The organism is Streptomyces sp. CC0208, assembly GCF_003443735.1.
Classification (GTDB): Bacteria; Actinomycetota; Actinomycetes; order Streptomycetales; family Streptomycetaceae; genus Streptomyces; species Streptomyces sviceus.
Window position 1 is genome coordinate 2,401,496 of record NZ_CP031969.1, and the last position, 115,343, is coordinate 2,516,838.

General features: G+C 69.4%; 83 protein-coding genes, 1 tRNA gene, 3 rRNA genes and 3 pseudogenes (2 of these 90 running past the window's edge). 21 read left to right on the forward strand and 69 right to left on the reverse strand.

The genetic code is table 11. From position 1 onward, the window contains the following. The 4 genes from D1369_RS10785 to D1369_RS10800 all read left to right on the forward strand — a co-directional run. A protein-coding gene (locus D1369_RS10785) for a hypothetical protein (RefSeq protein WP_007385120.1) crosses the window boundary here: on the forward strand, positions 1 to 860 show its 3' portion. It extends 85 nt beyond the left edge of the window; the window shows 860 of its 945 coding nt (coding positions 86-945); the start codon falls outside the window, past its left edge; the stop codon is at positions 858 to 860. Between the two features lie 376 nt (positions 861 to 1,236). Further along, entirely contained in the window at positions 1,237 to 6,237 is a 5,001-nt protein-coding gene (locus D1369_RS10790) for an ATP-dependent helicase (RefSeq protein WP_118082429.1), read from the forward strand. 152 nt (positions 6,238 to 6,389) lie between these two features. Further along, positions 6,390 to 7,244: a DNA-formamidopyrimidine glycosylase family protein gene (locus tag D1369_RS10795; protein ID WP_007385117.1), complete on the forward strand. Its 855-nt coding sequence runs from the start codon at positions 6,390 to 6,392 to the stop codon at positions 7,242 to 7,244. A gap of 32 nt (positions 7,245 to 7,276) precedes the next feature. Then, complete coding sequence (locus tag D1369_RS10800) at positions 7,277 to 8,041, forward strand: SDR family NAD(P)-dependent oxidoreductase (protein ID WP_037901601.1); 765 nt, start codon at positions 7,277 to 7,279, stop codon at positions 8,039 to 8,041. On the opposite strand, the gene D1369_RS43785 is transcribed toward D1369_RS10800, so the two are convergent. From D1369_RS43785 to D1369_RS10845, 9 genes are all read right to left on the reverse strand, one after another. Further along, complete coding sequence (locus D1369_RS43785) at positions 7,989 to 8,321, reverse strand: hypothetical protein (RefSeq protein WP_082319467.1); 333 nt, start codon at positions 8,319 to 8,321, stop codon at positions 7,989 to 7,991. The two genes, D1369_RS10800 and D1369_RS43785, sit on opposite strands and share 53 nt — an antisense overlap. A gap of 207 nt (positions 8,322 to 8,528) precedes the next feature. Continuing rightward, on the reverse strand, positions 8,529 to 8,909 hold the full coding sequence (locus D1369_RS10810) for a helix-turn-helix transcriptional regulator (protein ID WP_007385114.1): 381 nt from the start codon (positions 8,907 to 8,909) through the stop codon (positions 8,529 to 8,531). Between the two features lie 109 nt (positions 8,910 to 9,018). Next, positions 9,019 to 9,564 (reverse strand): CinA family protein, encoded by a 546-nt coding sequence (locus D1369_RS10815; RefSeq protein ID WP_007385113.1) that lies wholly within the window; start codon positions 9,562 to 9,564, stop codon positions 9,019 to 9,021. Continuing rightward, the gene (pgsA, locus tag D1369_RS10820; protein WP_007385112.1) at positions 9,561 to 10,379 is read right to left on the reverse strand and encodes a CDP-diacylglycerol--glycerol-3-phosphate 3-phosphatidyltransferase; all 819 of its coding nucleotides are present in this window, start codon (positions 10,377 to 10,379) and stop codon (positions 9,561 to 9,563) included. The genes D1369_RS10815 and pgsA overlap by 4 nt, the downstream gene beginning before the upstream one ends. Continuing rightward, complete coding sequence (gene rimO, locus D1369_RS10825; protein WP_007385111.1) at positions 10,376 to 11,872, reverse strand: 30S ribosomal protein S12 methylthiotransferase RimO; 1,497 nt, start codon at positions 11,870 to 11,872, stop codon at positions 10,376 to 10,378. Before rimO ends, pgsA begins: the two co-directional genes overlap by 4 nt. Positions 11,873 to 11,965: 93 nt before the next feature. Beyond that, on the reverse strand, positions 11,966 to 12,802 hold the full coding sequence (locus tag D1369_RS10830) for a helix-turn-helix domain-containing protein (protein ID WP_037901599.1): 837 nt from the start codon (positions 12,800 to 12,802) through the stop codon (positions 11,966 to 11,968). A 244-nt stretch (positions 12,803 to 13,046) separates the two neighbouring features. Next, positions 13,047 to 15,773, reverse strand: coding sequence for a DNA translocase FtsK (locus D1369_RS10835; protein WP_050789917.1), 2,727 nt, complete (start codon positions 15,771 to 15,773; stop codon positions 13,047 to 13,049). A 118-nt stretch (positions 15,774 to 15,891) separates the two neighbouring features. Further along, positions 15,892 to 16,578: a response regulator gene (locus tag D1369_RS10840; RefSeq protein ID WP_007385108.1), complete on the reverse strand. Its 687-nt coding sequence runs from the start codon at positions 16,576 to 16,578 to the stop codon at positions 15,892 to 15,894. Between the two features lie 244 nt (positions 16,579 to 16,822). After that, a complete protein-coding gene (locus tag D1369_RS10845) occupies positions 16,823 to 22,294 on the reverse strand; it encodes a HAMP domain-containing protein (protein ID WP_007385107.1) in 5,472 nt (1,823 codons plus the stop codon). Positions 22,295 to 22,690: 396 nt separating this feature from the next. Between D1369_RS10845 and D1369_RS10855 the strand changes: the two genes are divergently transcribed. Continuing rightward, on the forward strand, positions 22,691 to 25,444 hold the full coding sequence (locus D1369_RS10855; protein WP_007385106.1) for a SpoIIE family protein phosphatase: 2,754 nt from the start codon (positions 22,691 to 22,693) through the stop codon (positions 25,442 to 25,444). Positions 25,445 to 25,491: 47 nt separating this feature from the next. On the opposite strand, the gene D1369_RS10860 is transcribed toward D1369_RS10855, so the two are convergent. The 10 genes and pseudogenes from D1369_RS10860 to D1369_RS43790 all read right to left on the reverse strand — a co-directional run. Then, positions 25,492 to 25,567, reverse strand: a tRNA-Thr gene (locus D1369_RS10860). 74 nt (positions 25,568 to 25,641) lie between these two features. After that, positions 25,642 to 26,304, reverse strand: coding sequence for a DegT/DnrJ/EryC1/StrS family aminotransferase (locus D1369_RS10865; RefSeq protein ID WP_037901596.1), 663 nt, complete (start codon positions 26,302 to 26,304; stop codon positions 25,642 to 25,644). A gap of 114 nt (positions 26,305 to 26,418) precedes the next feature. Next, positions 26,419 to 26,535, reverse strand: a 5S ribosomal RNA gene (gene rrf, locus D1369_RS10870). Between the two features lie 70 nt (positions 26,536 to 26,605). Then, positions 26,606 to 29,725 (reverse strand): 23S ribosomal RNA (locus tag D1369_RS10875). Positions 29,726 to 30,032: 307 nt separating this feature from the next. Beyond that, a 16S ribosomal RNA gene (locus tag D1369_RS10880) occupies positions 30,033 to 31,560 on the reverse strand. The 16S, 23S and 5S rRNA genes sit together here, the layout of an rRNA operon. A gap of 499 nt (positions 31,561 to 32,059) precedes the next feature. Then, a complete protein-coding gene (locus D1369_RS10890; RefSeq protein WP_007385103.1) occupies positions 32,060 to 33,745 on the reverse strand; it encodes a ribonuclease J in 1,686 nt (561 codons plus the stop codon). 153 nt (positions 33,746 to 33,898) lie between these two features. After that, the gene (gene dapA, locus D1369_RS10895; protein ID WP_007385102.1) at positions 33,899 to 34,798 is read right to left on the reverse strand and encodes a 4-hydroxy-tetrahydrodipicolinate synthase; all 900 of its coding nucleotides are present in this window, start codon (positions 34,796 to 34,798) and stop codon (positions 33,899 to 33,901) included. Positions 34,799 to 35,009: 211 nt separating this feature from the next. Beyond that, positions 35,010 to 35,471: pseudogene (gene thyX / locus D1369_RS44740) on the reverse strand (FAD-dependent thymidylate synthase); the annotation flags it as partial. Then, positions 35,472 to 36,389 (reverse strand): annotated as a pseudogene (locus D1369_RS44745) (HNH endonuclease); the annotation flags it as partial. Continuing rightward, a pseudogene (locus D1369_RS43790) lies at positions 36,369 to 36,659 on the reverse strand (FAD-dependent thymidylate synthase); the annotation flags it as partial. The pseudogenes D1369_RS43790 and D1369_RS44745, both read right to left, overlap by 21 nt. 201 nt (positions 36,660 to 36,860) lie before the next feature. Here D1369_RS43790 and D1369_RS43795 point away from each other — a divergent pair. Both D1369_RS43795 and D1369_RS10910 read left to right on the forward strand, forming a co-directional pair. Then, on the forward strand, positions 36,861 to 37,103 hold the full coding sequence (locus tag D1369_RS43795; RefSeq protein ID WP_082319466.1) for a hypothetical protein: 243 nt from the start codon (positions 36,861 to 36,863) through the stop codon (positions 37,101 to 37,103). Between the two features lie 89 nt (positions 37,104 to 37,192). Beyond that, positions 37,193 to 37,747: a hypothetical protein gene (locus D1369_RS10910; protein WP_007385099.1), complete on the forward strand. Its 555-nt coding sequence runs from the start codon at positions 37,193 to 37,195 to the stop codon at positions 37,745 to 37,747. A 69-nt stretch (positions 37,748 to 37,816) separates the two neighbouring features. On the opposite strand, the gene D1369_RS10915 is transcribed toward D1369_RS10910, so the two are convergent. The 6 genes from D1369_RS10915 to eccD form a co-directional block, all read right to left on the reverse strand. After that, the gene (locus tag D1369_RS10915; protein ID WP_118082430.1) at positions 37,817 to 38,272 is read right to left on the reverse strand and encodes a hypothetical protein; all 456 of its coding nucleotides are present in this window, start codon (positions 38,270 to 38,272) and stop codon (positions 37,817 to 37,819) included. A 7-nt stretch (positions 38,273 to 38,279) separates the two neighbouring features. After that, positions 38,280 to 39,032, reverse strand: coding sequence for a 4-hydroxy-tetrahydrodipicolinate reductase (dapB, locus tag D1369_RS10920; protein ID WP_007385098.1), 753 nt, complete (start codon positions 39,030 to 39,032; stop codon positions 38,280 to 38,282). A 25-nt stretch (positions 39,033 to 39,057) separates the two neighbouring features. Next, positions 39,058 to 40,437, reverse strand: a complete 1,380-nt coding sequence (locus D1369_RS10925; protein ID WP_007385097.1) for a pitrilysin family protein — start codon at positions 40,435 to 40,437, stop codon at positions 39,058 to 39,060. Further along, positions 40,434 to 42,656: a polyribonucleotide nucleotidyltransferase gene (locus D1369_RS10930; RefSeq protein WP_007385096.1), complete on the reverse strand. Its 2,223-nt coding sequence runs from the start codon at positions 42,654 to 42,656 to the stop codon at positions 40,434 to 40,436. The genes D1369_RS10925 and D1369_RS10930 overlap by 4 nt, the downstream gene beginning before the upstream one ends. 325 nt (positions 42,657 to 42,981) lie before the next feature. Beyond that, the gene (gene rpsO / locus D1369_RS10935) at positions 42,982 to 43,269 is read right to left on the reverse strand and encodes a 30S ribosomal protein S15 (protein WP_007385095.1); all 288 of its coding nucleotides are present in this window, start codon (positions 43,267 to 43,269) and stop codon (positions 42,982 to 42,984) included. Between the two features lie 250 nt (positions 43,270 to 43,519). Continuing rightward, positions 43,520 to 44,983 (reverse strand): type VII secretion integral membrane protein EccD, encoded by a 1,464-nt coding sequence (gene eccD, locus D1369_RS10940; protein WP_007385094.1) that lies wholly within the window; start codon positions 44,981 to 44,983, stop codon positions 43,520 to 43,522. A gap of 260 nt (positions 44,984 to 45,243) precedes the next feature. Here eccD and D1369_RS10945 point away from each other — a divergent pair, with 260 nt between their 5' ends. Next, positions 45,244 to 49,182, forward strand: a complete 3,939-nt coding sequence (locus tag D1369_RS10945) for a type VII secretion protein EccC (RefSeq protein ID WP_007385093.1) — start codon at positions 45,244 to 45,246, stop codon at positions 49,180 to 49,182. 131 nt (positions 49,183 to 49,313) lie between these two features. Here the strand turns inward: D1369_RS10945 and D1369_RS10950 are convergent, their stop codons facing one another. The 7 genes from D1369_RS10950 to D1369_RS10980 all read right to left on the reverse strand — a co-directional run bounded on the left by D1369_RS10950 (position 49,314) and on the right by D1369_RS10980 (position 54,495). Then, complete coding sequence (locus tag D1369_RS10950) at positions 49,314 to 49,904, reverse strand: hypothetical protein (protein ID WP_202477101.1); 591 nt, start codon at positions 49,902 to 49,904, stop codon at positions 49,314 to 49,316. Then, positions 49,901 to 50,401: a hypothetical protein gene (locus D1369_RS10955; protein WP_007385091.1), complete on the reverse strand. Its 501-nt coding sequence runs from the start codon at positions 50,399 to 50,401 to the stop codon at positions 49,901 to 49,903. The genes D1369_RS10950 and D1369_RS10955 overlap by 4 nt, the downstream gene beginning before the upstream one ends. Then, entirely contained in the window at positions 50,398 to 51,165 is a 768-nt protein-coding gene (locus D1369_RS10960) for a hypothetical protein (protein WP_007385090.1), read from the reverse strand. The genes D1369_RS10955 and D1369_RS10960 overlap by 4 nt, the downstream gene beginning before the upstream one ends. A gap of 3 nt (positions 51,166 to 51,168) precedes the next feature. Next, a complete protein-coding gene (locus D1369_RS10965; RefSeq protein WP_237557676.1) occupies positions 51,169 to 52,386 on the reverse strand; it encodes a putative T7SS-secreted protein in 1,218 nt (405 codons plus the stop codon). 92 nt (positions 52,387 to 52,478) lie between these two features. Then, positions 52,479 to 52,766, reverse strand: a complete 288-nt coding sequence (locus D1369_RS10970; protein ID WP_007385088.1) for a type VII secretion target — start codon at positions 52,764 to 52,766, stop codon at positions 52,479 to 52,481. A gap of 111 nt (positions 52,767 to 52,877) precedes the next feature. Next, entirely contained in the window at positions 52,878 to 53,645 is a 768-nt protein-coding gene (locus tag D1369_RS10975) for a hypothetical protein (RefSeq protein WP_106433635.1), read from the reverse strand. A gap of 142 nt (positions 53,646 to 53,787) precedes the next feature. Beyond that, complete coding sequence (locus tag D1369_RS10980) at positions 53,788 to 54,495, reverse strand: DinB family protein (RefSeq protein ID WP_007385086.1); 708 nt, start codon at positions 54,493 to 54,495, stop codon at positions 53,788 to 53,790. A gap of 217 nt (positions 54,496 to 54,712) precedes the next feature. Here D1369_RS10980 and D1369_RS10985 point away from each other — a divergent pair, with 217 nt between their 5' ends. The 4 genes from D1369_RS10985 to D1369_RS11000 are packed head-to-tail and all read left to right on the forward strand — an operon-like array spanning position 54,713 to position 59,752. Further along, positions 54,713 to 56,461, forward strand: coding sequence for a nucleic acid/nucleotide deaminase domain-containing protein (locus tag D1369_RS10985; protein ID WP_007385085.1), 1,749 nt, complete (start codon positions 54,713 to 54,715; stop codon positions 56,459 to 56,461). A 53-nt stretch (positions 56,462 to 56,514) separates the two neighbouring features. Beyond that, positions 56,515 to 57,087 (forward strand): SUKH-4 family immunity protein, encoded by a 573-nt coding sequence (locus tag D1369_RS10990; protein WP_007385084.1) that lies wholly within the window; start codon positions 56,515 to 56,517, stop codon positions 57,085 to 57,087. 20 nt (positions 57,088 to 57,107) lie between these two features. Continuing rightward, complete coding sequence (locus D1369_RS10995) at positions 57,108 to 57,884, forward strand: nucleic acid/nucleotide deaminase domain-containing protein (RefSeq protein WP_037901593.1); 777 nt, start codon at positions 57,108 to 57,110, stop codon at positions 57,882 to 57,884. A gap of 17 nt (positions 57,885 to 57,901) precedes the next feature. Beyond that, positions 57,902 to 59,752: a hypothetical protein gene (locus D1369_RS11000; RefSeq protein ID WP_240436067.1), complete on the forward strand. Its 1,851-nt coding sequence runs from the start codon at positions 57,902 to 57,904 to the stop codon at positions 59,750 to 59,752. A 99-nt stretch (positions 59,753 to 59,851) separates the two neighbouring features. Here D1369_RS11000 and D1369_RS11005 read toward each other — a convergent pair whose 3' ends face one another. The 18 genes from D1369_RS11005 to eccB all read right to left on the reverse strand — a co-directional run bounded on the left by D1369_RS11005 (position 59,852) and on the right by eccB (position 79,168). Beyond that, positions 59,852 to 61,312 carry a hypothetical protein gene (locus D1369_RS11005; protein ID WP_007385081.1) on the reverse strand — a complete coding sequence of 487 codons (1,461 nt, stop codon included), beginning with the start codon at positions 61,310 to 61,312 and terminating at the stop codon, positions 59,852 to 59,854. Next, a complete protein-coding gene (locus D1369_RS11010; protein WP_007385080.1) occupies positions 61,309 to 62,439 on the reverse strand; it encodes a WXG100 family type VII secretion target in 1,131 nt (376 codons plus the stop codon). The genes D1369_RS11005 and D1369_RS11010 overlap by 4 nt, the downstream gene beginning before the upstream one ends. Further along, positions 62,436 to 62,759 carry a hypothetical protein gene (locus D1369_RS11015; RefSeq protein WP_007385079.1) on the reverse strand — a complete coding sequence of 108 codons (324 nt, stop codon included), beginning with the start codon at positions 62,757 to 62,759 and terminating at the stop codon, positions 62,436 to 62,438. Before D1369_RS11015 ends, D1369_RS11010 begins: the two co-directional genes overlap by 4 nt. Positions 62,760 to 63,191: 432 nt before the next feature. Further along, positions 63,192 to 63,875: a hypothetical protein gene (locus tag D1369_RS11020; RefSeq protein ID WP_237557675.1), complete on the reverse strand. Its 684-nt coding sequence runs from the start codon at positions 63,873 to 63,875 to the stop codon at positions 63,192 to 63,194. Then, entirely contained in the window at positions 63,872 to 66,067 is a 2,196-nt protein-coding gene (locus tag D1369_RS11025) for a DUF6571 family protein (RefSeq protein ID WP_007385077.1), read from the reverse strand. The genes D1369_RS11020 and D1369_RS11025 overlap by 4 nt, the downstream gene beginning before the upstream one ends. Before the next feature lie 99 nt (positions 66,068 to 66,166). Continuing rightward, positions 66,167 to 66,610 (reverse strand): hypothetical protein, encoded by a 444-nt coding sequence (locus tag D1369_RS11030; protein ID WP_202477100.1) that lies wholly within the window; start codon positions 66,608 to 66,610, stop codon positions 66,167 to 66,169. A 281-nt stretch (positions 66,611 to 66,891) separates the two neighbouring features. Then, positions 66,892 to 67,593: a hypothetical protein gene (locus D1369_RS11035; RefSeq protein WP_037901588.1), complete on the reverse strand. Its 702-nt coding sequence runs from the start codon at positions 67,591 to 67,593 to the stop codon at positions 66,892 to 66,894. Between the two features lie 819 nt (positions 67,594 to 68,412). Beyond that, positions 68,413 to 68,922: a hypothetical protein gene (locus tag D1369_RS11045; RefSeq protein WP_007385073.1), complete on the reverse strand. Its 510-nt coding sequence runs from the start codon at positions 68,920 to 68,922 to the stop codon at positions 68,413 to 68,415. Then, positions 68,919 to 70,358, reverse strand: a complete 1,440-nt coding sequence (locus D1369_RS11050) for a putative T7SS-secreted protein (RefSeq protein ID WP_007385072.1) — start codon at positions 70,356 to 70,358, stop codon at positions 68,919 to 68,921. The genes D1369_RS11045 and D1369_RS11050 overlap by 4 nt, the downstream gene beginning before the upstream one ends. 24 nt (positions 70,359 to 70,382) lie before the next feature. Next, positions 70,383 to 71,129 carry a hypothetical protein gene (locus tag D1369_RS11055; RefSeq protein WP_007385071.1) on the reverse strand — a complete coding sequence of 249 codons (747 nt, stop codon included), beginning with the start codon at positions 71,127 to 71,129 and terminating at the stop codon, positions 70,383 to 70,385. Next, positions 71,126 to 71,347 carry a hypothetical protein gene (locus D1369_RS11060; RefSeq protein WP_050789758.1) on the reverse strand — a complete coding sequence of 74 codons (222 nt, stop codon included), beginning with the start codon at positions 71,345 to 71,347 and terminating at the stop codon, positions 71,126 to 71,128. Before D1369_RS11060 ends, D1369_RS11055 begins: the two co-directional genes overlap by 4 nt. Positions 71,348 to 71,946: 599 nt before the next feature. Then, positions 71,947 to 73,278 carry a S8 family serine peptidase gene (locus tag D1369_RS11065; protein ID WP_237557674.1) on the reverse strand — a complete coding sequence of 444 codons (1,332 nt, stop codon included), beginning with the start codon at positions 73,276 to 73,278 and terminating at the stop codon, positions 71,947 to 71,949. A gap of 86 nt (positions 73,279 to 73,364) precedes the next feature. Continuing rightward, positions 73,365 to 74,819 (reverse strand): hypothetical protein, encoded by a 1,455-nt coding sequence (locus D1369_RS11070; RefSeq protein WP_007385068.1) that lies wholly within the window; start codon positions 74,817 to 74,819, stop codon positions 73,365 to 73,367. A gap of 39 nt (positions 74,820 to 74,858) precedes the next feature. Further along, positions 74,859 to 75,173 (reverse strand): hypothetical protein, encoded by a 315-nt coding sequence (locus D1369_RS11075; RefSeq protein WP_007385067.1) that lies wholly within the window; start codon positions 75,171 to 75,173, stop codon positions 74,859 to 74,861. A 5-nt stretch (positions 75,174 to 75,178) separates the two neighbouring features. Continuing rightward, positions 75,179 to 76,345: a type VII secretion-associated serine protease mycosin gene (gene mycP / locus D1369_RS11080; RefSeq protein ID WP_237557673.1), complete on the reverse strand. Its 1,167-nt coding sequence runs from the start codon at positions 76,343 to 76,345 to the stop codon at positions 75,179 to 75,181. 262 nt (positions 76,346 to 76,607) lie between these two features. Beyond that, positions 76,608 to 76,901, reverse strand: a complete 294-nt coding sequence (locus tag D1369_RS11085; protein ID WP_007385065.1) for a WXG100 family type VII secretion target — start codon at positions 76,899 to 76,901, stop codon at positions 76,608 to 76,610. Positions 76,902 to 76,968: 67 nt separating this feature from the next. Further along, positions 76,969 to 77,289, reverse strand: a complete 321-nt coding sequence (locus tag D1369_RS11090; RefSeq protein ID WP_007385064.1) for a WXG100 family type VII secretion target — start codon at positions 77,287 to 77,289, stop codon at positions 76,969 to 76,971. 313 nt (positions 77,290 to 77,602) lie between these two features. Further along, entirely contained in the window at positions 77,603 to 79,168 is a 1,566-nt protein-coding gene (eccB, locus tag D1369_RS11095) for a type VII secretion protein EccB (RefSeq protein WP_007385063.1), read from the reverse strand. A 267-nt stretch (positions 79,169 to 79,435) separates the two neighbouring features. Here eccB and eccE point away from each other — a divergent pair, with 267 nt between their 5' ends. The 4 genes from eccE (at position 79,436) to D1369_RS11115 (ending at position 85,268) form a co-directional block, all read left to right on the forward strand. After that, on the forward strand, positions 79,436 to 80,695 hold the full coding sequence (gene eccE, locus D1369_RS11100) for a type VII secretion protein EccE (RefSeq protein WP_007385062.1): 1,260 nt from the start codon (positions 79,436 to 79,438) through the stop codon (positions 80,693 to 80,695). After that, the gene (locus D1369_RS11105) at positions 80,695 to 81,525 is read left to right on the forward strand and encodes a hypothetical protein (protein WP_037901583.1); all 831 of its coding nucleotides are present in this window, start codon (positions 80,695 to 80,697) and stop codon (positions 81,523 to 81,525) included. The genes eccE and D1369_RS11105 overlap by 1 nt, the downstream gene beginning before the upstream one ends. A gap of 137 nt (positions 81,526 to 81,662) precedes the next feature. Then, positions 81,663 to 81,956, forward strand: coding sequence for a DUF397 domain-containing protein (locus D1369_RS11110; protein WP_007385060.1), 294 nt, complete (start codon positions 81,663 to 81,665; stop codon positions 81,954 to 81,956). 303 nt (positions 81,957 to 82,259) lie between these two features. Next, a complete protein-coding gene (locus D1369_RS11115; protein WP_118082432.1) occupies positions 82,260 to 85,268 on the forward strand; it encodes an SCO5717 family growth-regulating ATPase in 3,009 nt (1,002 codons plus the stop codon). A gap of 62 nt (positions 85,269 to 85,330) precedes the next feature. On the opposite strand, the gene D1369_RS11120 is transcribed toward D1369_RS11115, so the two are convergent. From D1369_RS11120 to rimP, 9 genes are all read right to left on the reverse strand, one after another. Further along, positions 85,331 to 86,281: a bifunctional riboflavin kinase/FAD synthetase gene (locus tag D1369_RS11120; protein WP_118082433.1), complete on the reverse strand. Its 951-nt coding sequence runs from the start codon at positions 86,279 to 86,281 to the stop codon at positions 85,331 to 85,333. Between the two features lie 159 nt (positions 86,282 to 86,440). Further along, complete coding sequence (locus tag D1369_RS11125) at positions 86,441 to 90,055, reverse strand: trypsin-like peptidase domain-containing protein (RefSeq protein ID WP_240436068.1); 3,615 nt, start codon at positions 90,053 to 90,055, stop codon at positions 86,441 to 86,443. 257 nt (positions 90,056 to 90,312) lie between these two features. After that, a complete protein-coding gene (truB, locus tag D1369_RS11130; RefSeq protein WP_118082434.1) occupies positions 90,313 to 91,218 on the reverse strand; it encodes a tRNA pseudouridine(55) synthase TruB in 906 nt (301 codons plus the stop codon). Then, positions 91,215 to 91,667: a 30S ribosome-binding factor RbfA gene (gene rbfA / locus D1369_RS11135; RefSeq protein ID WP_007385054.1), complete on the reverse strand. Its 453-nt coding sequence runs from the start codon at positions 91,665 to 91,667 to the stop codon at positions 91,215 to 91,217. Before rbfA ends, truB begins: the two co-directional genes overlap by 4 nt. A gap of 32 nt (positions 91,668 to 91,699) precedes the next feature. After that, positions 91,700 to 91,993, reverse strand: coding sequence for a DUF503 domain-containing protein (locus D1369_RS11140; protein WP_007385053.1), 294 nt, complete (start codon positions 91,991 to 91,993; stop codon positions 91,700 to 91,702). Positions 91,994 to 92,129: 136 nt separating this feature from the next. Next, a complete protein-coding gene (infB, locus tag D1369_RS11145) occupies positions 92,130 to 95,279 on the reverse strand; it encodes a translation initiation factor IF-2 (protein WP_118082435.1) in 3,150 nt (1,049 codons plus the stop codon). A gap of 163 nt (positions 95,280 to 95,442) precedes the next feature. Next, positions 95,443 to 95,724 carry a YlxR family protein gene (locus tag D1369_RS11150; RefSeq protein WP_007385050.1) on the reverse strand — a complete coding sequence of 94 codons (282 nt, stop codon included), beginning with the start codon at positions 95,722 to 95,724 and terminating at the stop codon, positions 95,443 to 95,445. 129 nt (positions 95,725 to 95,853) lie between these two features. Beyond that, the gene (gene nusA / locus D1369_RS11155) at positions 95,854 to 96,840 is read right to left on the reverse strand and encodes a transcription termination factor NusA (RefSeq protein WP_007385049.1); all 987 of its coding nucleotides are present in this window, start codon (positions 96,838 to 96,840) and stop codon (positions 95,854 to 95,856) included. A 2-nt stretch (positions 96,841 to 96,842) separates the two neighbouring features. Further along, positions 96,843 to 97,340, reverse strand: a complete 498-nt coding sequence (gene rimP / locus D1369_RS11160) for a ribosome maturation factor RimP (RefSeq protein WP_007385048.1) — start codon at positions 97,338 to 97,340, stop codon at positions 96,843 to 96,845. A 176-nt stretch (positions 97,341 to 97,516) separates the two neighbouring features. Here rimP and D1369_RS11170 point away from each other — a divergent pair, with 176 nt between their 5' ends. The 3 genes from D1369_RS11170 to D1369_RS11180 are packed head-to-tail and all read left to right on the forward strand — an operon-like array spanning position 97,517 to position 99,436. Next, positions 97,517 to 98,041 (forward strand): hypothetical protein, encoded by a 525-nt coding sequence (locus D1369_RS11170; RefSeq protein WP_007385047.1) that lies wholly within the window; start codon positions 97,517 to 97,519, stop codon positions 98,039 to 98,041. Next, positions 98,038 to 98,517 carry a ferritin-like domain-containing protein gene (locus D1369_RS11175; protein WP_007385046.1) on the forward strand — a complete coding sequence of 160 codons (480 nt, stop codon included), beginning with the start codon at positions 98,038 to 98,040 and terminating at the stop codon, positions 98,515 to 98,517. The genes D1369_RS11170 and D1369_RS11175 overlap by 4 nt, the downstream gene beginning before the upstream one ends. A 28-nt stretch (positions 98,518 to 98,545) precedes the next feature. Next, positions 98,546 to 99,436 carry an aminoglycoside phosphotransferase family protein gene (locus tag D1369_RS11180; protein WP_007385045.1) on the forward strand — a complete coding sequence of 297 codons (891 nt, stop codon included), beginning with the start codon at positions 98,546 to 98,548 and terminating at the stop codon, positions 99,434 to 99,436. A 42-nt stretch (positions 99,437 to 99,478) separates the two neighbouring features. Here D1369_RS11180 and D1369_RS11185 read toward each other — a convergent pair whose 3' ends face one another. The 7 genes from D1369_RS11185 to D1369_RS11215 form a co-directional block, all read right to left on the reverse strand. Next, positions 99,479 to 101,182, reverse strand: coding sequence for a proline--tRNA ligase (locus D1369_RS11185; RefSeq protein WP_007385044.1), 1,704 nt, complete (start codon positions 101,180 to 101,182; stop codon positions 99,479 to 99,481). Between the two features lie 74 nt (positions 101,183 to 101,256). Beyond that, positions 101,257 to 101,787, reverse strand: coding sequence for a GNAT family N-acetyltransferase (locus tag D1369_RS11190; protein WP_007385043.1), 531 nt, complete (start codon positions 101,785 to 101,787; stop codon positions 101,257 to 101,259). A gap of 25 nt (positions 101,788 to 101,812) precedes the next feature. Continuing rightward, entirely contained in the window at positions 101,813 to 102,661 is an 849-nt protein-coding gene (locus tag D1369_RS11195; RefSeq protein WP_007385042.1) for a GNAT family N-acetyltransferase, read from the reverse strand. A 163-nt stretch (positions 102,662 to 102,824) separates the two neighbouring features. Next, a complete protein-coding gene (gene ispG, locus D1369_RS11200) occupies positions 102,825 to 103,982 on the reverse strand; it encodes a flavodoxin-dependent (E)-4-hydroxy-3-methylbut-2-enyl-diphosphate synthase (RefSeq protein WP_007385041.1) in 1,158 nt (385 codons plus the stop codon). A 170-nt stretch (positions 103,983 to 104,152) separates the two neighbouring features. Beyond that, positions 104,153 to 105,445 carry a site-2 protease family protein gene (locus D1369_RS11205; RefSeq protein WP_007385040.1) on the reverse strand — a complete coding sequence of 431 codons (1,293 nt, stop codon included), beginning with the start codon at positions 105,443 to 105,445 and terminating at the stop codon, positions 104,153 to 104,155. An 8-nt stretch (positions 105,446 to 105,453) separates the two neighbouring features. Continuing rightward, on the reverse strand, positions 105,454 to 106,710 hold the full coding sequence (gene dxr / locus D1369_RS11210; protein WP_007385039.1) for a 1-deoxy-D-xylulose-5-phosphate reductoisomerase: 1,257 nt from the start codon (positions 106,708 to 106,710) through the stop codon (positions 105,454 to 105,456). 74 nt (positions 106,711 to 106,784) lie between these two features. After that, complete coding sequence (locus tag D1369_RS11215; protein ID WP_037901573.1) at positions 106,785 to 108,716, reverse strand: acyl-CoA dehydrogenase family protein; 1,932 nt, start codon at positions 108,714 to 108,716, stop codon at positions 106,785 to 106,787. Between the two features lie 655 nt (positions 108,717 to 109,371). On the opposite strand from D1369_RS11215, the gene D1369_RS11220 reads away from it, so the two are divergent. Both D1369_RS11220 and D1369_RS11225 read left to right on the forward strand, forming a co-directional pair. Further along, entirely contained in the window at positions 109,372 to 110,385 is a 1,014-nt protein-coding gene (locus D1369_RS11220; protein WP_007385037.1) for a LacI family DNA-binding transcriptional regulator, read from the forward strand. A 91-nt stretch (positions 110,386 to 110,476) separates the two neighbouring features. After that, the gene (locus tag D1369_RS11225) at positions 110,477 to 112,516 is read left to right on the forward strand and encodes a TIM-barrel domain-containing protein (RefSeq protein WP_007385036.1); all 2,040 of its coding nucleotides are present in this window, start codon (positions 110,477 to 110,479) and stop codon (positions 112,514 to 112,516) included. A gap of 57 nt (positions 112,517 to 112,573) precedes the next feature. Here D1369_RS11225 and D1369_RS11230 read toward each other — a convergent pair whose 3' ends face one another. The 3 genes in view from D1369_RS11230 to D1369_RS11240 are tightly spaced (at most 38 nt apart) and all read right to left on the reverse strand, a layout consistent with a single transcriptional unit that may run on beyond the window. After that, positions 112,574 to 113,194 carry a chorismate mutase gene (locus D1369_RS11230; RefSeq protein ID WP_118082436.1) on the reverse strand — a complete coding sequence of 207 codons (621 nt, stop codon included), beginning with the start codon at positions 113,192 to 113,194 and terminating at the stop codon, positions 112,574 to 112,576. A gap of 35 nt (positions 113,195 to 113,229) precedes the next feature. Beyond that, a complete protein-coding gene (locus D1369_RS11235; RefSeq protein WP_007385034.1) occupies positions 113,230 to 113,940 on the reverse strand; it encodes a hypothetical protein in 711 nt (236 codons plus the stop codon). A 38-nt stretch (positions 113,941 to 113,978) separates the two neighbouring features. Continuing rightward, on the reverse strand, positions 113,979 to 115,343 hold the 3' portion of the coding sequence (locus D1369_RS11240) for a glycoside hydrolase N-terminal domain-containing protein (protein ID WP_007385033.1). It continues 843 nt past the right edge of the window; only the last 1,365 of its 2,208 coding nucleotides appear in the window; its start codon lies off the right edge, out of view; it ends in the stop codon at positions 113,979 to 113,981.

Below are 115,343 nucleotides of genomic sequence, written 5' to 3' on the forward strand. Positions count from 1 at the left end.
CCGCGCGTGTGCTGGAACAGCGTCTGTTCGCGTACCACTTCCTGAACGGCGGCCCCGACCCGGTGGAGACGGCCCTGGACGCCTACCGCAACGCGGACGGCGGCTACGGCCACGCCCTGGAGCCCGATCTGCGCGGCCCGGTCAGCCAGCCCCTGCACACCGCTCACGCCCTGCGCGTGCTGGACGCCGTCGGACGCTGCGGCGGACAGCGCGTGGAGCGGGTGTGCCGCTATCTCACCTCGGTGTCCACCCTGGACGGCGCCCTCCCCGCGGTGACTCCCGCCCAGCGCGGCTATCCGACGGCCCCCTTCCTGCCGGTCGTGGACGCCCCGCCGAGCGAACTGCTGAGCACCGGTCCCGTGGTCGGTCTGCTGCACCGCAACGAGGTGTGGCACGCCTGGCTGTTCCGGGCCACGGACTTCTGCTGGCAGGTGGTGGAGTCCCTCCAGGTGTCCCACCCGGGCGAGATCCAGGCCGCCCTGACCTTCCTGGACTCCGCCCCCGACCGCTCACGCGCGCAGGCGACCGCCGACCGCCTCGGCCGCCTGGTGCGCGACCGACGACTGGTCACGCTGGACCCCGCGGACCTCGACACGTCCCCCGTCTCCCCCGGCTACGCCCCGGACGAGCACCACTTCCCGCACGACTACGCGAGGACGCCCGGCTCCCTGGCGCGCGCGTGGTTCACGGACGACGAGATGTCCCGCTCACTGGACTTCCTCGCGACCGGACAACAGGAGGACGGCGGCTGGCCGACCCGCCGACGCCGGTGGGCCCCCACCACCGCCCTCGAGGCACGCCCCATGGCAACCATCGAGGCCCTGCAGACCCTGCGCGCATACGGCCGCGAAGTGGGCTGATCGACTCGCAAACCGCGTACGGCGGGAAGGGGGCGGGGTGGGGGGTGTCCGCCCGCAGCGGCCGGCGTCCGTCACAGAGCCCTGCTCAAAGGGACCGAGCCGCCGGACCGAGGACGGACACCCCCCACCCCGGCCCCGACCCACAACACACCGCACGCGCTACACCCGCCCCCACCGGGGCCGCACAGGCCGCCGCAGGCACCCAGGGGCGCGGGGAACTGCGCAAAACGCCCGCCCCCACCGAACCCGCAGCTGCGCCGCAGGCATTTGCGGCTCCGCCGCGTGGGCGCAAAACACCCGCCCCCACCAACCGCACCCGAACCCGCCCAACCGCCGGAGGCAACCCGTTGTCAGTGCCGGGGTGCAGGATGGACGCATGGTCAGCCCAGCACACCGAGCCCTGAACGGCTTCTCCCCCGCCACCCGCGGCTGGTTCACGGGGGCGTTCGACGCGCCCACCACCGCCCAGGCCGGCGCGTGGCAGGCCATCGCAGAGGGCTCGGACGTACTCGTCGTCGCCCCCACCGGCTCCGGCAAGACCCTGGCCGCCTTCCTCGCCGCTCTGGACCAGCTGGCCTCCACACCGCCGCCCGCGGACCCCAAGAAGCGCTGCCGAGTCCTGTACGTCTCCCCCCTCAAGGCCCTCGCCGTCGACGTGGAGCGCAACCTCCGCAGCCCCCTCACCGGCATCCGCCAGGAATCCGTCCGCCTGGGCCTCCCCGAGCCCGAGGTCAAGGTGGGCATCCGCTCCGGCGACACCCCTCCGGCCGAGCGGCGGGCCCTGTCCACCCGCCCCCCGGACATCCTGATCACCACCCCGGAATCCCTGTTCCTGATGCTGACGTCGGCGACCCGGGACGCGCTCACCGGCATCGAGACAGTGATCCTCGACGAGGTCCATGCCGTGGCCGGCACCAAGCGCGGCGCCCACCTGGCCCTCTCCCTGGAGCGTCTGGACGAACTCCTCCCGAAGCCGGCCCGCCGCATCGGCCTGTCCGCCACGGTCCGCCCGGTCGACGAGATCGCCCGCTACCTCTCCCCCCAGCGCAAGGTGGAGATCGTTCAGCCGAAGTCCGGCAAGGAGTTCGACCTCTCGGTCGTGGTCCCGGTGGAAGACCTCGGTGAGCTCGGCGGCTCCCCGGTCGCCGAGGGCAACGAAGGCGCCGAGCGCCCCTCCATCTGGCCGCACGTGGAAGAGCGCATCGCCGACCTCGTCCAGTCCCACCGCTCCACGATCGTCTTCGCGAACTCCCGCCGCCTCGCGGAACGCCTCTGCAACCGTCTCAACGAGATCGCCTACGAGCGGGCGACCGGCGAGCCCCTGGACGAACACCACGCCCCGGCCGAACTCATGGGCGGTTCAGGCGCGGCCCAGGGTGCGCCCCCGGTCATCGCCAGGGCCCACCACGGCTCGGTCTCCAAGGAACAGCGCGCCCTGGTCGAAGAGGACCTGAAGGCAGGCCGTCTCCCCGCTGTCGTAGCGACATCCAGCCTCGAACTCGGCATCGACATGGGCGCGGTGGACCTGGTGATCCAGGTCGAGTCGCCCCCCTCCGTGGCCTCCGGTCTGCAGCGCGTCGGCCGCGCGGGCCACCAGGTCGGCGCGGTCTCCACCGGTGTGGTCTTCCCGAAGTACCGAGGCGACCTGGTCCAGGCAGCGGTCGTCACGGAACGCATGCGGACCGGTTCCATCGAGTCCCTCAAGGTCCCCGCGAACCCCTTGGACGTCCTCGCCCAGCAGGTCGTCGCGATGACCTCGATGGACACCTGGCAGCTCGACGACCTCCTGGCCACGGTCCGTAGGGCGGCCCCCTTCGCCTCCCTTCCCGAGTCCGCCTTCACCGCGGTCCTCGACATGCTCGCGGGCCGCTATCCCTCCGACGCCTTCGCCGAGCTGCGCCCGCGCGTGGTCTGGGACCGCATCGCCGGCACGATCACCGGCCGCCCCGGCGCCCAGCGTCTCGCCGTCACCTCCGGCGGTACCATCCCCGACCGCGGCCTCTTCGGTGTCTTCCTCGCCGGCTCCGACCCCAAGAAGGGCGGCGGACGGGTCGGCGAGCTCGACGAGGAGATGGTCTACGAGTCGCGCGTCGGGGACGTCTTCACGCTCGGCACCAGTTCCTGGCGCATCGAGGACATCACTCGCGACCGTGTCCTGGTCTCCCCCGCCCCCGGCGTCCCCGGCAGGCTCCCTTTCTGGAAGGGCGACCAACTGGGCCGCCCCCTCGAACTGGGCCGCGCGGTGGGCGCGTTCCTCCGCGAGGTCGGCTCCCTGTCCAAGGAGGACGCCCGCCTGCGCCTGCTCACCGCGGGCCTGGACGCGTGGGCGGCGGACAATGTCCTGTCGTACCTGGACGAACAGCGCGAGGCCTGCGGCCATGTCCCGGACGACCGGACGATCGTCGTGGAGCGCTTCAGGGACGAGCTCGGCGACTGGCGGGTCGTCGTCCACTCCCCCTTCGGCGCCCAGGTCCACGCCCCCTGGGCGCTGGCCCTCGGCGCCAAGCTCTCCGAGCGCTACGGCATGGACGCCCAGGTCATGCACGCCGACGACGGAATCGTCCTGCGACTGCCCGACGCCGACATGATGAGCCTGGACCTCCTCGACCGGGAACCCACCAGGACCGGCACGGAGTACGACGCCGAACAGGCTCCGGTGGGCGCCGCGGACGTCGTCTTCGACAAGGGCGAGGTCGACCAGATCGTCACCGACCAGGTCGGCGGCTCGGCCCTGTTCGCCTCTCGCTTCCGCGAATGCGCGGCCCGGGCGCTCCTGCTGCCGCGCCGCAACCCCGGCAAGCGCACCCCCTTGTGGCAGCAGCGCCAGCGTGCGTCCCAACTGCTCCAGGTGGCGAGCGAGTTCGGGTCGTTCCCAATCGTCCTGGAAGCCGTCCGCGAGTGCCTCCAGGACGTCTTCGACGTGCCCGGCCTCGTCGAGCTGATGGGCGACCTGGAGTCCCGCCGGGTCCGCCTGGTCGAGGTCACCACCCCCGAGCCCTCCCCCTTCGCCCGGTCCCTCCTCTTCGGCTACGTCGCCCAGTTCCTGTACGAGGGCGACTCGCCCCTCGCCGAGCGCCGGGCGGCGGCCCTCTCGCTGGACTCGCGTCTGCTGGCCGAGCTGCTGGGCCAGGCGGAGCTGCGCGAGCTGCTCGACGCCGAGGTGCTGACCGAGCTGGAGCGAGAGCTCCAGTGGCTCACCGAGGACCGCCGGGTCAAGGACGCCGAGGGAGTCGCGGACATCCTCCGCGTCCTCGGCCCGCTCACGGACACCGAGCTGGCCGAGCGCGGCGCCGAGCCGCAGTGGGCGCAGGACCTCGCCGGCGCCCGCCGCACGATCAAGGTCCGGGTCGGCGGCGCCGACCACTGGGCGGCGATCGAGGACGCGGGCCGCCTGCGCGACGCCCTCGGCACAGCGCTGCCGGTCGGCGTCCCGGAGGCCTTCACGGAGCCGGTCAAGGACCCTCTCGGCGACCTCCTCGCGCGCTACGCCCGCACCCACGGCCCCTTCACTTCAGCGACGGCCGCGGCCCGCTTCGGCCTGGGCACGGCGGTCACCGAGGGCGCGTTGCAGCGCCTGGCCGCGAGCGGACGTGTCGTACAGGGAGAGTTCCACCCGGCGGGCATCGGCCAGGAGTGGTGTGACGCGGCCGTGCTCCGCCGCCTGCGCCGCCGTTCCCTGGCAGCCCTGCGCCACGAACTGGAACCGGTGCCGCCACCGGCCCTCGCCCAGTTCCTGCCGCAGTGGCAGCACATCGGCAAGGGACACTCCCTGCGCGGCATCGACGGACTGGTGCGCGCCGTGGAGCAGTTGCAGGGCGCCTCCGTGCCCGCCTCCGCCCTGGAGAAGCTCGTCCTGCCGTCACGCGTCACGAACTACACCCCGGCCCTGCTCGACGAGCTCACGGCCGCCGGGGAGATCGTGTGGGCCGGAGCGGGCGCCCTCCCGGGCAAGGACGGCTGGGTCTCCCTGTACCTGGCCGACGCGGCTCCCCTCCTCCTGCCCCCGCCGCACCCCCTGGAGCTGACAGCCCTCCACCAGTCCGTCCTGGACGCCCTCACCGGCGGCTACGGCCTGTTCTTCCGCCAGATCGCCGACCAGGTCCGCGCCACCACCCACCCCGACGCCACCGACCCCCAACTGGCCGACGCCGTTTGGGACCTGGCCTGGTCCGGACGGCTCACCAACGACACCCTCACCCCGATGCGCTCCCTGCTGGGCTCCGGCCGCACCGCAGGCGCCACCGCCCACCGCGCCAAACGTACGATCCCCCGCGGCCGCTACGGCTCCCTCACCGCGGCCGCCCGCACCGCCTCCCGCACCGGTCCGCCGACCGTTGCCGGCCGCTGGTCCCTGCTCCCGCCGCGCGAGGCCGACCCCACCGTGCGTGCCCACGCCCTGGCCCGCACCCTCCTCGACCGGCACGGAGTGGTCACCCGGGGAGCCGTGTCGGCCGAGGGCGTGGAGGGCGGCTTCTCGGCGACGTACCGCATCCTCTCCGCCTTCGAGGACAGCGGCCAGGCCCGCCGCGGCTATGTCGTGGAGGGTCTCGGCGCCGCCCAGTTCGCCATGGACGGCGCGGTCGACCGCCTCCGTGCGGTGTCCAACGCCCGCGACCGCGGTGAGCCACTGCCGGAGAGCGGCGCTCCCGACCTCTGGGTTTCCGACTCGGTACCCGAAGTACCCGAAGTACCCGGAGCACCTGCGGCGCCCCACAGCCCCGCACACTCCGGCCCCGCACACTCCGGCCCCGCGACCGAGGACTGGGACTGGACCCGCGCCTTCGACGCCCCGAACGGCCCCGGCCCCGAATCCGGCCCGGACTTCCCTGCCGGCACTCCGTACCCCGGATCCCCCGTCTCCCCCGCTTCCCGCGACGAGTACATCTCACCGCGCGACTACCCGCCCCAGCCCACGCCCCAGCACTGGCAAGGCACCCCCGCGTACGGTCCCGGCTTCGGCAACCGCAGGCAGAACGCCTCGGACGCCTCCCGAGCCGTGGTCCTGGCCGCCGCCGACCCCGCCAACGCCTACGGCGCCGCCCTCTCCTGGCCCGACCCGCCGACCGAGGCAGGCCACAAGCCCGGTCGCAAGGCGGGCTCCCTGGTGGTCCTCGTGGACGGCGAGCTCACGCTCTACATGGAGCGGGGCGGCAAGACCCTCCTGGCCTGGCCCTCCACTCCCGACGCCACTCCCACCGACGACCCCCGCCTCCGCATGGCCTCCGAAGCCCTCGCGGCAGCAGCCAAGGCCGGCTCCCTGGGCACGGTCACGGTGGAACGCATCAACGGCACGTCAGCCCTGACCTCCCCCCTGGGCTCCCTCCTGGAAACGGCGGGCTTCATCGCCACCCCCCGGGGCCTACGCCTACGCGCCTGACGCCACCCCGGCCCCTCGGACCGCCACCCACGCACCGAGCCGCCCCACGAGCGCACCCGTCCCCCGCAACCGCCGGCGGCGAGCCCGCCCCACAGGGGCCACCCGCTCCCTCCCCGACCCCCTCCGCCCTCCCCCCGTGCCACCCTTGACCCATGCCCGAAGGAGACACCGTCTGGCAAGCCGCGAAACGCCTGCACACCGCCCTCGCGGACAAGGTGCTGACCCGCAGCGACCTGAGGGTGCCCAAATACGCCACAGCCGACCTCACGGGCCGCAGAGTCCTGGACGTCACCCCCCGCGGCAAACACCTCCTCACCCGCATCGAGGGCGGCCTGACCCTGCACTCCCACCTGCGGATGGACGGCTCCTGGAAGGTGTACGCGGAAAACCAGCGCTGGACCGGCGGCCCCACCCACCAGATCCGCGCGATCCTGGCCAACACCGACCGCACAGCCGTCGGCTACCGCCTCCCCGTCCTCGAACTGCTCCGCACCACCGACGAGCACAAGGCCGTCGGCCACCTCGGCCCCGACCTCCTCGGCCCGGACTGGGACCCCGAGCGCGCCCTCGCCAACCTCCTCCGGGACCCGGCGCGCCCCCTCGGCGAGGCCCTCCTGGACCAGCGCAATCTCGCCGGCATCGGCAACGTCTACAAGAGCGAGCTCTGCTTCCTGCTCGGCGCCACCCCCTGGCTCCCCGTCGGCGCCCTCCCCGCGGACCGCGCCGCACAGCTCCCCGCGCTCGCCAAGAAGCTCCTGGAGGCCAACCGCGACCGCCCGGTCCGCAGCACGACCGGCCGCCGCGGTCAGGACCTCTTCGTGTACGGCCGCGCACCCCGCCCCTGCCTCCGCTGCCGCACCTCTCTCCGCGTCGCCGACCAGGGCGACGGCTCCCGCGAACGCCCCACGTACTGGTGCCCGACCTGCCAGATCGGCCCGACCCCGAGCCCACACCACAGAGCACCGGGTGGAACACACTCCAGAACCTCACGCCCTACGCCTAATTGACGACCCGTCAGAAACGCTCGTACCGTCGCTCCATGGCCGTCAGCGCGTACGACCTCACCGGACGCACCGCGTTCGTCACCGGCGCCGCGAGCGGCATCGGCCGCGCGACCGCCGTCCTGCTCGCCGAGGCGGGTGCCACCGTCCACTGCGCCGACCTCGACGCGGCCGGGCTGCACGAGACCGCGACGCTGATCAAGGACGCCGGCGGCACCGCCCACACCCACCCCCTCGACGTCACCGACCGGGGACAGCTCCACCAGGCCGTCACCTCGTGCGAGCGCCTGGACGTGCTGGCCGCGGTCGCCGGCATCATGCACAGCAGCCCGGTCCTGGAGACGCGGGACGAGGACCTCGACCGCGTCCTGGACGTCAACTTCAAGGGCGTGCTCCACGCCTGCCAGGAGGCGGCCCGTCTGATGCTCGATCGCGGGACGAGGGGCAGCATCGTCACGATGGCCTCCGGCGCCGTGGACACGGGCGGCGCGGGCCTGCTCTGCTACGGCGCCTCCAAGGCAGCCGTCGTCCAGCTCACGAAGACCCTGGCCACCGAGGTCGGCCGGTACGGCATCCGGGTCAACGCCGTCGCGCCCGGCTGGATCCGCACCCCGATGACCGACCGGCACGACGAGGACGCCCAGGCCCACACCGAGGCGCTCATGTCCCGCATGTCACCGCTCAAGCGCGTGGGCGAGCCGCAGGACATCGCCCACGCCGTGCTCTACCTGGCCTCCGACGCCTCGTCCTTCACGACAGGCCAGATCCTCCGTCCGAACGGCGGGGTGGCGATGCCGTGGTAGCCGCTCCCGCCTCCCCCGGCCGACCCGGCTGCCCGGTCGGCTCGGCACCGGCAGGCTTCCCCGCCCGCCATGCCTGACCCCACCGCCCTGCGGCTACGGCCCCCGCGGCCCGCGCCTTCGGCACACAGTGCACCGGCAACAGGCTCAGCCCCCACCCACCCGCCGCGACCGCCCCTTCGAGCACCCCGGCGTCCGGCGCCAGCACCAGCCGCGCCACGGCACACCACCACAGTGCCCCGAGCCCGAGCGCCATCCCCCGGCGTACTGTCGGCCCCGCCATGCAGCCACCTCCAGCCCGGACGCTAGACGGCCGCCCGATCCGCGGGGAGGGCGCATCAAGGGCACACGGACGCACCGACGCGGCCGTCGCTCCAAGATGCACGAAAACCCCGACCGGCGCCTCTCCAGACCAGCTGGAGAAACCCGTCCGGGGCTTCGCAGACTTCCTCGCGGTGAGCCATCGATCACGGCACACCGAGCGCGAGCGTCACGCCGCTACGACGTCCACCGCTTCGCTCGGCGCCTTGATGGTCACCCGTTCCGGTGGCACACCCTTTACGGACACGGAACCCAGCATCGGGCGCACGGGCGCCGGTACGGGCTCGCTGGGGGTGGCCGCAGCAGACTGGGCCAGCTCGGCGAGGGCAAGCTCGTCGCTCACTTCCCGCATGAGCTCGGACATCCGTACGTCCAACGCGTCGCAGATCGCGGAGAGCAGTTCGGAGGAAGCCTCCTTCTGCCCCCGCTCCACCTCGGAGAGATAGCCGAGTGAGACTCGGGCGGAGGAGGAGACCTCGCGCAGAGTACGGCCCTGGCGCTGGCGCTGCCGACGCAGCACGTCACCCAGCAGGCGACGGAGCAGAATCATCGGTGGCTCCCTCCTCGGACCGCGTAGCCGCATCCTTCACGCCCCACCGTACCGCCTTGCGCCGCGGCCGTGCGGGGAGCGATGTCGTGTTCACTCAGGGCTGCAAACATCAAAACCCCCCGTTCCGTTCCGTATCCTGTGCCCGCTCATTCCCGGTCTGTTCGCTCGCCAGCTCCTCCAGGAGGAGTGCGAGCACGCTCCGTACACTCTCCATACGAATTTCCGCGCGGTCGCCGTTCAACCGCAGCGCGGTCACTTTCCCGCCACTGACTGCTTCGGAAGCGCCCGCGAAGGGTCCGTCGACGGCCACGAAAACCGTTCCGACGGGCTTGCCGTCCTGCGGTTCCGGGCCCGCGACTCCGGTGGTCGCGATGCCCCAGTCGGCACCGAGCGCCTTGCGCACTCCGGCCGCCATCTGGGCCGCGACCTGCGGATCCACCGCACCTCGCTGGTCCAGCAGGGTGGCGTCGACACCCAGCAGCTCATGCTTCAGCTCCGTGGCGTAGGCGGTCACCGAACCCCGGAACGCCTGGGACGCGCCGGGGACGGCTGTGATTTCCGCCGCAACCAGTCCGCCGGTGAGCGACTCGGCGACCGCGAGCGTCCAACCCTTCACGGTGAGTAGTCGCACCACTTGGGCGGCTGGGGAATTCACGCTTCCGTCTCCTCCAACGCCGCCCGGCGCTCGGCGATTCCCTGCCTGCGCAGCACAATGGCCTGTCTCACATAGTCGAGTCCGGTCACGACGGTCAGCACGACCGCCACAGCCATCACCCAGAACCTCGCGGTGGCCAGCCACCCCGTCAGTGCCAGGATGTACATCCCTACGGCGATGCCCTGGCTGAGGGTCTTGAGCTTGCCACCCCGGCTCGCCGGGATCACGCCGTACCGGATGACGAGGAAACGCAGGAGGGTGATCCCGAGTTCCCTGCCGAGGATGACGATCGTCACCCACCAGGGCAGGTCGCCGAGCCCGGACAGACAGATCAGCGCCGCCCCCATGATCGCCTTGTCGGCGATGGGGTCGGCGATCTTCCCGAAGTCCGTGACGAGGTTGTAGGTGCGCGCCAGGTGTCCGTCGAACAGGTCGGTGATCATGGCGACGGCGAAGGCCGCCCAGGCGAACGAGCGCCACGCGGGGTCGTACCCGCCGTCGGCCAGCATCAGGGCGACGAGGCCGGGCACGAGGAGCAGCCGGAGCATGGTCAGCAGATTGGCGATGTTCCAGACGCTGGCCTGGTTGACGGCCGCGGCGGCGATCTTCCCCCCGCGCGCGGGCTTGGCACCGGAGTCGACGTCGGCCTCCGCAGCCGCGGGGACCGCACTGGCGTGCAGTGCGGCGGCCGTAGCGGAGACCGCGTCCGAGGGAACGCTCGGTGCCGCGCCGGACGCGGCGCCCGAGACCGCGCCCGCCGGTCCGCCCTTCGCGGCGGAGGGGCCACCCGCGGCGGACGCCGGAACCCCGGTCATCTGCCCGCCTCCTCACTACACGCGAGCGAGCCGTCGAGCGGCTCGGCCACCAGGTCGACACCTTCCGTACCGACCACCTTCGCCTCGACCATACGACCGACACTGAGACCTTCGCCGCTCGTGAGCAGCACCTGGCCGTCGGTCTCGGGCGCCTGGTGCGCGCCGCGGCCGTACACGCCCTCCTCGTCGACGGACTCGACCAGCACCTGCACGGTCTCGCCGACGCGCTCCTCGGCGCGCTGCGAGACGAGTTCCTCGGCGAGCCGGGAGACATGGGCCAGCCGCTCCGCGACCACGTCCTCGTCCAGCTTGTTCTCGTACGTCGCCGCTTCGGTGCCCTCCTCGTCGGAGTACCCGAAGACACCGATGGCGTCCAGTCGCGCGCCGTTCAGGAACCGCTCCAGCTCGGCGAGGTCGGCCTCGGTCTCGCCGGGGAAGCCCACGATGAAGTTGGAGCGCACGCCGGCCTCGGGGGCCTTGCCGCGGATGGTGTCGAGGAGCTCCAGGAAGCGGTCGGTGTCACCAAAGCGGCGCATCGCGCGCAGCACGCCGGGGGCGGAGTGCTGGAAGGACAGGTCGAAGTAGGGCACGACCTTGGGCGTGGAGGTGAGCACGTCGATCAGGCCGGGCCGCATCTCGGCCGGCTGGAGGTAGCTGACACGCACGCGTTCCAGTCCGTCGACCTCGGCGAGCTCGGGCAGCAGGGACTCCAGCAGGCGGATGTCGCCGAGGTCCTTGCCGTACGACGTGTTGTTCTCGGAGACCAGCATGATCTCCTTGACGCCCTGCTCGGCCAGCCAGCGCGTCTCGTTGAGGACGTCCGAGGGGCGGCGGGAGATGAAGGAGCCGCGGAAGGACGGGATGGCGCAGAAGGAGCAGCGCCGGTCGCAGCCGGAGGCGAGCTTGACCGAGGCGACCGGGGAGCCGTCCAGACGGCGGCGCAGGGGCGCACGGGGACCGGAGGCCGGAGCGAGCCCCTCCGGAAGGTCGGCGGGAGCAGCCTCGGGGGTCTCGGCGGCCGGACCGTGTCCGGGCAGCGCGACGGACGCTGCCGACTCCTGCCGCTGGGCCGGGCTGATCGGCAGCAGCTTGCGCCGGTCGCGCGGGGTGTGGGCGGCGTGGATGCCACCGCTGAGGATGGTCTGGAGCCGGTCGGAGATGTCGGCGTAGTCGTCGAAGCCGAGCACCCCGTCCGCTTCCGGCAGCGCCTCGGCGAGGTCCTTGCCGTACCGCTCGGCCATGCAGCCCACCGCCACGACGGCCTGGGTTCTGCCGTGCCCCTTGAGGTCGTTCGCCTCCAGGAGGGCGTCGACGGAGTCCTTCTTGGCGGCCTCGACGAAGCCACAGGTGTTGACGACGGCGACATCCGCCTCTGCGGCGTCCTCCACGAGATCCCAGCCGTCCGCCTCCAAACGGCCTGCGAGCTCCTCCGAGTCCACCTCGTTGCGGGCGCAGCCAAGAGTGACGAGTGCGACGGTACGGCGTTCAGGCATGGGCTCAAGACTACTTCGTCCCACTGACACCCCACGTCGAAGGGGTTGGCCGATCGCGGCCAACCCCTTCACAGCGAGAACACGAACAGCGAGCTATCCGACCTGAGGGTCGCCCTTGGTGTACGTCAGGCGCTCCACGGCTCCGGGCTGCCAGTCGTCGTCGATCTTCTTGCCGTTCACGTACAGCTGGATGGCTCCGGCGTCACCGAGGACGAGGTTGATCTTGTCGCTGTCCTGGAAGGTCTTGGAGTCGCCCTTGGTGAGCAGTCCGTCGAAGAGGGTCCGGCCGTTGTGGTCCTTGGCGAGGATCCAGCTCTTGCCGTCGGCGGCGCTGACCTGCACGGTCACCTTGTCCTGGGGCGCCGCCGCGATGGCGCTGTCCGACGGCGTGGGCTTCGGGCTCTCGGGGGTCTTGTCGGACTTGGGCGTCGGGGACTTGCTGGTGGCGGGTGTGGTGCCGTCGGCCACCTGTGTCGTCCCGCCGTCGTCGCCGCCCTTGAAGGCGGTGAACCCGACGAAGCCCACCACGGCGACGATCGCGGCGACCATGGCCGCGGTCCAGTTCGGTCCGCGCCGCTCAGGACGGATGCGTTCCGCCTCGAACAGCGGGGCGGCCGGGGTCGGGGCCGGGCGCCCGCCGCCGTGATCGGCGGCGTACTGGTCCAGAAGGGGGGCCGGGTCCAGATGGACGGCCTTGGCCAGGGTCCGGATGTGGCCCCGGGCGTACACATCGCCACCGCAGGGGGCGAAGTCGTCCGCCTCGATGGCGTGCACGATGGCGATGCGGACCCTGGTGGCACTGCTGACGTCGTCGACGGTCAGCCCGGCCGCGATCCGCGCCTGTTTCAGGGCGTGGCCGACGGAGAGGCGGGCTTCCTGCGGGTCGTCTTCGAACGGACGCTCGTCTTCAGGGGAGTTGCCGATGGACACGGGGGCGCCTTTCGAGCGTTTAGCCACCTGTGCTGGAGGTTCAGTCTAGGGGGGGTGCGAAAGGGTGGGGCAACCGGGCGGTGGGACTTTGTACGCCATCGGAATGGCCGAACACACCGACGGTGGGGCAGCAGCTTTTTGCTTCCCTCAACTTGACGTACGCCGAAGGGAAACGGTTGCTCAATGATCCCTTACGGGTGAGTCACGATCGAACATCGGTGGCCGCACCCGTGTCGGGCTCTCTCTAAGCCTCCCCGCGGATCACCGCGAGCACGCCGTCCAGTTCGTCAGCCTTCACAAGAACGTCACGAGCCTTGGACCCCTCGCTGGGTCCGACGATGCCCCGGGACTCCATCAAGTCCATCAGCCGGCCCGCCTTCGCGAACCCGACCCGCAGCTTGCGCTGGAGCATGGAGGTCGACCCGAACTGCGTGGAGACGACCAGCTCGGCCGCCTGGCACAGCAGGTCGAGGTCGTCGCCGATCTCCTCGTCGATCTCCTTCTTCTGCTTGGTGCCCACGACGACGTCGTCCCGGAAGACAGGTGCCATCTGGTCCTTGCAGTGCTGGACGATCGCCGCGACCTCTTCCTCGGTCACGAAGGCGCCCTGCATACGGGTGGGCTTGTTGGCGCCCATCGGCAGGAACAGCCCGTCGCCCTTGCCGATCAGCTTCTCGGCACCCGGCTGGTCGAGGATGACCCGGGAATCGGCGAGCGAGGACGTGGCGAAGGCGAGCCGCGAGGGCACGTTCGCCTTGATCAGGCCGGTGACGACGTCCACCGACGGCCGCTGGGTGGCGAGCACCAGGTGGATGCCGGCCGCGCGCGCGAGCTGCGTGATCCGCACGATGGCGTCCTCGACGTCCCGCGGGGCGACCATCATCAGGTCGGCGAGCTCGTCGACGATCACCAGCAGATACGGGTACGGCTGGAGCTCACGCTCGCTGCCCTCGGGCAGTTTGACCTTGCCGTTCCTGATGGCCTCGTTGAAGTCGTCGATGTGCCGGAAGCCGTACGCCGCCAGGTCGTCGTAGCGGAGGTCCATCTCCCGTACGACCCACTGGAGGGCCTCGGCGGCCCGCTTCGGGTTGGTGATGATCGGCGTGATCAGGTGCGGGATGCCCTCATAGGCCGTCAGCTCCACCCGCTTGGGGTCGACGAGGACCATGCGCACGTCCTCGGGGGTCGCGCGGACCATGATGGAAGTGATCAAGCAGTTAATGCACGACGACTTACCGGAACCGGTGGCTCCGGCGACGAGGACGTGCGGCATCTTCGCCAGGTTGGCCATCACATAGCCGCCCTCGACGTCCTTGCCGAGCGCGACCAGCATGGGGTGATCGTCCTCGGCGGCCGCCGCGAGCCGCAGCACGTCGCCGAGGTTGACCATCTCCCGGTCGGTGTTGGGGATCTCGATGCCGACCGCGGACTTGCCGGGGATCGGGCTGATGATCCGTACGTCCGGGCTGGCGACGGCGTACGCGATGTTCTTGGCCAGCGCGGTGATCCGCTCGACCTTCACGGCGGGCCCGAGCTCGACCTCGTAGCGCGTGACCGTCGGCCCGCGCGTGAAGCCGGTGACGGCGGCGTCGACCTTGAACTCCGTGAAGACGGTCGTCAGCGAGGCGACTATGGCGTCGTTGGCCGCGCTGCGCGCCTTGCCCGGGCCACCGCGCTCCAGGAGGTCGAGGGAGGGCAGCGCGTAGGTGACGTCGCCGGACAGCTGGAGCTGCTCCGCGCGCGGCGGCAGCTCGCTCGGCGCCTCGGGGGCGGGCTTGGTGAGGTCCGCCACCTCGACCTTGAGCTTCTCCTGCTTCGGACGCGCCTCCTGCTTGGGCCGCGCGGCCGGGACCGGAGTGGGTACCGGGGTCGTCTCCACCCGGTCGCCCACGCTGACGCCCTGGGTGAGGTCGGCGACCAGCGGCGAGGGCGGCAGGCCGTGCATGACGACGCCGTCCAGATCGGCGGCGGCCGCCGCGGCGATGTCCACGGCGTCCATCCGCCGGTCCATCGCGGGCTGCGGCACCGCGGACCGCCGGGGGCGCCCACGACGCTGCGAGAGGGCCTCCTGCTCCGCTCCGTCGGGGTCGTACGACTCGGGGGCGGGACCTCGCCTACGTCCGCCCCGCGCGGGCAGCGCCTCGCGCCACTGCTCGTCGTAGCGCTCGTCGTCCTCGCCGAACTCGTCCTCCGCCGGGTCGGGGAGGATCCCGAGCCGCACACCGAGCTCCCGCAGCCGTCGCGGGATGGCGTTCACCGGGGTGGCCGTGACGACGAGCAGCCCGAAGACCGTCAGCAGCACGAGCAGCGGTACGGCGAGGACGTCGCCCATGGTGTACGTCAGCGGGGTCGCCGCTCCCCAGCCGATCAGGCCGCCGGCATCCCTTATCGCCTGCATGCCGGCGCTGCGGGCGGGCGAGCCGCAGGCGATGTGGACCTGGCCGAGCACGCCGATGACGAGCGCCGACAGGCCGATCACGATCCGGCCGTTGGCCTCGGGCTGCTCGGGGTGCCGGATGAACCGTACGGCGATGACCGCGAGCAGTATCGGCACGAGCAGGTCGAGCCGGCCGAAGGCGCCGGTCACGATGATCTCGACGAGGTCGCCGACCGGCCCGCGCAGGTTCGACCAGGTGCCGGCGGCCACGATCAGGCCGAGGCCGAGCAGCAGGAGTGCCACGCCGTCCTTCCGGTGCGCGGGGTCGAGGTTCTTCGCACCCTGCCCTATTCCGCGGAACACCGCGCCCACGGCATGGGCGACGCCGAGCCAGACGGCGCGGATGAGCCGGAGGACGCCTCCGGTCGGGCTGGGCGCCGGCCTCGGCGGCACGGCCTTCTTCGCCGCGGCCTTTCTGGCGGGCGCCTTCTTCGCCGGGGCTTTCTTCGCAGGCGCCTTCCTCGCCGGCCCCTTCGCGGGAGCGGCAGCCTTCTTGGCGGGCTGCTTCTTGGCTGCGGAGGGACGTGAGGCCATGAGTGTGAGGTTACCGGTGGAGACGACTGCGGACACGTGTGCCCGCTGCTTCACCCGTTCGTGTCGCTTCTGGGGAGGTGTCGAACTGACGCCGGCTCAAGGGGTCCGGCGGCGAGCGTCAGTTCGGCGAAGGCACCGACGGGGAACTCCCTGTGCCCGGCTCCAGCGCGTCCAGGGCTCGCCGCAACCCCGTGAGTTTGCGTTCGAGATGGGCCGCGGTGGCCACCGCGGCCGCGTCCGCGGACTCGTCGTCCAGCTGCTTGGAGAGCGCCTCGGCCTGCTCCTCGACCGCGGCGAGCCGCGCGGACAGCTCGGCGAGCAGTCCCGCCGGCTCCTTCGCGTCCCCGACCGCCGCCTTGCCCGCGCCGCCACCCTCCAACTGGAGCCGCAGCAACGCCGCCTGTTCCCGCAGCTGGCAGTTCTTCATGTAGAGCTCGACGAACACCGAGACCTTCGCGCGCAGCACCCACGGGTCGAACGGCTTGGAGATGTAGTCCACCGCACCCGCCGCGTACCCCCGGAAGGTGTGATGCGGCCCGTGGTTGATGGCGGTGAGGAAGATGATCGGGATGTCCCGGGTCCGCTCCCGCCGTTTGATGTGCGCCGCGGTCTCGAAACCGTCCATGCCAGGCATCTGGACGTCCAGCAGAATCACCGCGAAGTCGTCCGTGAGCAGCGCCTTGAGCGCTTCCTCCCCGGACGATGCCCGCACCAGTGTCTGATCGAGCGCGGAGAGGATGGCCTCCAGCGCCAGCAGATTCTCCGGCCGGTCATCGACCAGGAGGATCTTGGCCTTCTGCACCATGGCCCGCCCTCCTCGCCCCGGATGTGCACCGGGTGCCGCCCCTGGGGACGACTCCCTTTCGCCGCCCGTCCTTGTGCCGGTCATCGTAGCCGCACCCTGTCTGTCGCCACACCCTGTCACCGTGATGTCACTGTGCACGTAGCAGAAACGTAGCGGGAGACCAGAAGGTTCCCCGAATCCCGTACTTCTACACGGCGTCGGGCACACTGAGTCAGCAACTCCGCGTGAACTTCGCGGAATCCCATCACTCCCCCCGCATCCACTGTTGCATCACCGACAGCAGATGATCGGGATCGACCGGCTTGGTCACGTAGTCGGAGGCGCCCGACTCGATCGCCTTCTCCCGGTCGCCCTTCATCGCCTTGGCGGTCAGCGCGATGATCGGGAGCCCGGCGAACTGCGGCATCCTGCGGATCGCGCTGGTCGTCGCGTATCCGTCCATCTCGGGCATCATGATGTCCATCAGGACGACCGCCACATCTTCGTGCTGTTCCAGCACCTCGATGCCCTCACGGCCGTTCTCCGCGTAGAGGACCGACAGTCCGTGCTGTTCGAGGACGCTGGTGAGCGCGAAGACGTTGCGGATGTCGTCGTCGACGATCAGCACCTTCTCCCCGCCGAACCGGATGCCCCGGCGCGGCTGCGGCGCGGACTGGTGCTCCACCGCCGACCACTGGTCCGGCTGCCCGATCCGCTGATCAAGGGACGGCGCGGTCCTGCGACGGCGCCGGAACAGCGCCGCGGCCCCGTTCTGCGTCTCCTGGTACGACCGCACCTCGGCCGGCGTCTCGACCTCGACGCCGCCCATCCCGTTCTCCGACGTGGACGCCACCAGGTCGCCGGCCTCCAGGGCGGGCATGGACTGCTGGTAACCCTGCGGTGGCAGTTCGCTCGGGTGCAGCGGCAAATACAGTGTGAACGTCGATCCGCGTCCCGGCTCGCTCTGCGCGTGGATCTCGCCGCCGAGCAGTTGCGCGATCTCCCGCGAGATCGACAGCCCGAGGCCCGTGCCGCCGTACTTGCGGCTCGTCGTGCCGTCGGCCTGCTTGAACGCCTCGAAGATCACCCGCATCTTGCTGGCCGCGATACCGATGCCGGTGTCGGTCACCGAGAACGCGATCAGGTCGGCGTCCGGGTCGCGCAGCGAACCGGCCTCCAGCAACTGTTCCCGGATCGCCACCGGCACATCCCGCCCGGCGGGCCGGATGACCAGCTCGACGGCCCCGGAGTCGGTGAACTTCACCGCGTTGGACAGCAGGTTCCGCAGCACCTGGAGCAGGCGCTGTTCGTCGGTGTGCAGGGTGGCGGGCAGCTCGGGCGAGACCCGTACGGACAGGTCCAGGCCCTTCTCCGCGGTCAGCGGCCGGAAGGTGGCCTCCACGTAGTCGACCAGCTGCACGAGCGCGATACGCGTCGGTGAGACGTCCATCTTGCCCGCCTCGACCTTCGACAGGTCGAGGATGTCGTTGATCAGCTGGAGCAGGTCGGAGCCCGCGCCATGGATGGTCTCGGCGAACTCGACCTGCTTGGGGGTGAGGTTGGAGTCCGCGTTGTCGGCGAGCAGCTTGGCGAGGATCAGCAGCGAGTTCAGCGGAGTCCGCAGCTCGTGCGACATGTTGGCCAGGAACTCGCTCTTGTACCGCATCGACACGGCCAGCTGCTCGGCGCGTTCCTCCAGGACCTGCCGCGCCTCCTCGATCTCGGTGTTCTTGACCTCGATGTCGCGGTTCTGCTGGGCCAGCAGCTCGGCCTTCTCCTCCAGCTCGGCGTTGGACGCCTGGAGGGCCTTCTGCCGGTTCTCCAACTCGGCCGACCGCTCCCGCAGTTGCTCGGTCAGCTCCTGCGACTGCTTCAGCAGTACCTCCGTCTTGGTGTTGACGGAGATGGTGTTGACGCTGGTCGCGATCATCTCGGCGATCTGGTTGAGGAAATCCTTCTGGATCTGCGTGAAGGGTGTGAAGGACGCGAGCTCGATGACACCGAGCACCTTGCCCTCGAACAGCACCGGGAGGACGATCACTTGCGCGGGCGGCGCCTCCCCGAGACCGGAGGAGATCTTCAGATAGCCGCTGGGCGCGTTCTCCACCAGGATCGTGCGCTTCTCCTCGGCCGCCGTCCCGATGAGCGCCTCCCCCGGCCGGAACGACGTCGGCATGGAGCCCATCGAGTAGCCGTACGACCCGAGCATCCGCAGCTCGTACTGCTCCTCCGCCTCGGCGCTCACGTCCTTGCCGTCCAGGAGCGGCATCGCCACGAAGAACGCGCCGTGCTGCGCGGTCACCACCGGCGTCAGCTCGCTCATGATCAGCGAGGCCACGTCCTCCAGGTCCCGGCGGCCCTGCATGAGCGCCGAGATACGGGCCAGGTTGCCCTTGAGCCAGTCCTGCTCCTTGTTGGCGATCGTGGTGTCGCGCAGGTTGGCGATCATCTTGTTGATGTAGTCCTGGAGCTCCTGGATCTCCCCGGACGCGTCCACATCGATCTTCAGGTTCAGGTCGCCCCGGGTCACCGCGGTCGCCACGCGCGCGATGGCGCGGACCTGCCGAGTAAGGTTTCCTGCCATTTCGTTCACGGACTCGGTCAGGTCGCGCCAGGTGCCGTCGACGTCACGCACACGTGCCTGGCCGCCGAGCTGTCCTTCGGTGCCCACCTCGCGGGCCACCCGGGTGACCTCCTCGGCGAAGGACGACAGCTGGTCGACCATCGTGTTGATGGTCGTCTTCAGCTCCAGGATCTCGCCGCGGGCGTCGATGTCGATCTTCTTGGTCAGGTCGCCCTTGGCGATGGCCGTGGTCACCATGGCGATGTTCCGCACCTGACCGGTCAGGTTGGACGCCATCTGGTTCACGGACTCGGTGAGGTCCTTCCAAGTGCCGGCCACACCGGGCACCCGCGCCTGACCGCCCAGGATGCCGTCCGTGCCCACCTCGCGGGCCACCTTGGTGACCTGGTCGGCGAACGAGCTCAGCGTCTTCACCATGGTGTTGAAGGTGTCTGCGAGCTGCGCGACCTCACCGCGCGCCTCGATCGTCACCGTCCGCGTGAGGTCCCCGTTGGCGACCGCGTTCGCGACCTGGGAGATGTTGCGCACCTGCATGGTCAGGTTGTTGGCCATCAGGTTCACGTTGTCGCTGAGGTCCTTCCAGATGCCCGTGACACCCGGAACCCGCGCCTGACCGCCCAGCTGCCCCTCGGTGCCCACCTCGCGGGCCACCCGGGTCACCTGCTCGGCGAAGGACGACAGCTGGTCGACCATCGTGTTGACGGTGGTGACGAGCTCGAGGATCTCGCCCTTCGCGTCGACGGTGATCTTCTTCGAGAGATCGCCCTTGGCGACCGCCGTGGTGACCTCGGCGATGTTGCGCACCTGAATGGTCAGGTTGTTCGCCATGAAGTTCACGGACTGCGTGAGGTCCTTCCAGGTGCCGGAGACACCCTGCACCTCGGCCTGGCCGCCCAGGATGCCCTCGGTGCCCACCTCGCGGGCCACCCGCGTCACCTGGTCGGCGAAGCTGGACAGCTGGTCGACCATCGTGTTGAGGGTGTTCTTCAGCTCCAGGATCTCGCCGCGCGCGTCCACGTCGATCTTCTGCGACAGGTCACCCCGGGCCACCGCGGTGGCCACCTGGGCGATGTTGCGCACCTGGGCCGTAAGGTTTCCTGCCATTCCGTTCACGGAGTCGGTCAGGTCACGCCACACCCCGGCGACGCCGGGCACCTGAGCCTGGCCGCCGAGGCGCCCCTCGGTGCCCACCTCGCGGGCCACGCGGGTCACCTGGTCCGCGAAGGCGGAGAGCTGGTCGACCATCGTGTTGATGGTGTTCTTCAGCTCCAGGATCTCGCCGCGCGCGTCCACGTCGATCTTCTGCGACAGGTCACCCCGGGCCACCGCCGTCGTCACCTGGGCGATCTGCCGTACCTGCGAGGTGAGGTTGCCACCCATGAAGTTGACGGAGTCGGTGAGCTCCTTCCAGGTCCCGGAGACACCGGGCACGACGGCCTGACCGCCGAGGCGGCCCTCGGTGCCCACGTCCCGGGCCATCCGCGTCACCTGGTCGGCGAAGGCGGAGAGCTGGTCCACCATCGTGTTCACGGTGTTCTTCAGCTGGAGCATCTCGCCGGAGACGTCCACGGTGACCTTCTGCGACAGGTCACCGTTGGCCACCGCCGTCGTCACCTGGGCGATGTTCCTCACCTGTCCGGTGAGGTTCCTGAACGCGGTGTTGACGGAGTCGGTGAGGTCCTTCCAGGTACCGGCGGCGCCTGGCACCTGCGCCTGTCCGCCCAGCTCACCCTCGACACCGATCTCGCGCGCGACCCGCGTGACCTCGGCACCGAACGCCGACAGCTGGTCCACCATGCCGTTGACGGTGTTCTTCAGCTCCAGCATCTCGCCGGCCACGTCGACGGTGACCTTCTGCGACAGATCACCGTTGGCCACCGCCGTCGTCACGGCGGCGATGTCGCGCACCTGGGTGGTGAGGTTCCGGAAGACCGTGTTCACCGAGTCGGTGAGGTCCTTCCACGTCCCCGCCGCACCCGGCACGTTCGCCTGCCCGCCGAGCTGCCCCTCGGCACCGACCTCGTTGGCCACACGCGTGACCTCGTCCGCGAAGATCCGCAGCGTCTCGGTCATCTGGTTGATCGTGTCGGCGAGCTGCGCGACCTCGCCGCGTGCGGAGACCGTCACCTTCTGCGACAGGTCACCGCTGGCGACCGCAGTCGTCACCTGGGCGATCCCGCGCACCTGGGCCGTCAGGTTGCCGGCCATGAGGTTCACCGAATCGGTGAGGTCCTTCCACACCCCGGCCACACCCGGCACCTGCGCCTGACCGCCGAGCTCGCCCTCGACACCCACCTCGCGCGCGACGCGGGTCACCTCGGAGGAGAACGAGGAGAGCTGGTCCACCATCGTGTTGACGGTGTTCTTCAGCTCCAGCATCTCGCCGGCCACGTGAACCGTGACCTTCCTGGACAGATCTCCCTTGGCGACGGCCGTGGTCACCAGCGCGATGTCCCGCACCTGGGCCGTCAGCCGGTACGCCATCGTGTTGACGGACTCCGTCAGGTCCTTCCAGGAGCCCGACATGCCACGCACGCGTGCCTGGCCGCCGAGCTTGCCCTCGGTGCCGACCTCGCTGGCCACCCGGGTGACCTCGTCGGTGAACGTCGAGAGCTGATCGACAAGGTTGTTCACCGTCCGCCCGACCTTCAGGAACTCCCCGCGCAAGGGATGCCCCGACCCGTCCGGCGCCTGCGTCCTGAGCTCCATCCGGGGCGACAGATCGCCCTCCGCCACCGCGGACAGCACCCGGCCGACCTCGGAGACGGGCCGTACGAGATCGTCCACGAGCGCGTTGGAGGCATCGATGGCGGACGCCCAGGAGCCCTCACAGGCGCCTGTTTCCAGCCGTTCTGTGAGCTTGCCCTCGCGGCCCACCATGCGCCGCACCCGTGACAGCTCGCCCGTCAGATGCAGATTGCGGTCGGCCACCTCGTTGAAGACGGCCGCGATCTCCGACATCACGCCGTCGCCGGACACCGTGAGCCGCTTGCGGAAGTTCCCGTCACGCATCGAGACCAGCGCCGCCATCAGCCGGTCCAGGGCGGCCGTGTCCACCGCGGTGGTCCCGCTGCGCGGTTTGCGCTGGCCGCTCGGGGACTGTCCGCCCTTCGCGCGCGTCCTAGTGCCCCGCGTCGCTGCGCCAGACTCCACTGTGTCCCTCCCGCAGGGGTCGACCGTTACTGCTGTGCTCGGGTGGTACCGCGCGGCACACCGGTTGCTGCCGCGCGCTTCTGCTTACTACAGCGATATTTCAACCAGGCGTGCGAACCCGCACCACGGGCTGCTGCCCGCCGTACGAGCAAGCCACTCGGCCTGCCCGAACCTTCTTCAGGAGCCTGCCCAGTGTTTCACCCCGGTTGAACCCGGCCATAACAGTTCGGCAGCTTCGCACATCGTCCGCACACCCTCCGGACGGAAACACTGCAGACCGGCATCCGCATGGCCGTCGAAGGTAAGTAACCTTGCATGCGGCTGTCCAGCCGAGCCGGTCCGTCCGGCCTGGGCGGTGGCACGAGCACGAGCGGGCATCGGAGGGCGGCCGCACACATGACCACCGGACTGATCCCCGGGGGACAGAACCCGGATCCCCGGCCGACGGGCGGTCTGCCGCATCAGCGGCACGAGCCGGTCGGCCAGGCAGCCCTGCACGTCGACAACCGGTCGAGGAGTTCCGTGATCACCGCGCGCGCGGCAGCCAGCTTCGAGCCCGTCGGACGATCGGTGGCGACCGCCCGGTCCTTCGTCCGCGACACCCTCCAGGGCTGGGGCTTCGCCGACATCGTCGACGACGCGGTGGTCCTCACCAGCGAACTCGTCACCAATGCCGTGGTCCACGCGGGCACGTCCGCCGACGTTCTGTGCCTGCGCAGTGACGACGGTGTACGGATCGAGGTGGCCGACCACTACCCCGAACGTGAGATCCCCCTCCAGGGCCAGGCCGTCAACATGGGCAACCTCGACCGCGAGGGCGGCCGCGGCCTCCAGCTCTGCGCCGCACTCGCCGGCCGGTGGGGCGTCGAGTACACCCCCACCCACAAGCAGGTCTGGTTCCAGCTCCACCTGCCCGAGCGCCCGGTGGGCACCCGCACCGCGGGCCCGTCGCTGCCCGCGGACCTCCTCCCGCTGGCCGACGGCCGCGTCCGCGTCGCCGTCGTCCAGATCGACCGCACGGGCGCCATCACCTCGTGGAACGAGGACGCCGAGGAACTCTTCGGCTACGGCGCCGATCAGGTCCTCGGCAAGCCCCTGACCGACCTCGCGGCCTGGCCGCACACCCCGGGCACCGGCACCGGCATCGCCGAGGCACTCCAGCTCTCACGCTGGGAGGGCAGCTACGGCATAAGGGCCGCCAACGGCCGCGTCACCTCGGTCTACGCCTCCCACCTGCGCGTCCGCGACACCGGCGGCGAGCCCTCCACCGTCTGCCTCCTGGTCCGCGACCACGAACGGGCTGTACTCCAGACGCCGTTGCGCGTCCCCTCCTCCGACACGACCACCTCCGCCGACGGCCAGAGCACCGACCCCTTCGAGGTGTTCATCGGCTCCCCCGCCCCGGACGACCTCGACGGCCTGCTCCAGCGCACGGTCGAACGCGCCCGCGACATGCTCGACGGCGACTCCGCCTTCCTGCTCCTCGCGACCGACGACGAGACGGAGCTGGAGGTCCGCGCCTCCACCGGCCTGCCCTCCGCCCGTCAGCGCTTCGCGCGCGTGCCCGTCGAGGCGGGCCCTGGCCGCTACGGCTCCGCCCGCATGCCGGCCGTCCACGACGACCTGTCGGCCGTACCGGGCGCCGTACCGCTCCTGAGCGGCACCGGCATGCGCTCGGTCGTCACGGTCCCGTTGAAGGTCGAGGGACGCCTCACCGGCTCCCTGGGCGTGGCCGCGGAGGGCCCCGGCAGATACTCGAACGAAGAGGCCCTGCGCCTCCAGTTCGCCGCCGACCGCATCGCGTTGGCCGTCGAGTCGGCCCGCCTCGGCGAACTCGAACGCCTGCGCCGCGGCTCCCTGAGCTTCCTCGTCGAGGCCTCGGACCTCCTCGCCGGCACCCTGGACCGCGACCAGACACTGGCCCTCATGGCCCAGATGACCGTCCCCACCCTGGCCACCTGGTGTGCCGTCTACACGATCGCCGACCAGGCCTCGGATCCCTATCTGTCGTACGTCTTGCACGAGGACGAGGAACTCATCGACGGCATCAAGTCGTTGCTGTCGAAGATCCAGCCTCCGGACCCGGTCCCCACCCCCGGCGCGCGCGTCTGGTCGGCCCCCGGCGAGGCGGCCCACCAGGCGGCCCTGCGCAGCTCCATGCGCAGCCTCGGCCTCACCGGCGGCCAGACCCACCAGCTCGCCTCCGGAATCGGCCCCACGCTCGCCACGGCCTCCGCGGTGGGCGGCGAGACAGTCGTCCTGCCCCTGGTCGCCCGCAACCGTGTCATCGGCATGCTGACCCTCGGCAAGCCGGCCGACGAACACTTCCGCCAGGAAATCCTGGAACTGGCCGAGGACCTGTCCCGCCGGGCCGCCCTCGCCCTCGACAACGCCCGCCTCTACTCCGAGCGCACGGCCATCAGCCAGTCCCTCCAGCGCAGCCTCCTGCCGCCCGAGCTGCCCCAGATCGACGGCGTCGAGGTCGAGGTCATCTACCGCGCGGCCGGCGAGGGCAACGAGGTCGGCGGCGACTTCTACGATCTCTTCCCCATCAGCGACGGCGCGTACGGCTTCGCCATCGGTGACGTCTGCGGCACGGGCCCGAACGCGGCGGCGGTGACGGGCCTGGCGCGGCACGCCCTGCGCCTCCTGGCCAGGGAGGGCCTGAGCGGCCCGGCGGTCCTTGAGCGCCTGAACTCCGCGATCCTCGACGAGGGCGCCCGCAGCCGCTTCCTGACCCTGCTCTACGGCGAGCTGTGGCCGCAGGAGGACGGCAGCGCCCGCCTGAAGGTCGTCTGCGCCGGCCACCCGCTCCCCCTCCGCCTGCGCCAGGACGGCACCGTGGAACCGGCCGCCGAACCACAGCCGCTCCTCGGCGTGATGGAGGACCTGGAGCTCTACGAGGAGACGGTCACCCTCGACCCGGGCGACGTCCTCCTCTGCGTCACGGACGGCGTCACAGAACGCCGGGAAGGCACCCGCATGCTGGGCGACGACGGTCTCGCCGACGTCCTCACCACCTGTACGGGCCTGACGGCCGGCGCGGTCGCGGCCCGCATCATGCGCGCGGTCGAACGCTTCGCCTCCGACGCCCCGTCCGACGACATGGCGATCCTGGCCATGCGCGTCCCGGGTCTGCACACGGACTGAGAGAGAACACGAAAAAGGCCCCGCCCGAATGGGCGGGGCCTTTTGGCTGGAGCCCCCTAACGGAATCGAACCGTTGACCTTCTCCTTACCATGGAGACGCTCTGCCGACTGAGCTAAGGGGGCCTGTCGCTTTCCGAGGTTTCCCTCGCGGCAACGGAATAGATCATACCCCGAGCAGACCCGTGCTCCCAACTCGCTCAGAAAGCAGGCTGAAGCAGTCCCCCGAGGGCATTGCACGCGGCCACCACCCGCTGCATGTCCCGCTTGGTCAGCGAGGCATCGACCGGCAACGCAAGCGTCTCGTCGGCGGCCAGTTCGGTCTCCGGCAGCGACACACAACGCCGGAACTCGGGAAGCCGGTGCACAGGCGTCTTCACCGGCACCCGGCACTCAACTCCCTTGCTCCGCAGGGCCCGGGCGAACGCGTCCCGGTCCGGCCGCCCGTTTCCGGGAACCCGCACGACGTACTGCTGGTAGGTGTGCCCGTCCCCGCCGTCGGGCGTGCGCACCCCGCGCAGCCTCCCATCGAGATAGCAGGCCCGCTCCCGCCGCTGAGCGGTCTCGTCGTACGGCGCCTCGGACTCGCCTTCCTGCAGCACCAGCAGCCCGTGCCGCCGCCCGACCTCGAGCAGCCGCGCCATGTCGGCCGGCCGCCCGAATCGGTGGACGACAACGACGGCCGCCGTCCGCGGAGTTACGGCCGCTTCGACAGCGGACGCGTCCAGGCAGTAGCTGACCGGATGTATGTCCGCGAACACCGGGAGCGCACCCGCGAGTGTCACCGCTTCCGCGACTTCGACGTTCCCGAAGGCCGGTACGACGACCTCGTCACCGACTCCGACGCCGGCGGCCCTGAGCATTGCAGCAGTACCCATGCTGGGGATGGTGGTTGCGCAACGTGAACTTCAAGTGACGCCCAACAAAAAAGGGTTGGACCCCGAACCGAAGTTCAGGATCCAACCCTTTGAAGAATTGTTCGGCGGTGTCCTACTCTCCCACAGGGTCCCCCCTGCAGTACCATCGGCGCTGTAAGGCTTAGCTTCCGGGTTCGGAATGTAACCGGGCGTTTCCCTCACGCTATGACCACCGAAACACTATGAAGTTCGACCGGAAAAAGACACAGTCGTTGCCTCAGAACTAACACAGTGGACGCGAGCAACTGAGGACAAGCCCTCGGCCTATTAGTACCGGTCACCTCCACCCATTACTGGGCTTCCAGATCCGGCCTATCAACCCAGTCGTCTACTGGGAGCCTTAACCCCTCAAGGGGGTGGGAGTCCTCATCTCGAAGCAGGCTTCCCGCTTAGATGCTTTCAGCGGTTATCCCTCCCGAACGTAGCCAACCAGCCATGCCCTTGGCAGGACAACTGGCACACCAGAGGTTCGTCCGTCCCGGTCCTCTCGTACTAGGGACAGCCCTTCTCAAGACTCCTACGCGCACAGCGGATAGGGACCGAACTGTCTCACGACGTTCTAAACCCAGCTCGCGTACCGCTTTAATGGGCGAACAGCCCAACCCTTGGGACCGACTCCAGCCCCAGGATGCGACGAGCCGACATCGAGGTGCCAAACCATCCCGTCGATATGGACTCTTGGGGAAGATCAGCCTGTTATCCCCGGGGTACCTTTTATCCGTTGAGCGACGGCGCTTCCACAAGCCACCGCCGGATCACTAGTCCCGACTTTCGTCCCTGCTCGACCCGTCGGTCTCACAGTCAAGCTCCCTTGTGCACTTACACTCAACACCTGATTACCAACCAGGCTGAGGGAACCTTTGGGCGCCTCCGTTACTCTTTAGGAGGCAACCGCCCCAGTTAAACTACCCATCAGACACTGTCCCTGATCCGGATCACGGACCCAGGTTAGACATCCAGCACGACCAGACTGGTATTTCAACGACGACTCCACCTGAACTGGCGTCCAAGCTTCACAGTCTCCCAGCTATCCTACACAAGCCGAACCGAACACCAATATCAAACTGTAGTAAAGGTCCCGGGGTCTTTCCGTCCTGCTGCGCGAAACGAGCATCTTTACTCGTAGTGCAATTTCACCGGGCCTATGGTTGAGACAGTCGAGAAGTCGTTACGCCATTCGTGCAGGTCGGAACTTACCCGACAAGGAATTTCGCTACCTTAGGATGGTTATAGTTACCACCGCCGTTTACTGGCGCTTAAGTTCTCAGCTTCGCCACACCGAAATGTGACTAACCGGTCCCCTTAACGTTCCAGCACCGGGCAGGCGTCAGTCCGTATACATCGCCTTACGGCTTCGCACGGACCTGTGTTTTTAGTAAACAGTCGCTTCTCGCTGGTCTCTGCGGCCACCCCCAGCTCGAGGAGCAAGTCCTCTCACCAGTGATGGCCCCCCTTCTCCCGAAGTTACGGGGGCATTTTGCCGAGTTCCTTAACCATAGTTCACCCGAACGCCTCGGTATTCTCTACCTGACCACCTGAGTCGGTTTAGGGTACGGGCCGCCATGAAACTCGCTAGAGGCTTTTCTCGACAGCATAGGATCATCCACTTCACCACAATCGGCTCGGCATCAGGTCTCAGCCTTATGTGCGACGGATTTACCTATCACACGGCCTACACCCTTACCCCGGGACAACCACCGCCCGGGCTGGACTACCTTCCTGCGTCACCCCATCACTCACCTACTACAAGTCTGGTTCGCCGGCTCCACCACTTTCCTTTCCCCGAAGGGTCCGGAACGGCTTCACGGACTTAGCATCGCCTGGTTCGATGTTTGACGCTTCACAGCGGGTACCGGAATATCAACCGGTTATCCATCGACTACGCCTGTCGGCCTCGCCTTAGGTCCCGACTTACCCTGGGCAGATCAGCTTGACCCAGGAACCCTTAGTCAATCGGCGCACACGTTTCCCACGTGTGTATCGCTACTCATGCCTGCATTCTCACTCGTGAACCGTCCACCACTAGCTTCCGCTGCAGCTTCACCCGGCACACGACGCTCCCCTACCCATCACAGCGGGCGTTGGCCCTCATGCTGCAATGACACGACTTCGGCGGTACGCTTGAGCCCCGCTACATTGTCGGCGCGGAATCACTAGACCAGTGAGCTATTACGCACTCTTTCAAGGGTGGCTGCTTCTAAGCCAACCTCCTGGTTGTCTCTGCGACTCCACATCCTTTCCCACTTAGCGTACGCTTAGGGGCCTTAGTCGATGCTCTGGGCTGTTTCCCTCTCGACCATGGAGCTTATCCCCCACAGTCTCACTGCCGCGCTCTCACTTACCGGCATTCGGAGTTTGGCTAAGGTCAGTAACCCGGTAGGGCCCATCGCCTATCCAGTGCTCTACCTCCGGCAAGAAACACACGACGCTGCACCTAAATGCATTTCGGGGAGAACCAGCTATCACGGAGTTTGATTGGCCTTTCACCCCTAACCACAGGTCATCCCCCAGGTTTTCAACCCTGGTGGGTTCGGTCCTCCACGAAGTCTTACCTCCGCTTCAACCTGCCCATGGCTAGATCACTCCGCTTCGGGTCTTGAGCGTGCTACTCAAACGCCCTATTAGGACTCGCTTTCGCTACGGCTACCCCACCCGGGTTAACCTCGCAACACACCGCAAACTCGCAGGCTCATTCTTCAAAAGGCACGCAGTCACGAGGCAAGCACAAGTGCTTGCCCGACGCTCCCACGGCTTGTAGGCACACGGTTTCAGGTACTATTTCACTCCGCTCCCGCGGTACTTTTCACCATTCCCTCACGGTACTATCCGCTATCGGTCACCAGGGAATATTTAGGCTTAGCGGGTGGTCCCGCCAGATTCACACGGGATTTCTCGGGCCCCGTGCTACTTGGGTGTCTCTCAAACGAGCCGCTGATGTTTCGACTACGGGGGTCTTACCCTCTACGCCGGACCTTTCGCATGTCCTTCGCCTACATCAACGGTTTCTGACTCGTCTCACAGCCGGCAGACTGTGAAAGAGAGATCCCACAACCCCGCATGCGCAACCCCTGCCGGGTCTCACACGCATACGGTTTGGCCTCATCCGGTTTCGCTCGCCACTACTCCCGGAATCACGGTTGTTTTCTCTTCCTGCGGGTACTGAGATGTTTCACTTCCCCGCGTTCCCTCCACATACCCTATGTGTTCAGGTATGGGTGACAGCCCATGACGACTGCCGGGTTTCCCCATTCGGAAACCCCCGGATCAAAGCCTGGTTGACGACTCCCCGGGGACTATCGTGGCCTCCCACGTCCTTCATCGGTTCCTGGTGCCAAGGCATCCACCGTGCGCCCTTAAAAACTTGGCCACAGATGCTCGCGTCCACTGTGCAGTTCTCAAACAACGACCAGCCACCCATCACCCCGGAGCTTCACTCCGAGTTCACTGGGGCCGGTATCAGAGGGGGTTCATTCCCTCAGACACCCAACAGCGTGCCCGACACCCTCGCCACTCGTGATCAGCTTTCCACGCTCCGAAGAGCAGTACTGGCAGCCCGAGATGACTGAAAGTGCCGAATAATCAACGTTCCACCCATGAGCAACCACCGCAGAACGTTTGCCTGCGTAGTGGCCTCTGACCTCACCCCGAAGGGATCGGTAAGAAGTGCTCCTTAGAAAGGAGGTGATCCAGCCGCACCTTCCGGTACGGCTACCTTGTTACGACTTCGTCCCAATCGCCAGTCCCACCTTCGACAGCTCCCTCCCCACAAGGGGGTTGGGCCACCGGCTTCGGGTGTTACCGACTTTCGTGACGTGACGGGCGGTGTGTACAAGGCCCGGGAACGTATTCACCGCAGCAATGCTGATCTGCGATTACTAGCAACTCCGACTTCATGGGGTCGAGTTGCAGACCCCAATCCGAACTGAGACAGGCTTTTTGAGATTCGCTCCACCTCACGGTATCGCAGCTCATTGTACCTGCCATTGTAGCACGTGTGCAGCCCAAGACATAAGGGGCATGATGACTTGACGTCGTCCCCACCTTCCTCCGAGTTGACCCCGGCGGTCTCCTGTGAGTCCCCATCACCCCGAAGGGCATGCTGGCAACACAGGACAAGGGTTGCGCTCGTTGCGGGACTTAACCCAACATCTCACGACACGAGCTGACGACAGCCATGCACCACCTGTACACCGACCACAAGGGGGGCACCATCTCTGATGCTTTCCGGTGTATGTCAAGCCTTGGTAAGGTTCTTCGCGTTGCGTCGAATTAAGCCACATGCTCCGCTGCTTGTGCGGGCCCCCGTCAATTCCTTTGAGTTTTAGCCTTGCGGCCGTACTCCCCAGGCGGGGAACTTAATGCGTTAGCTGCGGCACCGACGACGTGGAATGTCGCCAACACCTAGTTCCCACCGTTTACGGCGTGGACTACCAGGGTATCTAATCCTGTTCGCTCCCCACGCTTTCGCTCCTCAGCGTCAGTAATGGCCCAGAGATCCGCCTTCGCCACCGGTGTTCCTCCTGATATCTGCGCATTTCACCGCTACACCAGGAATTCCGATCTCCCCTACCACACTCTAGCTAGCCCGTATCGAATGCAGACCCGGGGTTAAGCCCCGGGCTTTCACACCCGACGTGACAAGCCGCCTACGAGCTCTTTACGCCCAATAATTCCGGACAACGCTTGCGCCCTACGTATTACCGCGGCTGCTGGCACGTAGTTAGCCGGCGCTTCTTCTGCAGGTACCGTCACTTTCGCTTCTTCCCTGCTGAAAGAGGTTTACAACCCGAAGGCCGTCATCCCTCACGCGGCGTCGCTGCATCAGGCTTTCGCCCATTGTGCAATATTCCCCACTGCTGCCTCCCGTAGGAGTCTGGGCCGTGTCTCAGTCCCAGTGTGGCCGGTCGCCCTCTCAGGCCGGCTACCCGTCGTCGCCTTGGTGAGCCATTACCTCACCAACAAGCTGATAGGCCGCGGGCTCATCCTTCACCGCCGGAGCTTTCAACCCGCACAGATGCCCGTGCGAGTGGTATCCGGTATTAGACCCCGTTTCCAGGGCTTGTCCCAGAGTGAAGGGCAGATTGCCCACGTGTTACTCACCCGTTCGCCACTAATCCCCACCGAAGTGGTTCATCGTTCGACTTGCATGTGTTAAGCACGCCGCCAGCGTTCGTCCTGAGCCAGGATCAAACTCTCCGTGAATGTTTACCCGTAATCGGGTGCACACACACGAGAGCGGAACAACCACCGGAATAAGGCGGTCGTTCACAGCGTCCTCGCTGTGTTTATTTCAAAGGAACCTCGTCCCAGCAGATGCTGGAGACGGGGTATCAACATATCTGGCGTTGATTTTTGGCACGCTGTTGAGTTCTCAAGGAACGGACGCTTCCTTTGTACTCACCCTCTCGGGCTTTCCTCCGGGCTTTTCCCTTCGATCTTGCGTTTCCGACTCTATCAGACCGTTTCCGGTTCCGATTTCCTCGGTGCTTTCCAGGTTCCCGCTCTCGCGTTTCCCTTTCCGGCGGTTCCGACTTTATCAGAAGTTCTGAGTCGGAATTCCCGCCGCCTGGAGGCTGGCCCCGGAGCACGAAGCTGCCGGGTTCCCCCTCGGGCGGAGCCGTAAACGTACTGGAGCGGGGTGCCTCGATGCAAATCGAGGCACCCCGCTCCAGGTTCACTCGGACGGATGTCCGACGGTCCGTCAGACCTCCACCACCACAGGCAGGATCATCGGCCTGCGGCGATACGTGTCGGAGACCCACTTGCCCAGGGTCCGCCGCACCAGCTGTTGCAGCTGGTGGGGTTCGACCACGCCGTCCTGCGCCGAGCGCTCGAGTACCTCGGTGACCCTCGGGATCACGTCGGCGAAGGCCGAGTCCTCGATGCCGGAACCGCGCGCCTGGATGTGCGGGCCGCCCGTGATCTTGCCGGTGGACGAGTCGACGACCAGGAAGACCGAGATGATGCCCTCGTCGCCGAGGATCTTGCGGTCCTTGAGGGCCGGCTCGCCGACATCGCCGACCGAGAGGCCGTCGACGTAGACATAACCCGCCTGGACCTTGCCCACGATCTTCGCCTTGCCCTCGACGAGGTCGACGACCACGCCGTCCTCGGCGATGACGATGCGGTCGTGCGGGACGCCGGTCAGGGCGCCGAGCTCGGCGTTGGCGCGCAGGTGGCGCCATTCGCCATGGACCGGCATCAGGTTCTTCGGCCGGCAGATGTTGTAGAAGTACAGGAGCTCGCCCGCGGACGCGTGGCCCGAGACGTGCACCTTGGCGTTGCCCTTGTGGACGACGTTGGCGCCCCAGCGGGTCAGTCCGTTGATGACGCGGTAGACCGCGTTCTCGTTCCCGGGGATCAGCGAGGACGCGAGGATGACGGTGTCGCCCTGGACGATCCGGATCTGATGGTCGCGGTTGGCCATGCGGGACAGGGCGGCCATCGGTTCGCCCTGCGAGCCCGTGCAGACCAGGACCACCTCGTGGTCCGGGAGGTCGTCGAGCGTCTTGACGTCGACCACCAGGCCCGGGGGGACCTTCAGGTAGCCGAGGTCTCTCGCGATGCCCATGTTGCGGACCATCGAGCGGCCGACGAAGGCGACCCGGCGGCCGTACTCGTGGGCCGCGTCCAGGATCTGCTGGATGCGGTGGATGTGGCTGGCGAAGCTCGCCACGATGATCCGCTTGCGGGCGTTGCCGAAGACCTGCCGCAGGACGTTCGAGATGTCCTTCTCGGGCGGGACGAAGCCCGGGACCTCGGCGTTCGTCGAGTCGGAGAGGAGAAGGTCGATGCCCTCCTCGCTCAGCCGCGCGAACGCGTGCAGGTCGGTGAGCCGGCCGTCGAGCGGGAGCTGGTCCATCTTGAAGTCGCCCGTGTGCACCACCATGCCGGCGGGCGTGCGGATGGCGACCGCGAGGGCGTCGGGGATGGAGTGGTTGACCGCGACGAACTCGCAGTCGAAGGGGCCGATGCGCTCGCGGTGTCCCTCCGCCACCTCGAGGGTGTACGGACGGATGCGGTGCTCCTGGAGCTTGGCCTCGATGAGCGCGAGGGTCAGCTTGGAGCCGATCAGCGGAATGTCCGGCTTCTCGCGGAGGAGATAGGGGACACCACCGATGTGGTCCTCGTGGCCATGGGTGAGGACGATGCCCTCGATGTCGTCGAGGCGGTCCCTGACGGACGAGAAGTCCGGCAGGATCAGGTCGATTCCGGGCTGTTCCTCCTCGGGGAACAGCACTCCGCAGTCGACGATCAGCAGGCGGCCGCCGTATTCGAAGACCGTCATGTTTCGGCCGATCTCGCCGAGACCGCCGAGTGGGGTGACCCGCAGGGCGCCCTCGGCAAGCGGCGGGGGCGGGGCCAGTTCGGGATGCGGATGACTCAAAAGACTCTCCTCACCACACACGCCACGTACCGGTGGGGCACATGGCGTGCGTGACGTTCGTGCGTGTAGCAGTTGTCGTTGTGGTGCGGGCACCGGTGGCCCGCCTATTCAGTTGTTGAGTCCGGTTGCGCGCCGGGCGCGCGAAGTCTGGTGCTAGAGCTGTACCCCGCCGGCGGCAAGATCGATCTTGAGCTGCCGGATCTCCTCGGGCGAGAGCTCGACCATGGGGGCGCGCAGGGGCCCCGCGGGGAGGCCCTGGAGGGTGAGCGCCGCCTTGGTGGTCATCACGCCCTGGGTGCGGAACATGCCCGTGTAGACGGGAAGCAGCTTCTGGTGGATCTCGGTGGCCTTCTGTACGTCACCCGAGATGAACGCCTCGACCAGGGCGCGCAGGTCCGGGGTGACGACGTGGCCGACGACCGACACGAAGCCGACCGCGCCCACGGAGAGCAGCGGGAGGTTCAGCATGTCGTCGCCGGAGTACCAGGCGAGGCCGGAGCGGGCGATGGCCCAGCTGGCGCGGCCGAGGTCACCCTTGGCGTCCTTGTTGGCGACGATCCGCGGGTGCTCGGCGAGCCGGACCAGGGTCTCGGTGCTGATCGGGACGCCGCTGCGGCCCGGGATGTCGTAGAGCATGACGGGCAGCTCGGCGGCGTCGGCGACGGCCTTGAAGTGCCGGTACAGGCCCTCCTGCGGGGGCTTGTTGTAGTACGGCGTCACGATCAGGAGGCCGTGTGCGCCGACCTGCTCGGCGGCCTGGGCCAGCTCGATGCTGTGGCGGGTGTCGTTGGTGCCGACGCCGGCGATGACGTGTGCGCGGTCGCCGACCGCCTCCAGTACGGCTCGTACCAGGTCCGATTTCTCCGCGTCACCGGTGGTGGGCGACTCGCCGGTGGTGCCGTTGATGATCAGGCCGTCGTTGCCTGCGTCCACCAGGTGGGTGGCGAGCCGCTGTGCGCCGTCGAGGTCGAGTGCGCCGTCCGCCGTGAAGGGCGTGACCATGGCGGTGAGGACCCGCCCGAAGGGGGTCTGCGGAGTGGAGGTCGGAGCCATGGGGAACACGCTACTCGTTGCGCAGGGCGGGGTCTGCCCTAGGGGGCCGGGAAAAGTCAGGACAAATGCGGAGCCCGGCACTGCCTGCTCGGGGGTTCAAGCAGTGCCGGGTCCGTTTGATCAGGCTAGATGAACTTCTCTAAATGCCGCAATACGGACACTTCGCGAGGTGGACCCGCACATCTGTGCCCTGCGGGGAAACAGGCGTCCGTTACGGGGCCACACGGCCGTTCGCGTTGAAGGCCGCGTAGGTGAGCGGCATGAGCTTGGCCCACTCCGCCTCCATCTTCTCGCCGACCATCTCGATCTCCCGCTGCGGGAAGGACGGCACCTTCGCCTGTTCGTGCTGGGTGCGCAGACCGAGGAAGTGCATGAGCGAGCGGGCGTTGCAGGTGGCGTACATCGAGGAGAACAGTCCGACGGGCAGGACCGAACGGGCGATCTCGCGGGCGACGCCGGCGGCGAGCATCTCCTGGTAGCGCTCGTACGCCTGGATGTACGACTCCTGCATCGAGCGCTCCATGATCTCCTGCTGGGCCTCGGTGCCCGGCACGAACTCATACTTGCCCGGGCGTCCCTGCTGCACCAGCTTGCGGTCCTCGCCGGGGACGTAGAAGACCGGCTGAAGCTCCCTGTAGCGGCCCGACTCCTCGTTGTAGGAGTTGTGCACGACGAAGTCGTCTGCGAGGAAGTTGTGCCAGGGGCCCTCGACAGAGAGGTCGTACGTCATTTCCTCACCCGCCGTCTCGATGGCGACGATCCGATCCGGCACCGCCTTGGCGATCTCGCCGCCGCGCGGGGCCAGCGCCTGCTCACCGGCGCTCTTGACGGCATGGCACGGCTCGCAGGCAGGGGCGAGGTTCTTCTCGTCGAGGGCTTGGAGCAGGTCGCTCGCCACCGGCACGACGTGGTCGAGGGCGAGTTGCTCCCGTGGGAAGTCCTGACCGCACAGGTGGCAGGTGTCGATCTCCTTGATCAAGGTCTCGCGCCGCATCGAGGTCCACACGCCGATACCACGGCGCAGGCTCGGCGGGACCAGCGCCTGGGACGGGCGCGGAGCAGCGCCGGCGACCAGCACGGAGTCCCCGACCACCAGTTCGCCCGCCTTGCACCAGCCCTCGGGGGTGAACAGGGCATGGTCGATCGTGCAGCGGAGGGTCTTGCCCGTAGCCGTGGTGATCTTGATCAGTGGTTTCACCCCTGACTCGATCACGTCGACGATCTTCGCCCGCTGAGCGAGCAAGGTCTCCTCGTCGTAGCACCGCACGTGATTGCGGCGCACCGATTCGAGCTTGCGGATGCGTGTGCTGGGGTGCTGTTCACGGAACTCGGCGACGGCCGACTCGGCCGCCTCGCGGTTCTCGTACAGGCCGAGGTAGTGGTTGGTCTCCCCGCGCCGCACCTGTGCCATCCACTTGCCCGCCCGAGCATGCCAGGTCACACCGCCGGCCGAGTGCGGCAGGCGGTCCTCGACGCCCGAGCGCCACAGCTTGTACAGCTCGGCGATGCTGCGTCGACGGAGGTTGCCCGCCTCGCTCTCCAGGGTGATCTCCGTGTCTCCCGCGATGCACCAGCCCACGCGGTGGCGCATGAACTCGCGGAAGACGAAGATCGGGGCGCTGATGAAGAACGTCATGGAGTTGTGCTCGAAAGGGCTGCCGTGACGATCGCGCATCAGATAGTTGATGAGGCCCTTGGAGCGCTCCGGGTCCTTCGTGAGCTCCTCCAGGGACTGCTCGCCGGCGGTCGAGACACGTGCGGCCCACAGCACGTCGGAGTCGGCTGCGCTGTGCTTGACCAGTTCGACGGTGACATCGCTGCGGAAACTGGGCTTCACGTCGTCGGTGGGGGTGTCGGTCACGGCTCGGAGGGTCCTTCCATCACTTCGCTCGGGCGGCGCCCACTCTACGGCCCGGCACTGACAACGGGGCGTTCGGTGCCGGGTCGCGACATACGGCGTTGAAATTCTGTGAATTCGGCGAAAGCGGGCACCTTTTGGGGCACCCGAGCGTCTGTCCAAGTGACCTTCACTCGTTCGATCCCCGAAGGGAGAAGCACCCTCATGCTGTTGCGTCGGCGCGAACCCGTCCCGTTCGCCTTTGTCGCCGAAGCCGACAGGTTCCGCAGCAATGTCACTCCCCCGCCCCGTCAGCGGGCGTCCGCCCGTGAGATAGCCGGACGTTGGCTCCTTGGACTCACCATCGTCGCCGGGTTCGCGGGGTCACTGGCTCTCGGGATGCCCGCCCTGTCACAGGATCAGGCTCCCTCGCAGACACAGCAGTCCCAGGCATCCCAGGGACACTGACTCAGACGGGCCCCCTGTGGTGGCTCGCGGGGACAGCGGCGGATAACCTCACCGGCACAGCCCACGCATGGATCGAGTGAGGACCCGCCGTGCCCCTGCCCTTCCTGACGGCCGACCGCGCATTCGAGACGACGGACGACGTCGCGCTGCCGTTCGACAACCGTGACCACTGGCGGCGCCCCTACCGGCCCGGCCCGTGGCGGGTGGGCGTAGCGGCGATCCTTCTTCTGCTCGCCTCCTACGTGCTGTTCGCCGCGGTGATCATCGCGCTGACCGACTCGCCGTCCGAGGCCACGGTGGTGTTCGGCATCGCGGTGCTCGTCATCGCCGGCGCGCTGCGGCTGCTGCGCATGGGCGTGTGGGTGTGCGGCCGCGGGGTGCGACGGGTGGGCTTCCTGTTCACTCGTACGGTGTCCTGGGAGCAGGTCGTCGCCGTGCGGACGGCTCAGCAGCCGGTGCGCTGGCTCGGACTGCCGCGCACGGTCCAGGGCCAGGCCCTGACCCTCGTACGGCAGGGTCGGGGGCCGGAGGACGCACAGCCGCTGCTGACCACGCACAACGCGGACTTCCTCGCGCGCGGCCAGGCGTTCGACCGGGCCGCGGACGCGGTGGAGGCCTGGGCCGCGGAGTACGCGCGGGGCTGACCCGACAGGGACACACGTCGAAGGGGGCCGGTCCGCACCAGGACCGGCCCCCTTCGACGTGCCGGGATCTCAGAGCTGCTGCACGGGCCTGCCGTCGTGCAGCGCTATCGCGCGCTGCATGGCCTTGCGGGCACGCGGGGTGTCGCGGGCGTCGTGGTAGGCCACGGCGAGCCGGAACCAGCTGCGCCAGTCCTCGGGGGCCGTCTCCGTCTCGGCCTTGCGCTTGGCGAAGACCTCGTCGGCGGAGTCGCGGTCGATCCGGCCGGCGGGCGTGCGCTTGAGCTCGTCGACGGGCAGGCCGCCCTCGGCGTCCAGTTCGGCGGCCAGCGCGTTGGCTCGGCGGACGAACTGGGTGTTCTTCCACAGGAACCACAGGCCGATCACCGGCAGGATCAGCACCGCGACACCGAAGGTAACGGTGACGAGGGTGCCGGAGTCGATCAGCATGACGCCGCGGCTGCCGACCAGGACGAAGTAGAAGACCAGGACGGCGGCCGTGACGGCGTAGGACAGCTTGGCGCGCATGACGGTGTCAGCCCAGGTCCAGGAAGTGTTCCAGGCCGAAGGTCAGGCCCGGGGTCGTGACCACGCGGCGGGCGCCGAGCAGGATGCCCGGCATGAAGCTGCTGTGGGCGAGGGAGTCGTGGCGGATGGTCAGCGTCTCGCCCTCGCCGCCGAGGAGGACCTCCTGGTGGGCCAGCAGACCGCGCAGGCGCACGGAGTGGACGGGGACGCCGTCGACGTCCGCGCCGCGCGCGCCGTCCAGAGCCGTCTCCGTGGCGTCCGGCGCGGGGGCCGTGGCCGCCTCGGCGCGGGCCGCGGCGATGAGCTGGGCCGTGCGGGTGGCGGTGCCGGAAGGGGCGTCGACCTTCTTGGGGTGATGCAGCTCGATGACCTCGACCGACTCGAAGTAGGGCGCGGCGATCTGCGCGAACTTCATGTTCAGTACGGCGCCGATGGAGAAGTTGGGCGCGATGAGCACGCCGGTCTCCGGGGAGGCGGCGAGCCAGCCGTCGAGCCGCGCGAGGCGCTCGTCGGTCCAGCCGGTGGTGCCGACGACCGCGTGGATGCCATGGCTGAGGCAGTACTCCAGGTTCTCCATGACCGAGGCAGGCGTGGTCAGTTCGACGGCGACCTGGGCGCCCGTCTCGGCGAGAGTCTCCAACTTGTCGCCCCTGCCGAGGGCAGCGACCAGTTCCATGTCCTCGGCGGCCTCGACGGCCTTGACCGCCTCGGCGCCGATACGGCCCTTGGCACCGAGGACCGCCACGCGCAGCTTGCTCATCTTCGTGCTTCCTTAAGGGGAGTGCTTACGCGACCGCTTCGTGCAGTCGGGCCGCCTGCTTGTCCTTCAACGGGCCGATGACCGACAGCGACGGGCGCCGTCCCAGGATCTCGCGGGCGACCGCGCGGACGTCGTCCGGGGTGACCGATGCGATGCGGGTCAGCATGTCGTCGACGGACATCTGCTCGCCCCAGCACAGCTCGCTCTTGCCGATGCGGTTCATCAGCGCGCCGGTGTCCTCCAGGCCCAGGACCGTGGAGCCCCTCAGCTGGCCGATGGCACGGCCGATCTCGTCGTCCGTCAGACCGTGTTCGGCGACCTGGTCGAGTTCGTCGCGGCAGATCTTCAGTACGTCGTGGACCTGCGAGGGCCGGCAGCCGGCGTACACCCCGAACAGGCCGCAGTCGGCGAAGCCGGAGGTGTACGAGTAGACGCTGTACGCCAGTCCGCGCTTCTCCCTGACCTCCTGGAAGAGGCGGGACGACATACCGCCGCCGAGCGCGGTGTTCAGCACGCCGAGGGCCCAGCGGCGGTCGTCCGTGCGGGCGAGGCCGGGCATGCCGAGGACGACGTGGGCCTGTTCGGTCTTGCGGCCGATCAGCTCGACGCGGCCCGCGGTGCGCAGGGCGCGCCTGCCGTCGCGCGGGGCGATGGGCGTGGCGTCGGGGCTCTTGAGGGCGCCGGCCTTCTCGAACGCGGCGCGGACCTGTCGTACGACCTTGTCGTGGTCGACGTTGCCCGCGGCCGCGACGACGAGATGCGTCGGGTCGTAGTGCTTCTTGTAGAAGCGGCGGATGCGGTCGGCGGTGAGGGCGTTGACGGTGTCGACGGTGCCGAGGACCGGGCGGCCGAGGGGGTTGTCGCCGAACATGGTGTGCGCGAACAGGTCGTGCACGCAGTCGCCCGGGTCGTCCTCGGTCATCGCGATCTCTTCAAGGATCGCGCCGCGCTCGACGTTGACGTCCTCTTCGAGGATGAGGGAGCCGGTGAGCATGTCGCAGACCACGTCGATGGCGAGCGGCAGGTCGGCGTCGAGCACGCGCGCGTAGTAGCACGTGTACTCCTTCGCGGTGAACGCGTTCATCTCGCCGCCGACCGCGTCGATGGCGGAGGAGATGTCCAGCGCGCTGCGCTTGGAGGTGCCCTTGAAGAGGAGGTGCTCCAGGTAGTGCGTGGCGCCGTTCAGTGACGGCGTCTCGTCGCGGGAGCCGACGTGCGCCCAGATGCCGAAGGTCGCGGAGCGGACCGAGGGAAGGGTCTCGGTGACGATGCGCAGGCCGCCCGGGAGGGTGGTCTTGCGGACCGTGCCGATGCCGTTCTCGCCCTTGATGAGGGTTTGGGTACGGGCGACGGCCCGCGCCTCCGAAGAGGTGCGGGCCGTCGCCTTGGAGCTACGGGACGTCACTGGTCGGCGTCGTCCTTCTTCTCGTCGGAGGAGCCTTCCTCGCCCTCGATCACGGGGATCAGGGAGAGCTTGCCGCGGGAGTCGATCTCGGCGATCTCGACCTGGACCTTGGCGCCCACGCCGAGCACGTCCTCGACGTTCTCGACGCGCTTGCCGCCGGCCAGCTTGCGGATCTGCGAGATGTGCAGCAGACCGTCCTTGCCCGGGAGCAGCGACACGAACGCACCGAAGGTGGTGGTCTTGACGACCGTACCCAGGTAGCGCTCGCCGACCTCCGGCATGGTCGGGTTGGCGATCGAGTTGATCGTGGTGCGGGCCGCCTCGGCGGAGGGACCGTCGACCGCACCGATGTAGATGGTGCCGTCGTCCTCGATCGTGATGTCGGCGCCGGTGTCCTCCTGGATCTGGTTGATCATCTTGCCCTTGGGGCCGATGACCTCACCGATCTTGTCCACGGGGATCTTCACGGTGATGATCCGCGGGGCGTTCGGGGACATCTCGTCCGGCGTGTCGATCGCTTCCATCATCACGTCGAGGATGTGGAGGCGGGCGTCACGGGCCTGCTTGAGAGCGGCGGCCAGGACGGAGGCGGGGATGCCGTCCAGCTTGGTGTCGAGCTGGAGGGCGGTGACGAACTCCTTGGTGCCGGCGACCTTGAAGTCCATGTCGCCGAACGCGTCCTCCGCACCGAGGATGTCGGTGAGGGTGACGTAGTGCGTCTCGCCGTCGATCTCCTGGGAGATCAGGCCCATGGCGATACCGGCGACGGGGGCCTTCAGCGGCACACCGGCGTTCAGCAGCGACATGGTGGAGGCGCAGACCGAGCCCATGGACGTCGAGCCGTTGGAGCTCAGCGCCTCGGAGACCTGGCGGATCGCGTAGGGGAACTCCTCGCGGGTCGGCAGGACCGGGACGAGGGCGCGCTCGGCGAGGGCGCCGTGGCCGATCTCGCGGCGCTTCGGGGAGCCGACGCGGCCGGTCTCGCCGGTGGAGTACGGCGGGAAGTTGTAGTTGTGCATGTAGCGCTTGCGGGTCACCGGGGAGAGGGTGTCCAGCTGCTGCTCCATGCGGAGCATGTTGAGGGTGGTGACGCCCAGGATCTGGGTCTCGCCACGCTCGAACACCGCGGAGCCGTGCACGCGCGGGATGGCCTCGACCTCGGCGGCGAGCGTACGGATGTCCGTGACGCCACGGCCGTCGATGCGCTTCTTCTCCTTGATCACGCGCTCGCGGACCAGCTGCTTGGTGAGCGAGCGGTACGCGGCGGAGATCTCCTTCTCGCGGCCCTCGAACTCCGGGAGCAGCTTCTCGGCGGCCAGACCCTTGACACGGTCCAGCTCGGCCTCGCGCTCCTGCTTGCCCGCGATGGTCAGCGCGGAGGCGAGCTCCGGCTTGACGGCGGCGGTCAGCGCCTCCAGGACGTCGTCCTGGTAGTCGAGGAAGATCGGGAACTCGCCGGTGGGCTTGGCGGCCTTCGAGGCGAGGTCGGCCTGGGCCCGGCAGAGCACCTTGATGAAGGGCTTCGCGGCTTCCAGACCGGCGGCGACGACCTCTTCGGTCGGGGCCTCGGCGCCGCCCTTGACCAGCTGGATGGTCTTCTCGGTGGCCTCGGCCTCGACCATCATGATCGCGACGTCGCCGTCCTCCAGGGCGCGGCCCGCGACGACCATGTCGAAGACGGCGTCCTCGAGCTCGGAGTGCGTCGGGAAGGCCACCCACTGGCCGTTGATCAGCGCGACGCGGACGCCGCCGATCGGGCCGGAGAAGGGCAGGCCGGCCAGCTGCGTGGACGCCGAGGCCGCGTTGATCGCGACGACGTCGTACAGGTGGTCGGGGTTGAGGGCCATGATCGTGGCGACGACCTGGATCTCGTTGCGCAGGCCCTTCTTGAAGGAGGGGCGCAGCGGGCGGTCGATCAGGCGGCAGGTGAGGATCGCGTCCTCGGAGGGGCGGCCCTCACGGCGGAAGAAGCTGCCGGGGATCTTGCCGGCGGCGTACATCCGCTCCTCGACGTCCACCGTCAGGGGGAAGAAGTCGAGCTGGTCCTTGGGGTTCTTGGAGGCGGTGGTGGCCGACAGCACCATGGTGTCGTCGTCCAGGTACGCCACGGCGGAGCCGGCGGCCTGCTTGGCGAGGCGGCCCGTCTCGAAGCGGATGGTGCGGGTGCCGAAGGAGCCGTTGTCGATGACGGCCTCGGCGTAGTGGGTCTCGTTCTCCACTAGCGTGTTCTCCGTTACTTTCGTCTGCGATTCGTCTTTTGTCCCTGGCCGCCCGTGTGGCGGGGGGACGTGCGCGGAGAAGCGCTCCGTCTGGTGCGGGCCGGTCTTCGATCGAAGCACCCGGGTTCGCAAGGCCCGGGGGCCACTACCGAGGACCGGCGGCGGCGAGGTGCACTTCTCCTCGTGGTACTGCGTTGTGCTACCACACTACAAAGCGGGTGTGACACCGCGCACGTTTCCGCACGCGCGGTGAGCACGTTGATGAGCACGTACGGCAAAGGGAGCGGCCCCCGATCGTTTCGGGAACCGCTCCCCTCACGGCGTCCTACTTGGCGCCCGCCGCACCGCGGCGGATGCCGAGGCGGTCGACCAGCGCACGGAAGCGCTGGATGTCCTTCTTCGCCAGGTACTGGAGAAGGCGACGGCGCTGACCGACCAGGATCAGCAGACCACGACGGGAGTGGTGGTCGTGCTTGTGGGTCTTGAGGTGCTCGGTCAGGTCCGAGATACGGCGCGAGAGCATCGCGACCTGGACCTCGGGGGAGCCGGTGTCGCCCTCCTTCTGGCCGAACTCGGTCATGATCTGCTTCTTCGTAGCGGCGTCGAGCGACACGCGTACTCCTCGTAGTCTCTTGGGTAGCCACCGAGTGCCCCTGGTCCACTTCTCAGGGGAGCTTCCGTAACTCGGGAGGCGGGGATCCGCTGGGCGCGGCCTCCAGGGCGATCAGCTCCGGGGGTGCGTACACAAACGGCCGTCAGCCAGGGTATCAGCCCGGCGGCAGTGCCCCGACCCGGGTCGGCGTCGTGCACATGCCGCGGCTGCCACCCGTGTGGGTGACAGCCGCCGCGAGGTGTGAGGCCGGTCAGCTGGTCATGCCGCGCGCCGCCGCGTACAGGTCGAGGACCGCGAGGCACAGCGGGACGAGGGAGAGGAGCACCGCGCCCTCGCTCAGGTCGAGCATCCGGCCCCAGAACGGGGTGACGCCCTTGCGCGGCACGATCAGGGCGATGGCCACGAGGAGGGTGGCGCCCAGGGCGACCGCGGCGGAGAGCCAGACGGTGCGGATGTCGAGCGGGGCGCTGTTGTGGTCGTAGACGAGCTCCTTGATGATGTCGGCCGGCGGGTTCAGGGCGAGGCCGAGGACCAGCAGGCTGACGGTGATGATGCCCGAGATCATCAGGGTCACGACCTGGGACGTGTACAGGAAGAGCCGGGCGCGCATCAGCATGGACAGGCCGGCCGCCAGCGACAGCAGCTGGGCCCAGCCGCTGCTGGAGAAGCCGAGCACCACACCGGCCGAGGCGACGCCGGTGACGGCGCAGCCGCCGACGAGACCGAGCAGCAGTTCGTGGCCGCGGCGGGCCTGGTCGGTGATGAGCCGGTAGTCGACCGGCTCCTGCTCCTGCTGGTCCTCGGCGCGGCCGCGCTTGGCGATCTGGTCGGGCGAGCGGAAGCCGATGGGCAGCCGGGAGAAACGGGCGGACCAGCCGGGCAGGAAGCCGATGACGGCGATCATGACGACGGCGGTGACGGCGGCCGTCTCGCGCGGCTCGGCCTCGGAGACGATCGCGGCGAAGGTGGCGAGGACGCCGATGCCGGCGCCGAACGCGGCGGCGATGAAGGGCGCGTCCTTCTGCGGGAGCATCAGCACGAGCAGCACCGCGGCGACGAGGACGACGGCGAAGCCGACGAGGAGGTTCAGCCGGCCGGGGCCCTCGCCCGCGTCGAGGCCCATGACACCCGAGCCGCCCACCATCAGGTGCGGCAGCGAGGCGAGGCCGAGGGCGACGGCCGCGTGGTGGTCGTCGTAGACCCGCGCGCGCACGGAGGCGAGCGCGACGAGGACGACGCCGGTGACGCCGGCGATGACGCCGGGCAGGCCGTGCATGTCGTGGCGCAGCGGCTCGGAGAACCACAACGCCAGCGCCATCATGGTCAGCAGCAGCGCGCCGGCGGTGAGGCCGACGACCCGCATCATGCCGTCGTTCCAGCTGCGCCGGTCGGCCTCGACGGCGGCGGCCACGGCGTCGACGACGTCGTCGAAGACGGCGGGCGGCAGCGAGTCCGCGAACGGCCGCAGGAGCAGCAATTCGCCATCGCGTATCTGCTGTTCGGAGAGCGAGCGGCCGTCGTCGAGGACGGAGCCGTCCCTGCGCACGAGGTTGTACCCGGTGGGCGCGGCCTCTTCGGGTGTCTGGCCCGACAGCCGCAGGATCTCCGGGTAGACGTCAGAGAGCGGCACGTCCTCGGGAAGTGCCACATCGATCCGGCTGTTCGGTGCCGCCACCGTGACCCGGCAGAATCCGGTTGCTGAAACCGTACTCACCTGACGGTTCCCCCTAGTCCAGTACTCGGTGATTCGTCGCGGTTTGCCAGGGCGATTCCCGCTCCGCGCTTCGTTTGGAGCGTCACCCTACCGTCCCCTTGCGGCTTCTCCTCATCCCCTCCCGGCTCAACAGGCCCGCAGAACAGTAGGATCAACGCCCGACTCATGAGTGGGCTGAGCCCCATGGGTCGAGAGACGTACGGGGGCCGTCACGACGGGGGCGGTTCGACATTGCGATTGCGTGAAGGACTGGTGGATCGGTGAGCGTTGTCATCGTCAAGCGCCCGCCGCGGGTTTACCCGCCGGAGGTGCCGAGTGAGGAGGTCAAGCTCGAGTCCCCGCCCGAACTTCCTCGCACCGAGGACGACAGCCTGATGATGAACCTGCTGCCCATGCTGGGCATGGGTTCGTCGGCGGCGTTCTTCTTCATGCCCGGCGCCCAGGGCTTCATGAAGATCATGGGCGGCATGATGATGGTCTCCACGGTCGCGATGCTCGTCGCCCAGATCGTGCGGGCCAGGAAGGGCCCTTCGGGCCAGATGGCCGAGGCCCGGCGCGACTACCTCAAGTACCTGGCGCAGAAGCGGCGCGAGGTGCGGCGCACGGTGCACAAGCAGCGCGACGCGCAGTACTACCTGCACCCGGCGCCGGAGCAGCTGTGGGCGCTGATCGCCGAGGGTTCCCGGCTGTGGGAGCGGCGTTCGACCGACCAGGACTTCGTCCAGGTGCGGATCGGCCTGGGCCCGCAGCAGTTGGCGACGCCGCTGGTGGCGCCCGACACCGCGCCGGTGGACGAGCTGGAGCCGCTGACGGCCCACTCGATGCAGCAGTTCATCGCGAGCTACGGCACCCTCGGTGACCTCCCGCTGGCCATCGGGCTGCGCTCCTTCTACCACGTGACGATCTCCGGTGACCCGGAGACGGTCTACGGCCAGACCCGCGCCGTGATCGGACAGTTGGCCTCGCTGCACTCCCCCGAGGACGTGGTGATCGCGGTCGTGGCCGCGCCCGGTGCCGCGGTGGACTGGGAGTGGACCAAGTGGCTGCCGCACATGCAGCACAAGGAGTCCGACGGCGCCGGCTCGCGCCGGCTGCTCTGCTACGACCTCGGCGAGCTGGAGGAGATGATCGCCCACCAGCTGGAGGGGCGCCCCCGCTGGAGCCGGGACGGTTCGCCGGTGCTCGACCAGCCGCACGTGGTCGTCGTACTCGACGGCGGCGGTGTCCCCGCGGACTCGGTTCTCGCCTCGGCGGAGGGCCTGCAGGGCGTGACCATCGTCGAGGTGGTGCCCGGTGAACTCGACGAGGCGCGTGGCTCGTTGTCGGTGCGGGTGTGGCCCGACGCCATGGAGCTGGAGGCGGGCACGGGTGTCTTCACCGGTGTCCCCGACGTGCTGTCGCAGGCGCAGGCAGAGTCGCTCAGCCGGCAGCTCGCGCCGCTGCGTCTCGGTGCCGCCGACGCGGACGAACCGCTGCTGGCGAACCTGGACTTCACGGATCTCATGCAGATCGGTGACGCGGCGAGCGTGGACGTCTCGCGCACCTGGCGGCCGCGCTCGCTGCACGAGCGGCTGCGGGTGCCGATCGGTCTCGGCGAGAGCGGCGAACCGGTCATGCTGGACCTCAAGGAGGCCTCGCAGGAGGGCATGGGCCCGCACGGACTGTGCGTCGGCGCCACCGGTTCCGGTAAGTCGGAGCTGCTGCGCACCCTGGTCCTCGGCCTCGCGGTCACGCACTCCTCCGAGACGCTCAACTTCGTCCTCGCGGACTTCAAGGGTGGTGCCACCTTCACCGGCATGGGTTCCATGCCGCACGTCTCCGCGGTCATCACCAACCTGGCCGACGAGCTCACCCTCGTCGACCGCATGCGCGACTCCATCACCGGTGAGCTGAACCGCCGTCAGGAACTACTGCGGCAGGCGGGCAACTACCAGAACATCACCGACTACGAGAAGGCCCGTGCCGCCGGTGCCGCGCTCGAACCGCTGCCCTCACTCGTCCTGATCATCGACGAGTTCAGCGAACTCCTCGCCGCCAAGCCGGACTTCATCGAAATGTTCATCCAGATCGGCCGGATCGGCCGTTCGCTGGGTGTGCACATGCTGCTCGCCTCGCAGCGCCTGGAGGAGGGCAAGCTGCGCGGCCTGGACACCTTCCTGTCGTACCGCATCGGTCTGCGCACCTTCTCGGCCGCCGAGTCCCGTACGGCGATCGGTGTGCCCGACGCCTACCACCTGCCGAACGTCCCCGGCGCGGGCATCCTCAAGTACGACACCGAGACGATGGTGCAGTTCAAGGCCGCGTACGTGTCGGGCACCTACCGGCCGAACGGGCCGATGGCGCAGGGCGGCGGCCGGATAGACCGCTCCCCCGTGCTGTTCACCGCGGCGCCGGTGCCGGTGCGCATCCTCGCCGAGCCGGAGCCTGAGACCCGGACCCACCAGGTCGACGACGCGCTCGCCGACACCGTCCTCGACGTCATCGTCAGCCGCCTGGACGGTCAGGGTCCGCCCGCCCACCAGGTGTGGCTGCCGCCGCTGGACGAGCCGTTCAGCCTCGACCAGGTGCTGCCGGCGCTGGGCATCAGTCCGGAGCGCGGTCTGCACGCCGAGGGCTACCACCTGCAGAGCAAGCTGACCGTGCCGGTCGGCCTGGTCGACAAGCCGTTCGAGCAGCGTCGTGACGTGATGTACGCGGACCTGTCGGGTTCGGCCGGTCACGCGCTGATCGTGGGCGGTCCGCAGTCCGGCAAGTCGACGCTCGTGCGCACGATGATCACGTCGTTCGCGCTCACGCACACCCCTGCCGAAGTGCAGTTCTATGCCCTCGACTTCGGCGGCGGCGGCATGCTCGCGCTGGAGAACCTGGCCCATGTGGGCGGCGCGGCCTCCCGTCTGGACCAGGAGAAGGTGCGCCGTACGGTCGCCGAGGTGCACGGCATCCTCAATGCCCGTGAGGAGTTCTTCCGCTCCAAGAGCATCGACTCCATGGGCACCTTCCGCAACCGCCGGGCGCAGGGGCACTACCCCGACCAGCAGTGGGGCGACGTCTTCCTCATCATCGACGGCTGGGCGACGTTCAAGAACGACTACGAGATGCTCGACCCGGTCATCGCGGACATCGCGACCCGTGGCCTCGGTTTCGGTGTCCACCTGATCATCACCGCGACCCGGTACACCGAGATGCGTCCCGCGCTGCGCGACCAGATCCTCAGCCGGCTCGAACTGCGGCTCGGTGACGCGATGGAGTCGGAGTTCGACCGCAAGCGGGCCGAGAACGTGCCGATGGGCAAGCCCGGCCGCGGTCTGTCCCCGGACAAGCTGGACTACCTCGCCGCCACGCCCCGGATCGACGGGTCGACGCAGGTGGAGGACCTCGCCGACGGCATGGCGCACCTCGTGCAGAGCGTCAACAGCGCCTGGCAGGGCCCGACGGCGCCCAAGGTGCGGATGCTGCCGACGATGCTGCCCGCGTCCGAGCTGCCCGGCGGCGGGGACTTCGGCAGCCGCGGTATCGCGGTCGGCGTCGACGAGCTCACCCTCTCGCCGGTCTTCGTGGACTTCGAGACGGACCCGCTGTTCGTCATCTACGGCGAGAGCGAGTCCGGCAAGTCCTCGCTGCTGCGGTTCATGGCCAAGCAGATCTCCGAGCGGTACGCCCCCAACAAGGCGCTGTTCGTGGTCTCGGACTTCCGGCGCGCGCTGCTCGGCCAGGTGCCGGAGAGCCACATGTACAAGTACTGCGCCTCCGGTCCGCAGCTCCAGGAGGTCATGGAGTCGCTGGCCGGCTCGATGAGCCGCCGTATGCCCGGCCCGGACGTGACGCCGGACCAGCTGCGCAACCGCTCCTGGTACAACGAGCCCGACGCGTTCATCTTCATCGACGACTACGACCTCGTCGCCACGTCGATGGGCAACCCCATGTCGGTGCTCCTGGAGTACCTGCCGTTCGCGCGTGACCTGGGTCTGCGCATCATCCTGGCCCGCAGCACCTCCGGTGCCTCGCGCTCCTCCTTCGAGCCGGTCCTCACCCGGATCAAGGAGCTCGGCGCCCAGGGCATCGTGCTGTCCGGCGACCCGTCGGAGGGCCCGGTGTTCAACAACATCAAGGCCACTCCGCAGCCGCAGGGCCGTGGCCAGTTCATCTCGCGCCGCTCCAGCGGGCAGCTCGTCCAGACGGGATACCTGCCGGAGAGCTGAGTCTGTCCGCGTGGGTGGAGGGGCGGGCCGCGTCTGCGGTCCGCCCCTCCTGCTTTTGCCGGGGATACGGCGATGGCGGCACCCGGAGAGAGTGCCGCCATCGCCGTACGGGTACCGCGTGGTGCGTCCCGTCAGGTGGACCAGAAGTGCAGGACCGCCTGGGCGTAGGCCACGCGCGGGTCCAGCTGGGCGGCGCGGACCTTGTACTTGTCGGTGATGCCGTAGAACTTCAGGGGCGCGGGACCCAGGCCGCCGCCCGCTCGCCAGACCGTGCGCGACGGCAGGTGCCAGTCGACGCCGTACCCGCCGATGAGGCTCGCCGCGTTGTAGAGCAGCGTCAGGGGCGAGAGAACGACGTACACGGCCCACGCGGCCGCGGTGCCGGGACGGCCGACCAGCCGGGTGCCGTCCGGAAGTTCCAGCTCGTACCGAGGGCGGCCGCCGCCGGTCGGCGGGTGGAGCACGGCGAGTACGGAGCCGTCGGGGGCCGTCACGGTCAGCGCGCCGGCCGGGCCCCGGGGGGCCACGACGCAGAGCGGCTTCTGGCCCGCCGGGTCCTCGTAGAGGGTGAAGTCGGTGGCGAGGCCGTCCGGCGCGCCGCCGCTCGACACCCCTCGTGCGACGTAGACGGGGTTTTGGCCCCGCACCTTGATGACACTCTGGAGGTTGAGGGCCGTGGTGCCCTGAGGGGCCTGCGCGTGCACGCCAAATACAGTCGTCATCGCCATCTCTTTCCGGTGACCGGCTTCAGCCAGGCAGGCAGTCCGTGATGCGGCAGCCCCGCCGCCGACAAGATCTGAAGGTACCCGTTGACCTGGTCGCGGGTTCCGCCGCGCACCCAGACGTGGCGGTACCAGAACGCCCGGGCCAGCAGGTACACGCTGAGCGCGAGCAGCAGCGCCACGGGGGTGCACAGGACCACGTCGGCCGCCGTGCCGGAGGCCGACCAGTCGGTGCTGCCGAGCAGGAACCAGGTCCCGACCCCCCCGGGCGCGAACAGCAGACCGCCCCACAGCCCGCGGGAGTTCATCCCGCCCAGCAGCCGGCGGTGGCGCTGGAGCATCGCCGCGACCTGCGGATCGGCCAGGTAGTCGATGCCCCGTTCGGCACCGATCGTGCGCGCCGCCTCGGGCAGGCCCGGCACCGCCGCCAGCTGCGCGGCCCTGACCTGCAACAGGTCCAGGGCCGCCGCCGGGACGGTGCCGTCGGCCGCGCTCATCCGAACACGTCTCGCACGGACTGCGCCTGCAGGGGCACGTGGACGCCGTTCGTCGCGTCTTGCGGACCGCTGGGAGGAACGTCTGCCGGCTGCTCGGGTACCGGCGCCTCGACCGGGCTCTCGCCGTGCACCTCAATGGTGTTCACGATGTTGAAGAACAGGTCGGAGTACAGGTCCCAGTCCTGCATGCACGGAGTGCTGAGTTCGAACAGAACCATCTCCGCCTCCCGGCGCAGCGGCAGGAAGACGGCGATCTTCCCGACCTCCACGTCCTCGGGACGACCGGAGTCGGTGACCTCGGCCGGGAGGGTCGTGACGTCCGCGGTGAACCGGACCACCGCCTCGCCCGCCGTGAGCCATACCGTCTCGACCTGAGCCTCTTCACCACTGAGGCCCGCGAGTTCCGCGGCGACGCTCGCGGCCGTCATCTTCCGGCCGTCGGGCACGGACTCCAGCAGAGCGCCCGTCACCGTCGCCGTGCTGCGCCGCCCGTCGAGGTCGAGGAGACAGAAGCCGGCGTAATCGACTCCGGCCTCCATCATCTCGGCGACCACCGGCAGCTGGGTCGCCGCGTACTGGAACCAGAGCTCGGGGGTGCCCTGCGGGTAGATGTCCTGGGCCAGCTCGATCAGCGCCTGACCGACCTGCTCCTCGGTCTCGTGGACGGGGAGTTCGAAGAAGGCGGGCGGCACCCGGAACGTCAGGCGCGGGGTGGCGACGACCGTGGAGTCGGCCGGGCCGCCGCCCGGAATCATGGTGCTCATCGGTTACGCCGCTCCCGCCGCAGACATGAACGCGTTGCTGGGCGGTGCGGCGGCCGCCTTGGTGTCGGCGCCGCCGCCCGAGATGAGGCCGAAGGCCAGGCCCACACCCTTGATGCCGCCCATGGTGCCGCGCATCAGCCCGCTGCCGACGTCCACCGCTTCGTCGCCGAGCCCCATCGCCTTCCCGGCCCGCGCCAGGCCCTTGTACATGAGACCGTCGGCCATGCCTCGGGCCATGTTGACCGAGGTCGCCATCTCGTCGGCGTGGGAGAAGACACCGGCGAGCCGTTCACCCGTCGCCGCGGCCCTGGCCGCCTTCGCTCCCGCGGTGATGCCCTTGACCGCTCCGATACCCGGCAGCACACCGAGCCCGGCGCCGACCCAGTCCATCACCCCGACCTTCTCGCCACGGGCCGTCTTGACGCCGTAGCCGGCGAGCGCGAGGGCGCTGGCGCCGATGGCGAGGCCGCCGAGGATCGCGCCCACGGGCGGGATCGCCATGGTCGCCAGGGAGAGGATGGACAGAACGGATCCGATCTTGGAGAACAGGTCGGCGTTGTCGGCGAGGAAGTCCGTGAAACCGTCCCAGGCGGCCTTCAGGCCGTCGCCGATCGACTCCCAGATGCTGATGTCCGGCGGCCGGTTGTTCGCGGCCTCGCGAATGGCGTTCTCGGCCTTCGCGGACTGCTCCTCCCAGTACCTGCGCAGCGCTTCGGCGTCCTGGATGAGGAGCTTGAGGTCGGTCGCCGCGTCCTGGGCCGCCTTCGAGGCGGAGTCAGCCTCCTCCGAGAGGGCCTTGGCCTGTTGCTCGGTGAGCTGCTGGAACTGGGCGCCCTCGATCTTGACGTTGACCCGGTCGACGTCGGCGTTCTTCTGGTCGAGCCGCTTGCGGGCCTCGACCGCGCGCTCCTCCAGGTTCTTGGCCTGGCGCTGCAGGGTCTCCAGTTCGTCGTGCCAGCCGCGCAGCGCCCTGGAGCAGGCCGTCATCGACTCGTGCCCCTGCTGGAGGTACTTGGGCAGCTCGCCGACCTTCTCCTGGAACTTCTTGGCGGCCTCGCCGTCCCACACACCGTCGGTCTTGCCGATGCTCACGAGCATCTCGCGCATCTCGTCGAGCTCGTCGCCGACCGTCTTGACGTCGTACGCCAGCGACTCGATCGTGTGCAGGTCGCCCTTGGCCGGGTTGAACGTCAGTCCTGGCCAGCTGGGATCGTCGAACATCCCCATCTTCTTCTCCCCGTTGTGTGCGTGTGCGAGGTGTCGTGCGTGTGCGAGGGTCTCGCGTGTGCGAGGTGTCTCAGCGGTGGTGCGGGCTACTTCTGGCTGAAGCCCTTCTGCAATTCCTGGTCGGTCGTCTGATACATCTCGACCGTCTTCTGCAGACCCTCGTGCAGGGTCTTGGAGGCGTCGGCGATCCGCTTGATGCCGTCGCCCCAGGCGTCCTGGAAGTCGTCGCAGGCGTTGTCGAGACCGTCGGTGCCAAGGCCCTTCGGGCCCACCTTGTTCAGCCGCTGCTGAGCGCCCCGCATGCGGTCGTCCACCTGGTCCAGCCTGTTGATCAGAGTCTTCATCCGATCGACATCGATCTGGAAGTCCGCCATCGCCGTGTGCCTCCCCGTAGCGTGGTCAGTGATCGCCGGTCAGACTATCGGAGCAGCAACTTCCGGCCTACCTGCCGGTGTTCGCTGTCGCCAATTTGTGGCATGCACATGCTATGCACGGTCCCACACGTGCAGGACGGCCTGCGCGTATGCCAGTCGGCGGTCCAGCCCGGGTGAGGCGAGACGGTACTTACGGCCCGTCTGGTACTCGATGGCGGTTTCCGGCCCACCCGCCTGACGCCACCGCGTCCACGTCGGGGGCTCCATCTCCCAGGCGGCTTCCTTCCTCGCCTCGCCCTTCTCCCCGAGGAGCAGCCAGATCGCTCCTTGCGCGGCCATGACCGCCCAGCACACGAAGTACAGCGGAGAGATCAGCACGAACACCGTCCACGCCTTACGGGTCCCGACCTCGGCGGCCAGTGGTTCGCCGCCCTGAGCGGGCCGCACGCTCCAGTGCACGCGGCGCGGCCAGGGCAGGGTCCGTCCGCCGCGCCGGGTGATCCGGCCGATCGGGGCGCCGTCACCGCCGTAGACCTCATAGACGCCGTCGCCGACGGACCGCACCGAGCTGAGCGGTTCACCGTTCGGGCCGCTCACGGTGAACGGCGGCCGGGCCTTGCGGCCGCCCTTGGGGGCCTCCTGGGGAACGTGCACGTACGCGAGCGGTTCGCTGTTCGTGCCGGGGCCGGCCTGCCGGATGGTGACGGTCTGCTCCCCCGGCTTGACCTTGTCGTACGTGTGCAGCCTCTTGTTGGGGACCTCGATGACGGTCTCCACCGGGACGTGGGCCTGGCCATACGGGTTCGGGGTCTGCGGTAGGTGCTGCGGCTGCCCCGGCTGCTGGGCCCGCACGGCCCATTCCTGACTGCTGTGGTTCATGGCCGCCGAACTGTCGATGCGGTGGACGATGACGATCGACAGACTCTCAAAAGCAGGTCGGTGATGTCGCGCGGCGGTCGGCGTGAACCGGTCCCTGGACCACTCGTCCACAGGACGTCCACGAGCTGTCTACACAGGACCGTCAGAAGCGGGCCTGCCACAAGTCCCGCAGCAGCGCGATCTCCGCCATGTGATGGATGAGCTCCAGGTTGGACCCCCACAACACGGAGATGTACGGCTCGTCGGGCGCGGAGCCGTACGGGTACCGGGAGAAGCCGATCGTGTCGAGTTGGTCCTCGGTGACCCGGCCCACGGCGTCGCGCCAGCGGTCGAGCAGGGACCAGAACCGCTCCTGGGCCAGGGCCGCGGAGGGGGTGAAGTCGACCAACTGGTGGGGATCGGTACGGCGTTCGCCGAAGGTCCACTCCCACTCGCCCGCGAAGCAGGAGTGGAGGTGTCCGAGTCGCCAGGCGATGGTCGTGACCGGGGAGATGTCGGGCTCCACCGGGCCGCTGTGGGCGAGGACCTCCTCGACCCGTTCGACGCTCACGCTCCAGTCCTCGGCGATCTTGGCGACGCTCATGCCGTCGGCGGCCTGCCGGGCGACCTCGGCGTACTCGCCCGCGGGGATGTCCGGGGCACCCTTGTCGATCACCCACTCGCCGGGACCGTACGCCCTGGGCGTCACCGCCTCGCTCCGGCGCCGGATCGACCAGCAGTCGGGCACCGGCTCCCAGAGGTACTCCTCGTCGCCGAGCCCTTCGAGCCGTATCTGCGCCCGCTCCCTGACGCAGTCGAACTGGTCCAGCAGGACACCTAGTCGATCGGTCCGTACGCGTCCGGTCTCCATGGCCCCGCTCCCCTCCCGCAGACGTGTCTCGCCGCGCTGACGCGGAGGGTAGCGACCGACCCGCACAGGGTGCGACGGATTTCCGAGCCCACAGGTTCCGTTCGGAAAGGTCTGCGCCAACTGAGCCTCAGATCAAGTCATGTGACACCCGCTCAACTTGTCTCCCAGATTCGATCAAAGTTACGTTGCTCCAAGAAACTTTCGAACGGGGGCCCTTGTGGGTGTAGTCCTGCCGAGCGAGCTGGATGCGGCCCTGGACCTGATAGGCATCAGCTGGCCCAACGTCGACGAGGACGACTACCGCGACATGGCCCAGGCCATGCGGGAGTTCGCCGACGACATCGAGGACGGCGCCGCGGACGCGCACCGGGCGATCACCGATCTGATCGGGACGAACGAGGGTCTGGCGATCCAGGCGCTGGAGAAGCACTGGGACCTCGTCAAGGGCAAGCATCTGACCAACCTCTCCGAAGCGGGCCGAGTGGCGGCGACCGCGCTGGACGCGGTCGCCGTGCTGATCGAGGGTGCGAAGATCGCCGCGATCGCCCAACTCGGCATCCTCGCGGCGGAGATCGCGGCCGCCATCGCCGCCGCCCCACTCACCTTCGGCCTGTCCACCCTGGGCGGTATCGCGGGTACGCAGGTCACCCGGATCGCGGTGAAGCGCATCTTCGAGGAGGTGTGCGAGGAGATCGCCGGGCGGATCATGGAGGTCGCCATGGGCCCGGTCTTCCAGGCTCTCGGCGCGATGGCGGGTGACCTGGTCCTGCAGCTGGGCGGCAACGCACTGGGGACGCAGCACGGCGTCGACCTCGGTCAGACCGCGAAGGCGGGCCGGGAAGGCCTGGACGAGGGCGTCGACAGCCTCAAGTCGGGTGGGGGCATGCAGCTGGCCAGCGCGGGCGGGGGCGCGGGCGGTTCGATGCAGCTGGCCGGTGCGGGCGGGGACGGCGGGTCGAGCAGCGGTGGCGGTGGTGGCGGCGGCGGTGGCGGTGGCGGCCAGTTCAGCATGGACCTGGAGTCCTACGACCGCGCGGGCAACGGCCTCAAGAGCGCGGGCGGCAAGATCCGCGACGGGGCCGGCAGCAAGCTGACCCGCGCGAAGTCCTCGCACGGCCGCGCCCGGGGCAAGGATCCGCTCACCAATCTCCTCGACCCCATGGTCGACGAGGTCATGGAGGGGATCGAAAAGAGCGTCAAGCGCTCCGCTTCCCACCTCGACGAGAGCATGACCAGCGGCCTGAGCCAGATGGCGAAGCGCCACAAGGGCAACGACGACGAGACCGCCCTGTCCCTGAAGCAGCTCCAGAAGGGCAACGACGGCAAGACGCCCATGTACCTCATGGGCGACGACGGCACGCTCAAGAGGCTGCGGGCGGACGGCGGGACCCACAAGCTGACCCAGGAGGACCGGGACCGCATCGGCCTCACGCTGGACGGCGACAACGCCGGCCGGCCGCTGCCGGGTGAGCCGAACCTCAAGCTCCACGGCAAGCAGCGTCCGCGTCCCCTCAGCAACTCGGAACAGGTGGAGCTCGGCAGCACACCGCTGTCCCAGGCCGTCCAGCTGGCCCGGCACTCGGACAAGAGCTACGGCAACCACAAACAGGTCAACGGACAGGACAAGTTCGAGAGCAACAACTACGCCGCCGCCCGGTTCAACAGCGCCAAGCAGGACGACGGCAACTTCGTCATGGTCGCGCGCAGTTCTGGATTCCGTCACTCCGAGCGCATGATCGGGTTCCCGGTCCTCAGGGACGGCGCCGGTGGCCGTATGACCGAGCTGTACACGGAAAGAGCTCCCTGTTCGTCCGCGCCGAACTGCAGCGCGTGGATGAAGGAGAGACTCTCGCACGTCGATGTCACCCACAGCATCGATTACGGAAACACCAAGGAATCCAGAGCCCAGGGCAACGCGGAAATGATGGATTATCTGGACCGCCTCAAGGCGAACCGGCATAAATAGGCACATGCTAGCATCGGGCACTCCGATCATTCGCAAGGCAGGCAGGTCACGAGATGACGTCCCCCATCGACCGGGAGACCCTGGAATCCGAGTTCGATCCGGAGGAGCTCACCACCTTTTCCGCGGCGGCGGTGGCGACCATCCGGCACGAGCCCAGTGCGGACTTTCTTCGCAATGTCGGCATTCCCGCCCGGCCGAATCCCTGGTTCGACCTCGTGGACGGCTCCCCGGAGCAGGCCAGGACGCTCGGCGACGCCTACGACGACCTCCGCGAGCGGTGGACGGATCTGCCCGAAGGCGCCGAGGGCTGGCTCCTGCTGGGCATGGTGCCCTATGACGACATCGCCCTGGACGGTGTCTCAGGGGTCGTGTACTGCCTTCCGGGCGACGAATCAGAGATCTATCCACTGAACAAGGACCTCCCCTCCTTCGCTAACTTTCTCTATCTGCTGGAGAAGGAACGCCCGAACTACGACTTCGATTCGGAACTCGACAATATCGACCCGGAGAGCGCGGCGGCCCGTCTCGCCGAGCAAATGCGGGAAATCGACCCGGCCGCTCTTGCGGTGACCAATTCCCGCTGGCACGACATCCTTGAATATGTCGCCGAACCCGAGGCGAGGTAATGGCGATGAATGGCCGCGATATGAATGACAGCGACATCCGGCGCATCGGAGACCTCACCCTCCCCCTGAGCGTCGGCCCGTACTTCGTGACGGCCGGGTCCGACCCCGTACCGCTGCAGGAGTTCGCCGAGTCCGTCGGCCGTACGGTAGTGCTGGAGGAGTGCCGGGAGTGGGCACGGTTCGGGTCGGACCGCGGGTTCGAGATCTGTGCCGACCAGAAGGGCGTCGTACGCGCCGTACTCCTCGACTGGACCGAGGAGTCGCGGTTCGTGAACGCGACGGCGGAAGCCTTCGCCGAGTCGCTCACCGCGCTCGACCAGGCCCTCGCCGTGATCCTCGGCACCGAGGTGCCGCAGGTGGCCGCCGCCGCGTACGCGGAGTTGGAGCAGCGGCTGCGGACCCTCGACCCGGGGGCGTTCGAGGGGCGGGAGCACTGGTGGCCCCTCGTCCTCGACGACATCCGGGACACCGCGAGCGCGGAGTGGTTCACCGCCTTCGAGATCCTCAACGACCAGGGCGAGAAGCAGATCGTCACGCAGGCCGGTGACATCGGCGTCCACCCGGAGGAGCGGCTGTGGGCCCGGCTGCGGGCCGCGGGCGTGCAGCCGGAGCAAGTGCTGCGTGTCCACACCGAGTTGGAGGCCTGCTTCCTGCCGGGGCACTACTGCTCCCTGTGGCTCGGGCAGGTCTTCCCCGAGGCGCAACTGACACACAACTTCCCCTACGGGGAGACCGCCGAGTCCCGCGCCGAGGGCATCCGGCAACTGCGTGAGGCAGCGGCCCAGCAGCCGCAGTAGAGGGGATGCAGCACATCATGACCGTCGGTACCGTCACGCCGGACCTCGCCTCCTGGCCGCCATTGGACGACGACAAGCGGGCTCCGGGGCAGCAGTTGCTTCACTGGGCTGCCGACGGTGACGGGCCGCGGCTGTGTCTGGTGCGGGGCGCGGAGGGCAGCGGCAAGAGCGCACTGCTGGCGTGGCTCCTGGCCGGGACCGTCGGCCGGCCGGGGCTCACCGTCCATGCCACCGTGCCGTCCGAGGGGCTGACGACCGAGAGCTTCGCCTGGGAACTGGGGCGCCAGCTCGGCTACGGCCTCCTCTCCCCCGACCGTCTGCTCGACCAAGTCGGCGCGGACGAGCGGCCGTTGCTGCTACTCGTACCCGATCTGCACCGGGCCGGGGCGGGCCCCGCCGATCTGCCGTCGGCGGCACCGGAGACGCTGGTCGCCGAGCTGCTGGAGCCCCTGCTGGCGATTCCCCATCTGCGCGCGGCCGTTGAGGTCGGGACGTCGGGGCTGCTGGCGGCACACGGTGGCGTCGAGGTCGTGGACCTGGGGGAAGGCGGCAGCCACGGCACCGGACAGGACTCGTACGCCGAGCTCGTCGCCGCCGTCCCGCGCACGGCCGACGCTCGTCCCGACTGGTCCCGGGCGCCTGACGCGGTGCGCCGCCGCATCCTCGACGCGGCGCTGCGCACCGATGACCAAGGAGCCGCCGTGCGCGGCCTGTTGGCGGACCCCGGGTTCCTGGTGCACGGCTCGGCCACCGCGCTCACGGCCGCCCTCGCCGACGAGCGCATCCCGGTGCCCGGACGGCTGCGCGAGGTGTGGAGGCGTGCCGCACCGGAGTTGACGGCTTATCACACCGACAGCGCCGAACGTGCCGCTCTGCTGCATGCCGCGGCGGTCGGCACGGACCCGGACCTCACGGAGTACCTGCGGCCGCTCGCCGGGCAGCACTGGTGGTCGACGGTGTGGGCCCGGCGGGACGTCCCCGTGAGCGCGCCGGCCCTGGTACCGGGCGGCGAGGAGCGAAAGCTGCTGGCCTCGGATCCGGCGGGGCGGCTGCGGACGTACGACGTGGGGAGCGGCGCGTCACTCGGAACGTCCGGAGGGGGCGCGGCCGGGCTCGGCGCGTCCATCGGGACCGTGTCCGAGGGTACCGTGTCCGACGGCACCGTGTCCGACGGCACCGTGCCGACGATCGTCCACCCGGCCTCCGTACGGCCGCGGTCCATAGCCCCTCGTGACGCCCGGTCGGCGCTGCTGCTCGACCGGTCCGACGCGCTGCTGCCGCTCGTGACCGAGGACGACCCGACCGCCGCGTTCGCGCTCGAGCGCATCGCCGAGCACCACGGTTCGGCCGCGCTCGCCGAGGAGGACTCGCTGGTCACCGCGCTCGGCAGCGGCGGCACCCGGAGGCCGTACGCCGTCGTCGGAGACCGGGGTGGCACGGTCCACGTGTGGTCCTTGGGCGAGTACCAGGACGTCCCGCGCTCCTGCCGTGTGCACGAGCAGCCGGTCACCGCCGTCACCTGCGTCGACACCGCCGACGGGCTGACCCTCACCTTCAGTGCCGGGGCGGACGGCTCGGTGCGGCTGTGGGAGACCTCGGCCGAGCCGATGCCGGTGCCGGTGCAGCAGCGCCGGTACCGGGCCACCGCGCTCAGCGCGGCGGACACTCCCGCCGGTCCGGTGCTCGCCGTGGCCTGGAGCGACGGCGAGCTGCATCTGTGGCACGTCTTCTCCGGCAGGGTGCGGGTGCTGCCCTGGCTGCGGGGCTGCGACGCCCTCGCCCTCACCCCCGAGGGTCTGCTGGTCCTCGCCGACTCCGAGGGACTGTCCGCCGTACGGCTGCGGTTGGATGTGCTCTGGGAGCAGTGATCGAGGCCGCCCAGCCGCGGTCGTAGTTATGGGTGGCCCTGGCCACCCCCGGCTGAGGCGCGCGAGTCGGTGCTCAGCCGACCACGGGCGGAAAGCTGGTCACCCCCTGTCTGACCCTGCTGCGTCGCCGCCGTCATCCAGCCTCGAGAACCCATACACGGTGAAAGTGACGAGGAGCACCAGTACGCCCCCCACGGCGGTCCACACCCGCCAGGCGCCGCTGTCCGGCACGAGCAGCAGCACGGTCAGACACCCGAGCGCCACCGTGATGCCTTCGAGGAGGAGTACGGACGCGGTCGCGAGCCAGCCGGTGCCGAGGTCGAGGAGCTGGACGCGGCGCTCGGGGTCGGGATGCGGGGTGTCCATCACGTCCGCCTCCGTCACCTGCTCCGCCACCTGCATGGGGACCGCGCCCGGCAGCTGCCAGCCGTCGTCGCCGACGAGTTCGGCGAGTACGTCCCGGCCTCGGCGCCGGCGCGGATGCCAGAGCAACCAGCCCTGCGCGCCGGTCAGGACCGCACCTGCCGAGTCACCGGCCATCTGGGAGTGGAAGGGCACCTGCTGATCGCGGCCCTCCAGGACGAGGCAGCGCAGGGTGCGGGTGTTGTCCCGGCGCTTCTTCTCGTCGGCCGCCTCCGGACTGCCGGCCGGGGGCGCGTCGGTGTGCTGGACGGTTCCGGTGACGGAGACACGCAGCGCTTTCCAGTCGGAGCCGACGGTGCTCGGGGGACGACGCACGCTTTCCTTCCGCCACCAGTAGATGAGCGGACCGAGCGTCGCCAGGGCCCAGAATCCCGCGATCGTCCACGCATCACCGAACTGGACGGCCCGCCCGTCGAGTTGTCGCTCCACGTCCTCACGTTGATCGTCGCCGATGGCGCCGAGTTCGGGGTGGGTGGGGGCGTAGGCGACGTAGAGTTCGCTGCCGACGCTCAGTCGCCGTTTGGTGGCCGCCTGGAACGTGGCGGGCACGTCACGTCCCCCGGTCGGTGACGGGAGCAGGACGGTGAGGTCGGACGTGGCGGCGGCGAAACGGCTGCTCCCCTCCGCGGCCTCGTTGTCGACCTTCACGACGCGACGCTGCTCGATCACCACGTCCGCCTCGGCAAGCAAGGAGCTCGTGCCCGTCCCCCGCGCGTCAGCTGCCGCCAGCGTCACCCACAGGGCCAGCAGCGTGGGAACGGCGACCATCGCACCTGCGCGTCGAGCCGACAACCAGCGCGTGCCGTTCAACTGCGACGGCACCGTCCCCTCGTCCCGGCCAGGCGTCACCGAAGCTGCCTGTACGGCCCACCGGTAGGTCTCGCGGCGAGACCTACCGCCACCACGCACGGCGCTCGCGCCCAGGATGACCAGACAGGAGACCAGCAAGGCGAGCGAGCACCACAGGACAGCCGACCGAACCAGCGAGGCTCCCAGGAAGAGCCACGTGGCGGTCAGCGCCACGAGGGCGAGCGGAACTGCTGCGGCGACGAACCTTCCACATCGCGGGAAGAGCTGGAAGTCGACGACGTCGACTGCTCCGTGCGCGCTCTTGTCCATGGTCCACTCACGGTTCACCCGAACGCTCCGTAGCGCCGTGTGTCAGGCCGCTCCCGCAGCTCCCTACCATCGTCCTTCGCGTCCTTCCGGGCGTCAGTGGCCGCACCGGGTCTGTCCCTTGCGGCTTCCGCGTTGGGGTCGCCGTTGACCGCCCCGTCGAGTTGCTTTGAGACGTTGCCTCCGATGCCGAGGCCCAAGCTGATGGGGGCGTTCGTGGCCACATCGCCGACCAGACCATGCGTCGCCGAGAGGGTCCGGCCGTCCGTGGCCCGGTGGACGGCCGCGGCGCCCGCTCCTCCGGTCAGACCTCCGGCCAGTGCTCCGAGTGCCAGCTGAGATCCGTCGAATTGTTGCTTGCCCAGAGAATTGTTGACCGCGTCCCCGGTGACCGAGGAAAGAATTCCCACCGTCGCGCCGTCCACAGCGTTCGCCATCACACCTCCGCCCAGTGCCGACGCCAGATGGCCCGCCAGGTACTTGCCGCCCAGGGCGCCCACAACACCGTTGACGGCATTGCTCTGATACTCGGGGCCGCTGCCGGTGGCCAGGCTCGTGAGGATGCCCGTACCGGTCCCAGCACCCCACTGCACCCCCAGCTCCACAACCAGCCGCCACCCCGCATTCCCCCTTGCCAGCCCGCGCACGAACCGGAATACACGAGCGGCAGCGTTCAGCAGTCGGCCCAACTTCGACGCGGCTTCGGCGGCCTGGGCCGCAAGGCGGAGGGCGTTGGCTGCTCCGGCGGGGGCAGAGAAGCCCAGTGTGACGAAGGAGAGCGCGGCGGACGCGGCGATGGACACACCGATCTCGAGGTAGATCTGGTGGATCTCGCTGTTGATCTCCTCGATGTTGTCGGCCGCCTCTTCGAGCCCCTTCGCCGCCTGTCCGAACAGCGGCACGGTCTCGTGGACGGTGTCACCGATCTTCTTCCAGTACGCCCCGAAGGCATCCGCGGACTCCCCGCGCCAGTGCTCGCAGAGGGCACGCTGAACCTGCCGGTCGAGCCCGCCGAACGCCTCCGCGAGCTCCTCCCCCATCGTCCGCCACCCCTTGGCCGCCGCCCGCAGCACATCAGGACGGCCTCCTGGGTTCACGAGCTCGATCCCGGCTTCGTACACCTTCTCGGCGAGGCTTTCCCCGCTCACGTCCGGCCGCCCTTGAACAACCCGGCGAGGGCGTCATCCGTGGCCGCGGAGTTCTCCGCGTTGCCCTTGAGAGCCTGGCTCACCTCATCGAAGTGCCGAGCCAGATGCCCCAGCGACTCGGCCATCTCCGAGGCGAGTTCGATGTATGTCGACGTCACCTCCTCGGATTCCGTGAGAAACCCGAAGCCGTCGTGGATCTGCTCAGTCCCTGCCGCCCCCTCAAACCCTCTGACGGCACAGGCCAAGTCATACGCCCGCGTCCCGAACGCCTTGGCCAGTTTGGCCATTTCCTGCGGGTCAACAAAGAAGTCACCGGACATGCGCCGCTCCGCACCCCTCACCCTCCGAGATCTTGACGTGCACTTCCGCAACCTCGTACGGACCGAAGAGTCACGGAGCTGCACACGATGGAGGGACGGCGTCAACTACCCACCAGGAAGCGTTCCTTCTCCTGCATCCCCGGCCGGGCACACCTAAAGCGGCCTCAACAGCAGGCCTGCCGCAGCCCACCCCCTAGATGACGGAAACGTGGTCCCGTCGTACGACGTCGCTGGAGGTTTTCGTCGACACCACCAGCGTGCCGGAGAACATCCCTCAGCAGACGCGTCCGGTCCCGGCACTCGGGTACAGAAGCTGAAATCCGCAGTACCCAGAACCCGCACGGCAAGCGCCACCACGGAACCGATCAGTCAGCGACCGCCATTCTTGGACCGGAGTCGCCGAAAACTCCGGCCGCCAAGCCCACATCGCTCTCAGCCACCCGAAGCGTTCGGTGAGGCCGATCCTGATGCCGCTGGCGCAGGGGACTCCGAGCACTTGAAGACATCGTCACCGAGGTAGCTGGTGGCAACGGTCAGGGCGGAGACAAAGGCCTTGGTCAGCGAGTCGTCGAGGGGCCGCGCCGGGGGCGGCTCCTTCACCTCGATCTCCAGCATGGCGTGATCCCTCGTCTCCTCTCCCGGAATGGCGCAGGGAAGAGCCAGCCATGCCCGGTTCTGGTGCACGTCTCCCTTGGCGACCCGCACCTTGGTCGTCTCCAGGTAACCGGTGACCGCCCCGATCTTGAAGGTCTTGACGGTGGAGGGGCCCGGGGACCTGTATTTGTCGAGGTTGTCCAAGCGCCAGAGGTAATCGATCTGCACGGAGTGCTTCTCGCCGTAGACGTAGCATCTGCCGCCCGCGGTCCACTCCTTGGGATGGAAGTCGTGGGTCTCTTCGGACGTCACGCCACCGTCACCCGTGAGCGTGCCGAAGGCTTCGCTGCGGAGCTTGCCGTCGCACACGGATGTACTGCGGTCCTCCGTCTTGTCGTCACTTCCGCTGCTGCAGCCGGACATGACCAGCGTGGCCGTGACGACTGCGGCGAGCGGCCAGAGCTTTCGCCGTACACCGGAGAAGGCACGTGATTCAGGAAGGCCGTGCACTGTCTTAATCACCGTCCGCTCGTCGAAGAGTTCCACGTGGTTCCAGCGGCGTATCCGTCCTCCGAGGCCCGCGCCGCGGATTCGGCATAGACATTGATGTCCTTCTCGGACACCTGCAGGCCGGAGTGTGCGATGGCCTGGCGCAGCGACTCCGCGCTCGAGGACCGCACCCCTGCCCTGCCTTCGGCATACCGTTCGCGCGCCTCGTGCTGGGCCTCGTCGACCGTGTCCTGCTGAACCTGCTCCACCACGAGCGCCTGGATGTCCTCGACGGCCCAGCCCGCGATCGTTCCCACGATGGGGACGGCGGTGCTGGTCGCCGCTCCGACAGCCATGCCCAGACCACGGCCCGCCCACTTGTCGCCCACCGCGACAGCGTCGTTGAAATCCTTGTCGGAGGCCGAGTGTTCATCGAAGATGGCCTGGTCACGAGCGTCACTGAGGATGCCGGCCACCACACCGCCGGGGTGAGCGACGTTCTCCATCGCGGTGGCGATGTCCGACGGGTTGCTCTCGGCCACCCGCTGCATCCAAATGGCCGTGTTGGCCTGCGAAGCCTCAGTGATCGCGACATAGGCATCCGGATCTCGGCCTACCGTCCCGAGGAACGGCTGGAGGGTGGCCGTGTCCAGGTTGGCCTCCGCGCCGAAGGACTTGATCGTGCCCTGCTCGTTGCCCATGGCGGCCTGCACGTCCGCCATGTACTCGGCCGTCATGTTCCCCAGGCTGTCGCGCAGCGCGTCCCGGGGCGAGTCGCTGGCCAGGCCGGGATCGCCGCCGATGGTGTCGACGACCTCCTTCATCAGGGCCGCGCGCTCGGGCGTGTGCTTCACGGGAGCACCGTCGTCATCGAAGGCACGGCCCGAGGTGGCGGATTCCATGGCGTGGCCGAGGTTGTTGTAACCGCTGGGGTTCCCGGGGTCGCCCGTGTAGCCGGGGCCTTCGGGCCAGTGCCGGTCCTTCAGCAGGTAGTCCAGGTGATCGACCTTCTCGCCGTCGATGGTGGCGTCGGAGGTGAGGAACTCGGTGGAGGCGTCCGGGTTGTGCCCCAGCGCGTCCATGAACCCCGCCATCGGATCGAGCGCCCCGATGTTCGTCGTGCCCAGCGTCCGCGGGTAGCCCCAGTAGGCGTCCGGGTTCTGCCCGGCGTTGGCGCCGTTCTTCTCCGCGGTGATCAGGGCGTCGCCGTAGTCCTGGAGGAAGTCCTTGTCCCACTTGCCCTCGCTCATCAGGCTGCTGGTGAGCTGGTAGCCGCTGAGCCCGTACGGGGACTCGGTGGGGTTGGCGTTGAAGTCGCGCTGGCCGGCCTTGAGGAGGTCGTTCTGGAACTTGGTGATCTCGGGGTCGGGGCCGCCCTTGCGGTGGTCGTCCGAGGTGGTCGCCGTGCCGATGGTGGTGCCCAAGTTCGCCTTGAGCTGCTTGAGTTGGGCCAGTTGCTCCTTGGAGAGCGTGGTGCCGGCCGGAGGGCTCACGAGCTCGTTGTACTTGCTCAGCATGTTCTCGCCGCCGGTCTTGATCGCGAAGTCCCTCGAGAACTCGGGGTCGTTCTTGTTGGCGGAGAGCAGCAGGTTGAGCTTGGTGATCTCGGCGTCGGAGAGCCGGCCCTTCTTGTTCATCAGGGCGGACGCCTGGTCGGCCTCGACGGAGTCGAGCGTGGTGTAGACGCTGGTGTTGAAGGACTGGCTGTCGCCGTTGGCGTCGCGTTCCAGAGCCGAACTGGCAGCCTCGTCGGCGGCGGTGGCCACCTCCAGGACCCGCGTCAGCCGGGAGACGAGCGAGTCCAGCTTCTTCTTGCGTTCCTCGGCGAGACCCGGCGAGGCGGAGGCGGTCGGGCTGTCCTGGCGCGGGTCGACGTCCTCGACGCGGCCGTCGTCGTAGACCTTGTAGTGGTCGTTGCGTGCTTCGTCCAGCAGAGCGTGCAACTGCTTCTGGGAGGCGTCGAATTCGCCGTGCGCGTCCAGCAGCAGCTTGGCTATGCGCTCCGCCTCGGTGGCGGCGTTCTCGTACTCCGTGCGCGCCTTGCCCATGGTGACGAAGGCGGCATCGGCCGCGTCCCCGTCCCAGTGGCCCTTGAGGTGGTTGACGACCCGCTGCTCGAACTCCTGCTGCAACGCCTCGTACTTGGCCGGCAAGGCCTTCCAGGAGGCGGCGGCATCGGCCAGCGGGCCGAGGTCGGCCTTGTCGAGGTAGGGGATGGAGACCATGTGCGACTGCTCCTTGTGAGGGGGTTCAGGTCCGGCTCGATGGGCTCACCCGGGCCACGGCGGCGCTACGGCGACGGCCACGGCCCCGGTGGGCCCGACTCACCCGAAGGGGGTGCTGATCGAGTGCTGCCGGGCCTGTTCCTCCTGCTCGGTGCGGGTGTAGTGACCGGAGGTGGTGTGGAGCTTGTCGCTGATCTCCTGGAGCAGGTTCTTGAGGTTGAGGACCTGCGACCCCCAGCGGACGTCCATCGTCACGAGGGAACCGGCGGTGGCCCAGGAACCCGCCTCGGCCATACCTCCGGCGCTGTGCTTGTTCAGCCCCCGGGAAGCGCTCAGGCAGTCGTCGTCGGCCCTGTTGTCGGCGTTCTCGGTGTCACCGCGCAGCTCGACGAGCGCGTTGGCGGCCTCGTCGAGGCGCTGGGTGTCGACGTTGGTACCGCCGCCGCCTCCGCCGCCTCCTCCTCCGCCGCCGTCCGCGGGCACGGAGTTCAGCCGCGTCCGAGTGGATCCGCTGTGCTGCGGCGCATCGAAGGGAGTACTCATCCCTTGTCCCATCCCCGTGGTGAAATCGGTGGACATGCCCGGTTCGCTCACTCGATCACGGGTTGCGTTGCATCCGTACGACGTGAGGTGCCCAGTACGGCCGGGCCGTGCGCCCGGCACCATAGGCAAGGACATGCCAATCAAGCAGGCCGAACATACCGGATCTCCCTTTGCGTGGACCACTGTTCACCGCACCGTGAGACGCCAGGAGAAGGTGACGGACGCGAACGCGAACGGCTCGACGGGCAGTTGCCCGTCGAGCCGTCACTCCCTCACGCGGATCAGGCCTCCGGTGCCGCCACGACCGTGCCGGAGGGCGCCTTCGCACCCACCGCCGTGCCGAAGTCGGAGTCCGCGAGGTCCTGCATGTCCTCGCGGGTGCTGTCCTGCTTGATGAAGTACGGCTTGCCGGTGGTCGCGACGAACCAGGTGACGGACTCGCCCTTGCCCGCCAGGACGACCGGCACCGCCGGCTGACCGTCCACCGTGGTGACCTTGCCCTTCGTCACCTTGCTGGCGGCGTCGAGGGTGTCGGGGGCGGTGAACTGCTCCTGGTGACACCAGCTGGCGAGCTTCGCCATGAGCGCGTTGCTCGGTGTCCCGTGGGTCCACTTGTCGGTGGAGAAAGCGGTCTTGCCGAGGGCGGAGTTCATCCCTTCGGCGAACGTCGCATCGGGCTTGGCCCAGATGTCGTTGCCCTTGCGGATGATCTCGAAGGAACCCTTCTCCGAGATTTCGACGGTGCCGACACATTCTGTGGCGGAGAGCCGCAGATCGCTCTTGGTACCCTCGCGCTCCATCTTCTCGCGGAAGGAGCCCGACTGGGCATTGGTCTTCATGCCCGTGTCGTAGATCTCCTTCGCGGAGAGCTTCTCGACGCCGTTCGACTCGGCGGCGGGACTGGCTTTTGCGGCCTTGGACGGCGTGGAACCGGCTGCGGACGCGGCCGCACCGCTGTCGTCGTTGCAGGCCGTGAGTGACACGAGTGCGACGGCGCAAGTGAGCGCGACGGCTGCATGCCGGACAGACGGAATGTGCGTCTTCATAAAGGCCCCCGTGGGAATTCGATTGCGGGTGAACTTGCGTGATCATTTAAACAATGATCGCCCGGTACTCCAACTCGGGTCCTGCGGTTCGATTTTCTGCTCGGAATCCTCAGGGGTACCGCACTCCGAGCCCATCGACCGCCTAGGTCGGCACATTCAGCGGCAGCCGGGAAGTCTAGTCGTCGGAGTCACCCGGTCTGACACCGGGGAAAGCGAAACGGAGTCGGAGGCTCGAACGAGCGGCGGAATCACAGCTCCATTCCACGTACCGAACACCAATGTTTCACGCAACCCGCCGAGAATCTCCGCTCCGCGTGGGCCCGTTCTGAACGGATATGCGACCAGTGAACGCAGAGCCGCCGACTGCCCTCGCAGAGCTCTTCGGGAGGTTGACCGGTACTCCGCGCTCCGCCGACGGGGTGACATGAGCCTCCGCCAGGGACGTACGCGCTGCCCTACTCGGCTCGCCCGGCCCGAACTCCCGTACGTCACCCTCGACGGCGCCCCTGAACACGCCGATCTCATCGCTGAGTGGCGACTGACGCGTCCGGTCCGTCAGACCTTCTTCGTCCAGTCCCCGCGCCCCGAGGCTGAAGACCTCGTCGCAGTACACACGCGGACCGGGCAGGATCGTCTCCGCCCGCTGGGACATCCACGGGGAGACGGCGGCGGCCTCGAGGCGACGCAGACTCGCGCTTCTACAGCCCGTGCCTGGTCACCCCTCTGCGGAACACCGTCTCCAAACCGGGACGGATCTCACGGGCACCGCAACTGCAGCCACCCCGGCAGGTTCTTCTCGAACCCCTCGGTCGGCACCCAACCGAACTCGTTGTGGGCGATGTCCAGAGCGCGCCTCGCACCCAGGAGACGGTAGTAGCAGCCATCGATACCCAGCCAATGCTTGCCCCCCGGGCACGGCAGCGGCACCGGCGCCCCAGGTCGCGGCGGGACACAGTTCAGCCGGTGATCCGCGAGGAACTGCCGCAGTTCGCGCTCCTGTTCCTGTGGGTCACGGATCCGGTCGAGACGCAGACGCTCCCGGTCCACCCAGATGCGGCGCCGCCAACGCGGTTTCCTGGCCCGTCCGGTTCCCGAGCTCTGCACGTCGATCTCGAGAACAGCCAGGAGAAGTAGCGGAATTCGCGCCAGCACCCAGATCGGGGGACCCCAGAGCCATTGCGCGAAATAGCGCGTCCAGATACGCAGCGCCGATTTCGGCGGTCTTGGGCCCCACTCCGTGCTGGGACCACCGGTCAGAGTGCTCATCCGAATGCTCCAAGACCTCGGTCGACCATGTCCTTGTACTTCTCGTACTTCCCCTGCACCTCGTCGGACAAGGCCGTTTCGGCCGACCCTACGAACTTGTACCCACGGTAGGCAGCCTCGGCACCGCGCGAGACCCACGAGGTGGGGTCGATGAACGTCTTGCCGTTCTCACCCAGCTTCACGACGTCCGCCAGACCCGGGATCTTACCCAGCGGAGTGTGGTCGATTATCTTTGGAAAAAGGTGTTCGTCCGCCCATTTGACAGGACTCGTCAGCGGCCTCTCGTACCGCGTGGCATCGTTGAAAACGCGCTCAGTCGCGATCGCGAGCCGATCCTTGATCGTATCGGCGGTGACCCGGTACACCGCATTGCCTTCACCGAACAAGCCGAGGAACTTCTTGGACTCCAGAAAGACTTCAGCATTCTTGGCCTTACCTGCGATCTCGGCTACGCGCTCGGTTGCCTTGAACGAGTCCGCCGCGATTTCCACACCCTTCCAGGCACCCATGGCGACCTTGCCGCCCCTGAGGAGATCACCGAACGGCACGAAACCCGCAATGTCGAGGCCGATGTCCGCCCAGGAGCCCTTCTTGGCACCCGCGGCCCATCCGGCCGCGTGGAATCCGAGCGCCCCGGCGTTGAGAATCCTGCCCGCGATCTCGAAGACCGCGGCTCCGATGACCGTCTCCGAGAAGACGATGGCCAGCACGTCACATGCAGCGGCGGCCATGCCCAGCCAGTCGCCGATCTTGTAGATCGTGTCGGCGTGCTCCTGTATCCACTTCCAGATGTCCCCCGCCAGCTCCGTGATCTTGTCACCGAGGCCTTTGAGCGTATCCATGAAACGGTCGAACAGGCCTGGCTTGTCCGGGGCACACGCGGCAGCCCTGCGCACGGCCTCCGCGGCAGCTCGTGCGGCCTCCTCGTGATCACCGAGTAGGTCCTGAGCCTTCTTGATGACGACATTCAGATCGCCGGTGGCGTCGTTGACCCGTCCGACGGCGTAGTCCAGACGCTTCTGGGCATTGTCCAGTGCCGCTTCGGTGTCGAAGGTCTTCCCCGCGAGCTGCAGGTCGGGATTGGCCTGCGCGTCCTTGAGTACGCGGCGCGCCTCCTCCGCCTCCCGTTCGTAGCGGGCGGCCAGCGCCTGGAAGTCGGACAGCTGGGAATGCCATTGATTGAGGGCCTGCGCGGCATCGATAAGGGAGTTGTGGCCGTCGGCAAGGTACTTCGGCAGCTCACCGACCTTCTTGGCGAAACCGGAAGCGGCGTCGCCCTCCCACGCACCGTCGGCCTTCCCGATGTTGGCCAGCGTGCCGTGGGCGGCGTTGAGCTGGTTGCCCACCTTGCTCAGCGTGGTGACGAGTCGCTGTACCGACGCCGGTACACCAGGTGCCGGGTCGAAGCCGAGCGCGTCGTAGGCCTGCGTGCTCATACGTCTACGTCCTCCTCGACGCGGTCATCCGAATGGGTTGGGCGTAGGCACGGCGGCCGTAGCAGGAGCGACGGACGGGTCTCCCGGGCGATCCGCACCGCTGTCGTCAAAGGTGATGGTGTCGGCGATATCGGCCAGGACTGCCTGGTACATGTACAGGTCGTGGACGTCGGCGGTACTGAGCGACATGACGAGAACACGGTCCTCGCCAGGGAAGGGCAACCAGATCTCGATACGGACGGAGAACCGTTCCTGCTCCCCGTCCGCAAGCTCCCAGACCATGCGCGTACCTGCGACATGCACCACAGCGGGGCCGGCCGGGAGACGGACCGGCAGCACGTCCCCGCCGTGCTTGCTTCGGGCAAGCGTCTCGGCGATGCCGGCAGCGGCAAGCACTGGGTCCGGGTTGTCGAGATCCTGGACACTGACCAACAGGGTGCAGCGGCTGACTCGTTCCGCCGACTTCGATCCGTCTTCGCCGCCTCCGACGGGGAAGACACCCATCGCGTTGAAGACGGCCCCTTCGGAAACCAAGTGGCGTGAGTTCACGCCGTACAGGGCTGCGGTGAGCGCGCGAAGCGGCTCTCGCTCTTCCTGGCCGCCCCAGTAATCACGCGCGAACGCGACCATCTGCTCGTCGAGGGCGGTCTCGTCGGCCCCTACGCCAAGAGGGATCTCATGGAACTCGGGTTGAACCTGGAAGCGGAACGCGGACGAAGCAGGCTGCGAGTCGGTCTGTCTCTCGACTCCGTTGTCCGGCGCCGGCCTCACTTGCCGTCCGCCGTCCCGGACACCGTGAACGCCTCGGCGATCTGCTCCTCCAGGGTCTCGTAGACCTTCCGAGTCTCCGAGAGTCCCTCCGTGACGCCGCTGGTGGCGTCAGCGATCAAACCGATGCCGTAGCCCCATTTGTTCTGGAACGCGTCACAGGCCTCTTCCAACTCGGCGTACCCCGAGCCCTCTGGGCCGATGTCCTTGAGCTGCTTCATCGCCGAACGCATGGTGTCCCCGCATTCGCCGAGTTGTGCGCTCAGCCGAGCAAGCGCCTCAAGTTCAACCTTGTAATAGCCAGCCACCGTCGTCGAACTCCCCCGATGATGTTGCAGGTCGGCCCACGGGCCCAAAGAATCGGATGGTTATGGTACTGCCGCGGATAGCCGAGGTCACACCCACCCCCTGGCCCCTCAAGAACCCGTCCCCTTGGTGTAGTTGCTAATCAGAGGAGACCACCAGGAAGTCGCGTGAAGGGTGACGATCCGATAGCGCATTGCCCGGAGGGCAGGGCGATGGTGGTGTGACCGTGTCTGCGGAGCAACCGATCGCGAAGCGCACAGGCCGGCGAAGTTCCGCGGGGCGTGCCTGGGTTGGGGCTACCACGCGTTGCGGCTTGAAAGGCCCGTACGGCTGGGCGCCCCACGCAAAACCCCTGAGCCGAAGGGCTCCGCCGCGGTGACGGGCCGGACGGGCCGAGGCTCTGAGGTCTTTCAGCGTTGCCGCTCCAGGGTTAGGACGGCTGCATCGGGATCTGCGGAAGATGCGCCAGGACTTCAGCCGTGCCACGCCGATCTACGGAGATCGATCCCCACAGCTACTGCTGCGGCGGCCACTGTCCGTGAGGCGGGGTGGGCTGTTGCTGGTAAGGGTTCTGCTGCTGCGGCGAGACGGGCTGCTGGTACGGATTCTGCTGCGGCGGCGCCACCTGCTGACCGTACTGCGGGTAGCCAGCCGGACCGCCGCCACCACCGTTGTGGTCCTTGTTCCGCCGGGACAGCTTCACGATCAGGAGAACGATGAGGCCGATCACCACCAGGGAGACAACGCCGAGGACGACGAAGAAGACCATTTGCTTCTGGTCTGCCTTTTCTTTTTCTGTGGCGGAGTCCGTGTCAGACGTGCCAGCACTTGCGGCAGCAGACGGGCTACCAGACCCCGGAGCCACAAGCGGCCCGTACTTCGAGCCTGCGGGAATGTCCTGCGTCAGCGCGGCAAAGGGGCTGATGGTTCCGTAGCCGTACTTCTCGTCAGGAAGCGAGAGTCCCTTGGCAGAGGCGGGGAGGACGGCGGTCTTGACCAGGCGGTTGGCAATCTGGCCGGGAGTCAAGTCGGGGAACTTAGACTTGATCAAGGCGGCAGCTGCAGAAGTAAATGCTGCAGAGTCGGACGTTCCAGTGCCGATGCGGAGTTTGTTCCCAGGCCATCCCGCACTCACAATGTCCGTGGCAGGAGCAGTGAGTAGGACTTGGGGCCCATAGTTCGAGCCCTCCCAGATGGTCCCGTTTCTGCCTACACCGCCGACCGTCAGTACGCCTGGAAACTCTCCCGGGAAGTCAATCTGACCGGACTCACCTTCATTTCCTGAGGCCGCCACGATGAGAACATTATGCGCAATCGCATACGCCACCGCCGCTCGATCCTCGGGAAATTCGTGGCTAGTGCTCACAGACATACTGATAACGGAGGCGCCATGATCTACTGCGTAGCGAATCTCCTCCGCAAAGCTGCCGCCACCCCATCGAATCGGAAGAATCTTGGCTTCCGGAGCCAGCCCCATTACGCCATCGGCCGCGCCCGCGCCATGTCCGTGTCCCGCAATGAGCGACGCCATTTCAGTACCGTGATTGGTGGACAGATCAGAATCGGATTCTTCCGGAGAAGCGTCATCATCACCATCCACAAAGTCCTTACCTTTGAGCACGTTGCCTTTAAGATCTAGGTGCTCGGCGTTGACCCCGGTGTCGATGACAGCGACCGTGACGCCCTTGCCCGTTGACACCTTCCAAGCGGACTCGGCGTGCAGCACACCGAGTGCCCACTGGTCACGTCTGGTCTGGTCGGCAGAAGCAATAGGTGCCGCCGCCAGGATGAGCGCGCCTGTCAGTGCCGTGGTGCCTACAGCACGCACCATTCGCGTGAAGGCCATTCCCTCTTCCTCTCCCATACCCAACGTGGGCGTGACCCGAAGGCCACGCCCACGCATCCTGTCACGTGCCAGTGAGAACCAAGCGACTACTCGATGACACGAGGCGCCGCATTGGTCTGCGGCGTCCACGTCTCTTCGTCCTCGACCAAGTAGTCGGGACGCTCGCCCTCGCGTTGCTCATCTTCCTTGCGACGACCAGTGCGCGAACCGGGGGCGCCTGCGATGCCGCCCTTGCGGACAGCGCTGGCTCCCTTCCCTGCTGCTCCGCGGCTGCTGTGCAAACCCGAGCCGCCGGCTGTGCCCCTGCCCGCGCCCGCACCGGCTTTGGGCGTGCCACCCACTACGCCGCCACGAGCCGTGCCTCCGACCCGACCAGCTGCGCCCTTGGCAGCGCCTGCGCCGCCCACGCCGCCAGCACCAGCACGACCTGCCATACCCCCAGCAGCGCCAGCAGTGCCAGCACGGCCGACCATGCCACCACGAGCGGCGCCGACGCCTCCAGCCGCACCGCCTACCGCACCGCCTACCGCACCGCCGACGAAGCCTGAACCACCACCGACGCCACCACCGCCAGCGGTTCCACCGCCGACCGTACCGATGCCGCCAGTCGTGGGCCCACCCGTGTGACCGCCGGCAACGCCGTCAATCGCAGTACCGATCTGAGGCTGTGCCACCGAGGGGTGGTGGGCACCGCCCGTGATTTCCGATGGCTTGTGGGCACCGCCCGTAATGCCCGACGGCGGGGACACAGGCTTTGACGAGCCGATCGTGCTGACCTGACCGCCGCGGGCAGTACCTGTCGTCGCGGCGTTGGGGCTTCGGGGGGCGCTCTCCGTCGGCACCGGTACAGGAGCCGGAGCAACGCCACCCGGATCGCCGGGATAATCTTCGCTGTCGTCTCTGGTCTTGTTCCGGGTCCACGACCCCATCTCCGCAGCCCGACTGTTATAAGCCGCCCCCAACGCCTCCATCTTCACAGCCATCCGCAGCTGCGCCTCGCGCCCCTCCGACAAGCTGCCCGCGTTGCCGTCGAGGGCCTCCTGGGAGCCGGCGCCGCTCTTGAGGGCGTTGTTTGCGCCCGAGTCGTCGCGGTCGCCCATGTTGCCGATGTAGTCGAGCGCACGGGAGACCTTGCCCGGCTTCTCCATGGCGAGGACCTCTGGCTTGATCTTCTCAAGCTCTACGGCGGCGCCCTTCAGGGACGTCGACGTGTGGGTGGCGTACTTCGAGCTGTCGGTGATCTTCTTGCTGATCACCTGGGCCCGCTCCCTGAACAGGTCCGCGCTCTGCCCTTCCCAGTGGGCCAGAACGTGCTCGACCGCGGCTTCAAGGCTTTCCTTGATGCCGCCGGGCCCGACCAGATCCTTGCTGAGCGCGTCCCAGGCCGTTGCGACCCTGTGCACGGTCGCCGGGTCGGCGTCACGGACCATGTCCTTCATCTGGTCCATGTCGTAGTTGAGCCCGAACGGCGTGGTGTGCTTCGCCGCGACACACTGGTTCGTCTCGACGTAATCGAAGTTGTCGATGTCCTTGTCGCCCATGTCTACAGCCCCCTCATTTCCCCGTAGCAGGACATCCCGTTACTTCCTGTTGAACGCCGCATAGTTCTCCGCCTCAGCGTCGCTGAACGCGTCATGCGTCCTCTTCGTCTTCTTCCCGAAGTCGTCCAGCACGTCTTCCAGGTGCGCGACGATCTCGTAGAGACGCTCCTTCATCGCTTCGTGGGCGTCGTACAGCGCCTTCGCCTCACCGAAGCCCGTCCCGAGCGCGCCCTGCGGCAGGTATGTGTTGCCCATGCAGCTCGACTTGGACGTCGACATGTCTCTGATGACGCCGTTGAGCTTGGTGATCGTCCCCTCGATCTCACTCAGATCGACCTTGTACTGCTCAGCCATGATGCTCAGCTCCCCGTTGACTCCACGTTGTTACCCACACCCTGCTTGCGCCGCCAGTCGCTCAGGACCCGCCCGCCCCCGAACAGAAGCAACACCAACGCGAACCCGGTCGCCAGGACGTACAGCGCATACCGTTCCGTCCGTTGCTGCTCAGACTCGCCGAGGACCAGTGTCGCGGCCTGGACGTTGGCGGAGTCGCCCGCGGGACCCGCCGTGTCCGGCTTCGGACCGTCGGCCGAGGGCGTCGTCGTGTCGTCGTTGACCGCGGCGGCCGGGTCGATGACGCCCCAGCCCACGAAGTCGTCGCGGCCCGCCTTGGTCCGGTCCGCCGTCTGCTCGATCTGGGTGATGACCTGCTTGTAGTTCCAGTCCGGGTGCTTGGCGCGGATCAGGGCCGCGACACCCGAGACGTACGGCGCCGCGAAACTCGTGCCCTGGTCGACGCAGTTGCCGCCCACCGGAACGGTCGAGACCATGTCGATGCCCGGTGCCGCGACGCCCACGAAGGGGCCGGACTGGGAGAAGGGGGCGCGGGCGTTGTTGCGGTCGGAAGCGGCGACCGCCAGCACTCCCGGATACGCCGCCGGGAACGTCTCCTTGACCTTGCCGTCCGCGCCGTCGTTGCCGGCCGCCGCGACGATCAGGGCGTCCCGGCCCTGTGCGTACTTGACGGCCTGCCGGAAGGCGGCGTCGACATCCGGGGCCATCTTCGAGGCGGTGTCCTGCGAGATGTTGATGACCTTGGCGCCGGCGTTGGCCGCGTACTTGATCGCCTTGATCATAGTGTCGACGTTGCCGCTGCCCTTGTCGTCGTTCTGCCGGATCGGGATGATCGTCGCTTCCGGGGCGAGGCCGACGAAACCGGTGCCGTCGAGCTTCCTGGCCGCGATGATCCCCGCGACCTTGGTGCCGTGGCCCACCGTGGGGTCGGTCTTGCCGGTGCCGCCCTTGTGCAGGTAGTCCGTGCCGTTGGCGACCGCGCCCTTGAGCTGGGCGTTGACGGTGTCGACGCCGGTGTCGATGACAGCGACCTTGACGTCCTTGCCCTTGGTGTCCTGCCACAGCTGGTCAAGGACCACGCGCTGAAGCGACCAGGGCGTTCCCTTGATGATGTCGGACGGGAACGAGCAGCTGGTGTCGTCGACCTGGAAGCGCACGTCGTCGTCGGTCAAGGCGGTCCGCACGCGCTCGGCGGCGGCGCTCGGTGTGGCCCCCGCCAAGGGCAGCCCACAGGCCAGAACCGCCACGGCGGCGGTGCCTGCGGCGCTCCGACGCGCGACGCGCGATGCCCCGGATCCCACTGTCTTACGTCCTCCCGTTTTGTTTCTGTACGGGACGCATGAACCCGCTAAGAGCGGAAAAGTCCGTACGCCCCGTGAACCGCCGATGGGGGCGGATGCGCGACAGCACATCCGCCCCCATCAAGCGATCACGTCAGCCGCCCCAGATCTGGGCGTTCTTCGACTCGGTCGCCTGGTAGTTCTGGGCGGCGCTGTCGAGCGCCTTGGCGATGGCCTCCAGCGTCTGCTGCATGGAAGCGGCGCGCTGGTCCCACTCGGCCTGCTTGGCGCGGTAGGACTCCTGCGCCGAGCCTTCCCAGCTGGCGGAGATGCGCTTGACGCCGCTCTCCAGCTCGTCAAGCTGCGTACGGATCTTGCCCGCAGTGCTGCGGACATCCTGCGCGGCCTGGGAGATCGTGGCGAAATTTACAAGAATCTGCCCGGACATCTCTTCTATGTCTCCTCAGATGTGTGGATGGTCGGTCACGGACGTGCACCGTGGCGCACGGGTCCGATCATCCGAAGGGGGACGAGGCCGCGATGTTCTGGATGGACGCGCGCTGCTCCTCTTCCGAAGCCGCGTAGGCCTTGGTGCTCTGGTCGATCGCTTCCTTGATGTCGTTCAAGATCTGGTTGATCTTGTTCGCATCCTGGTTCACCTGCGACTGCAGGTTGTTGTACGCGGTGGCCGCCGAGCCCTTCCACCCGCCCGTGATCGTGTCGATCACGGTCTGCAGGCGGGAGATTTCGCCCTGGATCGAGGAGTTGACCGAGGAGATCTTGCCGCTGAACGCGACCATCTCCTCCTCGGTCATGGTGAACTGCTGTCCAGCCATGTTGTGTCCCCCATGAGACGTAGGAGTTCTAGGTAGACCCGCACATGCCCCACCGCCGCCACAGGGCGGCAGGCGTAGCCAGTCTGGTCTGCCACCACTCTAGACGCATCCGCCGACAGAACGAACATCCGAAGGGTTCTGTAGCAAGATCGCGATGTACTCAACTCACCTTTTTCACAAGTTGTTTGCTATACGCGCGCGGCGCGCGCGCCCAAACAAGGAGCGGGCGTGGGCAGGCGCCGCGAAGGCTCTCCCCCGGCTCCAACAGCCTTGAGGAGAGCCCTCGTTCCGATGCGGAAGCCCGGCGCCTGGTCTACGACCCCTGCGCCTGCTCCGCGTTGCCGCTGCTGAGTTCCGGCCCCGCCGCCAGCAGGTCCGCCCACGCCGCCGGGACCGGGACCGGCTTGATCTTGCCGTAACCGAGCCTGACCTGGGCGGCGTTGGTCTGCTGGGTGTCGGCCTTCTCGCCGCCGGTGACCGCGCTGTCGTTGCGTGCGGGGACCGAGTAGCGCAGACCGGTGTCGGTGACGAGGAAGGTGCTGCCGCCGCCGGCGTCGGTGCCCGTGATCCTCTTGAACAGCAGGCCGCTGCCGGGCGAGACATAGGTGCGGGAACCGCTCTGGGAGAGGTCCTTCGGATAGTCCCGGCCGCTCCAGACCGTCATCAGCTGCCGGTTGTTGTTCTCGTTGATCGCCCCGCCGTGCCAGACACTGCACGAGACCTTGTCGCCGCCCGGCTTCCAGAACGTGTTGGCCTGCACCACCGGCTCTTCGGGCCACGTCTTCTCCGCCATCCACTCACCGTTCTCCGGGTGGATGTCGTTGAACCCGACCTGTGCCGGCGCCGGGGTCGTGCCCGCGTACACGGCGTTGATGAACGGGCTGCTGAGCCACATCTCCGCCGTGAAGTCGGAGATGGGCCGTACCTCGTCCTTCAGCACGATGTACTTCTGCTGCCTGGCCCCGGTACCGGTCATGAGGACCATGCCCACCTTGGCGACGCGGGTGGGAAGCCCCTCGACATTCGCCGGCGCCCCGGCGTCCGAACCCAGCGAGGGGAACTGCAGGTCGCCGACGACGTTCAGCGTCTTGAGGAAGTCCGCGCTGACGCGCTGCGGCTGCACCCCCTCACCGAACACGGCACGCTGGATGTCCTGCAGCGTGTTCTCGGTCGCGAGCCGCCACCCCTTGCCGCCCACCAGATAGGCGCTCCCGTCCGGGGTGACCATGTACCGCACACCGTTGCCGCTGAGCGAGCTGGGATCCTTCGGTCCCTCGACGTACAGGACCTTGTTCCGGTTCAGCTCCCCCTGGTTCTGCAGGAGCTTCTGGTAGTCGTTCTTGTTCAGCACGTACGTCGCGCTGACGGGCTGCCCGTCCTGCCCCGGTGACTGGCACAGCGCCCAGGTCTTGACCGTCTCGGCGTCCTTCGAGGACGGCAACCGGTCCGGAGCGAAGGGAATGCCGACGGTGGCGCCCATCGGGTACTTGCTGTTGTCGAGCACCGACTCCTTGATCTTCATGACCTGGGGGTTCTCGCCGTTCAGCAGGAGCCTGGCGGAGGCAAGGTTGAGGACCGGGTGCAGGCTGAGCTTGTCCTCGCCCTTGGTCTTCACCAGCACATAGCGCGTCGTCGACTCGCTGCCGACGAGGATGTTCTTGCCCTGGCTGTCCCAGCCCTTCGGCGCGGTCGGGCTGAGCATGCCCCAGGCCCCGAATCCGATCAGCACCAGCGCCGCCACACCGAGACTGGGCAGGACCGTCTTGAGGGGGCGCGGCGCGGCCTCTTCCGAACCGTGCGGAGACGGCTGAAGAAACGCCGCCACCGTGCGCCTGCGCGCGAAGGAGTAAGCGTTCAGCTCATCCCGACGTGTCGCCATCGATGGGTCAACTCCCCGTTATTTCGCTTTGTTGCCGAATGCGGAACTCCCCAGGGCCGCCCGGTAGTCCGTGGCGTTTGCTCCTGCAGGGGCCTCTACTATGCCGTGTGACGATCGCACCGTACGGTACGGGGTACGGTGATCCGCCGCCAGCTCGAGTCGCGGCCAGACAATGCAAAGGGGTTGTACCGGGGGATGAGCACTGCGACCAGGTCCCGGCGCCGTAACGGCAGCCGTCGCACCCAGGAGAACCAGGGGCCGGGGCAGGTGCCGGAACGGGCACAGCCGTCCACGCCCCCGAGTCCGGCCTCGCCGTCGCTCGCCCGGCGCCCCGGCAGCATCGGCCCCATCCGCGTCCAGCAGCTGATCGGCTTCGAGCTGGCCGCCGCGGTCCTGCTGATCGGCTGGCTGCTGCGCCCCATCGGTCTCACCGTCGGCATCGTGCTGGCCGTACCGCTGGTCCTCGCCGGACTGCTGCGCCGGCGTGGCCGCCCGCTGCCCGAGTGGTTCAGCACCGCCCGCGCGCTCCGGGACCGCCGCAAGCGCAACGCCGAGCCCGTTCCGCCCGGCACCGACCCCGGTTTCGCCCCGGCCGTCGAGTGCGACCCGGCGCTGCGCACCTACAGCTTCCAGGACCGCGAGCAGCGCGAGATCGGCATGCTCGGCGACGGCACCTTCCTCACCGCGCTGGTCCAGGTGCAGGCCGCGGACACCCCGCTGCGTCCTTCCTACGGCACCGGCGACATCCCCCTCGATCTGCTGCAGGGCCTGCTGGAGGTGGACGACATCCGGCTCGCCTCGGTCCAGATCGTCCAGCACACCCAGCCCGCGCCCGCCCCGCACCTGCCCCCGCAGGCCATGGCGGTCCGCTCCTACGGGCCGTTGCAGGCCCAGAGCATGACGCCGGGGCTGCGCATCACCTGGGTCGCGCTCAAGCTCGACCCGGAGCTGTGCCCGGAGGCCGTGGAGGCCCGCGGCGGCGGTATGCAGGGCGCCCGGCGTGCGCTGCTGCGGGTCGCCGACCAGCTGGCCAGCCGGCTCATGGGGGCCGGCATGCAGGCCAAGGTGCTCAGCGAGTCGGACATCTGCGGGGCCATCGCCACCTCCAGCTGTGTCAACCCGATGGCCACCACCGGCGGTGCCGCGATGGACGGCAGCCGCTCGGGCCGCCGTACGGCCGAGACCACCCGTACCTGGCGGTGCGACGACCGGCTGCACACCACGTACTGGGTCTCCAAGTGGCCGCAGTTCGGTGGCGGCGGACCGGCGTTCCCCCGGCTGGTCGGTGCGCTGACCTCCGCGCCCACCCTCGCGAGCACGTTCTCGCTCACCATCAGCAGGCAGCGCGGCAAGGTCCTGGCCCTGTCCGGACATGTCCGCCTCACCGGCCGCGGTGAGAACGAACTGGGCGAGGCCGCCGAGCACTTGGAGCGGGCGGCGTCCGCGTTCAAGGTCGGTCTCGTACGGCTCGACCGTGAGCAGCTGCCCGGAGTTCTGGCCACCCTGCCGCTGGGAGGTACCCGCTGATGTCCACTCCCACCATGCGTCCCTCCGGCCGCTCCGGCTTCGGATCGTCGTCCACGCCGGGCTTCCCCGGGCAGCGTCCCGGGCATCTGCCGCGCTCCCCCGAGCCGGCCCGGCTCGGCCCCGAGCGGCGTCTGCGGGCGGCCTTCGGTCTGCTCGGCCCCCGGCGTGAGCGTCACCTCGTCGACGCCGACGTACTGTCGCAGCTGACCCTTCCGGCCGGCGACGACGGTCTGATCCTCGGCATCGACCCCGACAACCAGCCCGCCGTACTGGGTCTGTGCCGCCCCACCCGCCTGGACATGGTGCTGGTCGGCGGCACCTGGCTGGCCCAGGTCATCGCCCTGCGGGCGGCGGCGATCGGCGCCCGGGTGGCCGTCGAGACGGCTCGTCCGCAGCTGTGGGCGCCGATGGCGCAGGCGGCAGGCGGCGGCCAGCAGTGCGTGACGGTGCACCAGGTGGGGCGGATCGCCCCGCAGGGACCGTCCCCGGCCAGCCCGGTGCTCATCATCCGCGACCTCGGCATCCGTCCGCCGCGCAGCCGTCTCACCACGGCGCCCTGGCAGTCGGTGCTGACCCTGCTCCCCTATCTCGGTCCCACCGCGCCGCGGCTGCTGGCCAACGCGGACGTCGTCGGGGTCCAGCGGATCTCCCCGCAGGAGTCCGAAGTCGTGGGCAGGTCGATGCGGTTGCCCCAGGGCGACGCGGCCTCCCTGCCGTCCCTGTCCGACAACGTCGCCCTGTGGTGCACGCAGAAGCACCGGCAGTACGTGATGACCCAGCCCACCGACGCGGAGACCGGTCTCCTGGGGGCGCCCCGCCGCATGGACTGACGGGCGGGCCCGTGGCGCGGCCAAGGCCCCGGCCCCTCACGCGAGTTCGTGACCGAACCGTTGCGCCGTGTGAGGGGGCCCAGGCCAAGTAGGGTGCTCCTGCACGAGGTTCGCTCATGAGAAAGGGCCCGCCGACCATGACTGACGCGGACGACATCGCCGCAAAGACGCCGGACGAGGACGTCAGGGCGCGAAAGGCGAGGGAACGGGACGAGCTGTACAGCCTGGACATCTCCGGCGTCGAGTGGCACAGCGCTCCCGGCACCGAGGAGCACGAGGAGCGCGTCGAGATCGCCTACCTCCCCGAGGGCGCGGTGGCCATGCGGTCCTCCCTGGACCCGGACACCGTGCTGCGCTACACGGAGGCGGAGTGGCGGGCCTTCGTCCTGGGCGCGCGCGACGGCGAGTTCGACCTGGAGCAGGCCGAGTAACGCGGCGGTCGAGTAACGCGGTGGCCGAGCAGGCACGGTGGCCGGGGCTCAGGAGACAGACAACCGTCACAAGCGCGACATCACGGCAGGCATCGCTCCGTTGCGCGCGAGCGCACAGCGGACGGGCCTGCCCCGCCGACGCCGGTGGCGTTTACGCTTGATGCGAGTGCGACGCAGGAACCCACGGGTGGGATGTTCGCGTCCAGGGGACTTCAGTCGGATCGGACCACAGGAACGGTCGCCCCCAGCCCGGCACATGAGTGCCCACACGGCACGAGGGTGCTCGACCAACCAGGAGGAATTGTGCAGAGCGATCGGGACGGGCTGCGCGCGGGCTGGACCACGCCCAGCGACGACCAGTCCGACGCGGAGTCCGCCACCGAGATGACGGGCGAGTTCACCATCGACTACGCCGCTCCTGCCTGGTACACGCAGAGCGCGGCGCCCGAGGCCGAGCCGGTGCCTCCCGCGCCTGCCCCTGCCCCCGCCGCGCCCGCACCGCACCCCGGTTACCCCGATATGCCCGGTTCCGCACCGTCGGCTCCCGTTCCCGGCCCGCGGTTCGACCCGTCCGCGGGTACGGCCGGTACGACTCCGCCGCCTCCGCCGCCATGGGCGGGAAACCCCGCGGCACCCCAGCCGCCGGTCCCCCCGAACCCGCAGAGCGGCTACGGCTACCCGCAGCCGCCGGCTCCTCCGCACCCCCAGAGCGGCTACGGCTACCCCCAGCCGCCCGCACCCCCGAACCCGCAGGGGGCCTACGGCTACCCGCAGCCCCCCGCTCCCCCGGTGGCTCCCGCGCCTCCCACGGCGTCGACGGCACCCGCTCCCCCGCACCCCCAGGGCGGCTACGACCAGCCCCAGCCGCCCGCTCCTCCGGCGTCCGCGCCGCCCGCCGCCCCCGTGGCCCCCGCGCCCCCGGGCCCGCCCGGCGCCCAGAACGGCACCGACGCCGCCGCGCCTTCGACCGGCGCCGACGCGGAAGGCCGTAGCGACACCCCGGCCGCCGCCGCTGCCACGCCGAGCGCCCCGCAGCCCCCCGCCGCCCCGCCGGCGGACGCGCCCACCGCACCCGAGCCGCCGACCTCCGGCGAGGCTCCGCAGGCGTCCGCGGACGCGGATGACACCGCACCGGCTGCCCCTGCCCCTGCCCCGAGCGAGGCGGCATCGGCATCCGGTTCCAGCGACGAGGGCGTCGACGCCCCGCAGACCCCGCCCGGAGCCGAGGCCACGCCCGCGGCACCAGAATCCCCTGCCACCCCCTCCAGCGACGACGCCGAGACCGGCACGGAGCCGCAGGCCGCCGCGCCGGACGCCCCGGTGGCACAGCCGACCGCCCCGGAGCAGCCCCCGGCCGCCCCGAGCGCCGCCCCGGAGCAGCCCGAGGCGGCACAGTCGCCCGTACCCGAGCAGCCCGAAGCCCAGCAGGAGGGCTGGCGGCCTCCGCCCGCGCCGCAGGGTGCCGTCCCGCCGCTCCCGCCGCAGTTCGCTTCGGCGGACTCGGGCACGGCCCCGCCGTCAGCCCCGGAGTGGACGACGGGCGGACAGCCGCAGCCGCCCGCCGCGCAGCCCGGCACCCCGCCTCCGCCCGCCCAGCCGGCGGCCGCCGCTGCCCAGCCCCAGGCACCGCAGCCCGCGCCCTCCGGCTGGCCGGCCACCCCGCCGCAGCCCGACGGACCGGCGGGTCAGGGCGGTTACGGTTACCCGCAGCCGCCCGCGCCGCAGAACCCGCAGAGCGGCTACGGCTTCCCGCAGGCACCCCAGCCCCCGGCCCCGCAGCCCCACCAGCCCCCGCAGAGCGGTTACGGCTATCCGCAGCCGCCCGCTCCCCCCAACCCGCAGGCCGGTTACGGGTTCCCGCAGCCCCCCGCGCCGCAGAACCCGCAGAGCGGCTACGGCTTCCCGCAGGCCCCCCAGCCCGCCCCGGGCGGTTACGGCTACCCGCAGCCGCCCACCCCGGGCCAGCCCCAGCAGCAGGCCCCGGCGCAGCCCGGTCAGCCCATGCCCCCGGCCCAGCCGGGACAGCAGCCGCCGCAGCCGCCGCAGGCCCAGCCCAACCCCTACGCGGGCGCTCCCGGCCAGCCGGGCGTGGACCCGCGTACCGGTGCCGCCTGGCCCGCCGCCGTCCAGCACGACCAGCGGCAGCAGGTCGCCGGCGCGGGTGCGCCGCTCGGCTACAACGCCGCGGTCGAGCTGACCTCGGACCGGCTGGTCAACAGCAAGAAGCAGAAGGCGAAGAGCAGCCGTCCCACTCCGGGTGGGTCGAAGTTCAAGATCGGCGGCAAGAAGGAGGAGCAGGAGAGGCAGCGCAAGCTCGACCTCATCCGCACCCCGGTGCTGTCCTGCTACCGGATCGCAGTGATCAGCCTCAAGGGCGGCGTGGGCAAGACGACCACGACCACCGCCCTGGGCTCAACCCTCGCCACCGAGCGGCAGGACAAGATCCTCGCCATCGACGCCAACCCGGATGCCGGCACGCTCGGCCGCCGGGTGCGGCGCGAGACCGGCGCGACCATCCGTGACCTGGTCCAGGCGATCCCGTACCTCAACTCGTACATGGACATCCGCCGGTTCACGTCCCAGGCGGCCTCGGGCCTCGAGATCATCGCCAACGACGTCGACCCGGCCGTGTCCACGACGTTCAACGACGAGGACTACCGGCGCGCGATCGACGTGCTGGGCCGCCAGTACCCGATCATCCTCACGGACTCGGGCACGGGTCTGCTCTACAGCGCCATGCGCGGGGTCCTGGACCTCGCCGACCAGCTGATCATCATCTCGACGCCGTCGGTGGACGGCGCGAGCAGCGCCAGCACGACGCTCGACTGGCTGTCGGCGCACGGGTACGCGTCCCTGGTCTCCCGGTCCATCACCGTGATCTCGGGGGTCCGCGAGACCGGAAAGATGATCAAGGTGGAGGACATCGTCACCCACTTCGAGCAGCGCTGCCGGGGCGTCATCGTCGTACCGTTCGACGAACACCTGGCGGCCGGTGCCGAGGTCGACCTCGACATGATGCGGCCGAAGGTCCGGGAGGCGTACTTCGACCTCGCCGCGATGGTGGCCGAGGACTTCGTGCGGGCCCAGCAGGAGCAGGGTCTGTGGACGGGGAACGGCGGCAACCAGCCGCCGACCATGGCTCCCCCGATGCCGGGCCAGCCGCAGGCGCCCCAGCCGCCGTTCCAGGGCTTCCCCGGCGCCCAGCCCGGGCAGCCGTGGCAGACCGGTCAGCCCGGTCAGCCCGGTCAGCCGCAGCCCGGGTTCCCGCAGCCGCCGTACGACCCGAACGCGGGTCAGCCGCCGCAGCAGTAACCGAAGGAAAGAGGGCCGGCACCTTCAAGGTGCCGGCCCTCTTTCCTTTGTCCCTACGGCCTTCAGCCGCCGGCGCCCTCGATCAGCTCCCGGCACCGCTGCACGTCGACGGCCATCGCCTTCAGCAGCGCGTCCAGCGACTCGAACTTCTGCTGCCCGCGCACGTACGCGAGGAAGTCCACCGCCACGTGCAGCCCGTACAGGTCGAGCCCGACGCGGTCGATGGCGTACGCCTCCACCGTGCGCTCGGTGCCGTCGAACTGCGGATTGGTGCCGACGGAGATCGCGGCCGGCATCGCCTCGCCCTGCGTGTGCAGCCAGCCGGCGTAGACGCCGTCGGCCGGGATGGCGGTGTGCGGGAGCGTCTCGACGTTGGCGGTCGGGAAGCCGAGTTCACGGCCGCGCTGGGCGCCGCGGACCACCACGCCCTCCACCCGGTGCGGACGGCCCAGGATCTCCCCGGCGCCCTCCACGTCGCCCTCGGCGACCAGGCGCCGGGTCAGGGTGGAGGAGAAGGGCTCGCCGCCGCCGGCCGAACCGGTCACGTACAGGTCGACGACCTCGACCTCGAAGTCGTACGTCTTGCCCTGCTCGACGAGGAAGTCGACATTGCCCGCGGCCTTGTGTCCGAAGCGGAAGTTGGGGCCCTCGACGACCGCCTTGGCGTGCAGCTTGTCGACGAGGACCTTGACGACGAACTCGGCGGGGGAGAGCTTCGAGAACTCCGTGGTGAAGGGGAGGATCAGCAGCGCGTCGACGCCCAGCTCGGCCATGAGCTCGGCGCGGCGGTGGTGCGGGGCCAGCAGCGGCGGGTGGCTGCCGGGGCGGACGACCTCGCTGGGGTGCGGGTCGAAGGTGACGACCACGGAGGGGACGCCCAGCTCGCGTGCCCGGTCCACGGCATGCCGGATGATCAGCTGGTGCCCGCGGTGGACCCCGTCGTAGGAACCGATGGTGACGACGCTGCGCCCCCAGTCCTCGGGGATGTCCTCCAAGCCACGCCAGCGCTGCACTGTGACCGCTCCTCGTCGAACCCGTGTCCGTATTGACTCTTAAGGCTTACGCAGGTCTAAGGGTGCCATGCCGCGTGCCCGTCGCTCGCATCGGCATGGGGGCTGTGACCCGACGCACGCGGACACGGGTGTTCCACGCACCCGCCGGATTCCGCGCAGTCAGGCGGGAATCCGCACCCCCGCCAGGTTCTCGATCATCCGCCGGGTCCCGGGGCCGACCACCGCCGCCCACTCCTGCGGGCGGTCGGTGAGCCAGCCGGCCACCAGCGCGGCGAATCCGGGGACATGCCGGCCGAGGTCGACGAGGCCGCGGTCGAAGCGGGTCGCGCCGTCCGGGGTGCGGACGAGGAGGAGGCCGATGCGGTGGACGAGCTCGCGGATGTCGGCGTCGGCGCGGGCGGCGGCCGCGGGCAGGAGGGCGACCAGGACCTCGGGCTCGCGTTCGTGGTCCAGGAGGAAGTCGAGGAGTTCCTGGCGCAGCGGGCGGGAGGCGGGGGCGCCCGGGCCCGCCAGTACGGCCGCGAGCGCGCCTCGCACGCCTTCAGGACCGCCGTCCAGCAGGCCGGTGACCAGCGGGAGGAGCACGGCCCGGGCGGCGGGGCCCTGATCGAGGCGCCGGTCGACGTACGCGGCCACGTCCCCGGCCGTCTCCGGGCGCCGCTCCACCGCCTCCCGCACCAGCACGGCCACCCGGCGGGCCAGGGCGGGCGTGGTGACGTCGGCCAGCGCGCGCAGCGCCACCCCGGCGTCCGGTCGCCGCAGCCGCGCCCGGAAGGCGTCCAGGACCGGTTCTGGGTCGGTGGTGAGCGCGGGCACCAGCGCGCTCGGCGGGAACTGCGGGTCGCCGGCCGCGAAGTGCCCGAGTGCTTGCGGGAGATGACGGGCACGCGTGCGGGGATCGTGGACCAGCAGGGCGAGCGCACCCGCGTGCAGGGTGCAGTCCTCGGGGCGGGCCAGCAGGGCGAGGGCCGCGTAGCGCAGGAGCTCGCGGTCGGCGTCGGTGCGCACGTGCGGGGCGGCGCGCAGTCCGTACGTCACCGCCGCCACCCGCCGCGCCGGCCGCTCGTCGTGCGCCCACCGGTCCACGGCCCGGCACACCGCCGACGGCTCCTCCTCGGCCAGCACGGCGAGCAGTTCGTCGGCCCGCCGGTGCGCACATCCGACGAGCTCCTCGGTGAGGTCGTCCAGGGCCCGGGTCCGGTGCGTGTGCAGCAGCGCCTGCGCGGCCCTCGCCACGGTCGCGTGCGGGGTGGCGGGCAGCGGCCGCTCGTCGTCGAACCAGCGGGTGAGATGCGGCTGTACGGCGGTGGGGTCGGCGGCGAGCAGCTCAGCGACGGCGTCCAGGAACCGGGGGCCGGGTTCGTGCGGCGGCCCGTCCGCGAGGACGAGACGGCGCAGCAGGTCGAAGCGGGTGCCCGGCGGGAGCCGCAGCGCGCTCCAGAAGGCGGGCCCGAACGCGGCCGGGACCGGTTCCCGCCGGTTGCGTCCGGCCACGAGCCGGTCGGCGAGCTGCCGCAGGACATCGGTGTACGGCGTCGCGTCGGGCACCCGCAGCAGCGTCTCGGTGAGCAGCCGGGCCGCCCACCAGGAGTGCGGGTCGGCGTCGAGGGCGTGCAGCAACTCCTCCAGCCTGTAGGCCAGTTGCGGTGTGCCGTGCTGGCGGGCGACGAGGAGCAGGGCCTGTACGACCGGGCCGACGCGGTGGTGCGGGACGGGGAGGGGGTGCTGTCGGCCGGTGCGGCGGTGGACCAGGGCGCGCAGGGCCTCGTCCAGGTCCAGGTGCGTGCCCTGGATCCAGTCGGCGAACTCCTCGTGGGCGAAGCGGTAGCCGCTGCCGGCGGGGACGAGGAGGCCCTCGGCGAGGACGGCGGAGGCCCAGCCGGTGCCGCCGAGCCGCTTCGGGGCCCGGCCCCAGGGGAACACCGCCTCGAACGAGGCCCGGTCCAGTTCGCCCTGGCCGGGGCCGAGGCTGCGGCGGGCGGCCTCGTGGACCTGGCCGGAGACCTTCGCGGCGAGCCGGCGCACGGCGGTACCGCGCAGACCGCTCGGGGTGGCCAGCCGCACCGCGATGCGCAGGCACATGAGGTCGAGGTGGGCCTCGAAGACCTGGTCGCGGTCCACGGGGCCGGGGGGCGCGTCCGGGAGGGCGGCGCTGACCTCGGAGAGGAGGCGGAGGGTAAGGGGGTGGCGGGCGTCGGAGGCGGCGAGCGTGCCGTCGGGGAGGGCGTAGCGGGCCCGGGCGCGGCGGGCCTCGTCCTCGGTGAGGTCGCCCACGTGTACGCAGGGCGGGAGGTGCCACCGCGACTCGCCGTGCAGCAGCTCTTCCGGGAAGCCCGCCCCCTCCCAGTACTCCGCGCGGCACGCCACCACCAGCCGTGCCCCCGTCTCCGCCAGCCACTGTGCCGTGCCCTGCGTCCACTCGGCGAGGCGGTGCGCCAGGACCGGGGGCATCTCCTCGGGGCCGTCGAGGAGGAGGAACAGCGGGCGGCCGGCGGCGCGGGACAGCCGGGCCAGTCGCTCGGGGGTGAGGTCGCCCAGGTCGGCGGGGACGGTGTCCGAGGAGGTCGTCACGATCCGGGCCGCCCTCGCGAGCGCGCGGCGGGCCGCGTCGGCAACCGAGGCGTCGGTGTCCGCGAGATCGGCGCCGCGCAGCCAGAGCGTGGGGGCCGGGGCGGGACCGCGGTGACGGCGGGCGGCGAGGGCCGCGAGTTGGGTCGTACGGCCGCTGCCGGGCGGTCCGACGAGGCCGAGGACGGAGGCATGGCCCTCGGTGAAAGCGGCGAACTCCTCGGTGACCGCGGTCCGTTCGACCGGCTCCGGGGTGTCTGCCCGGCTCAGGTGACCGGCCAGTGCGCCCGGCGGGCCGTCCTGCGCCACCGAGGTCGCCGTCAGCTCCAGCACACCGGCGAGGTTGAGGTCGGCGCCGTACGCCGGGACCGTCGCGGTGTTCTCCGCGAGCAGGTCGGCCAGGGGGCCGGTGCGGACGGAGCCGAGCGGGATCGCGTAACCGCTGTCGCGGTGGCCGCTGTGCAGGGCGGTGCCGAGGACGGCGACGACCGCGCCGGTGACGGCGTCGAGCACGGGCCCCCCGGCGGCCCCGCCCCCCAGCCGCAGCGCGTCCCGCCCCGCGGTGCCGATCGCCAACTCCAGGGCGTCTTCGAGGAGATGGAAGCGGTCGGTGGACGTGTAGGTCACGGCGGCGGGGCCGAGCACCCTGGCCTCGCGCCAGCAGCCGGCGAAGAGCCGGACGTAGGTGCCGCTCGCGACGGTGTCCCGCACACAGACGGGCAGCGGGTCCACGCCGAGTCCCTCGGTACGGACGAGCGCCAGATCGAGCTCGGGCAGCGGGGTCACGGCATCGGCGGCCACCACGCAACTGCGGTCACCGGCGTGCAGAACGAGCCGGGCCGGCCCGTCGACGGCCTCGTGACTGGTGACGACGGTGCCGTGATGATCAGCGACGAAGCCGGTCCCCCGGAGGCGTCCTGCCAGGTCGTGGATCCGCACGAGGTGCGTGTCCTGCCCGGGACCGGACGGGACCTGATCCCGGGGCTCGGGTCGGCGCCCTTGCGGGGGCCGGGAACGGTCGTCGAGCCGCCCCCACCGGTGCCTCTCGCACCCCTGCCGCGACTGCCCGTCCTCCTCGGCGGCCACCCGGTCGCCCCGGCTCTCCGGCCCGGCCGGCTCCCATGCGGTTCCGTCCTCCTGCCGCGAGCTCCGCGTGCCGGAGGCGGGTGGCACGGCTCCACCGACGGAGTCACCCGCTGCCGTCATGGCCGAACCTCCCCGCCGTACGCACGTTCCTGTTCTCGACGTTAGGCGTGCGGTGATCAGCGGGACAGATCTCGTGGTGAACGCGCCCCCTTCCACACCCCCGGTTCACTCCGAGCGCCTGCCCGCGCGGGTGAATGGAAGGGGGACGGCGGATACACCCTAGGGGTGGGGGAACCGAGGGGGGACCGTGGAGCGGCGGCACAACCCCGTGATCGCCGCTCCACGGGCGGACAGCCCCGGTGCCCTCACGTTCGGAGTCAGCCGAAGACGGCCAGGCTCTTGGCCTTGCCCTTCTGTTCCTCGACCAGCGCCAGGAAGTGGCCCTCGGGGCCGAAGACCGCCACCGTGCCGGCGCCCGCGTACTCGTCGGGCATGTCGAGCCGTACGCCGTTGGTGAGGAGCTTGGCCCGGCGGTCGTCGACGTCCCAGCGGGGGAAGGCGGCTGCCGCGGCCTCGGCGATCGGCATCACCGTCAGCTCCTGCTGGAGCTGGTCGAGGGTCCTGGCCGAGTCCAGCTTGTACGGGCCCACGCGCGTGCGCCGCAGAGCCGTCAGATGGCCGCCGACGCCCAGGTCCGCGCCCAAGTCGCGGGCGAGCGCCCGGATGTAGGTGCCGGACGAGCAGACCACCGACACGACCAGGTCCAGAACGGGCGTGCCGTCCTCGGCGACCGCGTCCCGGACGTCGTGGACCGCGAAGGACGAGACGGTGACGGGACGGGCGGGGATCTCGAATTCCTCGCCCTCCCGTGCCCGCTTGTACGAGCGCACCCCGTCGATCTTGATGGCGCTCACCTTGGACGGCACCTGCATGATGTCGCCGGTCAGCTTGGCGATCCCGGCGTCGACGGCGTCGCGGGTGACCTTCGAGGCGTCGTGCGACCCCGTGATCTCGCCCTCGGCGTCGTCGGTCAGGGTCGTCTGGCCGAGCCGGATCGTGCCCAGGTACTCCTTCTCGGTCAGCGCGAGGTGCCCGAGAAGCTTGGTCGCCTTCTCGACACCGAGGACCAGCACACCCGTCGCCATGGGGTCGAGGGTGCCGGCGTGTCCGACGCGGCGGGTCCTTGCGATCCCGCGCATCTTGGCGACCACGTCGTGCGAAGTGAAGCCCGACGGCTTGTCGACGATGACAAGGCCGTCGGGCGTCCGGTTCTTCTGGGTCATTCGGCGGCGTCGTCCGTCTCGTCCTCGTCGCCCGGCTTCCGGTACGGGTCGGCGTCACCGGCGTACGCGGCACCCGCGGACACCTCGCGCACCTTCTCGTCGGACTGGCGGGCCTTGTCGAGAAGGTCGTCGATGGTCTTCGCGGTGTCGGGCAGCGCGTCCGCCACGAAGGTCAGCGTCGGCGTGAACTTCACGCCCGCCGCCGCCCCGACCGCGGAGCGGAGCACGCCCTTGGCGCTCTCCAGCCCGGCGGCCGCGGCCGCCCGCTCCTCGTCGCCGCCGTACACCGTGTAGAAGACGGTCGCCTCCCGCAGGTCACCCGTGACCCGGGTGTCCGTGATGGTGACGTGTGAGCCGAGCCGCGGGTCCTTGATCCCGCGCAGCAGCTTCTGGGCCACCACCTCTCGGATGAGGTCCGCCAGCCTCTTGGCGCGCGCGTTGTCGGCCACTGGTCCGTCTCCTTAAGTACTTACTTGTTGCTTCAGTCTTCGTCGCTGTGGAGCCTGCGTCGAACCGAGAGCAGTTCCACCTCGGGCCGCGCCGCGACCAGCCGCTCGCAGCGGTCCAGTACGTCGCTGAGGTGTCCCGTGTCCCCGGAGACCACCGCGAGCCCGATCTCGGCCCTGCGGTGGAGGTTCTGGCTGCCCGTCTCCGCCGCGCTCACCGCGTACTTGCGCTGGAGCTCGGCCACGATCGGACGGACGAGAGAGCGTTTCTCCTTCAGCGAGTGCACGTCACCGAGGAGGAGGTCGAAGGACAGAGTCCCCACATACATGTGTGTCCGGATGTCCCGCCGGTTCGGGGTACGGGCGCCACGCTTCGACGCCGATACGGGAACCGTACACGCAACGGCCGGGGCCGATCGACGGATATTACGTCCGCCGACCGGCCCCGATCGCGTGCTGAGACGGTCAGCCGCGCGGCTTCTCGCGCATCTCGTACGTCGCGATGACGTCGTCGACCTTGATGTCGTTGAAGTTGCCGAGGTTGATACCGCCCTCGAACCCTTCGCGGATCTCGGTGACGTCGTCCTTGAAGCGACGCAGACCGGAGATGGTGAGGCTCTCCGCGACCACCTTGCCGTCGCGGATGAGGCGCGCCTTGGTGTTGCGCTTGACCTCGCCCGACCGGACCAGGACACCGGCGATGTTGCCCAGCTTGGACGACTTGAAGACCTCGCGGATCTCCGCCGTACCGAGCTCGACCTCTTCGTACTCCGGCTTGAGCATGCCCTTCAGGGCCGCCTCGATCTCCTCGATCGCCTGGTAGATGACCGAGTAGTACCGGACATCCACACCTTCGCGCTCGGCCATCTGCGCGGCACGCCCTGCGGCGCGCACGTTGAAGCCGATCACGATGGCGTCCGAGCCCATCGCCAGGTCCACGTCCGACTCCGTGACCGCACCGACACCACGGTGCAGGATGCGGATGTCGACCTCTTCGCCGACGTCGAGCTGGAGCAGCGAGGACTCGAGAGCCTCCACCGAACCGGACGCGTCGCCCTTGATGATGAGGTTGAGTTCCTGCACCAGACCGGCCTTGAGGGCCTCGTCCAGGTTCTCCAGGGAGAACCGGACTCCGCGCCGGGCGAAGTTGGCGTTGCGCTCACGCGCCGCGCGCTTCTCGGCGATCTGGCGGGCCGTACGGTCCTCGTCGACGACGAGGAAGTTGTCGCCGGCGCCCGGGACGTTGGTGAGACCGAGGACGAGGACCGGAGTCGACGGACCCGCCTCTTCCAGGTTGTCGCCCTTGTCGTCGAGCATCGCGCGGACACGGCCGTACGCGTCGCCGACCACCATGGTGTCGCCGACCCGCAGGGTGCCTCGCTGGACCAGGACGGTCGCGACGGCACCGCGGCCACGGTCGAGACGGGACTCGATCGCAATACCCTGCGCGTCCTGCTCCGGGTTGGCCCGCAGGTCGAGCGAGGCGTCCGCGGTGAGGACCACGGCCTCCAGGAGAGCCTCGATGTTGAGGCCCTGCTTGGCGGAGATGTCGACGAACATGGTGTCGCCGCCGTACTCCTCGGCCACGAGGCCGTACTCGGTCAGCTGACCGCGCACCTTGGTCGGGTCGGCACCCTCGACGTCGATCTTGTTGACCGCGACCACGATCGGCACGTCGGCCGCCTTGGCGTGGTTCAGCGCCTCGATCGTCTGGGGCATCACACCGTCGTTGGCCGCCACCACGAGGATCGCGATGTCGGTCGACTTGGCACCACGGGCACGCATGGCGGTGAACGCCTCGTGACCCGGGGTGTCGATGAAGGTGATCTTGCGCTCTTCGTCGTTGACCTGAGTCGTGACCTGGTACGCACCGATGTGCTGCGTGATACCGCCGGCCTCGCCCGCGACGACGTTCGTCTTGCGGATGGTGTCGAGGAGGCGGGTCTTGCCGTGGTCGACGTGACCCATGACGGTCACGACCGGCGGACGCGCGACGAGGAACTCCTCGCCACCCTCGTCCTCGCCGAACTCGATGTCGAAGGACTCGAGCAGCTCGCGGTCCTCCTCCTCGGGGCTGACGATCTCGAGGACGAAGTTCATCTCGTCCGCGAGGAGCCTCAGCGTCTCGTCGGAGACGGACTGCGTGGCGGTGACCATCTCGCCGAGGTTCATCATCACGCCGACGAGCGACGCCGGGTTGGCGCCGATCTTCTCGGCGAAGTCGGTCAGGGAAGCACCGCGCGACAGGCGGACGGACTGTCCGTTGCCGCGAGGCAGCATCACGCCGCCGACCGACGGGGCCTGCATGGCCTCGTACTCCTGGCGCCTCTGCCGCTTCGACTTGCGACCGCGACGCGCGGGACCACCGGGACGACCGAAGGCGCCCTGCGTGCCACCACGACCGCCCGGACCACCGGGACGACCGCCGAAGCCGGGACGACCGCCGCCGCCACCACCGGGACCACCCGGACGACCGGCGAAGCCGCCGCCACCACCACCGGGACCACCGGGACGACCGGCGAAGCCGCCGCCGCCACCGGGACCGGCCGGACGGCCGGCGAAGCCGCCGCCACCCGGACGACCGCCGCCGCCACCACCGGGACGACCGCCGCCGCCGGGACCGCGGCCGCCGGGGCCACCGCCGCCGGGACGCGGGCCGGCAGCCGGACGCTGCGGCATCATGCCGGGGTTGGGACGCGGGCCGCCGGGGCCACCGCCGCCGGGACGGGGGCCGCCCTGCGGACGGGGCATACCGCCCGGGGTGGGACGGGCGCCGCCCGGAGCCTGCGGACGGGGACCGCCCGCCGCGCCCTGGGGACGGGGACCGCCCTGGCCCTGGCCCTGCGGACGCGGAGCGCCGCCGGGAGCACCGGGGCCGCCCTGGCCGCCGGGACGCGGGGCACCGCCCGGACGGGGCGCCTGCGGGCGCGCCATGCCGGTGGAGCCACCAGAGGTGAAGGGGTTGTTGCCCGGACGGGGACCGGCCGGACGAGCACCGGGACGTGCGCCCTGGCCGCCCGGACGCGGAGCGCCGGGACGGTCGCCGCGGTCACCGCGACCCTGGCCGGGAGCGCCACCCTGGCCGGGACCGCCGGCCGGACGCGGGGCACCCGGACGCGGAGCCTGCTGGCCGGCCGGACGGGGAGCACCCGGACGCGCGGTGGAACCCTGGCTCTGGCCCTGGGCGGCCGGCGCGGCGGGAGCCGCCGGCGGTGCCGTGAACTCGGGCGTCGTCGGAGCCGGGGACGCCGGGGCGGGCCGCGGCGCGGGCTTCGGGCCCGGAGTGGGACGGGGGCCGGTAGCGGCCGGGGCGGCGGGAGCCGCGGGCTGCTCGGCGGCGGCCGGCTTGGGAGCCGGCGGGCGCGGGGCGGCCGGACGGGCGGCCTGCGCGGGAGAGGGGGCTGCCGGACGAGCCGGGGCAGCCTTGCGTGCGGGGGCGGGCTTGCCGCCTCCGTTGCCCTGCTGGAGGGCGTCTGTCAGCTTGCGTACGACGGGCGCCTCGATCGTCGAGGAAGCCGAACGAACAAATTCACCGAGTTCTTGGAGCTTGGCCATGACGACCTTGCTCTCCACCCCGAACTCCTTGGCGAGTTCGTATACCCGGACCTTAGCCACTTCGCTCCTTTTAGGTCCGGGTTGCGGCCGGACCGTCGCTACTTCATGGGCGTACTCATCGCGTGCTCATCGAGTGCTCATCGCAATCTCGACCTACTTCCAACTCGCGGGGTACCTGGGCCGCACGGGGGTTCCGCACGACGCTTCTTACGGTGTTGCCTGCTCAGCAACTGTCTGTCTGCTCGACGTACTGGCGCAACGCCTTTGTGTCGAGTGCTCCCGGGGCGCGCAACGCCCGCGTGAACACCCGGCGGCGTACCGCCTGGTCGAAACAGACCAGGGCGGGGTGGATGTACGCACCCCGGCCGGGCAGCGTACCGCGAGGATCAGGGACGCATGCGTCCTTGATCGCCACGATGCGCAGCAGATCGGTCTTGGCCGCTCGCTGCCTGCAACCCACACAGGTTCGTTCAGGGCATGCGCGGGCGTGCGTCCGGCCAGACACTCTTAAGTCTACCTCCCCGTAGCGACCTCACCCCTTGGGGGCAGCGATCGAACGGTTGTTGTCGTGATCTAAGCCACCGACGGCTTGGATCTATTCCCCGGCGCCGTTCGCCGGCGCTCTGCGCCGACGCTAATCGCCGGCCTGCTCGGTGTCCGGCCGGATGTCGATCCGCCAGCCGGTGAGCCGGGCCGCAAGGCGGGCGTTCTGGCCCTCCTTGCCGATGGCCAGGGAAAGCTGGTAGTCGGGGACGGTCACCCGCGCGGAGCGGGCGGCCATGTCCACGACCTCGACCTTGGAGACGCGGGCCGGCGAGAGGGCGTTCGCCACCATCTCGGCCGGGTCGTCCGACCAGTCGACGATGTCGATCTTCTCACCGTTCAGCTCACCCATGACATTGCGCACCCGGCCGCCCATGGGGCCGATGCAGGCGCCCTTGGCGTTCAGGCCCGAACGGGTGGACCGTACGGCGATCTTGGTGCGGTGACCGGCCTCGCGGGCGATCGCGGCGATCTCGACGGACCCGTCGGCGATCTCGGGCACCTCCAGGGCGAAGAGCTTCTTCACCAGATTGGGGTGCGTGCGGGACAGGGTGACGGACGGACCGCGGACACCCCTCGCCACCCGTACGACGTACGACCGAAGCCGCATGCCGTGCGGGTAGGTCTCACCGGGGACCTGCTCCTGCACCGGCAGGATGGCCTCCAGCTTGCCGATGTCCACGAGCACGTTCTTCGGGTCGCGGCCCTGCTGGACCACGCCCATGACGATGTCGCCCTCGCGCCCCGCGTACTCGCCGAGCGTCGCGTCGTCCTCGGCGTCGCGCAGCCGCTGCAGGATGACCTGCTTGGCGGTGGTGGCGGCGATACGGCCGAAGTCGGACGGGGTGTCGTCGAACTCCCGGGGCTCCTGGCCCTCTTCGAGGTCCTCGGGGTCCTCCTTCGCCCACACGACCACGTGTCCGGAGTCCCGGTCGAGTTTCACACGCGCGTGGCGGTGGCTTCCCTCGGTGCGGTGGTAGGCGATGAGGAGGGCCGACTCGATCGCCTCGACCAACAGGTCGAAGGAGATCTCCTTCTCCCGTACCAAGCCCCGCAGGGCACTCATGTCGATGTCCACGGCTACGCCTCCTCTTCGTTCTTGTCCTTGCGGCTGAACTCGACCTGCACGCGCGCCTTGTCGACCTCGGAGAAGGCGAGTCTGCGGGCGGTGGCCTTGCGGCCCTTCACACCGGGCACCTCGACGTCGAGGCCGTCGTCGTCGACCTTCAGGATCCTCGCGACCAGCTCGCCGCCCTCGGTCAGCTGGAACTTCACCAGCCGGCTCACGGCCCGCACATAGTGCCGGTGCTCCTTGAGGAGCCGCTCCGCGCCCGGGGTGCCGACCTCGAGGGTGTACTCCCCCGCGCCCATCGCGTCGCTCTCGTCGAGCTTCGCCGAGAGCGCGCGGCTCACATCGGCGATCTGGTCCAGGTCGGCACCGGTGTCCGAGTCGACGACGACGCGCAGCACTCGCTTTCGCCCTACGGAGTCCACTGCGATCTCTTCGAGATCCAGGCCCTGGGAGGTGACGAGCGGTTCCAGGAGCTCTCGCAGCCTCTCGCTCTGGGTGGTGCTCATCCGGGTGACTCCTCGGCCGCGTGTGCTGTTGTGGGTAGGTCGCGTGTCTGGTCAAAGGGTATCCGGTCGCGGAGGGTGTTGCCGTCCAGGTGACATCGGATGCGCGGGTACCGTGATCGCCGGCGGGCTCGACCTCCCGCCCGTGTGTTCGTACGAGCTTCCCGAGGACGTCTGTCGTGCCGTACCCTCCTCCGCCGCGCGTCCCCTCGGGGCCGCGCAGAAGATCCCTGCTCGCCTCGGTCGCCGGGGGCGCCCTTCTCGTGGGGTGCTCCGACGGGACCGGAGACAGCGAGGAGGGCACCGCCGGCAGTCCCTCCGTCGTCGAACGGGTCCGCGTACGGGCGGCTCGCGACAGTCGGGGCATCGTCGAGCGGTACGACGCGGTCCTGGCCGCGCATCCGACGCTCACGGAGCGGGTCGGGCCGTTGCGGGCGGAAGCCGTGCGGCATGTGGAGGCGTTCGGGGAGAAGGTCACGACGGCGTCCCCCGCTGCGTCGGGCAGCGCCTCGCCCTCGCCGTCGGCCACCGTGCCCGCGACCGAGAAGGACGCCCTCGCCCAGCTCGCCGCCGCCGAGCGCGCGCTCGCCGACCGGCGGGCCGAGGCACTGCTGGACGTGCCCGGCGAGCTGGCCCGGCTGCTGGCCTCGGTGGCGGCGGCCGGCGCGGTGCACGCCTATCTGCTGACGGAGGCCGCCCGATGAGCGAGAAGCAGGAGCTGGAGGCCCTCCAGAAGGCGCTGGCCGCCGAGCACGCCGCTGTCTACGGCTACGGCGTCGTCGGCGGCCGGATCGGCGCGGCCCGGCGCGCGGAGGCCAAGGCCGCCTACGACGCCCACCGGGCCCGCCGGGACACCCTGGTGCGGGCGGTACGGGACCTGGGCGGGAGGCCGGTGGCCGCGGCGCCGGCGTACGCGCTGCCCTTCCCGGTGCCGGACCCGGCGGCGGCGGTACGACTCGCCGCCGACCTGGAGGACCGGGTGGCCGGGGTGTGGTCCGACGTGGTGCGGGCAACCGGGGGCGAGCGGCGGAGCACGGCCGCCGAGGCACTGCGGGAGGCCGCGGTGCGGGCGGTGCGCTGGCGCGGCGAGAGCGTAGCCTTCCCTGGGCTCGCCGAGCGGGCGACCACGGCGTCGCCCTCGTCCTCGGCCTCGCTTTCCCAGGCGGCCCCCACAATGTGACGCGGTACAGGAAGGGAACATCTCGCGCATGGCTTTCGAACCACCACAGCGGCTGGTGCGGGCGCTCGGCGAGAGCGTGCCGGACGCCGACGACTGGGTGGACAAGCTGCCCGACACCGCCGGACAGGCCGTCGCGCTGCGCGAGTTGACCGTGGAGCGGGTCCAGGTGCCCGGCGGGCGCAGCAGCCTCGTCGTGCTTGTGCGACGGCCCGACGGGACGCCGGCCGTGCTCAAGCTGGTGCCGCCCCGGTCCCGGCCGGAGAGCGAGCGGGCGGCTCTCGCGCACTGGGACGGGCGGGGGGCCGTACAGCTGCTGGAGCCGTTCGTCACCGAAGGTGTGCTGCTGCTCGAACGGCTGCATCCCGATGTCTCCGTGCGCTCGCTGCCCGAGGCGAAAGCGCTGCTGGAGGCAGCCGGGACCTTGCGGCGGCTGTGGGTGGAGCCTCCCGACGACCATGTCTTCGAGACGGTGGCCGAGCGGACCGGACGGCAGGCCGACGCGATGCGGAGCGCTCCCGCCGAGGTGGCCGCACTGGTCCGCGCGGCTCTCGACGGACGGGAGTCGTTGCTGGCCGCGCCCCCGGAGGAGCGGCTGCTGCACGGCACGTTCCGGCAGAGCAAGGTGCTTTCCGGGACGCGCGCTCCCTGGCTCGCCGTCGGGCCCGACCCGGTCGTCGGGGAGTGTGCGTTCGACCTTGCCCGGCTGGTGCGGGACCGGGTGGAGGACCTGATCGCCACGCCGTCCGGGGCGGCGACCACGCGGCGGCGGGTGAAGCGGCTCGCGGAGTCGTTGGAGGTGGACCAGGAGCGGCTGCGGGGATGGACACTGTTCCGGGCCGTGGAGTCCGGAGTCCGGGCACTACGGGTGGGACGGCCCCGGGACGCCGAACTGCTGCTGGAGTTCGCCGGGTGGCTGTGAGGCGGCGCTCGTGTACGCCGCCTCACCACATGACGGCTTTCCCTAGGCGGTCAGACGGGCGATCGCCTCGTCCACCGTCAGCTCCTCGCGCTCACCGGTGCGGCGGTCCTTGAGCTCCAGGACGCCCTCGGCGGAGCGGCGGCCCGCGACCAGGATCTTCGGTACGCCGATGAGCTCGGAGTCCGTGAACTTCACCCCCGGGGAGACGCCGGCGCGGTCGTCGACGAGGACCCTGAGGCCCGCCTCGCGCAGCTTCTCGGAGACGTCGAGGGCCAGTTCGATCTGCAGGGCCTTGCCTGCGGCCACGACGTGCACGTCGGCCGGGGCGACCTCGGCGGGCCAGCACAGGCCCTTGTCGTCGGCGGTCTGCTCGGCGAGGGCGGCGACCGCGCGGGAGACGCCGATGCCGTAGGAGCCCATGGTCACGCGGACCGGCTTGCCGTTCTGGCCGAGGACGTCGAGCTTGAGGGCGTCGGCGTACTTGCGGCCCAGCTGGAAGATGTGGCCGATCTCGATGGCGCGGTCCAGCTTGAGGCCGGTGCCGCACTTCGGGCACGGGTCGCCCTCCTGGACGACCACGACGTCGACGTACTCGTCGACCTCGAAGTCACGGCCCGCGACGACGTTCTTCGCGTGGGTGGCGTCCTTGTTGGCGCCGGTGATCCAGGCGGTGCCGGGGGCCACGCGCGGGTCGGCGATGTACTTCAGCTTCTCCTGACGGCCCTGCGGACCGACGTAGCCGCGGACGAGGTCGGGGCGGCCCACGAAGTCCTCCGCCGTCACCAGCTCCACGGCGGCGGGCGCGAAGTGCGCCTCGACCTTGCCCAGGTCGACCTCGCGGTCGCCGGGCACGCCGACGGCCACGATCTCGCCGTCCACCTTCACGAGGAGGTTCTTCAAGGTGGCGGACGCCTCGACGCCGAGGTGGGCGGCGAGGGTCTCGATGGTCGGGGTGTCGGGGGTGGGGATCTCCTCGAGAGCGGCGACACCGTCCGCGTCCACCGGCTTCAACTCGTACGTGATCGCCTCGGTGTTGGCCGCGAAGTCACAGTTCGGGCAGTCGGCGAAGGTGTCCTCGCCGGCCTCGGCGGGGGCGAGGAACTCCTCCGACTTGGAGCCGCCCATCGCGCCGGCCGTCGCGGCGCAGATGCGGTAGTCGAGACCCAGGCGCTCGAAGACCTTCTGGTAGGCCTGCCGGTGCAGCGCGTAGGACCGCGCCAGGCCCTCGTCCTCGGTGTCGAAGGAGTAGGAGTCCTTCATCAGGAACTCACGACCGCGCAGGATGCCGGCCCGCGGACGGGCCTCGTCACGGTACTTGTGCTGGATCTGGTAGAGGATGACCGGCAGGTCCTTGTAGGAGGACGCCTGGTCCTTCACCAGCAGGGTGAAGATCTCCTCGTGGGTCGGGCCGAGGAGGTAGTCGCCGCCCTTGCGGTCCTGGAGCCGGAACAGCTCGGGGCCGTACTCGTCCCAGCGGCCGGTGGCCTCGTACGGCTCCCGCGGCAGGATGGCGGGGAGCAGCACCTCCTGGGCGCCGATCGCGTCCATCTCCTCACGGACGATCCGCTCGACGTTGGCCAGCACCTTCTTGCCGAGCGGCAGCCAGCTCCAGATGCCCGCGGCGGTACGGCGCACGTACCCGGCGCGCACCAGCAGCTTGTGGCTGAGGACCTCGGCGTCCGCCGGGTCGTCGCGCAGCGTCTTCGCCATCAACTGGGACATGCGCTGGACCGGTGCGTTCGCCATGGTTCTCGTACTCCTGCCGGAAAAAGGGTGATGGCAAGGAGGTTAGCCGGGTGGCGTCTGCCGGTGGAAATCCGTCAACGGCGGCGCAGCGGCAGCGGGGCACCCATCACCGCGTACGGCTTCGGGGCGCTCGGGAAGAGGACCTGGCGGGCGAGGTCCTGGTAGCCGAGGGAGTGGTACAGGCCGCGGGCCGGACTGTCGGTGTCGATCGCGGAGAGGATCGAACGGGGCTCGGCAGCACTGTCGGTGATGGTGGTGATCAGGGTGCGGCCGATGCCGCGATTCTGGTGGTGCGGGTGGACGTGGAGCTCGGTGATCACGAAGGAGTCGTCGAGCCAGAGGTCGTTGTGCCGGGCGCGGAGGTAGGGCTCCACGACGGTGGACCACCAGTGGGTGCGGTCGTTGGGCATGCCGTACACGAAGCCCACGAGGGCGCCGCCGACGGTCGCGCCGAGAGCTCTCGCACCGGGGTAGGTCATGTGGCGCAGGACGATCTGGCGGCGGACCGCCACCTCGTCGGCGCCGAGCCCGAAGGCGACGGCTTGGACGGCTAGCGCCTCGTCTACGTGGGCCGACAGGTCTAGGGGGCCGATGACGAGGTCCATGCGGGGAGCGTACAGCCAGGCGGGTTCAGAAGAGGACGCTCATGAACGCGCCCACCTCTTGGAAGCCCACCCTCGTGTACGTCCTTCTGGCCGCCGTGTTGAAGTCGTTGACGTAGAGGCTGACCACCGGGGCCACGTCCTCGAGGGCGTACCGCAGGACCGCGGCCATCCCGGGGGCGGCCACTCCCCTGCCCCGGTACTCCGGGGCCACCCAGACCCCCTGGATCTGACAGGCCCGGTCCGTCGCGGCGCCGATCTCCGCCTTGAAGACGACCTTGCCGTGCTCGTCGAGCCGGGCGAAGGAGCGGCCGGAACCGACCAGTTCGGCGACACGGGCCTGGTAGAGGAGACCGCCGTCGCCGGCCAGCGGGGAGACACCGACTTCTTCCGTGAACATCGCCACGCAGGCCGGCATGATCGTCTCTATCTCGTCCTTGCGGATGCGGCGGACGTACGGATCCGGGGCGACGTCGGCCGGCATGCGGTCGGTGACCATGAGCGGCTGGTGGGCGCGGACGTCCCGGGCCGGGCCCCAGCTGGGTTCCAGCAGGCGCCAGAGCAGGGCGGTGGGTTCGGCCGGGCCGACGATGGAGGAGCAGCGGCGGCCGGCCCTCCTCGCGCGGTCGGCGAAGGCACGGACGGCCCGCGGGGTCGCGCAGATCGGGACCAGGTTGGCTCCGGCGTAGCAGAGGGACGTGAGCATGCCGTCCTCGTACCAGCCCCACATCTCGCCGCCGAGCCGCCACGGGTCGAGGCCGGCGACCCGCACCCTCGACGTCACGAAGGCGTTCGCGACCGGATCGCAGTCGAGGATGGCGAGCGCGGCGTCCAGGTCGCTCGGTTCGAGGACCCGGGAGGTCGTCTGGGTCAACACGGGCGGGGCCTCACACTGGGGTCTGCTGATCTCCGCACTGTACCTGCGGAAGCCGAGCTGTGCCGACCCGTGTTCGGGCGCCGGTTGCCCGTGAGGTACCGCGTGTTTCGGTGGACGTCCCCGGGGGCTGCGCCCCCGGGCGGGCCGAATCGGTCGGCCGGTGTCAGCCCGCGACCGACACCGACGGCTCGCCCGAGGCGATGCCCTGCGCCTCCATCTGCTCGGCCAGCTTCATGGCCTCCTCGATAAGGGTCTCCACGATCTTGGACTCGGGGACGGTCTTGATGACCTCGCCCTTGACGAAGATCTGCCCCTTGCCGTTGCCCGAGGCGACGCCGAGGTCGGCCTCGCGGGCCTCGCCCGGACCGTTCACCACGCAGCCCATGACGGCGACGCGCAGCGGGACGTCCATGCCGGTCAGACCCGCCGTGACCTCCTCGGCCAGCTTGTAGACGTCCACCTGGGCGCGGCCGCAGGACGGGCAGGAGACGATCTCCAGGCCGCGCTGCTTGAGGTTCAGGGACTCCAGGATCTGGTTGCCGACCTTGACCTCCTCGACGGGGGGTGCCGAGAGGGAGACGCGGATCGTGTCGCCGATGCCCTGGGAGAGCAGCGCGCCGAAGGCGACCGCCGACTTGATCGTGCCCTGGAAGGCGGGGCCGGCCTCCGTGACGCCCAGGTGGAGCGGGTAGTCGCACTGCGCGGCCAGCTGCTTGTACGCCTCGATCATGACGACCGGGTCGTTGTGCTTGACCGAGATCTTGATGTCCCGGAAGTCGTGCTCCTCGAAGAGGGACGCCTCCCACAGGGCCGACTCGACGAGCGCCTCGGGCGTCGCCTTGCCGTACTTCTGGAGCAGACGGCGGTCCAGGGAGCCCGCGTTCACGCCGATGCGGATCGGGGTGCCGTGGTCGCGCGCGGCCTTCGCGATCTCCTTGACCTTGTCGTCGAACTGCTTGATGTTGCCGGGGTTCACCCGGACCGCCGCGCAGCCCGCCTCGATGGCGGCGAAGACGTACTTGGGCTGGAAGTGGATGTCCGCGATCACCGGGAGCTGCGACTTGCGGGCGATGGTGGCGAGGGCGTCGGCGTCGTCCTGGGTGGGGCAGGCCACGCGGACGATCTGGCAGCCGGAGGCAGTGAGCTCGGCGATCTGCTGGAGCGTCGCGCCGATGTCGGACGTACGGGTCGTCGTCATCGACTGGACCGAGACCGGGGCGTCACCGCCCACCGCGACCGTGCCGACCTGGATCTGCCGGCTCTTCCGGCGCTCGGCGAGCTTGGTCGGAACGGACGGCATGCCGAGAGAAATCGCAGTCATCTGCTGTGCAACCCCAAGTCGTGGATCAAGGTCCAGGTCCCGTCAGCGGCGGGCTCCAGGCTTCGAGATTACGGCACCGACCGCGACGCGAGCACATCCCGCCCGCCAAACCCACTCAATGGAAGGCGACCCGGCATGGAACACACCGGGCCGCCTCGAACGCCGGATGGCTAGGAGATGCGTACCGGGTTAACGACGTCCGCGATCAAAACGAGGATCGTGAAGCAAATGAAGATCCCCGCCACCACATAAGCCACCGGCATCAGCTTCGCCACGTCGAACGGGCCCGGGTCCGGGCGCTTGAGGAGCTTGGCCAGGTTGCGGCGCAGGGACTCCCACAGGGCGCCGGCGATGTGGCCGCCGTCCAGGGGGAGCAGCGGGAGCATGTTGAAGAGGAACAGGGAGAGGTTGAAGCCCGCGACCAGCATCAGGGCCATGGCGAGTTGCTGGGTGGGCGGGATGTCGAGGGTGAAGATCTCGCCGCCGACGCGGGCGGCACCGACCACGCCCATCGGGGAGTCCGGTTCGCGCGGGGCGTCGCCGAAGGCCGCGTTCCACAGGGCCGGGATCTTGCCGGGCAGGGCGGCCAGGGAGTCCACGGCTTCGCCGACGCGGTCGCCCATCCACACCACGGAGTCGCCGAAGTCCTGCTTGACGACGCCGGTGGCGGCGCTGAAGCCGAGGAAGCCGGCGGTGACGTATTCGCCCTGGACGTACTGGCCGCTGGAGTCCTTCTTGGCGACCTGGTTGCTGGCGATCTTCGCGGTGAGCGTGACGTCCTTGCCGTCGCGCTCGACGACGATCGGGACCGTCTTGTCGGGGTTGGCGCGGATGAGGTCGGAGAGCTTGTTCCAGTCGTCGGTCTGCACGCCGTTGAACGAGATGATCTTGTCGCCCGCCTTGAGACCTGCGGCCGCGGCCGGGGAGGCCGGGTCGGACGCCTTGCAGTTCTCGCGGTTCTGGCTCTGGGCGATCACGCACTTGGAGACCGAGCTGACCGTGTTGGTCTGCTGGGAGATGCCGAAGCCCATGAGGACGGTGAGGAACAGGGCGACCGCGAGGATGAGGTTCGCGAAGGGGCCCGCGAACATCACGATGACGCGTTTCCAGGGCTTACGGGTGTAGAAGAGGCGTTTCTCGTCGCCGGGCTGGAGCTCCTCGAAGGCGGCCGAGCGGGCGTCCTCGATCATGCCGCGCCAGGGGGACGTCGAGCGGGCGCTGATACGGCCGTCGTCGCCGGGCGGGAACATGCCGATCATGCGGATGTAGCCGCCGAAGGGGACGGCCTTGATGCCGTACTCCGTCTCGCCCTTCTTGCGCGAGAACACGGTCGGGCCGAAGCCGACCATGTACTGCGGCACGCGGATGCCGAAGAGCTTGGCGAAGGACAGGTGCCCCAGCTCGTGCCACGCGATCGACACCAGCAGGCCGAAGGCGAAGAGCCCTATGCCGAGGATGAACATCAGGGTCGTCATGCACGGGCCTCCGCCGTCTGTGCCGTCAGTTCCCGGGCCCGGGTCCGCGCCCAGGTCTCCGCTTCGAGGACGTCCGCGACGGTGAGCGAGGTTCCCCCGCGCGGGGTGCCGTGCTCGTCCACCACCCGGGTCACGGTCTCCATGATCCCGTTGAACGGCAGTGCGCCGGCCCGGAAGGCCTCGACGCACTCCTCGTTGGCGGCATTGAACACCGCCGGGGCCGTGCCCGCGAGCTGTCCCACGTGTCTCGCAAGGTTGACCGAAGGAAACGCGTCGTTGTCGAGCGGGAAGAACTCCCAGGTCGACGCCTTGCTCCAGTCGAAGGCGGGCGCCGCGTCGGGGACGCGTTCGGGCCAGCCGAGACCGATGGCGATCGGCCCCCGCATGTCGGGGGGCGTCGCCTGGGCGATCGTGGATCCGTCCGTGAACTCAACCATCGAGTGGACATACGACTGGGGATGCACGACCACCTCAATGCGGTCGAAGGGAATGTCGTAGAGGAGGTGTGCCTCGATGACCTCGAGACCCTTGTTGACGAGGGTCGCGGAGTTGATCGTGATGACCGGGCCCATGGCCCAGGTGGGGTGGGCGAGGGCGTCCTCGACGGTCACCCGGGCGAGGTCGGACTTGGTGCGGCCGCGGAAGGGGCCGCCGGACGCGGTGACGACGAGCTTGCGGACGTCGGCCCGTGTCCCGGAGGCCAGGGCCTGGAAGAGGGCCGCGTGCTCGGAGTCGACGGGGATGATCTGCCCGGGCTTGGCGAGGGCCTTGACCAGCGGGCCGCCCACGATCAGCGACTCCTTGTTGGCGAGCGCGAGGGTGCGGCCCGCCTCGAGGGCGGCGAGGGTCGGGGCGAGTCCGATGGAGCCGGTGATGCCGTTGAGCACGGTGTGCGCGTCGGAGGCGGCGAGCTGGGTGGCCGCGTCGGGTCCTGCGAGGATCTCGGGGAGCGGCTCGCCGGTGCCGTAGTGAGCGCTGAGCGCTTCGCGGAGCTGGGGTACGACGTCCTCGCGGGCGACGGCGACGGTCCGTGCCCTGAGCCGGTACGCCTGCTCGGCGAGGAGGGCCACGCGGCCGCCGTTGGCGGAGAGCCCGGTCACCCGGAAGCGGTCGGGGTTGCGCAGCACGAGGTCGATGGCCTGGGTGCCGATCGAGCCGGTGGAGCCGAGGATCACCACGTCCTTGGGGCCGTCGCCCGCCACGGGGTCGTAGACGAGGTGCGGGTCGGCGAGGGGGGCTGGACTGTCGCTCATCCCTCCATTGTTGCCGTAAGGACGGTGTGGGGGGACAGCGCGTCCCCCTCTCGGGGGGCGCGCTGTCGTGAGGGTCAGTGGACGGGCCGGTGGACGTTCTCCTTCTCGGAGGGGCCGGGGGTCGCGTCCGCGATCCAGACGCCTTCGCCCGAGGGGTCGACGATGCCGTCCTCCAGCCAGGCGTAGGTGCCGGAGAGCACGCCCTTGACGACCTTGCGGTCCTGGTCGTCGGTGTTGTTCCACAGGCGGCCGAAGAGTTCCTCGACGCGCAGGCGGGACTGGTGGCAGAAGGCGTCGGCGAGCTGGTAGGCCTCGCGGCCGTGGGGTTCGGTGGTGTAGAGGAGTTCGGCGCGTACGCAGGCCGCGCTCATCGCGAAGAGTTCGGCACCGATGTCGACGATGCGGCCGAGGAAGCCCTGCTTGGTCTCCATGCGGCCCTGCCAGCGGGACATGGCGTAGAAGGTGGAGCGGGCGAGTTTGCGGGCCGTCCGTTCGACGTAGCGCAGGTGCGTCGAGAGGTCGACCTCGCGTTTGAACTCACCGTAGGAGTTCGGCAGTTGGCCGGCGCCGGCGACCAGTTTCGGGAGCCATTTGGCGTAGAAGACGCCTGCGTTCGCACCCGCTTTCGCCTTGTCCCCGAGGGACTTGTCCGGGTCGATGAGGTCGCCTGCGACGGAGAGGTGGGCGTCGACGGCCTCGCGGGCGATCAGCAGGTGCATGATCTCCGTGGAGCCCTCGAAGATGCGGTTGATGCGCAGGTCGCGCAGGACCTGTTCGGCGGGGACCGCCTTCTCGCCGCGGGCCCTGAGGGAGTCGGCGGTCTCGAAGCCGCGGCCGCCGCGGATCTGGACGAGTTCGTCGGCGATGAGCCAACCCATCTCGGAGGCGTAGAGCTTGGCGAGGGCGCCTTCGATGCGGATGTCGTTGCGGTTCTCGTCGGCCATCTGGGAGGACAGGTCGAGGACGGCCTCCAGGGCGAAGGTCGTGGCCGCGATGAAGGAGATCTTGGAGCCGACGGCTTCGTGGTGGGCGATGGGCTTGCCCCACTGTTCGCGGGCCGTGGACCACTCGCGGGCGATCTTCAGGCACCACTTGCCGGCGGCCACGCAGGAGGCGGGCAGCGAGAGACGGCCGGTGTTGAGGGTGGTGAGGGCGATCTTCAGGCCCTGGCCCTCCTTGCCGATGAGGTTCGCCGCCGGGACCCGGACCTGGTGGAAGCGGGTGACGCCGTTCTCGATGCCGCGCAGGCCCATGAAGGCGTTGCGGTTCTCGACGGTGATGCCGGGTGAGTCGGTCTCGACGACGAAGGCGGTGATGCCGCCCTTGTGGCCCTCGGACTTCGGGACGCGGGCCATCACGACGAGCAGGTCGGCGACCACGCCGTTGGTGGTCCACAGTTTCACTCCGTCGAGGACGTAGTCGTCCCCGTCGGGTACGGCGGTGGTGGCGAGGCGGGCCGGGTCGGAGCCGACGTCCGGTTCGGTGAGGAGGAAGGCGCTGATGTCGGTGCGGGCGCACCGGGGCAGGAACTTCTCCTTCTGTTCCTGGGTGCCGAAGAGCTTCAGCGGCTGGGGTACGCCGATCGACTGGTGGGCGGAGAGCAGTACGCCGATCGCGGGGCTCGCGGAACCGGCGAGGGCGAGCGCCTTGTTGTAGTACACCTGGGTGAGGCCGAGGCCGCCGTACTTGGTGTCGATCTTCATGCCGAAGGCGCCGAGCTCCTTGAGGCCCGCCACGACCTCGTCGGGGATGCGGGCCTCGCGTTCGATGAGGGCGCCGTCCACCTTGGTCTCGCAGAAGTCGCGGAGTTCGGCGAGGAATTCCTCGCCGCGCCGGGCGTCCTCCTCGGGGGGCATGGGGTGGGGGTGGATGAGGTCGAGCCGGAACCGGCCGAGGAACAGTTCCTTGGCGAAGCTGGGCTTGCGCCAGTCCTGCTCCCGGGCGGCCTCCGCCACCTCGCGGGCCTCGCGCTCGGTGACGACGGGCTTGGTGGACGGTACGGACATCAGGCTCACCTCGTCGTGAATGGGGATCTTGAGGGTCGTATGGTTACCGACGGGTGCTACCCGATCGTATGTACCTGATCCGGGGCGAGGCCACCACCCCTCGCGCGGCCGTTCGGCCCATGTCGACGGAATACGCCCCGGTGTCCGGCCGCCCGGAACGGGGCCTTGACGGTCATCGGCCTCAGCAGCCCTCCAGCCCTTACCGGGACCCACCTCTGCTGCCCCTACGGCCACTCGCCTCTGCTGCCCCTACGGCCACCCGCACCCACCGTCGAGACAGTCACCCACCCCGCCGTCCGACAGGCGCCCACCTCACCCATCCCAACGGCACCCTCCGCTGCCGCCCTGACAGGCACGCGCCCCATCCCGACGTCCATCCGCCGCCCCAGACGTCGGGCATGTCCACTCCATAGCGGCTCGCGGTCCGTCGTGGTAGGCAGGAAGCCGCGTCCCGTCGAGGCCGGGAACGGCCAGGCCGGGCCGGGTTCGGCGATGTCGGGCCCTCCCCCGTGCGGCATACGCCCACGAGTCTTTGTCGAAGCGCTTCGACAACCTATGGACACCCACTCCCGGGAGAGCTACTGTCGAACCACCCTCACCCGCACCTGTTCACACTGCGCACTGTCGAAGCGCTTCACAAAGCTTGGAGAGCTGGATGGTCACCCTCGCCGAGGTCGCCCAGCACGCCGGAGTCTCGGCGAGCACGGTGAGCTATGTCCTCAGTGGCAAGCGGTCCATCTCGACGAGCACCCGGCAGCGGGTCGAGGAAAGCATCCGCGAACTCGGCTACCACCCGAACGCCGGCGCCCGCGCCCTCGCCAGCAGCAGGTCGAACATCATCGCGCTGATGATCCCGCTCCGCACCGACATGTACGTGCCGGTGATGATGGAGATCGCCATCGCGGTCGCCACCACCGCGCGGACGCACGGGTACGACGTCCTGCTGCTCACCGGCGAGGAGGGCCCCGACGCCGTACGCCGCGTCACCGGCAGCGGGCTCGCCGACGCGATGATCCTGATGGATGTCGAACTCGACGACGAGCGGCTGCCGTTGCTGCGCGGCACCGACCAGCCGTCCGTGCTCATCGGCCTGCCCGCCGACACCTCCGGACTCACCTGTGTCGACCTCGACTTCCGGGCCACCGGCGCGCTGTGCGTCGAGCACCTCGCGAAGCTCGGTCACCGCGACATCGCTGTCATCGGCGAGGCCCCCGCGGTCTACGAACGGCACACCGGTTTCGCCGAGCGCACACTGGACGGACTCCGCTCGCGCGCCCAGGAGTTGGGCGTACGGCTGCTGCACCGGCCGTGCGAGGGCGGGTACGACGCGATGGCCGTGACCCTCGCCCGCATCCTCGACGAGCGCCCCTCCACCACGGGCTTCGTCGTGCAGAACGAACAGGCCGTCGAACCGCTCCTCGCGTTGCTGCGCCAGCAGGGCAGGGCCATCCCCGAGGACGTCTCGGTGGTGGCGATCTGCCCCGAACAGGTCGCCGTGCAGGCCTCGGTGCGGCTGACGTCGGTCGCCATCCCCGCCCAGGAGATGGGCCGGCACGCCCTGGAGCGTCTTGTCGCCAAGCTGGAGGGCCGCGGGGAGGACGAAGTGGTCCTGATCGAGCCCGAGTTGACGATCCGGTCGAGCACGGGCCCGGCGCCTTCGGTGTCCTGACACCTCACCCACCGGATCCCACCCACCTCACACCACGCGTTCCGTGCCTGTGCGGCACGCCCCTGTCTGCATTCCTTCAGGAGCACCCCTCGTGAATCAGCCTGCCGAAATCCAGCCCAAGGTCAGTCTCGCGCAGTCGTCCCCCACCGTCGGCACGTTCCGGGAGCGGGACGGCGCGCTGGAGTGGAGCGGGCGTCAGGAGACCGTACGTGTCGAGCCCTGGGGCCCGGACGCGGTGCGGGTGCGTGCCCGGCTCGGCGGGCCGATCCTGGAGGGGCTGCCGGGCGCCCTGCTCGGCGAGGCGCCGGCCACCGAGAGCACGGTCAAGATCGTTGACGGCGAAGGGCAGTTGACGGTGGGCGCGCTGACCGTCCAGGTCGACGCCGAGGGGCAGATCCGGTTCCTGCGCACCCAGGACTCCGCCGAACTCCTCGCGGAGGCCCGCGCCCACTTCTGGTGGCCCGGCTCGCGTCTGTACACCGCGGTCGGCAACGGCCACCACCGCCTTGAGCAGCGCTTCGCCGCCTACGACGACGAGAAGCTGTACGGCCTCGGCCAGCACCAGCACGGCAAGCTGGACCAGAAGGGCCTGGTCCTCGACCTGATCCAGCGCAACGCCGAGGTCTCCATCCCGGTCCTCGCCTCCAGCCGCGGCTACACCCTGCTGTGGAACAACCCGGCGATCGGCCGGGTGGAGCTGGCCCGCAACGGCACGCGCTGGGTGGCCGACTCGGCCCGCCAGATCGACTACTGGATCACCGCGGGCACCCCGGCCGACGGCCAGCGCCGGTACAGCGCGGTGACCGGCCGTACGCCGATGCTGCCGGAGTGGGCGGCGGGCTTCTGGCAGTGCAAGCTGCGCTACCGCACCCAGGACGAACTCCTGGCCGTGGCACGGGCGTACAAGCGGCGTGGCCTGCCGATCTCGGCGATCGTCTGCGACTTCTTCCACTGGACGCACCTCGGCGAGTGGAAGTTCGACCCGGCCGAGTGGCCCGACCCGGCGGCGATGGTCCGTGAACTGGAGGAGCTGGGCATCAAGTTGGTGGTGAGCGTCTGGCCGTCGGTGTCGCCGCTCAGCGAGAACCACTCCCTGATGGAGCAGCGCGGCTATTTCATCGGCACCCAGTACGGCCCGATGGCGCACGCCGACTGGCCGGACAAGGGGGTCGCCTCGACCGTCCAGGTCGCCTTCTACGACGCCACGAACCCCGAGGCCCGGGAGTTCATGTGGTCGAAGGTCCGCGACAACTACCTCGCCCCGTACGGCATCACGGCCTTCTGGCTGGACGCCTGCGAGCCGGAGCTCAAGCCGGGCTTCCAGGAGAACCTGCGCTACTGGGCGGGTCCCGGCCTGGAGGTCGGCAACATGTACCCGGCCGAGAACTCCCGCACCTTCCACGAGGGCCTGAGCGCCGAGGGCGAGGAGGTCATCACCCTCAACCGCTCGGCCTGGGCGGGCAGTCAGCGCTACGGCGCCGCCCTGTGGTCCGGTGACATCGGCACCGACTTCCCGACTCTGCGCGACCAGATCGCGGCCGGTCTCAACACCGCGATGTCCGGCATCCCCTGGTGGAACACCGACATCGGCGGCTTCCACGGCGGCGATCCGGACGACCCGGCGTACCGCGAGGTGATGGTCCGCTGGTTCCAGTTCGGTGCGCTGTCCCCGCTGATGCGGCTGCACGGCTTCCGCGACCCGGGCATGCCGCTGGGTCCGGACATGACGGGCGGCCCGAACGAGGTGTGGTCGTACGGCGAGGAAGCCGGCGCGATCATGGAGAAGTACCTGCGGCTGCGCGAGCGGCTGAAGCCGTATGTCCTGAAGGTCATGCGCGAGGCCCACGAGGAGGGCCTGACGCCGATGCGCCCGCTGTTCCTGGAGTTCCCGGAGGACCAGGCGGCGTGGGCGGTCGACGACGCGTACCTCTTCGGTGCGGACCTCCTGGTCGCCCCGGTCCTCACGGCCGGTGCGACGGCCCGGACGGCCTATCTCCCGGCGGGCGCGACCTGGACGGACGCGTGGACCGGCCGGACGTACGAGGGCGGTACGACGGTGACCGTGGACGCGCCGCTGGACCGTATCCCGCTGTTCCTGCGGGACGGGGCCAGGCTTCCGGTGGCGGAGTAGCGACAGTCGGAGCGGCCGGTCCCACGGGGGTGGGCCGGCCGCTTCGTCGTGTGGGGGTCAGCTTCCGCAGACGGAGTGCAGGGCGCGGGCCAGGGCCCGGGTGTGCAGGGCGTCGAGGTGGTCCTCGTGGTGGACCTGGAGGGCGGCCAGCGCCAGCTCGGGGCGGCAGGTGAACGCGCCGCGGTCGTCGGCCGTGGCGGCGAGGGCCTCGACCAGCGCGCTGGTCACCCGGTTGATCTCCTGCCGTACGACACTCAGGTCCGGCTTGGTCGTCGGCGCCTGGTCGGGGTGGTCGGTCCACCGCTGGAACAGGCCGCGCTGGACGGTCTTGTTGGCCTCGATCTGGTCGCGGAAGATCACCCGGATCTCGTCCGGGTCGGCACCGAGCTGCTGGGCCTGGGCGGCGACGTTGTCGAGGACCTGCTGTTCGCGGGCGGGGTCGTCGATGGGGCTGTCGGTGCCCCACTTGGCGGCGGCGACCAGGTCGGCCGTGGCCAGGCGTTCGGCGGCGAGTTCGACGACGGGATGCAGGGCGGAGAGGGAGCGGGCGGCGGAGTGGGGTGCCGCGGGCGGGCCGGAGACCGGAACCGCGACCGCGGTACCCGTCGCGGTGAGAACGACGGCCGCGGTCGCGGTCACGGTGGTCAGGGCGCGCCGGAGGGGGGTGGTGGTACGCATGTCCCCATCAAACCCGACGGACCCCCATGATCAGGTCAACTGCTGCTCACGGTCAGGTTGTTGGTGGTGAAGTTCAGACCACCGGACGAGCTGGTGATCTCGAAGCCGAACTGCACGTCCCCGATGGTCTCGTTGCCGAACCAGCCCTTGGTGTCCTTGATCCACTTCAGGATCGGGAGGACGTTGACCGTGCCCGAGGTCGAGTTCGAGGTGCGCACGAAGGAGAACACCTGGTTCGACCCGTTGGTGCCCTTGTACACGGTCCAGGTGTGGCCGCCGAGCGTCACATTGCCCTGTGAGGTGCCGAGGGGACCGACGGCTCCGGTCTTGTTGACCCAGAGCATGATCTCGTACTTGTAGTTGGTGTCCCAGATGTCGTACGACGTGTTGTACGCACCGGACGACGGGACCGAGACGTTGTAGTTGCTGGAGAGCGAACCCAGCGAGGTGATCGACTTGTTGACCACCTTCTTGGAGTTCGGGTAGGACTTGATGCCGCCGGTGTTGGGGTGGTCGGCCCAGACGCCCCAGTTGGTGCCGGAGTTGGCCCAGATGCACTGGCTGCCGGCGCCGGAGCCCCAGATGTTGTTGTAGAGGGTGTAGCCGTTCAGGCTCGTGTTGCCGTACTGGTCGCAGGTGTTCCAGACGGCGGCGGAGGCGGGGGCGGAGGCGAGTCCGACGGTGGCGCCGACGGCCATCGCCGGGGCCAGTACGGCCATGGTGATCTTGCGCAGGGTGCTTGCCATGGTGTCCCTTCCATGGGTGGGGGGAAATGCGGGGGTGGTTACCACGCCTCCAGACGGATGACGTGGTCTTCTCCGGCGATGAGGTCGAGCGGCTCGGTGCCGGAGGAAGTCCTCAGTTCGACGCGGTGGGTGCGGGTGGGGCGCAGCACCGCGGTCGCTTCGGTGGAGCTCCAGGTGAGGTCGAGTTCGGACCCGAACCTGGTGCGGATGCCCCGTAGTTCACCTCGGGGGCAGCTGGTGGGAACCGCCGGGAGCAGCACCAGCCGGTCCGGCGTGGACTGGACGAGCATCTCGACGAGGACGGCGGGCAGCGTGTGGGCTGCGTCCGCGTTGTAGACGTTCCGGTGCGGGTAGTGCGCGCTCATCAGCGAGGTGTGGAAGAAGTCGCCCCCCAGGACCTGGCCGAGAGCGTGCGCGACCCGTTCTCCGTCGCGCAGCCGGGCCGCGACGAGGGCGTGGTGCAGGTGTCCGTGGGCCGAGTCGTTCTCGGCGCCGCGGAGTTCGAGGGCGCGGTGGGCGGCCCTGGCGAGGTCGGGGGTGTCGTAGGGGGTGATCTCGTCGAGGGGCCAGACGCCGTAGAGGTGACTGAGGTGGCGGTGGTCGTAGGTGTCGTCGAGGCCGGGCCAGGCCCATTCGGCGAGGGCTCCGTCGGCGTTGATCCGGTGCGGTGGGAGCCGGTCGGCGAGGGCCCGCCAGGCTTCCGCCTTCCCGGGGTGGTACGCGGCCGCCGTGAGCAGGGCGTGCCGGGCGGCCGAGAGGTCCATGGCCGCGTTGATCACGCCCCAACTGGCGTTCGCGGGGCGGTTCTCGGGCGAGTAGGAGGGGACGACGACGAGATGGCCGTCGGCGTCGGTGCGGGTGAGGAAGTCCTCGTAGAACAGGGCGACTTCGGCGAGGGCGCGGGCGGTGCGCGGGTCCTGTTCGCCGCGGGTCTCGTCGTGGTCGACGAGGGGCTTGAGCAGCCAGTCGGCGCCGGCCGTCCACAGGTGCAGCGGGTACTCGCGCTCGAAGTGGTACGTCAGCCCGGATTCGCCGTCGGAGTGCGGCGGGGCCACGACACCCCGGGCGCCGAAGATCTCGCGGGCGTTGTCCTGCCAGTCCGGAAGCTGACGATCGATCAGCGAGGCGAGGGCCGCCGTGACTTCGGGGAGTGCGGCGCAGGCGGCCGACGCGGTCTGGAGGTTGACGTTGGCGTCGTTGGTGAAGGCGCCCGACCAGGCCGTGTCCCAGTCGCCGGTCCACAGGCCGGTGAGGCGGGGCGGGAAGAGGCCGGCGGCGGAGAGCAGGTGATAGCGGCCGGCGGCGAAGAGGCGTTCCAGGAGGGCGGGACTGTCGGGCCGCTCCAGCAAATCCGAGCCGGGCAGGGCGCGTTCGGCGGGGTCGGCGCCGAGGTCGAGGGTGAC

What these genes read in the sequence shown, in the direction of transcription:
- D1369_RS10790 (WP_118082429.1), top strand. Translation starts at nt 1,237, where the DNA reads ATGGTCAGCCCAGCACACCGAGCCCTGAACGGCTTCTCCCCCGCCACC.
- D1369_RS10795 (WP_007385117.1), top strand. Translation starts at nt 6,390, where the DNA reads ATGCCCGAAGGAGACACCGTCTGGCAAGCCGCGAAACGCCTGCACACC.
- D1369_RS10800 (WP_037901601.1), top strand. Translation starts at nt 7,277, where the DNA reads ATGGCCGTCAGCGCGTACGACCTCACCGGACGCACCGCGTTCGTCACC.
- D1369_RS43785 (WP_082319467.1), bottom strand. Translation starts at nt 8,321, where the DNA reads ATGGCGGGGCCGACAGTACGCCGGGGGATGGCGCTCGGGCTCGGGGCA.
- D1369_RS10810 (WP_007385114.1), bottom strand. Translation starts at nt 8,909, where the DNA reads ATGATTCTGCTCCGTCGCCTGCTGGGTGACGTGCTGCGTCGGCAGCGC.
- pgsA (WP_007385112.1), bottom strand. Translation starts at nt 10,379, where the DNA reads ATGACCGGGGTTCCGGCGTCCGCCGCGGGTGGCCCCTCCGCCGCGAAG.
- rimO (WP_007385111.1), bottom strand. Translation starts at nt 11,872, where the DNA reads ATGCCTGAACGCCGTACCGTCGCACTCGTCACTCTTGGCTGCGCCCGC.
- D1369_RS10835 (WP_050789917.1), bottom strand. Translation starts at nt 15,773, where the DNA reads ATGGCCTCACGTCCCTCCGCAGCCAAGAAGCAGCCCGCCAAGAAGGCT.
- D1369_RS10840 (WP_007385108.1), bottom strand. Translation starts at nt 16,578, where the DNA reads ATGGTGCAGAAGGCCAAGATCCTCCTGGTCGATGACCGGCCGGAGAAT.
- D1369_RS10855 (WP_007385106.1), top strand. Translation starts at nt 22,691, where the DNA reads ATGACCACCGGACTGATCCCCGGGGGACAGAACCCGGATCCCCGGCCG.
- D1369_RS10865 (WP_037901596.1), bottom strand. Translation starts at nt 26,304, where the DNA reads ATGCTCAGGGCCGCCGGCGTCGGAGTCGGTGACGAGGTCGTCGTACCG.
- dapA (WP_007385102.1), bottom strand. Translation starts at nt 34,798, where the DNA reads ATGGCTCCGACCTCCACTCCGCAGACCCCCTTCGGGCGGGTCCTCACC.
- D1369_RS43795 (WP_082319466.1), top strand. Translation starts at nt 36,861, where the DNA reads ATGCTGTTGCGTCGGCGCGAACCCGTCCCGTTCGCCTTTGTCGCCGAA.
- D1369_RS10915 (WP_118082430.1), bottom strand. Translation starts at nt 38,272, where the DNA reads ATGCGCGCCAAGCTGTCCTACGCCGTCACGGCCGCCGTCCTGGTCTTC.
- dapB (WP_007385098.1), bottom strand. Translation starts at nt 39,032, where the DNA reads ATGAGCAAGCTGCGCGTGGCGGTCCTCGGTGCCAAGGGCCGTATCGGC.
- D1369_RS10950 (WP_202477101.1), bottom strand. Translation starts at nt 49,904, where the DNA reads ATGACGACTGTATTTGGCGTGCACGCGCAGGCCCCTCAGGGCACCACG.
- D1369_RS10955 (WP_007385091.1), bottom strand. Translation starts at nt 50,401, where the DNA reads ATGAGCGCGGCCGACGGCACCGTCCCGGCGGCGGCCCTGGACCTGTTG.
- D1369_RS10960 (WP_007385090.1), bottom strand. Translation starts at nt 51,165, where the DNA reads ATGAGCACCATGATTCCGGGCGGCGGCCCGGCCGACTCCACGGTCGTC.
- D1369_RS10965 (WP_237557676.1), bottom strand. Translation starts at nt 52,386, where the DNA reads ATGTTCGACGATCCCAGCTGGCCAGGACTGACGTTCAACCCGGCCAAG.
- D1369_RS10970 (WP_007385088.1), bottom strand. Translation starts at nt 52,766, where the DNA reads ATGGCGGACTTCCAGATCGATGTCGATCGGATGAAGACTCTGATCAAC.
- D1369_RS10975 (WP_106433635.1), bottom strand. Translation starts at nt 53,645, where the DNA reads ATGAACCACAGCAGTCAGGAATGGGCCGTGCGGGCCCAGCAGCCGGGG.
- D1369_RS10980 (WP_007385086.1), bottom strand. Translation starts at nt 54,495, where the DNA reads ATGGAGACCGGACGCGTACGGACCGATCGACTAGGTGTCCTGCTGGAC.
- D1369_RS10990 (WP_007385084.1), top strand. Translation starts at nt 56,515, where the DNA reads ATGACGTCCCCCATCGACCGGGAGACCCTGGAATCCGAGTTCGATCCG.
- D1369_RS10995 (WP_037901593.1), top strand. Translation starts at nt 57,108, where the DNA reads ATGAATGACAGCGACATCCGGCGCATCGGAGACCTCACCCTCCCCCTG.
- D1369_RS11000 (WP_240436067.1), top strand. Translation starts at nt 57,902, where the DNA reads ATGACCGTCGGTACCGTCACGCCGGACCTCGCCTCCTGGCCGCCATTG.
- D1369_RS11015 (WP_007385079.1), bottom strand. Translation starts at nt 62,759, where the DNA reads ATGTCCGGTGACTTCTTTGTTGACCCGCAGGAAATGGCCAAACTGGCC.
- D1369_RS11025 (WP_007385077.1), bottom strand. Translation starts at nt 66,067, where the DNA reads ATGGTCTCCATCCCCTACCTCGACAAGGCCGACCTCGGCCCGCTGGCC.
- D1369_RS11030 (WP_202477100.1), bottom strand. Translation starts at nt 66,610, where the DNA reads ATGAGTACTCCCTTCGATGCGCCGCAGCACAGCGGATCCACTCGGACG.
- D1369_RS11045 (WP_007385073.1), bottom strand. Translation starts at nt 68,922, where the DNA reads ATGAGCACTCTGACCGGTGGTCCCAGCACGGAGTGGGGCCCAAGACCG.
- D1369_RS11050 (WP_007385072.1), bottom strand. Translation starts at nt 70,358, where the DNA reads ATGAGCACGCAGGCCTACGACGCGCTCGGCTTCGACCCGGCACCTGGT.
- D1369_RS11060 (WP_050789758.1), bottom strand. Translation starts at nt 71,347, where the DNA reads ATGAAGCAGCTCAAGGACATCGGCCCAGAGGGCTCGGGGTACGCCGAG.
- D1369_RS11065 (WP_237557674.1), bottom strand. Translation starts at nt 73,278, where the DNA reads ATGGCCTTCACGCGAATGGTGCGTGCTGTAGGCACCACGGCACTGACA.
- D1369_RS11070 (WP_007385068.1), bottom strand. Translation starts at nt 74,819, where the DNA reads ATGGGCGACAAGGACATCGACAACTTCGATTACGTCGAGACGAACCAG.
- D1369_RS11075 (WP_007385067.1), bottom strand. Translation starts at nt 75,173, where the DNA reads ATGGCTGAGCAGTACAAGGTCGATCTGAGTGAGATCGAGGGGACGATC.
- D1369_RS11085 (WP_007385065.1), bottom strand. Translation starts at nt 76,901, where the DNA reads ATGTCCGGGCAGATTCTTGTAAATTTCGCCACGATCTCCCAGGCCGCG.
- D1369_RS11090 (WP_007385064.1), bottom strand. Translation starts at nt 77,289, where the DNA reads ATGGCTGGACAGCAGTTCACCATGACCGAGGAGGAGATGGTCGCGTTC.
- eccB (WP_007385063.1), bottom strand. Translation starts at nt 79,168, where the DNA reads ATGGCGACACGTCGGGATGAGCTGAACGCTTACTCCTTCGCGCGCAGG.
- D1369_RS11105 (WP_037901583.1), top strand. Translation starts at nt 80,695, where the DNA reads ATGTCCACTCCCACCATGCGTCCCTCCGGCCGCTCCGGCTTCGGATCG.
- D1369_RS11110 (WP_007385060.1), top strand. Translation starts at nt 81,663, where the DNA reads ATGACTGACGCGGACGACATCGCCGCAAAGACGCCGGACGAGGACGTC.
- D1369_RS11125 (WP_240436068.1), bottom strand. Translation starts at nt 90,055, where the DNA reads ATGACGGCAGCGGGTGACTCCGTCGGTGGAGCCGTGCCACCCGCCTCC.
- truB (WP_118082434.1), bottom strand. Translation starts at nt 91,218, where the DNA reads ATGACCCAGAAGAACCGGACGCCCGACGGCCTTGTCATCGTCGACAAG.
- D1369_RS11140 (WP_007385053.1), bottom strand. Translation starts at nt 91,993, where the DNA reads ATGTATGTGGGGACTCTGTCCTTCGACCTCCTCCTCGGTGACGTGCAC.
- rimP (WP_007385048.1), bottom strand. Translation starts at nt 97,340, where the DNA reads ATGAGCACCACCCAGAGCGAGAGGCTGCGAGAGCTCCTGGAACCGCTC.
- D1369_RS11175 (WP_007385046.1), top strand. Translation starts at nt 98,038, where the DNA reads ATGAGCGAGAAGCAGGAGCTGGAGGCCCTCCAGAAGGCGCTGGCCGCC.
- D1369_RS11180 (WP_007385045.1), top strand. Translation starts at nt 98,546, where the DNA reads ATGGCTTTCGAACCACCACAGCGGCTGGTGCGGGCGCTCGGCGAGAGC.
- D1369_RS11185 (WP_007385044.1), bottom strand. Translation starts at nt 101,182, where the DNA reads ATGGCGAACGCACCGGTCCAGCGCATGTCCCAGTTGATGGCGAAGACG.
- D1369_RS11190 (WP_007385043.1), bottom strand. Translation starts at nt 101,787, where the DNA reads ATGGACCTCGTCATCGGCCCCCTAGACCTGTCGGCCCACGTAGACGAG.
- ispG (WP_007385041.1), bottom strand. Translation starts at nt 103,982, where the DNA reads ATGACTGCGATTTCTCTCGGCATGCCGTCCGTTCCGACCAAGCTCGCC.
- D1369_RS11205 (WP_007385040.1), bottom strand. Translation starts at nt 105,445, where the DNA reads ATGTTCATCCTCGGCATAGGGCTCTTCGCCTTCGGCCTGCTGGTGTCG.
- dxr (WP_007385039.1), bottom strand. Translation starts at nt 106,710, where the DNA reads ATGAGCGACAGTCCAGCCCCCCTCGCCGACCCGCACCTCGTCTACGAC.
- D1369_RS11215 (WP_037901573.1), bottom strand. Translation starts at nt 108,716, where the DNA reads ATGTCCGTACCGTCCACCAAGCCCGTCGTCACCGAGCGCGAGGCCCGC.
- D1369_RS11220 (WP_007385037.1), top strand. Translation starts at nt 109,372, where the DNA reads ATGGTCACCCTCGCCGAGGTCGCCCAGCACGCCGGAGTCTCGGCGAGC.
- D1369_RS11230 (WP_118082436.1), bottom strand. Translation starts at nt 113,194, where the DNA reads ATGCGTACCACCACCCCCCTCCGGCGCGCCCTGACCACCGTGACCGCG.
- D1369_RS11235 (WP_007385034.1), bottom strand. Translation starts at nt 113,940, where the DNA reads ATGGCAAGCACCCTGCGCAAGATCACCATGGCCGTACTGGCCCCGGCG.